The 115343-nt window shown below is 59.1% G+C and carries 94 protein-coding genes and 1 tRNA gene (2 of these 95 running past the window's edge); 51 read left to right on the top strand and 44 right to left on the bottom strand.

Annotated features, from left to right (window positions below; genetic code table 11):
• Both PSH76_RS12805 and PSH76_RS12800 read left to right on the top strand, forming a co-directional pair.
• Nucleotides 1-134: the final stretch of an aldehyde dehydrogenase (NADP(+)) gene (locus PSH76_RS12805; RefSeq protein WP_305494217.1), read on the top strand. It extends 1438 nt beyond the left edge of the window; only the last 134 of its 1572 coding nucleotides appear in the window; its start codon lies off the left edge, out of view; its stop codon occupies nt 132-134.
• A 2-nt stretch (nt 135-136) separates the two neighbouring features.
• Nucleotides 137-1384 carry an FAD-binding oxidoreductase gene (locus PSH76_RS12800; protein ID WP_305494216.1) on the top strand — a complete coding sequence of 416 codons (1248 nt, stop codon included), beginning with the start codon at nt 137-139 and terminating at the stop codon, nt 1382-1384.
• On the opposite strand, the gene PSH76_RS12795 is transcribed toward PSH76_RS12800, so the two are convergent.
• From PSH76_RS12795 to PSH76_RS12780, 4 genes are all read right to left on the bottom strand, one after another.
• Nucleotides 1355-2302, bottom strand: coding sequence for an ADP-ribosylglycohydrolase family protein (locus tag PSH76_RS12795; protein WP_305494215.1), 948 nt, complete (start codon nt 2300-2302; stop codon nt 1355-1357). The genes PSH76_RS12800 and PSH76_RS12795 overlap by 30 nt on opposite strands.
• A 37-nt stretch (nt 2303-2339) precedes the next feature.
• Nucleotides 2340-3323, bottom strand: coding sequence for a GlxA family transcriptional regulator (locus PSH76_RS12790; RefSeq protein WP_050499518.1), 984 nt, complete (start codon nt 3321-3323; stop codon nt 2340-2342).
• Nucleotides 3324-4240: 917 nt separating this feature from the next.
• A complete protein-coding gene (locus PSH76_RS12785) occupies nt 4241-4849 on the bottom strand; it encodes a LysE family translocator (protein WP_044274166.1) in 609 nt (202 codons plus the stop codon).
• 122 nt (nt 4850-4971) lie between these two features.
• A complete protein-coding gene (locus tag PSH76_RS12780) occupies nt 4972-5421 on the bottom strand; it encodes a helix-turn-helix domain-containing protein (protein ID WP_278916754.1) in 450 nt (149 codons plus the stop codon).
• Nucleotides 5422-5517: 96 nt separating this feature from the next.
• Here PSH76_RS12780 and PSH76_RS12775 point away from each other — a divergent pair, with 96 nt between their 5' ends.
• The gene (locus tag PSH76_RS12775) at nt 5518-6459 is read left to right on the top strand and encodes an aromatic alcohol reductase (RefSeq protein ID WP_305494214.1); all 942 of its coding nucleotides are present in this window, start codon (nt 5518-5520) and stop codon (nt 6457-6459) included.
• Nucleotides 6460-6894: 435 nt separating this feature from the next.
• Here PSH76_RS12775 and PSH76_RS12770 read toward each other — a convergent pair whose 3' ends face one another.
• Nucleotides 6895-7614: an META and DUF4377 domain-containing protein gene (locus PSH76_RS12770; RefSeq protein ID WP_256588538.1), complete on the bottom strand. Its 720-nt coding sequence runs from the start codon at nt 7612-7614 to the stop codon at nt 6895-6897.
• Nucleotides 7615-8079: 465 nt separating this feature from the next.
• Between PSH76_RS12770 and PSH76_RS12765 the strand changes: the two genes are divergently transcribed.
• Nucleotides 8080-8649: a DJ-1/PfpI family protein gene (locus PSH76_RS12765; protein ID WP_032897123.1), complete on the top strand. Its 570-nt coding sequence runs from the start codon at nt 8080-8082 to the stop codon at nt 8647-8649.
• Between the two features lie 93 nt (nt 8650-8742).
• Here the strand turns inward: PSH76_RS12765 and pgeF are convergent, their stop codons facing one another.
• From pgeF to PSH76_RS12750, 3 genes are all read right to left on the bottom strand, one after another.
• Nucleotides 8743-9474 (bottom strand): peptidoglycan editing factor PgeF, encoded by a 732-nt coding sequence (pgeF, locus tag PSH76_RS12760; protein WP_098951361.1) that lies wholly within the window; start codon nt 9472-9474, stop codon nt 8743-8745.
• A 233-nt stretch (nt 9475-9707) separates the two neighbouring features.
• Nucleotides 9708-9781, bottom strand: a tRNA-Cys gene (locus PSH76_RS12755).
• A gap of 214 nt (nt 9782-9995) precedes the next feature.
• Nucleotides 9996-12275 (bottom strand): acylase, encoded by a 2280-nt coding sequence (locus PSH76_RS12750; protein ID WP_305494213.1) that lies wholly within the window; start codon nt 12273-12275, stop codon nt 9996-9998.
• Between the two features lie 238 nt (nt 12276-12513).
• Here PSH76_RS12750 and PSH76_RS12745 point away from each other — a divergent pair, with 238 nt between their 5' ends.
• Nucleotides 12514-12894, top strand: coding sequence for a hypothetical protein (locus PSH76_RS12745; RefSeq protein ID WP_003191568.1), 381 nt, complete (start codon nt 12514-12516; stop codon nt 12892-12894).
• 10 nt (nt 12895-12904) lie between these two features.
• On the opposite strand, the gene PSH76_RS12740 is transcribed toward PSH76_RS12745, so the two are convergent.
• Nucleotides 12905-13099 (bottom strand): hypothetical protein, encoded by a 195-nt coding sequence (locus PSH76_RS12740; RefSeq protein WP_014718591.1) that lies wholly within the window; start codon nt 13097-13099, stop codon nt 12905-12907.
• Between the two features lie 172 nt (nt 13100-13271).
• Here PSH76_RS12740 and PSH76_RS12735 point away from each other — a divergent pair, with 172 nt between their 5' ends.
• Nucleotides 13272-13403 carry a hypothetical protein gene (locus PSH76_RS12735; protein WP_256557817.1) on the top strand — a complete coding sequence of 44 codons (132 nt, stop codon included), beginning with the start codon at nt 13272-13274 and terminating at the stop codon, nt 13401-13403.
• A 224-nt stretch (nt 13404-13627) separates the two neighbouring features.
• A complete protein-coding gene (locus PSH76_RS12730) occupies nt 13628-18457 on the top strand; it encodes a hypothetical protein (protein ID WP_305494212.1) in 4830 nt (1609 codons plus the stop codon).
• A gap of 73 nt (nt 18458-18530) precedes the next feature.
• Here PSH76_RS12730 and PSH76_RS12725 read toward each other — a convergent pair whose 3' ends face one another.
• From PSH76_RS12725 to PSH76_RS12705, 5 genes are read right to left on the bottom strand one after another with little or no spacing between them, the layout of a single operon-like run.
• The gene (locus PSH76_RS12725) at nt 18531-19292 is read right to left on the bottom strand and encodes an ABC transporter permease (RefSeq protein WP_098951356.1); all 762 of its coding nucleotides are present in this window, start codon (nt 19290-19292) and stop codon (nt 18531-18533) included.
• Nucleotides 19289-20488: an ABC transporter substrate-binding protein gene (locus PSH76_RS12720; RefSeq protein WP_305494211.1), complete on the bottom strand. Its 1200-nt coding sequence runs from the start codon at nt 20486-20488 to the stop codon at nt 19289-19291. Before PSH76_RS12720 ends, PSH76_RS12725 begins: the two co-directional genes overlap by 4 nt.
• Nucleotides 20475-21278 (bottom strand): ABC transporter ATP-binding protein, encoded by an 804-nt coding sequence (locus PSH76_RS12715; RefSeq protein ID WP_032897114.1) that lies wholly within the window; start codon nt 21276-21278, stop codon nt 20475-20477. The genes PSH76_RS12720 and PSH76_RS12715 overlap by 14 nt, the downstream gene beginning before the upstream one ends.
• Entirely contained in the window at nt 21275-22336 is a 1062-nt protein-coding gene (locus PSH76_RS12710; protein ID WP_003191576.1) for an acyl-CoA dehydrogenase family protein, read from the bottom strand. Before PSH76_RS12710 ends, PSH76_RS12715 begins: the two co-directional genes overlap by 4 nt.
• A 39-nt stretch (nt 22337-22375) precedes the next feature.
• Entirely contained in the window at nt 22376-22936 is a 561-nt protein-coding gene (locus PSH76_RS12705) for a carboxymuconolactone decarboxylase family protein (RefSeq protein WP_138762811.1), read from the bottom strand.
• A 103-nt stretch (nt 22937-23039) separates the two neighbouring features.
• Here PSH76_RS12705 and PSH76_RS12700 point away from each other — a divergent pair, with 103 nt between their 5' ends.
• Nucleotides 23040-23945, top strand: coding sequence for an AraC family transcriptional regulator (locus tag PSH76_RS12700; RefSeq protein ID WP_305494210.1), 906 nt, complete (start codon nt 23040-23042; stop codon nt 23943-23945).
• Here the strand turns inward: PSH76_RS12700 and PSH76_RS12695 are convergent.
• Nucleotides 23942-24853: a LysR family transcriptional regulator gene (locus tag PSH76_RS12695; protein ID WP_032897103.1), complete on the bottom strand. Its 912-nt coding sequence runs from the start codon at nt 24851-24853 to the stop codon at nt 23942-23944. The genes PSH76_RS12700 and PSH76_RS12695 overlap by 4 nt on opposite strands.
• A gap of 114 nt (nt 24854-24967) precedes the next feature.
• Between PSH76_RS12695 and PSH76_RS12690 the strand changes: the two genes are divergently transcribed.
• The 21 genes from PSH76_RS12690 (at nt 24968) to PSH76_RS12590 (ending at nt 53998) form a co-directional block, all read left to right on the top strand.
• Nucleotides 24968-25963 (top strand): aldo/keto reductase, encoded by a 996-nt coding sequence (locus PSH76_RS12690; protein WP_098951347.1) that lies wholly within the window; start codon nt 24968-24970, stop codon nt 25961-25963.
• A gap of 133 nt (nt 25964-26096) precedes the next feature.
• Nucleotides 26097-26555 (top strand): SRPBCC family protein, encoded by a 459-nt coding sequence (locus PSH76_RS12685; RefSeq protein ID WP_138762814.1) that lies wholly within the window; start codon nt 26097-26099, stop codon nt 26553-26555.
• A 93-nt stretch (nt 26556-26648) separates the two neighbouring features.
• A complete protein-coding gene (locus PSH76_RS12680; RefSeq protein WP_032897098.1) occupies nt 26649-27095 on the top strand; it encodes a DUF411 domain-containing protein in 447 nt (148 codons plus the stop codon).
• A 3-nt stretch (nt 27096-27098) separates the two neighbouring features.
• Nucleotides 27099-27521, top strand: a complete 423-nt coding sequence (locus tag PSH76_RS12675; RefSeq protein ID WP_305494209.1) for a YqaA family protein — start codon at nt 27099-27101, stop codon at nt 27519-27521.
• 110 nt (nt 27522-27631) lie between these two features.
• The gene (locus PSH76_RS12670; RefSeq protein WP_098951343.1) at nt 27632-31480 is read left to right on the top strand and encodes a hypothetical protein; all 3849 of its coding nucleotides are present in this window, start codon (nt 27632-27634) and stop codon (nt 31478-31480) included.
• Between the two features lie 196 nt (nt 31481-31676).
• Entirely contained in the window at nt 31677-32690 is a 1014-nt protein-coding gene (locus tag PSH76_RS12665) for an alpha/beta fold hydrolase (protein ID WP_032897094.1), read from the top strand.
• 25 nt (nt 32691-32715) lie between these two features.
• Nucleotides 32716-33669 (top strand): D-2-hydroxyacid dehydrogenase family protein, encoded by a 954-nt coding sequence (locus PSH76_RS12660; protein ID WP_032897092.1) that lies wholly within the window; start codon nt 32716-32718, stop codon nt 33667-33669.
• Nucleotides 33670-34124: 455 nt separating this feature from the next.
• Nucleotides 34125-35681: a glycogen synthase GlgA gene (gene glgA, locus PSH76_RS12655; RefSeq protein WP_078467083.1), complete on the top strand. Its 1557-nt coding sequence runs from the start codon at nt 34125-34127 to the stop codon at nt 35679-35681.
• A 31-nt stretch (nt 35682-35712) separates the two neighbouring features.
• Nucleotides 35713-37458 (top strand): malto-oligosyltrehalose trehalohydrolase, encoded by a 1746-nt coding sequence (treZ, locus tag PSH76_RS12650; RefSeq protein ID WP_305494208.1) that lies wholly within the window; start codon nt 35713-35715, stop codon nt 37456-37458.
• Nucleotides 37455-39539, top strand: coding sequence for a 4-alpha-glucanotransferase (gene malQ / locus PSH76_RS12645; RefSeq protein ID WP_305494207.1), 2085 nt, complete (start codon nt 37455-37457; stop codon nt 39537-39539). Before treZ ends, malQ begins: the two co-directional genes overlap by 4 nt.
• Entirely contained in the window at nt 39536-42286 is a 2751-nt protein-coding gene (locus PSH76_RS12640; protein WP_305494206.1) for a malto-oligosyltrehalose synthase, read from the top strand. The genes malQ and PSH76_RS12640 overlap by 4 nt, the downstream gene beginning before the upstream one ends.
• Before the next feature lie 23 nt (nt 42287-42309).
• Nucleotides 42310-42579 (top strand): DUF2934 domain-containing protein, encoded by a 270-nt coding sequence (locus PSH76_RS12635; RefSeq protein WP_003191595.1) that lies wholly within the window; start codon nt 42310-42312, stop codon nt 42577-42579.
• A 121-nt stretch (nt 42580-42700) separates the two neighbouring features.
• A complete protein-coding gene (glgX, locus tag PSH76_RS12630) occupies nt 42701-44860 on the top strand; it encodes a glycogen debranching protein GlgX (RefSeq protein ID WP_305494205.1) in 2160 nt (719 codons plus the stop codon).
• Between the two features lies 1 nt (nt 44861).
• Complete coding sequence (locus PSH76_RS12625) at nt 44862-45860, top strand: acyl-CoA dehydrogenase family protein (RefSeq protein WP_305494204.1); 999 nt, start codon at nt 44862-44864, stop codon at nt 45858-45860.
• Nucleotides 45857-46615, top strand: coding sequence for a PIG-L deacetylase family protein (locus PSH76_RS12620; RefSeq protein WP_305494203.1), 759 nt, complete (start codon nt 45857-45859; stop codon nt 46613-46615). Before PSH76_RS12625 ends, PSH76_RS12620 begins: the two co-directional genes overlap by 4 nt.
• Nucleotides 46612-47211 carry an SAM-dependent methyltransferase gene (locus tag PSH76_RS12615; protein WP_305494202.1) on the top strand — a complete coding sequence of 200 codons (600 nt, stop codon included), beginning with the start codon at nt 46612-46614 and terminating at the stop codon, nt 47209-47211. The genes PSH76_RS12620 and PSH76_RS12615 overlap by 4 nt, the downstream gene beginning before the upstream one ends.
• On the top strand, nt 47208-47867 hold the full coding sequence (locus tag PSH76_RS12610; RefSeq protein WP_032897073.1) for a glycosyltransferase family 2 protein: 660 nt from the start codon (nt 47208-47210) through the stop codon (nt 47865-47867). The genes PSH76_RS12615 and PSH76_RS12610 overlap by 4 nt, the downstream gene beginning before the upstream one ends.
• Nucleotides 47868-48773: 906 nt before the next feature.
• Nucleotides 48774-49535, top strand: coding sequence for a PIG-L deacetylase family protein (locus PSH76_RS12605; RefSeq protein ID WP_032897071.1), 762 nt, complete (start codon nt 48774-48776; stop codon nt 49533-49535).
• A gap of 212 nt (nt 49536-49747) precedes the next feature.
• A complete protein-coding gene (locus tag PSH76_RS12600) occupies nt 49748-51901 on the top strand; it encodes a TonB-dependent siderophore receptor (RefSeq protein WP_305494201.1) in 2154 nt (717 codons plus the stop codon).
• 183 nt (nt 51902-52084) lie between these two features.
• Nucleotides 52085-53572, top strand: coding sequence for a methyl-accepting chemotaxis protein (locus PSH76_RS12595; protein ID WP_305494200.1), 1488 nt, complete (start codon nt 52085-52087; stop codon nt 53570-53572).
• A gap of 69 nt (nt 53573-53641) precedes the next feature.
• Nucleotides 53642-53998, top strand: a complete 357-nt coding sequence (locus tag PSH76_RS12590; protein WP_305494199.1) for a VOC family protein — start codon at nt 53642-53644, stop codon at nt 53996-53998.
• Nucleotides 53999-54076: 78 nt separating this feature from the next.
• Here PSH76_RS12590 and PSH76_RS12585 read toward each other — a convergent pair whose 3' ends face one another.
• Nucleotides 54077-54562: a DUF2867 domain-containing protein gene (locus PSH76_RS12585; RefSeq protein ID WP_083610656.1), complete on the bottom strand. Its 486-nt coding sequence runs from the start codon at nt 54560-54562 to the stop codon at nt 54077-54079.
• A 101-nt stretch (nt 54563-54663) separates the two neighbouring features.
• Between PSH76_RS12585 and PSH76_RS12580 the strand changes: the two genes are divergently transcribed.
• Complete coding sequence (locus PSH76_RS12580; RefSeq protein WP_032897066.1) at nt 54664-54924, top strand: DUF6429 family protein; 261 nt, start codon at nt 54664-54666, stop codon at nt 54922-54924.
• Nucleotides 54925-55017: 93 nt separating this feature from the next.
• Nucleotides 55018-55638, top strand: a complete 621-nt coding sequence (locus PSH76_RS12575; RefSeq protein ID WP_034135720.1) for a LysE family translocator — start codon at nt 55018-55020, stop codon at nt 55636-55638.
• A 173-nt stretch (nt 55639-55811) separates the two neighbouring features.
• On the opposite strand, the gene PSH76_RS12570 is transcribed toward PSH76_RS12575, so the two are convergent.
• From PSH76_RS12570 to PSH76_RS12560, 3 genes are all read right to left on the bottom strand, one after another.
• On the bottom strand, nt 55812-57113 hold the full coding sequence (locus PSH76_RS12570; RefSeq protein ID WP_305494459.1) for an IS4 family transposase: 1302 nt from the start codon (nt 57111-57113) through the stop codon (nt 55812-55814).
• A gap of 438 nt (nt 57114-57551) precedes the next feature.
• Nucleotides 57552-58067: a GNAT family N-acetyltransferase gene (locus PSH76_RS12565; protein ID WP_305494198.1), complete on the bottom strand. Its 516-nt coding sequence runs from the start codon at nt 58065-58067 to the stop codon at nt 57552-57554.
• Nucleotides 58068-58326: 259 nt separating this feature from the next.
• Nucleotides 58327-59541: an aldose 1-epimerase family protein gene (locus PSH76_RS12560; RefSeq protein ID WP_078803158.1), complete on the bottom strand. Its 1215-nt coding sequence runs from the start codon at nt 59539-59541 to the stop codon at nt 58327-58329.
• Between the two features lie 297 nt (nt 59542-59838).
• Here PSH76_RS12560 and PSH76_RS12555 point away from each other — a divergent pair, with 297 nt between their 5' ends.
• Nucleotides 59839-60138 (top strand): hypothetical protein, encoded by a 300-nt coding sequence (locus PSH76_RS12555; RefSeq protein ID WP_305494197.1) that lies wholly within the window; start codon nt 59839-59841, stop codon nt 60136-60138.
• 166 nt (nt 60139-60304) lie between these two features.
• On the opposite strand, the gene PSH76_RS12550 is transcribed toward PSH76_RS12555, so the two are convergent.
• The gene (locus PSH76_RS12550; RefSeq protein WP_305494196.1) at nt 60305-65338 is read right to left on the bottom strand and encodes an NACHT domain-containing NTPase; all 5034 of its coding nucleotides are present in this window, start codon (nt 65336-65338) and stop codon (nt 60305-60307) included.
• Between the two features lie 580 nt (nt 65339-65918).
• Here PSH76_RS12550 and PSH76_RS12545 point away from each other — a divergent pair.
• Both PSH76_RS12545 and PSH76_RS12540 read left to right on the top strand, forming a co-directional pair.
• Nucleotides 65919-68177, top strand: a complete 2259-nt coding sequence (locus PSH76_RS12545) for an AAA family ATPase (protein WP_370874651.1) — start codon at nt 65919-65921, stop codon at nt 68175-68177.
• Complete coding sequence (locus PSH76_RS12540) at nt 68174-69451, top strand: McrC family protein (RefSeq protein WP_044270784.1); 1278 nt, start codon at nt 68174-68176, stop codon at nt 69449-69451. Before PSH76_RS12545 ends, PSH76_RS12540 begins: the two co-directional genes overlap by 4 nt.
• 243 nt (nt 69452-69694) lie before the next feature.
• Here the strand turns inward: PSH76_RS12540 and PSH76_RS12535 are convergent, their stop codons facing one another.
• Entirely contained in the window at nt 69695-70666 is a 972-nt protein-coding gene (locus PSH76_RS12535; protein ID WP_044270783.1) for a LysR family transcriptional regulator, read from the bottom strand.
• A 102-nt stretch (nt 70667-70768) separates the two neighbouring features.
• On the opposite strand from PSH76_RS12535, the gene PSH76_RS12530 reads away from it, so the two are divergent.
• Nucleotides 70769-71872 (top strand): alkene reductase, encoded by a 1104-nt coding sequence (locus PSH76_RS12530; protein WP_305494195.1) that lies wholly within the window; start codon nt 70769-70771, stop codon nt 71870-71872.
• A 148-nt stretch (nt 71873-72020) separates the two neighbouring features.
• Nucleotides 72021-72404 (top strand): nuclear transport factor 2 family protein, encoded by a 384-nt coding sequence (locus PSH76_RS12525; RefSeq protein ID WP_057711794.1) that lies wholly within the window; start codon nt 72021-72023, stop codon nt 72402-72404.
• A gap of 179 nt (nt 72405-72583) precedes the next feature.
• On the opposite strand, the gene PSH76_RS12520 is transcribed toward PSH76_RS12525, so the two are convergent.
• The gene (locus PSH76_RS12520; protein WP_305494457.1) at nt 72584-73477 is read right to left on the bottom strand and encodes a LysR family transcriptional regulator; all 894 of its coding nucleotides are present in this window, start codon (nt 73475-73477) and stop codon (nt 72584-72586) included.
• 94 nt (nt 73478-73571) lie between these two features.
• Here PSH76_RS12520 and PSH76_RS12515 point away from each other — a divergent pair, with 94 nt between their 5' ends.
• The 4 genes from PSH76_RS12515 to PSH76_RS12500 all read left to right on the top strand — a co-directional run bounded on the left by PSH76_RS12515 (nt 73572) and on the right by PSH76_RS12500 (nt 78755).
• A complete protein-coding gene (locus tag PSH76_RS12515) occupies nt 73572-74756 on the top strand; it encodes an MFS transporter (RefSeq protein ID WP_305494194.1) in 1185 nt (394 codons plus the stop codon).
• 58 nt (nt 74757-74814) lie between these two features.
• Entirely contained in the window at nt 74815-75297 is a 483-nt protein-coding gene (locus PSH76_RS12510; RefSeq protein WP_098951312.1) for a VOC family protein, read from the top strand.
• A gap of 918 nt (nt 75298-76215) precedes the next feature.
• Nucleotides 76216-77592 (top strand): cystathionine beta-synthase, encoded by a 1377-nt coding sequence (locus tag PSH76_RS12505; protein ID WP_278917632.1) that lies wholly within the window; start codon nt 76216-76218, stop codon nt 77590-77592.
• The gene (locus tag PSH76_RS12500) at nt 77589-78755 is read left to right on the top strand and encodes a cystathionine gamma-synthase (RefSeq protein ID WP_305494193.1); all 1167 of its coding nucleotides are present in this window, start codon (nt 77589-77591) and stop codon (nt 78753-78755) included. The genes PSH76_RS12505 and PSH76_RS12500 overlap by 4 nt, the downstream gene beginning before the upstream one ends.
• A gap of 46 nt (nt 78756-78801) precedes the next feature.
• On the opposite strand, the gene PSH76_RS12495 is transcribed toward PSH76_RS12500, so the two are convergent.
• On the bottom strand, nt 78802-81000 hold the full coding sequence (locus PSH76_RS12495) for an OsmC domain/YcaO domain-containing protein (protein WP_305494192.1): 2199 nt from the start codon (nt 80998-81000) through the stop codon (nt 78802-78804).
• A 300-nt stretch (nt 81001-81300) separates the two neighbouring features.
• Here PSH76_RS12495 and PSH76_RS12490 point away from each other — a divergent pair, with 300 nt between their 5' ends.
• The 4 genes from PSH76_RS12490 to PSH76_RS12475 all read left to right on the top strand — a co-directional run bounded on the left by PSH76_RS12490 (nt 81301) and on the right by PSH76_RS12475 (nt 85534).
• Nucleotides 81301-82809, top strand: a complete 1509-nt coding sequence (locus PSH76_RS12490; RefSeq protein WP_305494191.1) for an AAA family ATPase — start codon at nt 81301-81303, stop codon at nt 82807-82809.
• 1 nt (nt 82810) lies between these two features.
• Complete coding sequence (locus PSH76_RS12485; protein ID WP_305494190.1) at nt 82811-83704, top strand: hypothetical protein; 894 nt, start codon at nt 82811-82813, stop codon at nt 83702-83704.
• Between the two features lie 211 nt (nt 83705-83915).
• Nucleotides 83916-84476, top strand: a complete 561-nt coding sequence (locus tag PSH76_RS12480) for a cysteine hydrolase family protein (protein WP_305494189.1) — start codon at nt 83916-83918, stop codon at nt 84474-84476.
• A 14-nt stretch (nt 84477-84490) separates the two neighbouring features.
• A complete protein-coding gene (locus PSH76_RS12475) occupies nt 84491-85534 on the top strand; it encodes an FAD-binding oxidoreductase (RefSeq protein WP_305494188.1) in 1044 nt (347 codons plus the stop codon).
• Between the two features lie 6 nt (nt 85535-85540).
• Here PSH76_RS12475 and PSH76_RS12470 read toward each other — a convergent pair whose 3' ends face one another.
• Together PSH76_RS12470 and PSH76_RS12465 are read right to left on the bottom strand one after the other, a co-directional pair.
• Nucleotides 85541-85990 (bottom strand): NUDIX hydrolase, encoded by a 450-nt coding sequence (locus tag PSH76_RS12470; RefSeq protein WP_305494187.1) that lies wholly within the window; start codon nt 85988-85990, stop codon nt 85541-85543.
• Nucleotides 85983-86780: a nucleotidyltransferase domain-containing protein gene (locus tag PSH76_RS12465; protein WP_305494186.1), complete on the bottom strand. Its 798-nt coding sequence runs from the start codon at nt 86778-86780 to the stop codon at nt 85983-85985. The genes PSH76_RS12470 and PSH76_RS12465 overlap by 8 nt, the downstream gene beginning before the upstream one ends.
• A gap of 751 nt (nt 86781-87531) precedes the next feature.
• On the opposite strand from PSH76_RS12465, the gene PSH76_RS12460 reads away from it, so the two are divergent.
• Entirely contained in the window at nt 87532-87957 is a 426-nt protein-coding gene (locus PSH76_RS12460) for a DUF2231 domain-containing protein (RefSeq protein ID WP_138761462.1), read from the top strand.
• Nucleotides 87954-89246: a sorbosone dehydrogenase family protein gene (locus PSH76_RS12455; RefSeq protein ID WP_138761463.1), complete on the top strand. Its 1293-nt coding sequence runs from the start codon at nt 87954-87956 to the stop codon at nt 89244-89246. The genes PSH76_RS12460 and PSH76_RS12455 overlap by 4 nt, the downstream gene beginning before the upstream one ends.
• A 256-nt stretch (nt 89247-89502) precedes the next feature.
• Here PSH76_RS12455 and PSH76_RS12450 read toward each other — a convergent pair whose 3' ends face one another.
• The 4 genes from PSH76_RS12450 to PSH76_RS12435 all read right to left on the bottom strand — a co-directional run bounded on the left by PSH76_RS12450 (nt 89503) and on the right by PSH76_RS12435 (nt 96055).
• Entirely contained in the window at nt 89503-90957 is a 1455-nt protein-coding gene (locus PSH76_RS12450) for an efflux transporter outer membrane subunit (RefSeq protein ID WP_305494185.1), read from the bottom strand.
• Nucleotides 90954-94130 carry an efflux RND transporter permease subunit gene (locus tag PSH76_RS12445; RefSeq protein WP_305494184.1) on the bottom strand — a complete coding sequence of 1059 codons (3177 nt, stop codon included), beginning with the start codon at nt 94128-94130 and terminating at the stop codon, nt 90954-90956. The genes PSH76_RS12450 and PSH76_RS12445 overlap by 4 nt, the downstream gene beginning before the upstream one ends.
• On the bottom strand, nt 94127-95293 hold the full coding sequence (locus PSH76_RS12440; protein WP_032897019.1) for an efflux RND transporter periplasmic adaptor subunit: 1167 nt from the start codon (nt 95291-95293) through the stop codon (nt 94127-94129). Before PSH76_RS12440 ends, PSH76_RS12445 begins: the two co-directional genes overlap by 4 nt.
• Nucleotides 95294-95617: 324 nt before the next feature.
• Complete coding sequence (locus PSH76_RS12435) at nt 95618-96055, bottom strand: DUF3995 domain-containing protein (RefSeq protein ID WP_032897018.1); 438 nt, start codon at nt 96053-96055, stop codon at nt 95618-95620.
• A 93-nt stretch (nt 96056-96148) separates the two neighbouring features.
• Between PSH76_RS12435 and PSH76_RS12430 the strand changes: the two genes are divergently transcribed.
• A complete protein-coding gene (locus tag PSH76_RS12430; RefSeq protein ID WP_138761467.1) occupies nt 96149-96538 on the top strand; it encodes a DUF2946 domain-containing protein in 390 nt (129 codons plus the stop codon).
• Nucleotides 96539-96629: 91 nt separating this feature from the next.
• A complete protein-coding gene (locus PSH76_RS12425) occupies nt 96630-98756 on the top strand; it encodes a TonB-dependent siderophore receptor (RefSeq protein WP_305494183.1) in 2127 nt (708 codons plus the stop codon).
• 141 nt (nt 98757-98897) lie between these two features.
• Here the strand turns inward: PSH76_RS12425 and PSH76_RS12420 are convergent, their stop codons facing one another.
• Both PSH76_RS12420 and PSH76_RS12415 read right to left on the bottom strand, forming a co-directional pair.
• Nucleotides 98898-99905: an ABC transporter substrate-binding protein gene (locus PSH76_RS12420; protein WP_305494182.1), complete on the bottom strand. Its 1008-nt coding sequence runs from the start codon at nt 99903-99905 to the stop codon at nt 98898-98900.
• 131 nt (nt 99906-100036) lie between these two features.
• The gene (locus PSH76_RS12415; protein WP_044274081.1) at nt 100037-100486 is read right to left on the bottom strand and encodes a hypothetical protein; all 450 of its coding nucleotides are present in this window, start codon (nt 100484-100486) and stop codon (nt 100037-100039) included.
• Nucleotides 100487-100883: 397 nt separating this feature from the next.
• Here PSH76_RS12415 and PSH76_RS12410 point away from each other — a divergent pair, with 397 nt between their 5' ends.
• The 3 genes from PSH76_RS12410 to PSH76_RS12400 all read left to right on the top strand — a co-directional run bounded on the left by PSH76_RS12410 (nt 100884) and on the right by PSH76_RS12400 (nt 101811).
• On the top strand, nt 100884-101159 hold the full coding sequence (locus PSH76_RS12410) for a hypothetical protein (protein WP_080765570.1): 276 nt from the start codon (nt 100884-100886) through the stop codon (nt 101157-101159).
• Between the two features lie 110 nt (nt 101160-101269).
• Nucleotides 101270-101500, top strand: coding sequence for a hypothetical protein (locus PSH76_RS12405; protein ID WP_003191661.1), 231 nt, complete (start codon nt 101270-101272; stop codon nt 101498-101500).
• 68 nt (nt 101501-101568) lie between these two features.
• Entirely contained in the window at nt 101569-101811 is a 243-nt protein-coding gene (locus PSH76_RS12400) for a DUF2789 domain-containing protein (RefSeq protein ID WP_305494181.1), read from the top strand.
• Here the strand turns inward: PSH76_RS12400 and PSH76_RS12395 are convergent, their stop codons facing one another.
• The 13 genes from PSH76_RS12395 to iolC form a co-directional block, all read right to left on the bottom strand.
• Nucleotides 101812-102015 (bottom strand): hypothetical protein, encoded by a 204-nt coding sequence (locus tag PSH76_RS12395; RefSeq protein WP_032897012.1) that lies wholly within the window; start codon nt 102013-102015, stop codon nt 101812-101814. It abuts the gene before it with no gap.
• 159 nt (nt 102016-102174) lie between these two features.
• The gene (locus PSH76_RS12390; protein WP_003191666.1) at nt 102175-102579 is read right to left on the bottom strand and encodes a TraR/DksA C4-type zinc finger protein; all 405 of its coding nucleotides are present in this window, start codon (nt 102577-102579) and stop codon (nt 102175-102177) included.
• Between the two features lie 410 nt (nt 102580-102989).
• On the bottom strand, nt 102990-104012 hold the full coding sequence (locus tag PSH76_RS12385) for an ABC transporter permease (RefSeq protein WP_003191668.1): 1023 nt from the start codon (nt 104010-104012) through the stop codon (nt 102990-102992).
• Between the two features lie 26 nt (nt 104013-104038).
• The gene (locus tag PSH76_RS12380; protein WP_032897009.1) at nt 104039-105592 is read right to left on the bottom strand and encodes a sugar ABC transporter ATP-binding protein; all 1554 of its coding nucleotides are present in this window, start codon (nt 105590-105592) and stop codon (nt 104039-104041) included.
• Between the two features lie 64 nt (nt 105593-105656).
• The gene (locus tag PSH76_RS12375) at nt 105657-106592 is read right to left on the bottom strand and encodes a sugar ABC transporter substrate-binding protein (RefSeq protein ID WP_305494180.1); all 936 of its coding nucleotides are present in this window, start codon (nt 106590-106592) and stop codon (nt 105657-105659) included.
• Nucleotides 106593-106641: 49 nt separating this feature from the next.
• Nucleotides 106642-106818, bottom strand: a complete 177-nt coding sequence (locus PSH76_RS12370; protein ID WP_003191673.1) for a hypothetical protein — start codon at nt 106816-106818, stop codon at nt 106642-106644.
• A 126-nt stretch (nt 106819-106944) separates the two neighbouring features.
• Nucleotides 106945-107973 carry a Gfo/Idh/MocA family oxidoreductase gene (locus PSH76_RS12365; protein ID WP_305494179.1) on the bottom strand — a complete coding sequence of 343 codons (1029 nt, stop codon included), beginning with the start codon at nt 107971-107973 and terminating at the stop codon, nt 106945-106947.
• Between the two features lie 150 nt (nt 107974-108123).
• Complete coding sequence (locus PSH76_RS12360; RefSeq protein WP_069558264.1) at nt 108124-109134, bottom strand: Gfo/Idh/MocA family protein; 1011 nt, start codon at nt 109132-109134, stop codon at nt 108124-108126.
• Between the two features lie 19 nt (nt 109135-109153).
• Complete coding sequence (gene iolD, locus PSH76_RS12355) at nt 109154-111085, bottom strand: 3D-(3,5/4)-trihydroxycyclohexane-1,2-dione acylhydrolase (decyclizing) (protein ID WP_305494178.1); 1932 nt, start codon at nt 111083-111085, stop codon at nt 109154-109156.
• A gap of 149 nt (nt 111086-111234) precedes the next feature.
• Nucleotides 111235-112056, bottom strand: coding sequence for a TIM barrel protein (locus PSH76_RS12350; RefSeq protein ID WP_305494177.1), 822 nt, complete (start codon nt 112054-112056; stop codon nt 111235-111237).
• A gap of 26 nt (nt 112057-112082) precedes the next feature.
• Nucleotides 112083-112871, bottom strand: a complete 789-nt coding sequence (iolB, locus tag PSH76_RS12345) for a 5-deoxy-glucuronate isomerase (protein ID WP_032897000.1) — start codon at nt 112869-112871, stop codon at nt 112083-112085.
• A gap of 3 nt (nt 112872-112874) precedes the next feature.
• Nucleotides 112875-113762, bottom strand: a complete 888-nt coding sequence (gene iolE, locus PSH76_RS12340) for a myo-inosose-2 dehydratase (RefSeq protein WP_305494176.1) — start codon at nt 113760-113762, stop codon at nt 112875-112877.
• A 149-nt stretch (nt 113763-113911) separates the two neighbouring features.
• Nucleotides 113912-115343, bottom strand: partial view of a 5-dehydro-2-deoxygluconokinase gene (gene iolC / locus PSH76_RS12335; protein ID WP_305494175.1) — the 3' portion only. 506 nt of this gene lie beyond the right edge of the window; 1432 of the gene's 1938 nt are visible here — the last part of the coding sequence; its start codon lies off the right edge, out of view — the gene reads right to left on this strand; the stop codon is at nt 113912-113914.

The raw sequence follows: 115343 nt of genomic DNA, 5'->3' as shown, positions 1-115343 counted from the left end.
GCACGGCGGCGATCCTGCGGTTCCTGCGCCCGGTGTGTTACCAGGACTTCCCGGACGCCTTGCTGCCCACTGCCCTGCAGCACGACAACCCGCTGCGGCTGCGGCGCCTGCTCGACGGCCAGCGAGAAGCATAACCATGGCCGAACCCAATCAAGCAGACATCGTAGTAGTCGGCGCCGGCATCATCGGCGTCGCCTGCGCCTTGCAGTTGGCACGCCAAGGCCGGCGAGTCGTGGTGGTCGACGCGCAGGCACCCGGCATGGGCGCCTCCTACGGCAACGCCGGCCACCTGGCGACGGAGCAAGTCTTCCCCATCGCCGACCTGTCGATCCTCAAGCGCTTGCCCGCCATGCTCCTGGACCCAATGGGCCCGTTGCGCCTGGACTGGGCCTACCTGCCCCGCGCCCTGCCCTGGTTTATCCGCCTGCTGCTGAACCTGCGGCGAGCACCTTACCAACGCACCGTGGCGGGCCTTCGCGCCTTGAACGAAGGCAGCCTGGGCGCGTGGCAACGCTTGTTGCAATCGATTGGGCAAGCGCAACTGCTGCGCGAAGACGGTTCGCTATTGGTGTATGAGCGCGCCGAATCCCGCGCTGCACTGGATGCAGTGCAGCGCCGCATGACTCAGCAAGGCGTCGCCGTGGACTTCTGGAGCGGCGACGCAGTGCGCAAGGCTGCGCCGCAACTGAGCGACGCCCTACAAGGCGGTTTGTTCTTCCCGGCTACCGGGCACTTTCTGGACCCGTACACGGTGGTTGGCGAACTGGTGAACGCGGCCAAGGCCGAGGGGGTGAAATTTCTTCAGCAGCGGGTTCTGGATGCGCGCCTGGAGGGCAGCGGCGTTTCCCTGATGACCGACCAAGGCGTACTGACAGCGCAGCACGTGCTGATCGCCTGCGGCGCCCACTCGGCCAAACTCACCGCCGCACTCACCGGCAAACAAGTGCCACTGGACACCGAACGCGGTTACCACCTGATGCTGCCCCACGAGCAACATTGCCTGCCATTCGCGGTCACTTCGCTGGAGCGCAAATTCATCATGACGCCCATGACCGGCGGCCTGCGCCTGGCCGGCACGGTCGAATTCGCCGGCCTCGACCGCCCGGCCAATATGCAACGGGCCTGGCAGTTGCACCGGTTAAGCAAAGGGTTGTTCCGACACGAACTGAGTGACTGCGAAGCCACGCCCTGGATGGGCTTTCGCCCTTCCCTGCCCGACTCGCTGCCGATCATTGACCGGGTGTGCGAGGGCAAGGTACTGCTTGCGTTCGGTCACCAGCATCTGGGGCTGACACAAGCAGCGGTGACGGCCGAACGGGTTGGGCAGCTTGCGGCGGGTGAGCGGGTGCCAGAGCTACAGCCTTATCGGCTGGATCGTTTCTGAACCATGCTGTTGTAGGTGCGAAATGTTGAATAACGCATCAGCCGTTTCTTGAATTTCATCGCGCATCCATAGTTTGTGCAACCAATCGGCGGGGATAGCCTGGACGCCATAATACGCCCCCGCCAGTTGCCCAACGATTGCGGCAGTAGTGTCTGCATCATCCCCAAGGTTGGCGGCGGTGAGTATCGCGTCAGCAAAGTTGGAGGTCTGATCGAAACACCAGAATGCGGCCTCCAGCGAAGCCACCGCGTAACCTGAGCCAACGATTTGAGCAGAGGTTTTATCGCGATAATCGCCAGAGGCGATAGCCTTGACCTTAGGGGCCGACAGCACAGTGTGGGAAAAGCTCAGCACCTGCTTCTTTGGAACACCGCTCAGGGCATTGCTGATAGCCTCGGCCAGCAGCAGGCAGCACTCGACAGCCTCCTGCGCGGCATGAGTAGTTCGCGAGCTTTGCTCGGCAAACAGGTGGATGTGCGCCCTATCTGTAAAGTAAAACAACACCACAGGTGCGAGGCGCATCATTGAACCATTGCCGGCCGAATACGGATGCGTTGAGCCCGCAAAAGCGTTGCCACTTTGCTCAAATTGCTCCAGCGCTTCGCGAACCGTCATGCCGATATCGAAACACTCTCCGGTAGAACTCAAGTAACCCCACTTCCACCAATTCAGGTAACGCCCCATCTGGTCTATCGCGTCAAAACCGCCTTTGCGCAACAGGCTTTCGGCCAGACACAGTGCCATGGACGTATCGTCAGTCCATTGGCCAGGCTTGAGGCTAAACGGTCCGCCGCCAAGCATATCCGTCACGGGAGAAAAGCTGCCACGGGGCATGAATTCAACGGTCGTCCCTACCGCGTCGCCACACGCCAGCCCAAGTAGGCTGCCGCGATAACGATCCAAAAGCGTGATGTCCATTGCCACTCCTTGTGAAAATCTTTCTACACCCGCCAGGCTACTTGACCAGCCGCTTCTCCTTCGAGGGGCGATAGCCGAAATACGCGCTGTAGCATTTGCTGAAATGGCTCGGCGAGACAAACCCGCACGCCACCAGCACATCCACTTGGGATAACTCGGTGTGCTGCAACAGGCGTCGCGCTTCAGTGACGCGCAATTCCATGTAGTAGCGTTGCGGCGTGGTACCCAGTTGTTCTTTAAACAGGCGCTCCAACTGGCGGCGGGAACGACCGGCGTAGACGGCGAGTTGATCGAGCTCCAGGGGCTCTTCGAGGTTGGCGTCCATCAGCTTCACCACCTCGCGCAGCGGCGCGCTGACACAGATGTTTTCGGTGGGTTTGATTCGGCGGTAGCGCGACTCTTCGAACGCCAGGATATCTTCGATGCCTTCGACCAAGGCTTTGCCATGCAGGCTCTTGATCCAATCCAGGGCCATATGGAAAGCCCCCGAGGGGCTGGACGCAGTGAGGCGGTCACGGTCGATCACATAGGGTTCGCTGGTGACCTGCGCCGCCTTGGACACTTCGGCCAATGCCGGCCGATGCTCGGGATGGATGGCACAGCGGTAACCCTGCAACAGCCCCGCACGCCCGAGGAACCACGACCCGTTCCACAAGCCGGCGAGGCGCACGCCCGCTTCACCCGCGCTGCGCAGCCATTGGATAAACGGCTCGCTGGCCTTGAGCTCGGTGCGAAAACCACCGCAGATCACCAACAGGTCCAAGTCCTGCAAGCTTGCCAACATCAGGTTCGCATCCGGGCGAATGACCAGGCCCAGGTCGCTGATGACTTCGCCCTCACCCCAGCCGAAGGTGCGCGTAGCGAACAGATCGGGGCGCAACAGGTTGGCGGTCACCAGCGTATCGAGGGTCTGGGTAAACGCCGGCAAGGAGAAGTGTTCGAGCAGCAGGAAACCGACACGGGAGACCGAGGTTGATTGCTGGGGGTTATCACTGAGGTAGCGCAGGTTCTTGCCTTGCATGCCACCGCTGAACTGGCGTCTTTCCATCGAGGGTCGGCCCATGCTTATTGTTGTGCAGTGGGCGCTATCTTAGGGGCAAATGCCGTGTCTGTCTCAGGTGACGCTCAAGGCGGGTGGCGGCCATGGCGCTGATCTTGATAAATGCTGTTCGCTTGAAAAGCCACGGCCCAGGCGCTGCGCGGTGATCTGATACGGTTTTTTCTTTTCGATCTGCGCCTGTATTGAAAACCGCTTGAGGCGGACAATAGCCCTATCCCGACATTCCTGTCGTCCCCTTCCCCTCGGAGGCCTTATGACCAAGATGGCAATTTTCCTGTTTGGCTTTTTGGTGTTGACCATTGGCATCGGCATGTTGGCGACCATCTCGCCGGTCTAAGCCCGCATTAGCGTAGCGAGGGAGCTTGCTCCCGTGACGACCTGACAACCGACGCCTATCTCCATGACACCCTGCAATCCAACTGTGGGAGCTGGCTTGCCTGCGATGGCGGCCTATCAGCCGACACGTCTCTACCTGACACCCCGCGGTCCAAACTGTGGGAGCGGGCTTGCTCGCGAAGGCGGCCTGGCGGTCAATACAGTTGGATTGTGTACATATCCATTGCTGAGGTAACGGCCACTTAGGGTTCCGCCTGACGGCGGGTCACTTTCGAAAAGCGCGAAAGTAACCAAAGCGCTCTTGCCCCACCCCTCGGCACCTCGCTTAGGCTCGGTGTGCCCGTAATCCGCCAGTGATTTGGGGGGCCGCCGCCACGCGCCATCCATGGCGCGGGGCGGCTAAACCGGCATCCCTGCCGGTTTACCCCCCAAATCCCTGTCGAATTCCGGCCAGCGGGGTTTAACGGGGCGCTTCAGATCAAAAGCAGATCAAGAGCAAGATCAACAGCGACTCGCTTCGCATCGTGGTTACCTACGCCACCTCAGCCCAAAAACAGCATCGGATACAGCGATAATACCAACAGCCCGGCCATGGACCAGTTGAACATCCGTAACCAGCGCGGCTCACGCAGCAGGTTACGCAAGCCGCTGCCACATCCCACCCACACGCACACACTCGGCAGGTTGACCACTGCAAACACCAGGGCGATCACCAGCACATTGGTGACATAACCCTCGGCAGGCGTGTAGGTAGTGATCGCCCCTAGCGCCATGATCCATGCCTTGGGGTTGACCCACTGGAAGGCCGCCGCACCGAGGAAGGTCATCGGCTTGCCGTGTTCATCCGGGTTGTCAGACATGCCGCCCGCATTGGCAATCTTCCACGCCAGGTACAACAAATACGCGGCGCCGACATAACGCAACAATGTGTAAGCCCACGGGAACAGCTTGAACACCTCGCCCAAGCCCAGCCCCACACAGATCACCAACAGCATGAAGCCGATGCTGATACCCAGTGCATGGGGCATCGAACGGCGAAAGCCGAAATTCACGCCTGAGGCCAGCAACATGGTGTTGTTGGGCCCAGGGGTGATCGAAGAGACAAAAGCGAACAGCACGAAGGCTGATAACAGGCTGGTAGACATGAACATGGCGCGGCATCCAAGCGGTGGTGATGTGCCTGCGACAGTAGTGGGTTATGGCGCGCTGCGCCCCGTACAGCTAGGGGTGGATCGAGGCATACACTTGCACAGCCTTCATCGAGAAGTTGCGCTTACCGAGGCGCATCCGGAACCGGTGTGGGAACCTGCCATGCCGGTTTTTTGCCCTCCTGACTGTCGAAAATACGCCGAGCCTTACGAAAGTCCTCCACGTTTTCCACCACCCAGGTCCAGACAGGCGACATGCGAATCAAAAGCTCTCGGCCCAGGGGCGTCAGCTCGTACTCGACGCGGGGCGGAATCTCACCGAACTCGCGCCGAACCAACAAACCATCGCGCTCCATGGCGCGTAGGGTTTTGGTCAACATGCGCTGAGTCACACCTGTCATCTGCCGTTTTATCTCGGCATGACGCATCGCACCGTACACACCCAGCGCATGCAGAATGCCCAGTGACCAGCGGCTACCGGCGTGAGCCAGGACTTCACGCCTGACGCCATCGTCCTCTTCCCTGAGCGATTGGCAGATAACTTCTGCCTGGCTGAGCGTTTCATGATCGGTCATTTCTACCCCTGGTATCACCCGTGTGCCTTCTTATGAGCGCTGCCGAATCGTGCCAGCATGGGCTCATCTTATCGCCAACAGGTCTGCGGAGAAATCATGCCTGAAATGACCCCACTTCCCTCTCAATCGATCCTTGTTCTAGGCGCTGGCGAGCTCGGCCTGCCGGTTTTGCGCAACCTGGCGCGTGAGGCCAAACGCGCGCCCGGCTCCGCCCTCAGCGTGTTGCTAAGGGAGTCGACCATCAACACGCAAGTGCCCGAAAAAAAGGTAGAGATCGATGAGCTGCGCGGCCTGGGCATTCAGATGGTCGCCGCAGACCTGGTGAACGACTCAATCGATCAACTTGCCAAGGTCTTCGCACGCTTCGATACCGTGATCGGCTGCGCGGGCATGGTCGCGGGCCGCGAAACCCCGATGAAGCTGGCGACCGCCGCGCTCAAGTCCGGCGTGAAGCGCTACTTCCCGTGGCAGTTCGGCGTGGATTTCGAAGTGATTGGCCGGGGCAGCCCCCAGGATCTGTTCGATGCTCAGCTCGATGTGCGCGAGTTGCTGCGCGCCCAGGACAACACTGAATGGGTCATCATCTCGACAGGCATGTTCACCAGCTTCCTGTTCGAGCCGGTGTTCGAGGTCGTCGACTTCGACAATAACATAGTCAACGCCCTGGGCAGTCTGGAGAACAGGGTGACGCTCACCACACCGGACGACATCGGCACGCTGACAGCGCAAATCGTGTTCTTCGAACCGCGCCTGCGCAATCAGATTGTCTACCTCGCCGGCGACACCGTGACCTATGAGCAGGTTGCGAGCATGCTGGAGCGTGTTCTGGATCGCCCGTTCAAGCGCAACGTGTGGACGGTTGACTACCTCATGCAGGCACTGGAGCAAGACCCCACACACCACATCAAGAAGTACCGTGCCGTATTCGCACAAGGTAAAGGTGTGGCCTGGCCTAAGGCGGTTACCTTCAACGAGCAACAGTCGATTCCGGTCACCACTGCCGAGCAGTGGGCTCGGGAAAACCTTGCAGACCATTGAAAGTCGGATTGTGAGGCCAGCCGTAAAGGCTGGCACAGGTGAAGGGACGGTTAGCGGCTTTGAGCTTCACGCTGCTGCCCAGAGGTATGTTGTTTTTTTACATACTTTCGCGACCTGAGCTCGTATTGATGGTGAATAAACCAGGCGACCAACAACAACCCGGTGACGCCAAAAACCAAGACCAATAGCTCTAGCGCAGTACCTTCATGTGAAAACATCTTTCGTTCCTCGTCCTGAAGCCGTGTGACCGAAAAACAGCCACACCGAAATTATTTGTAATAATTCAAACATTTTCAGGGTAGTCGGCAAAAGTTCAGGTGACAACCCCCAATCGGGCTATAACCCTTGATCTAGACGTGTCACTCGTCGAAAAACAGGTAAACCACAGGCAAAAAAAAAACCCCGTAGACGCTAATCTACGGGGTTTGCGCGAGCTTATTTGCTGCCAGAAGCGTCCTGCTCGACCACCATATCCAACACGTAGACCGTCGAAGGGGCATCCGCTGGCGGATTCTTCCATTCGTACTGCTTGACCCGCAACACAGTGCGCACGCCGTCATGATGCACAAAGCCTTCGATAGGCTGGTACAGCGGATGCCAGGTGTCTTGGGTCGCCAGTTGCAGGCCCGCGTCGTCATAGCGACGCTCGCGCACTTGCAGGCATTGATAGTTCGGGATCAAAGGGTGGCTGCACTTGACCGTCTTGGCCGCCACTTCCAGAAACTTGACCTCACCCTCGCTACCGTAGCGGGTCTGCGGGGTGGCCTCACCTTGCAGCTTGAGCACCGAGCCGTCCGCTGTCGTCAGTTGCAGCATCGGCGCCATGTTGTCGCCGGTGATCACCGCGCGCAGATCGCCCTTGAACAGGCGCCCTACTTGGGCGTCAAGGTCCATCAGGCTCTTGTCACAGGCCATCAACGTAGAGGCCAGTGGCTGCACCTTCACAACCCCGTCCTGATAGCGATAGCCGCCGAACTGCCGATTGCAGCCGCCACTGATGCTCAGGTTTTTGTCACCGAAGGCAACGCGCAACTTGCGCTCGATGCCTTTGTTCATCGCCACAAGAGGCTTGCCCGACGCATCCGTTGCCGAGACCAGGCTCCAGTCGTAAGCAGATAAGGTTGGCTGGGCTACAGCGGCTGAGGTAGTTGGCATCGAAGGTGATTCTTCATGGCTTTTGGAAGGGGCGGCACAGCCTTGGATGAGTGCAGCACACACGGCTACAAGAAGAATTTTTTGTTTCATGGGTCACTCTGTCAGCTTTGATGAGTGCGGGCGTTATCTTGCGCTGGCAGGATAAGCGCGCGGCTAAAACGGCGTGAGGAGGTCGCTTGAGACCTTACTGAGCCTAGACCCAATGCGTGCTTGGCGGACCTCGTCCTTGGCCGATAGCAATCGGACATCATTTGCTTCGATCAGTTTCACGCAATGAGGGCGACGGCGGTAATGATTCGTTGCGTTCGATGGGCGCAATTCTGTACTCAGTTGCCTATACCTGTAGCTTATCTCAAGGATGTACCGATGCCTCGGCCAAAAGCAGTCAGTCATAACCGGCCGGCTGCCCTTGATGTAGCTGTGTTGTCGCCCTATCTTATTGGCATTCATGGAGGATTCTGACTGATGCCACGTGTGGGATTGATACTGACACCCGGTTTTGCGGACTGGGAATACGCTTTCATTGCTGGAACTGCGTCTGCGTTTTACGGGATCGACGTCAGGTTTTTCGCTTCTGCTACGGGGCAATTTCGCTCGCAGGGTGGATTGGCGGTAACGGTCGATAGCAGTTTGCAACAATGTCTGGACTGGAAGCCGGACGTTGTAGTCGTGATTGGAGGAATGGTCTGGGAGCGTGCAGAAGCACCCGATATTCGAGAGTTTCTTCATGCGAGCCGTTCAAATGGAGCGACAATTGCCGGTATCTGCGGGGGAACGCTGGCACTTGCCAGGGCCAGCCTTCTCGACACCGTTGCTCATACATCGAACAGCGCTGACTTCCTGCAACAGAATGCCGTAGGTTATGAGGGGCGCGCGCTTTATCGAAGCAGTCCAGTGGCTGTGGTTGCAGACCGCGTCATCACTGCTCCAGGCCCTGCACCCGTTAGCTTCACCTGCGCAGTGTTCGAAGCTGCCGGGCTATCTTGCGAGACCACTTCTCAATTCAGATCAATGTTGGCAGCGGAGCATCGGTGACTGCGCCGCCTTACAAAACAGCCGGCTAGGTGATGTGTTCGAGTGGCCGCCCATGGACAATTTTTGCCTGTTATGAACGGCTGAAATCGCCATTCAAGAAACCGGATCCCGAGAACGTCTTATCCAAGAATACTGGAAGGATTTAGCCTCGACTTGATGGCTTCGCCGCCGATAGCTGCCCAGATCAGCGCTGTGGCAATAAGTACAATGTTGGAGCACCTGAATCTGTTCAATACTCACACCGCTCGCCACCAAGTGGCGCAGCGCATATTTGCGTAGATCAAACCAGGCTTCATTATGTGTGATCTCAGGTTCGACCCAAGGCGCACTTGCCGGTGGCGCACGATGGTGGGTCCACGGCGCAGAATCGTTTTGCCAGAGATGGCTGTCGGCATGTTCAATATCTTCGACAAACTTCCTGCTCACCTCATAACAACAAGGGCCGATAGATGGGCCTATCGCTATTCTCAATCCCGTAAGAGAAGCACCTTCTTTCTCTAGCCGGCTGATCGAATGACCGAGAATGCCTGCTTTCAAACCCTGCCATCCGGCGTGGATTGCCGCTACAAGTGGTTGATCAACCGAAGCAACCAGAACCGGCAAGCAATCGGCAGTGATGATCGCTATCGCACCCTGGGCTCCTCTCGAGAATAGTGCATCGGCGACAGGACGTTCATCTCGCCCTTTCCCGTCAGCATCGACGATGTGCGTACCGTGAACCTGAGCACAGTAAAGTGTTCCTTCCGGCAGCGTTAAATTTCCCGAAGTCTCGAAACCGTGGTCCACGCCAGGGATCTCGAACAGCAACGAAGACAGGTAGGTCATGGAGCAGATCCTATCGATGGCAATCCGGGTACCGGCATATCATCCGTAAGAGGAATGGGTCAAGTTCGCATAGAACTCTGTGTTCCGGATGAGGTGAGCGCACGTTTAACGGCGTCTCAAATTTGCTGAAAAAAGGCAGGGTTGCGCAAACGATCCGAAAAATTGCGGAAGCGATGACTAAATCGAAGGCAATAAAAAACCCCGTAGACGCTAATCTACGGGGTTTCTAAGAGTGGAGGCCGAGGTCGGAATCGAACCGGCGTAGGCGGATTTGCAATCCGCTGCATAACCATTTTGCTACTCGGCCTCAAACGATCAATGCCCTTGTTGCTGACATTCACCGCATACAAACTTGAGTGGGCTATGTGAAGCTTGCCTCTACTCTAACTCATTGAATACATTGAAGTTTTTAATGCTTCGTTGCGTTCGATGGGCGCCATTATGTACTCATTTGCCTAGGCCTGCAACCCCTTGATTTCAAAAAATATTCTGCCTTGGCATCAAGGGGTTGCGCGTCTGCCCTACTCCTTCACCGTGTGGATTTGGTAGTGCGGGTCGGCCTTGATCTGGGCCTCGGTGAAGGGCAATGGGCGCAGTTTTTTCTGGGAGAAGGCTTGGGTCTGGTCCTTTGAGTAGGCGGACGCTGGGTTGCTGGACTCGGAGAATGCCAATACGCCGAGCGCGTTGGGGCCTTTGTCGTCGAAGGTGACGATTTGCAGGTAGCTGGTGCCGCTGACGACTTCGCGTTTGCCGTCGGCACGGGGCACGGTTTGCATGGCGTTGTAGATGCCCAGTTCTTGCGGGCCGCCGTGCATTGGGGTTTGGCCGGAAACTTGGATATCGCCCCAGCGGGTCTGGCCCAGTTTGCCGACCTCTGCGCTGGAGGCCAGCATGGCTTCGCGCAGGGCTTTGGCGACCGGGGCGCGGTCGATGGCGAGGCCGCTTGGGGTGGTCAGGGGGTGGGCCGGGTCGAAGGCCACGCGCCAGGCGTCGGGGAGTTGCTGCAAGTGCTGCATCAAGTTGATGAAGTGCACCAGGCCCACGCCGCTGTCGAGGTTGGCGCGCTGGTCCCAGTTTTTCAGGCTGGTGCACAGCGGTTGCAGCGCATTGGCGTCGGTGCCGAGTTGGTTGGCGCAGAATGTCAGCAAGTCCGGCATGACTTGGCCCGCCAGGTACACCTCGTTGTCCATGACCATATTTTGCAGATCGGTGACGCTGATCGGCTGCTTCTCAAGGGTTTGCAGGCGCTGGAGCGCGAAGCGCGCGCGCGGGCCGAGGCCGATGTGATCCTGGCTGATCACCGGCGAGAAGCCACTCAGCGGGGCCTTGGGGTTGGCCATCCAGGCAGAATCATTGGAGTGCTGCACGTAGTCGGTGCGTTGCAGTTGGGGCAACTGGTCGGCCGGGAAGATACCGGGCTGGGCCGCGCGCGGGTCGATGTCCCAGGCGCAGGCGCTGTGGGCGCCGTCGAGCACGATCATTTGCAGGCCGGCCCGTGGGTCGCTGCAGGTTGCCAGCTTGGCGGCGCTGACGTTGGGCACCACCGACAAGTTCATGTACAGGCTCTGGCCTTGGTCATCGGCGGCCAGGGTGTTGACCCAGGGGATACCTTGCAGGGTGTGCACCGAGTTTTGCAATTCCTTGAGGCTGCCAGCGCGGTTCATGGCGTACCACTGTTGCAGCACCCGGTCGTTGCCCAGGTTGGCGTCGCGCAGGCTGAAGGCGTAGTGGCTGTCCCAGTCGAGCTTGCCGGGCCATTGCACCACGGGGCCGAACTGCGAGCTGTAGACGCTGTGGGTCACGGCCTTGAGGCTGCCGTCGGCTTGCTTGACCTGTACCGTTACCGCCGTTTTATCCAGGGGGATGGACTTGCCGTCCAGCAGGTAACGGGTGGCGTCCTTGGGGTCGAGGGTCAGGCGGTACAGGGTGAAATGTTTGGACGTGTCCACGGTATGGGTCCACGCCACATGCCGGTTGAAGCCGATGTTCACCACGGGCAACCCTGGCAGTGCGGCGCCCATCACATCCAACTGGCCAGGGATGGTCAGGTGCATCTGGTAAAAACGCATGCCGCCCACCCAAGGGAAATGCGGGTTGGCCAGCAGCATCCCACGGCCATTGAATGAGCGGTCACGGCCCACGGCAACGGCATTGCTGCCTCGGTCCAGGGTGAAGCGCTGCTGGTTGGTTGCGGCCTGTGCAAAGGCTTTGGTACCCAGTTGCACACTGGCGGTAGCCTGGGGTGGTGCAGCCCCGACCAAGGCTTCGGCGAATTGACCGACGCCCCCTTCCACTAATAGCCTACGGGTCAACTTGACTAGGTCTTCCTTCACCAAGGGCCGTACCCAAGCGGCCTGGCACTGCGCGGGGGCGCCCTGCTCCTTTAGATAACGATTGTAGCCAGCCACGTACCCTTCGATGCGCTGCTGCATCGCTGGCGTCTGGGCTTTCCAGAATGCCGCCACGGCCTCGGGTGTATTCAGCCAGTTGAAGAACACATCACTGGCGAGGTTGTTGCGCTCCTCCAGGGTCGCCTGGTCCGGCCCGAAAAACCTGGCGCGCTGGCCATTGACCGTGGTCACCTCATTGGCCAACAGGCACAGGTTGTCCTGGGCATAGGCGTACCCCATACCCACCCCCAGGCCACGCTCATCAACGGCGCGAATATGCGGCACGCCATAACTGGTACGGCGAATATCCGCCGACGCCTGCGTCATTTGTTCCCGTGCCGATGCGGCCAGGCTCAGCCCCAGCAACAGCCCTGCCACGCCCACTCTGGACAACCCGTTGGAAATAATCACGCCGACTCCACAGTCAAATTGAACACCCTCACACGGGATGGTTACCCCACCGTAAGAACGCACATCGACCGGAATAATTTAGCCGCACACGGCTGTATATCGTCAGCGCTTGAAAAGTGACAAACCCGATACCGACAAATTTTCTACATCCGTCGTTTCATGATTTGCGTCACTCGTTCGTCTTATTACTCAAGAGCACCATCTTTTTCCTGATCAGGCTCTGAAAAGGAGTTTTTGCATGTATAACCCTCAAGTGCCCACGGATGGACATTCAAAGGCCACAGATACTCACTTTGGCAAAGGCACACAGGCGTTCGGCAACGCGCCCGAACAGCAGGGCAACCAGCGCATCCGCCATTTGCTCAAGTGTTTCGGTTTGCGCACCAGCCTGATCCGGCTGAAGGTCATCGACGCCCTCCTCACCGCCGCCGACAACCAGCGCACCCTCGGGGTCCGCGGCGTGCACAGCCACTTGCTGGAGCTGGGCATTCCGTTGTCGTTTCTCAGCGTGCGCGAGGTGCTCAAGCGTCTGTGCAGCGAGGGCGTGATCACCCTGAACGCTGACAAGAGCTACAGCCTCCATGAAGAGGCTGCCAAGGTCCTTGAAAGCCGTGCCTGACTGACGCCCGTCAGAAGTTAGGCTTGACCTTGCGGCGCATGATGCCGTTGATCACCACGACCACCACGGCAATCGCGATCGCCAGGTACTGGAAGGTTTTTTCGCTGATCACACCTGTGTTCTGCAGATAAGACAGGCCGAACATCGCGCCCAGTACCGCCAGGGCAATCAGAAGCGAGTATTTCAAGCGTTGCTTTTGGGTCATGACAAGTTCCTGAACCTGAGAATGTATCCACTGTGTATCGCCGCGCATGCCAAGCACATACCCAATTCTGGGGATGGCACGGGGTCGGCGGGGTCTTATGTTACAGGCGATCAATAGTTTTGGCTTGTCCGGCGCCTGACTGACTCTGTAAGGCTCCCTTGAGGATCATTAAATGCTTCGACGACTCGTGCTGCTAGTTCCCCTTCTGATCATGCTGAGCATCAGCGGCTGCTTCTTCTTCCCGCGCGGCGGTGGTTGGCATGATCACCACGATGACGGCGGCCGCGGTTACGAACGGCGCTGATCCCCTCCATCAAATTTACCTGACCCTGCGTAGACACTGCGTGCGGCAAGCTGGGCAGCCCAGCATTGCCGCCACGGGCGGTACATATTCGTAAATAACATTTCAGCGGGCCTGCTCGGAACCTTCCGACGCTTTCACCCCAATTATCCGAGGCCCAACTAAGGAAGAATCATCCCTCGGATTACCATCAGGACGCCTGGGCCAATGCCATCGGAATAACTCACTTGCTGACAGGTATCGCCCACCCTCGCCTGCGCCGAGACGCCTGCGTCGATGAAACCACCCAGGCTTCTCACACCCCACAAATCTCACCCTCGGCCCAAACGCCTTCTGCTCCTGAGGTAGAGGCTATCGTGCCGGCCAGCGCGACTCGCTCTGACCTGATCAAGGGCCTGCAAATAACTGATCAACGCCTGTTGCTCAATCAATACCAGCAACTCAATCAGGACATCCAGGCACTGCTGCTACGCCAGCCGACGCTCAGCAGCGTTATCGAGCAGCAACTCGCCCGCAGTTTAGGCATTACGCCTCCCGTGGACGTCTCGTCGCTGTATGTACACCGCTATCACACCGATGAGCAGGGCCAGCGCACTTTGGTCTCGGTGGAAGGCATCACCGAGGCGCTATTCAAGGCGTTGCGCCAGCTCAAGACATCTCCCGACGCTGAGCCCTCGACCAGTACCGTCGGCATGGAAGTCGGCTTTTACCGCAGCGATTCGCCAAGCGAAAGCACCCAGCAATTGCAGACTCGCGACACCCTGCTTTCAATTGCACAAACCATCGAAAAACAACTGCCCCTGAGCCTTGCCCGATTCTGGACCGAGCCACGCACGGGCGAACCCAACCCTGAGTCCCCCCAAAACGAGTTGCTGGCTATCCACCGAGAGATGCTCTCCACTCTGGCGGCCTTGGGAGTGGAAGACGGTGCGTTGACGCCCGCAGCCAAATCTTTGATCGACAAGGCATTCCAATACCCGACCCTGGAGGCTCGGGAACGCGCGATGAAAGAGGGAGACCGGCCTGGCGTCTACCCGCTCAAGCTAGAGGTGCCACGCCCGGCCGGCAGCCTGTTGGCGGGTGCCTTCCTGATCACCAGCAGCGATGGGTCGTCAGCGACACGCCCATTCAATAGCGCGCAAACCGATCGGACCCTGCTGCCTGGCCAACAGCAAGGGCTGACCGTGCTCTACACCCCCCGCGATGGCTACGAAACATTCGACAGCCCGGCCAAGGCACTTGCGGCACTGCGTCAACGCATCAACGACGACCCCGATGCCGCGCAGCAATTACTACAGAGCCTGCCTATAGAGGTTCAGCAGAGCTTGAAAGATGACTGGCAAACTCATCTGAGCCAGAACCTCTCCCCGGTGAAGGTTGACGTGATTGCAGCAGGTGTACCGCAATTGTTGGAGCGCCAGCGACAACAGGTGAGCAACGAACTACAAGCGCTATATGACTCGCAAAGCCAAGAACCGATTCTAGTAGACCCCTGGCGACACCTCTTGACTGAGAGAGGCCTGCATGAAGCCGCCGACCTCGGATGGCATTTCGACGGCGATAACGCCTTGTTGACGCGCGCGCAATGGCTGGACAGCCGATCACACAATCAGGACGCTCGCCAGGCGCTGGACCAAAGCCTTGGGAACCAGAAAAACTGGCAATACCTGGCTCAAACACTCAACGAGTCCATCCAGACATTGCCGGAAAAACCCACAGCGCGGGACGTGTCGGCCATTCTGAAAAAAACGCCGATGAATATCGCGCCAGACTCCGGCCATTACCAATCCTATATACGCGCACCTGGCATGTCCGTAAGCGTTGAAGCGTTCCTCACTGAAAACGGCTTGCCATTGCCCAAGACCCTCGACGACCTACTGGCCTTGGTGCAAACCGCGAACGTTCGAGCGCAGCAGCACCCCTTGGGCAATTTCGCAGGCGCCCTGTCATGGCCACTGCCCCTGAGTGTTGAAAACCAACGCGAACTGTTCAACGTGGTCGCATGCAACAGCGCCGGCCTGGAGGGCTTGCCGTTGCAAAATCCCAGCTGGGGCGCATTGGACTACCTGGCCAGCGCCGTATCGTTGTCGCCAACCGACATGCAAGACCCCGCGAAAGCGCTGGAAAAACTGCTCGGCTCGCCCCGTTACAAGGCCTTGGGCGAAGCGATCCAAAACAAGATCAATGGCATAGCCACCCACAGCAGTATCAACGATTACGTATTGGCGGCGATCCATTTGGGGCTTGATCACGAGTCCATCGACCACCCCAGTCGAAGCCGTGTCGCAGGCTTCGATCTCGCTGCCGATACATACTGGAACAAGCCGCCCTCAGACATTATCAGCGCCCTGGCGGAGCACCTGAGTACCAGCGGCAAGACCTCCACGCAGACAGCTGCATTGGGCGCACGCTTGCTGTTGGGACGTGTCGCCCCTCAGTTCTTGGTCAAAGACATTCCTGCCATCGTCACTGTCGGCAGCATGGCGTGGGCGAATCTGTGCCTGGCAGTCGCCCGCATCGAAGCACAAACGCCTGGCAAGGCTGCGTCGATGAGTTTCGGTGAAGTCATGCTGGCAGCCGAAGACACACCGCCGGCCAGCGAAGCGGTACAGAAAGCGGTGCTGATGGACTGGGCAGTCGCCAATCAAATTACCCATATCGACCTAAGTGGGGATTACACCCAAGAGAACATCGAATACGCCCGTACGGTGTTCAACCGGCAACTGGATGCTTTGAAAGTCATGTCCGAACGGCTTGAAACACCGATGCCCAATCGAAGGGCCATGGCATTGGCTCTGCTCAAAGAGAAATTCGGCGGTGATATCGATTTTGAAGAAAAATGCCTGCGCATCAACTACGGGCATGAATCCATCGGCCCTCGATTCGGCCCCGCCCATTCGATGCTGGACCTCACCATGGAGGGGATGAAACTCGATGAGTATTGGCAACGCACGGATGGCGCCACAATCAGCAAGCAAACATTTGACGACTTTGTCGCGCTCACTCGTGATAAAGCTCAATACAACGTTGTGAGCGAGTTCAACAAAAAATTCACCGAGGTCACCAACCTTTACAAAGACATCAACAAAGATCTGGTGATGAACGCTATCACGCACTTGCCTCTGGAGGACCGAACCCAACTTAACTACGGCAAAATCCGGTTCTTCAAAGAAAATTCCTACAGGGTCTCTTACATTCCATTTGTCGGTGAAAAACTGTTCCATTCGAGCGCCACGATTCGAGTGCAAACCGAGCTCAATGGGAAAAAGCAGTCGTACTTGTTTGACACCGAGAAAGGCACCATTCAAAAAACTGGATCACACCCAGCCGAACACAAACCCGTCACTTTCTCGGACGAAGTCATCAGGGTCGAGGAGTATTCTCCTAATCCAGCCAATACCTCTTTCGAGCATGAGAAACCGCTGTATCACGGCAGTAATCAGAACCACTTCCAAAACCATCGAATTCAGGAGGTGGCAGAAACGGTCGTGAAGGGTCTGGGGATCGACAGTGACGCCGTCAGGCGCCTGGCCGAAGGCAGAACGGCCAGGGAACAACAGCGTGACACCCTCACCACGATAGGCGAATTTTTGCTGGATCTTATCCCCCTCAGATCGGCCATTGCCCATTTTCGCAACGGCAACATAAAGGACGGTGCCATAGACTTGACGTTTGATTTGTTCGGCTTCCTCACTGCGGGCGTGGCCATGGTCGGAAAGTTGGCAAAAGCCGTCGGCAAAACCGGCAATGCGCTCGCCAAAGTCGCCCGCAGCGGCCGAATCATTGGGGCGACCGCCTTCAGCGCATTCAACCCGCTGGGTGGTCTAGGTGACTTGACGGTAGGCGCGGGCAAAGTGCTGATGGAAGGTGCAAGCGCCGCCCGCGCGGGTGTTCAACGAGTGCGCGGCATGGCCACAGGCGGTGAGCTGGTTAAAGCGAGCAAGCGTTATGAAGCTGCGGCGACGGGCTTGTTCAGAGTCGGTGAGCAACAGGTGCAAGGTTCGGCCATCAAGCACAACGGCAAATGGTATGCCTACGATGCGATGACACAAAAGCCCTACGGCGCGGCCAGGGAGTTTTCCCCGGCGGATCTACTGATGCCGCCCTCGCCTAACCTGCATGATACGACGACGAGCAGCCGCAATGGCGTACGTCATAACCCACTAAGCAGGGCGTCTCGCCCCTCCAAGGCCGTCAAGAGGGTGCCGCTACCCGAGGACGAATACGCGACGAGCCGCAGCACGAACGGTTATCTGGTCCTGGATCATTTCACACCCAATAGAATTAAACAGACACGGGAAAAGTTTGTATTGGAGAAAAGCGGTTATTTACAAGACGCGGCCAAGGGCGAGAGGCCGCGCGCTGCAACAGTGCCTGATATCGAGGATGCACTGACGCCCAACCAGACATTTGAAAAGGCGTTGGAAAATACCGATGTACTGGTGCTGGGAGAAGATCACACTGAAGTTGCAGGCCTGATTGCACTACGCGACGGAATGAAAACATTCCATGAAAAGGGCGTCAGCGCCATTTACCTGGAAGGTACGACACTCGACCCGTATGGCCTGCTAGACGATCGTTCGTTCCGACACGCTCTGAAGCGACGACCCGGGGGTGAAAAAATCTATGAGGAACTGATAACGGAAGCCGAAAAATATGGAATCGAATTACTGCCGCTTGAGCACAAGTTTTTGACAAGGCACTCCGATACTCCTGGCTATTTCGAAGGCCTGGGTAAACTTGATAAAAACGCCCCCGAGTATCTGGCATTGTCCAAGCAACGTCTTGAGGAAGTGAACTATTACGGTGCCAGGCAGATAATGAAAAATGAACTCGGCGGAAAATCCGTGGTGTTGGTAGGCCGCTCGCATATGAATACGGCCGAGGGTGTTTATGGTATCGCGGAGTTAACCGGTGGCATCGGTATTGGCGTCTATCAAAAATCGGATATCGCCCACAGTGGAGGCCGTAAAGCGGGCGCTACCCGTGACACCTCAGTGAGAATATCCAGCAGAGATGACACTGTCGGCGATTTGCAGATTGACATAAAAGCGTAAGCACCGGGTAAACCGTTGGGGCTCGCGCCCCAACGTGGCACGTCGGCTGCTTCACATGGCGACGTTCAAGCCATCAACCGCCATGCACCCACCGCTGGTGCAACCCACGCGCAAACGCATCCAGCGCAAACCCCAGCACCCCGATCACCAGCACCATCGCCATCAACTCCGAGTAAGCGAGCCGATCACGGGTGTCGAGAATGTAATACCCCAGCCCCGCACTGACCCCAAGCATTTCGCAAGGCACCAGCACGATCCAGAGGATACCGATGGCCAAGCGTACGCCGGTCAGCACATGCCCCACCACGCCTGGAATGACCACCCGGCGTAACGTCTCCCAACGCGTGGCACTCAAGCTCTTGCTTAACTGCAACCAACGCGGGTCGAGCTGACGTACGCCCGCTGCGGTGTTGAGCATGATCGGCCAGACGGCGGCAAAGGCCAGCAGGAAGTAGATTGGCTGGTCGCCCACGCCCATCAGCATCACCACGATCGGCATCCAGGACAGCGGCGAAATCATCCGCAGAAACTGGAACGCCGGCGTGGTCGCCGCCTCCAGGTTACGCGAACTGCCCACCAGCAAACCGAGCGGTACGCCCACCAACAACGCGAGAAACAACCCGACAAAAATACGCTTCAGGCTCACGGCGATATGCAGGTACAACTCACCGCGCCCGAGCAATTCCCACAGGCTGCTGGCGGTGGCCGCCAGGGAAAAGCGCGCCGACAGGCCATCGGCCTCGCCAAACACGTTCACGCCCAGCCACCACAGCAGCAGCAAACCCGCCAAGCCACTCAGCCCCAGCCACCAGCCGGGGATTCTGCTGTTGTTCAAACGCCGATCTCCTCGTGCCGCTCATAGCCTTCCGGCAAACCGAAGGTCTGCATGCCGCCCACGGCTTCGATCGCGTTGCGCACGAAGCGGTCGTCCACCAGGTCCTTGGCCACGAAGGCTGGGTCCAAGCCGGCGAGAAACTTTTTGTCGCCTTCGATCAAGGTGTCCTTCAAGCGCCGCACCAGTTCTTCGGTGTAGCTGGGGAACGGGTACGGTTGAAAGTCGATGCGATGCTCGTCCCAGTTGGCATGCTGGATCGCGCCGCTTTTCAAATAGGCGTCCCGGTCGCTGGCAGCCGGCGCCAGAACTTTGCTCAACACCGGCTCGGCATGGGGCGTGTAACGGTTATCGCCGCTCTTGGACAGTAGCAGCGCCGCCTCACCGCGGTGGTCACGGGTCCATACCTGGGCCTTGACGATGGCGTTCACCACCTTTTGCGACCACTCCGGGCGGTTGGCCAGGTCGTACTCATGCATGAACACCACGCAGCAGGCATGGTTGCGCCACACGTCGCCAGTAAAGCGCTGCACACGACCGACCTTGAGGTTTTCTGCCAGCGCGTTGAACGGTTCGGCGACGATGTAGCCGTCGATGCGTTTGCTGGCCAAAGCCGGAGGCATGTCCGAGGGCGGCAACACGATCAGGTTGACCTCATTGGCGGCAATCGAACTGCCGGTGGCGCGAGTGACCGGGGTGAGGCCGTTATCGCGGAACAGTTGCTGCACCACCACGTTATGGATCGAGTACCAGAACGGAATCGCCACCGACTTGCCGCCCAGTTGCTTCACGTCGGTAATGCCTGGCGATACGGTCAAGCCTGAACCGCCCACATGGTTCCACGCCACCACTTTGGCTGGCACCTTACTGCCATAGCGCGCCCATACGGTCATCGGCGACAACAGGTGTATGACGTTGACCTGGCCGGAGATAAACGCCTCGATTACCTGGGCCCAACTGCGCAACAACACCGGGCGCTCGGCCTTGATGCCTTCGGCTTCGAACAGGCCGTTGTTGTGGGCCACCAGCAGTGGCGTGGCGTCAGTGATAGGTAGGTAGCCAATGCGCACCGGCGCGTCGGGCTCGTTGGCGGCACGCGCCTGCAAGCTGCTCAGCAGAGGCAAGGCGCCGGCGGCACTGAGCACAGCGGAAAGCTTTAGAAAGTCACGGCGCGAGTGGGTCAGGTCATCCAGACACATGGGTAAACTCCTGTTGTTCAAGGGGGTTGGGTTGAGGGCGGCTCGCCTGCCGTAAGGTTTTCAAAATCTCGATACGCAGCGCGCCGATGGCCTCGACCTGTTCTTCCCGAGGGTGCGGCAAATCAATAGCCCACTCGCCCAACGTCCGCGCCGGGCGGTTGCCCAGTAGCAGGATGCGGTCCGATAGCAGCAACGCTTCGTCGATGTCGTGAGTGATCAATACGGCCGCCGAGCCCTGCTCACGATTGACCTTGAGCAACAGGTGCTGCATATCGGCGCGAGTCACTTCATCCAGCGCGCCGAAGGGTTCATCAAGCAGCAACACTTGCGGCTGACGCGCCAGGCAGCGAGCCAATGCCGTGCGCTGGGCCATGCCACCGGACAACTGCGCCGGGAACTGCTGGCGCGCAGGCTCCAGCCCTACCGCCGCAATGGCGTGGTCGACACGCCGGCGGCGCTCTTCAACACTCAAGTGCGGTTGGCGGGCGAAATCCAGGCCGAAGGCAACGTTCTTTTCCAGGGTCAGCCAAGGCAGCAGGCTCGGGTCTTGAAAGGCCACCACCACGCGCGGATGCGGGCCGCTCAATGGCTCGCCCAATACCTGCACACGGCCTGATTGAGGTGCCTGCAAGCCGGCCAGCACCCGCAGCAGGCTGGATTTGCCCACGCCGCTAGGGCCCAGGATCGACACCACTTCGCCCGGTTGCAAATGCAAGTCGAAGCCTTGCAGCACCGGCCCGCTGCCATACCCCAGGCAAATGCCCTGGGCCGTCAATACCGCCTGGCTCATAGATTGGCCTGGCGATGCAGCTCGGTACGCAGTTGCACCAGGCTGGGCGTTACGATCGGCACAAAGGCCGACTCGCGCCAGCGCCGGGCAAAGCCGCTGCCGTGGGCGGTCAAATAAGCCTTGCCACCGCTGGCTTGCAGTTCAAGCTGCACGGCGCTGGCGGCGGTTTCAGCCAAGGCGATGCGCAGCTTGAACAGCGGTATCGGCTCGGCGGTAAAACGCCCGGCCAACAGCCCGTTTTTAAGCTCGCTGACCAGATGATCCAGGGTCACGCGCAGGGCTTCCAACTCTTCGCGCAGTACGGTGCGACTGGCACCCAAATGGTGAGCCACTTCGGCCAGGGAACGCCGGGCCAAGCCAATCGACATGCCGCACTGCAAGCCCAGGAACGCCGGGCGTACCGCGGGCAAGAACTTGCGCGCATCCTCGTGCAGCAACCACTCGCGACTCAGCTCCACGCCTTCCAGGCCAAGCGCTGCGGTGTTGCTCGATTGCAGCCCGAGCAGCTCCAGGTCGCGGGAACGCTGTAACCCGGCCACCGAATCCGGAATCGCCAGGATAAACGGCGCGCCGCCGCCCGCATGCTCGATGGCCGCTGCAGCGACAAAGCCATTCTTGCGCAAGTTGGTCACCCAATGCAGGCGACCGTTGAGGGTCCAACCGTGGTCGTTGGGCTCGGCGCTGATCTGCAACGTCTCGATACCCGACAGAAACTTCATCGCATTCGACAGCCCGGTGGCCCCGGCCAACTTGCCGCTGAGCAGGTCTGGCATCAGTTGCTCGCGCAGGCGCTGATTGGGGCTCTGCAGCAAGTACTCGATAAACGAGCGCTGGCCCCAGCACACAAACGCTGCCGCCAGGGAATGGCTGGCCACATTGGCGATGGCCTCGACCGCCCCCGCCACATCACCGCCCAGGCCGCCCAATTGAGTGGGCACGCCGATTTTCAGAATATTGGCTTCTGCCAGCCGCGGCAGCACTTCCTGTGGATCGCAACTGCCCACGTCCAGGGCCTGCGCTTGAACATCGAGCCAACGGCTCAAGATTGGGTCAAGCATTCATGTCTCTCCTTTTACAGCAGATGGGCCAACGCCGAATCAGCTGGCCGGTTTTTCCCAACGGTATTGCGCCAGCTCCGGGTTCAGCGGGGTGCGGGCAAACACGTTAGCGAAGTTGCACAGGGTTGCCAGGCTGACACCCAGGATGACTTCCAGCGCGTGGCCGTCGGTGTAGCCGGCAGCGCGGAACGCTTCGAAGCCTGCGTCACTCACATCCCCACGGGTGGCGATCACTTCACGGGTAAAGGCGGCGAGTGTCTCATAGCGTGCGTCAGGCAATTCACCGCGGCGGCGCAGGGCCTCGATCACTTCCTCCGGCAGCTTGGCTTTGTTGCGGGCAACTGCGGTGTGCCCGGCGACGCAGAAATCACACCCGTGGCTGGTGGCGGCAATCAGCTGCACCACCTCACGGTCGGCCAGGCTCAGCTCGGCCTTCGCATTCAAGCCGGAGACGGTGATGTAGGTTTCCAGCGCAGCCGGTGCGTTGGCCAATACCCCCAGCAGGTTAGGAATAAAACCCGAGCCTTTGAGCGCGTTTTCCAGGAAGGGTTTGGCGGCCTCCGGGGCAGTTTCGGGGGTGAGCAGCGGTACGCGGGACATGAAGTGGACTCCTGTTGGGTTTGAATGCCCCAGTCTGTTGGTTCTAAAAAAAGCGCTCAATAGGCTAAAGTAGCGATTACTTGCTCTTGAGTCTTTCCATTAGATGAATTCGTCCAGCGTCCTTGTCGATTGGTTATTAGATAGCCTCGAACTCAACACCAGCTTGTTTCACGTCGGCCGCTATTGCGGTGACTGGCACGCGAGCACCCACGGCCTGGCACAGGCGAGCTTCCACTTGATCGTGCAGGGCGAATGCTGGCTGCATATCGACGGCGATCCAAGGCCACAACACCTGAATAATGGTGACGCGGTGTTTCTGCTGCGAGACTTTGCTTTTCGCCTGTCCGGCCAAGCCACGGCAGCCGGCGCCCAGGAGTGCCCACGCCGCGCAATGCTGCCCCTCGACAGTACGGCCACCGACGGAGTGGGATTAGTCTGCGGTTTCTTTCACTTCCAATCCGGCTTGTCGACACTCATTGTCGACACCCTCCCCAACTGGATCATCCTGCGCGCCGGCGACCCGTCGCTGATGGCTGCACGCAGCCTGTTCGAATTGATCCTGCAAGAATGCGCACGCACGCCGGCGCCCTCTTCCGCTTTGCTGGAGCGCCTGTGCCACCTGCTGTTCCTGTATGTGTTGCGTCAGCAAGTGCTCGACAACACCGAGCTTGGCGGCCTGGCGGCGCTAGGCCGGGCTCCTGCGTTTGCGCATTTGCTGGAGCAATTGATCGCCCGCCCCGCCGAGCCCTGGAGCCTGGAAAGCATGGCGGCCTGCACGGGGTTGTCGCGCTCGGCGTTTTTCAAGCGCTTCAGCGAATTGTGCGGGCAGTCACCCGGGCAAGTACTGCTGATGATCCGCATGCGCCACGCCTGTGGGTTGCTCAAGGCGGACCAGACCGTGGCCGAGGTGTCGCTGGCGGCCGGGTATCAGTCGGTGGCGGCGTTTACCCGAGCCTTTCATAAAGTCACCGGGCAACAGCCTGGCGCCTATCGCAGGGCGCAAGCTTAACCGTGTAAACCCGTGCCGGGCCGGGCGCACAACTGCACCAGCCAATCGACAAACACCCGCACCCGCTGGGACAACTGCCGATGGGGCGGGTACAACGCTGTCAGCGCCATTTTCGGTACTGCTACATCGGCCAGCACCTGCACCAACGTGCCCTCGGCCAGTTGGCGCAGCGCGTGATAACGCGGCGCCTGGATCAGCCCATAGCCGGCTTCGCACGCAGCGAAGTAACCGGTGGAGCTGTTTACGGCAACCACCTTCTTCAGGTTGATCGGGCGCAACTCGCTGCCCAGCAAAAATTCCAGGCCAAACCGTTTACCGCTGGCACTGGAAACGTACTCGACCATTTGGTGATCCGCCAACTGCTCAAGGCACAAAGGCGTGCCCATGCGCGCAAGGTACGCGGGGCTGGCCAGGGTCAGTTGTTCCATCATCGCCAAGGGGCGCGCCACCAGCGATTCGTCCAGGGCCGGACCACCGCGCAACACGCAATCGACGCCTTCGCGTATCAGATCTACCGGGCGGTCGTTGAGGCCGATCTCCAGTTCGATCTGCGGGTACAGGGCGGTGAATGTGGGTAAAGCCGGAATCACGATCAAACTGCCAATGCCTGAGGGCATATCGATACTCAAGGTGCCGCGGGGGTTCTGGCGCTGCGTGGAAAACACCGCCTCGGTTTCCTCAAGATCGGTCAGCAACTGCACACAACGTTGGTAGTACGCCGCGCCATCCAGGGTCGGGCTGACGTGGCGTGTGGTGCGCTGCAGCAGTTGCACGCCGAGATGGGCCTCCAATTGCTTGATCAAAATGGTCACTGAGGCGCGTGGCAATTGCAGGCTGTCGGCGGCCTTGGCAAACCCGCCCAATTCGACAATCCGAGTAAACACGCGCATGGCGTTAAAACGATCCAAAAGAGTGCTCCTGCAAGGATTGTTTAGATATTACAAACAGTGATAGCACTTTTAGCGGGTTTATCTGCATTTTTTCAAGGGCAACAATGGGCCCTCATCACAAGGAGCGCCCCTATGCACACTCGACAACTCGGTAAAAACGGCCCGCATGTGTCTGCCATTGGCCTTGGCTGCATGGGCATGACCGATTTCTACACGCCCGGCACCGACACCACCGAGGCCACTGCAACCTTGCACCGCGCCTTAGAGTTGGGCGTCAACTTTCTCGACACCGCTGACATGTACGGCCCGCACACCAATGAGCAATTGATCGGCAAGGCCATCGTTGGCAAGCGGGACCAGGTCTTCCTGGCCAGCAAATTCGGGATCGTGCGCGACCCCGCCAACCCCGTAGTACGCGGCGTGAATGGCCGGCCCGACTATATCCGCAACGCCATCGACGGCACCTTGCAACGCCTCGGGGTGGATACGCTGGACCTGTACTACCAGCACCGCATCGACCCGGACGTGGCCATCGAAGAAACCGTCGGCGCCATGGCCGACCTGGTGAAACAGGGCAAAGTTCGCTATCTGGGCCTGAGCGAGGCGTCTGCCGTTACCCTGGAACGAGCGCATAAGGTCCATCCTATCAGCGCCCTGCAAAGTGAATATTCGCTGTGGAGCCGTGACCAGCAAGACAACGGCTGCCTCGCCACCTGCCAACGCCTAGGCATCGCGTTTGTGCCGTACAGCCCGTTGGGCCGTGGCTTTCTAACCGGCGCGCTGAAAAGTCCGGATGATTTCGGTGCTGATGATTACCGGCGCTTCAGCCCGCGCTTTCAGGGCGAGAACTTTGCGAAAAACCTGCAGCTGGTCGAACAGGTCAAGGCCCTGGCGGCAGACAAAGGTGTGACGGCCGGACAACTGGCGCTGGCCTGGGTATTGGCCCAAGGCGATTACATCATCCCGATTCCCGGCACCAAGCGGCGCACCTATCTGCAAGAGAATGTGGAGGCGGTGTCGATTTCCCTCAGCGCGCAAGAACTGGCTGCCCTGGATGCGATTTTCCCTGCCGATGCAGCCGCAGGACTGCGTTACCCCAAGGAAGTGCTGGCCATGCTGGATATCTAGCGCCTGCTGAAAACCTTTGTGCGGGCCGTTCTGAGCGGGATTGATGAACGGCCTGCCGACTCCCGTGCAAAGCGCAGGAGTCAGACTATTCTCACAGCTCCTAGTGTAAAAACCGCCACACAGGAGGTGTGTCATGCACGCGACTGAGCATTCGGTCCGCTTGGAGCAGATCAGTCAGGAGCGCTTCATCCAGGCGCCGATCGACGCGGTTTATGACTATGTCACCCAGCCCGACCGCTGGCACGAGTGGCACCCCACCTCCCTCAGCGCCGACACCGGCACCACCGGTTCATTACCGGTCGGCACGCGCTTTACCGAAATCATCGACCTGCTGGGCATACGCGTCCCCATGAGTTACCGCGTACAAATCGCCCGCCGCCCCAGCGAATTCAAGACCGTGTTCACCTCCCTGGCGGTTGACGGTTCCATCCATTATTTCTTGCGCGCTCATCAGCGAGGCACGCTGTTCAAGCGGGTGCTGACTTACGAGACCGAACTGCAACTGGCGTCTTTGCATGAGCGCATGGTCACGTTATCGGCGATTGCATTGGACAGGCTCAAGCAAAGGCTGGAAAACCAGGGCTTCGTATAATTTAGAAACATTACAACGGCGTCACAATGCAAACACGCCCGCAAAAGCAGGGAGAATGCCCGGCTTATTGCCGCGCCTTGAGTGAGACCCACGATGAAAACCCCATTGCGACTGGCCCTGCTCAGTGCCCTGTTCACCACCACCCTGGCCCAGGCCGCCGAGCTGATCCCCATCGACGTCCACCGCGACGCCAACTGCGGCTGCTGCAAAAAATGGATCAGCCATTTGGAAAGCAACGGATTCAAGGTCAACGACCACGTTGAAGCCGACATGAGCGCGGTGAAACAACGCCTGGGTGTCGCGCCACGCCTTGGCTCGTGCCACACAGCGGTCATCGACGGCAAATTCGTCGAAGGCCACGTGCCCGCCGAACAGGTCCTGGCTCTGCGCAAGCGCGACGACCTGCTGGGCCTTGCCGCACCGGGCATGCCCTTGGGCTCGCCAGGCATGGAAGTGGATGGACGCAGCGAGGCCTATCAAGTCATAGGCCTTACCCGTGAGGGCAAAGACGTGGTGGTAGCGGACTACCCGGCTCACTGACCGGTGTTGATGGGTTACCTGGGGCTGTTCGCCGCGGCATTTGGCGCGGCGACGTTATTGCCCCTGCAATCGGAAGCCGTGTTGGTGGGCCTGCTGCTCAGCGGGCATTACAACCTGTGGCTGCTGCTGGGCATCGCAACTTTGGGCAACGTGCTGGGGTCGCTGGTCAATTGGCTGCTGGGGCGCTCGGTGGAACGCTTCAAAGAGCGACGCTGGTTCCCGGTCAGCACCAGGCAGCTGGACAAGGCTCGCGGCCATTACGCGCGCTGGGGGCACTGGACGTTGTTGCTCAGTTGGGTGCCGATTATTGGTGACCCGCTGACATTGGTGGCTGGGGTGATGCGTGAGCCGTGGTGGCGGTTTTTGCTGCTGGTGACTCTGGCCAAGGGCGTGCGTTATGGCGTGCTGGCGCTCATTACTCGGTAGTTGACCGCCCGTCGCCACTGTCATTTCTCACAGCTAGACGGTTATCACCTTCTCATATTTGCTGACCCTGTTTGGCACGTTTTCTCAAATCAGCCTGAAGGGTCACCCCCATGTCCGATAAACGCTCAGACAGTCCACCCATCCTGCACCCACCACGCATCATAGGCCTGGAGCCGCCGCCCTACAACGACAACACGGTACGCCCCCTTCCCGAACTCCTTGCTGATGTAGGGGTTGGTATACGCAGCCTCGAAAACCGTTTGTTGATTACCTTCGAGAGCTGGACCCAGAAGCGAGTCGGCGATACTTACGAATGGTATATGGGAGACCGGCGTTTTCCGGTCGCCTGGGGGGAAATTTTTGCTGGCCAGGAAACGCAGCCACGCTACCAACTGTCGGTACTACGCGAGCATGTACCGTTAGGTAGGGTGTTCCCCTGCTATGGCCTGGTCAGGCGTAGCGGGTCTGGCACTGAAATCACATCGCAGGAAGAAACCTGGTTCTTGAAAGATACCCGGCCAGGTGGCGTGGATCAGGACCCAGGCCTCCCCTACCATTCGGCGCTGATCCTTCACCTGCCAGAGGACCTGAGTGACCCAAATGCCGAGCTCGACAGCGTCCGCGCAAAAGAGGGTGTGCTCATTACCATTGATCACTACCCCGAAGCATATGTAGGTGACACCATCGAGTTGTATTGGAACGGCCATTTGGTGGAGCTGTCGTTGGACGCGGATCAGGCTGAGGGGCTCAAGCCTATCGAGGTGTTTGTCAAGCCGGATGTCATCACCTTGGGCGGTAGCGGCCTGCTGAGTATCCGATTCCGGATCTATGACTTGGTGCTGAACTTCTCAGGGGAAGTGCGGCAGTGGTCTCAGGTCGTAAACCTGAAAAGTAACCTGGATCCAAACGCATTCATGCGCCCCCACTTCTTGGTGGATGGCGCAGACATTGATCGTAATGACGTCGATTTCGATCAGTACGCACAGAGTCACTTCGAACTCGAAGTGATTGTGCCCACACGACTCTCCAATGGCGCCACAACGCCAGCAGGCGCTCAGATCGTAGCCACCATCGAGGGCACACGCGCAGATAAAACGAAAGTCACCGTCACACTGCCAGCGTTTGCCGCCCGGCCCGGGCGTTCGGCCTATACCACCGTCGAGAACAGCATCCTCGAAGACCTGATCAACGGTTCGATGAGAATTTCCTACAAACTGCAATTCCCGCTGGGCACTGAGATTGGCTATTCCGCAGGTCTGACTGTCACAGTTTTCGGTACTGTTTCCAACATGCCTGCGGTTGAAATCGAGGAAAACGAGGGCGGCTTGATTGATCCGACCGAGCCCTACCTCAAAGTCAACTTCCCGGTCTTCACACCTTACAATCCGAACTATCACGTCACCTTGCGCTTTGAGGCCCACCAACCCGGCGGCGGCCTGGTGTTTTATGAACAAACCCAGCAGGCGGGTGACCCTCCACCGCCCACAAAATTTCGGATTGTGTCCCCTAAAGATTTCTTACAGTTTGACGGGCTCGGGCCGATCGACGTCTTTTATCGTGTCAATGATGGTGTGACCACGGTACAGGACGCCGGTGTGCTGACGGTGCGTGAATCCGAGCACCTGATAGTAGAAATAGGCGAACGTAGCGCCGACCTGCCTGCGCCGCAGATTGAAGGCGTAGATGAAAATGGCAACCTCGATCCGACCGATGTAATTTTCCAGGTCAATGCCACTCTGCCCTATGCCTTTATACCAGGTGACACTGTGGTGTGGCGCTGGGTTGGCTCTGGTGTAGATGGCAGCACAGGCGGCACAATTAACGTCGTTGTAGCAGGAGAGATTTCGTTTGCGGTAGCTCGAAAGTATGTCGACTTGAATAACAACGGCACCATTCGCTTTAGCTATTCCCTCATACGCGGTAACCAACCACTGCGCTCTGAAACACTTGACGTGACAGTCGGTAAAGCAATAGGTGTACTGCCAAGGCCGGAAGTGCTTGAAGCCTCGCGATACCCAGACCAACTAAGACCGGAGGCCGCAACAACCGGAGCGACGATTGAAGTATCGTTCCTGACCATGTCGCCCAGCGACCGGGTCATGGCAGTGTTCAGTGGCACACCGGGCATCGGCACTTATGAAGACACTCAGAATGGCAACACCTCAAGAACGTTGCACTTTGACGTACCGAGCGAAGTGGTAGGCGCTAACATTCTTTCCGAAGGTCGCTTGATTACCGTGCAGTACTTTGTGCTGCGCGGCACACGGAGAATACCGTCGCCCATACTGGATCTGCTGTTACTGCCCCTGACCACGCTACCGACCCCCACCATCGAAGGGCATGATAGCCCGGTACTGGTGGTTTCCCAGCTCACTGGCCAGGAGCGCACCCTGATCAATATCTGGCTCTTCATTCACCGTTTTCAGCGGATATGGATGACATATAAAGGTATCTACAGCGATGACATGCCTTACCGTGAGGATACGTACAGCGAGAATTTAGTAACGCCTGAGGGCGAGAGTCTGGGCATCATGCCTCCCACGCCGCCGGATCTGCGCAGGCTCAAGGATGGATCGACGCTGACCATCGATTTCTGGGCCAGTTTTGATCGTAGTACCAACAAAACCAATGCAGTGCACTTCCGTCAACGCACGTACACCATTCAGGCACTATCAGGAGTTTTGCCGCACCCCTTTATCAATGGCACCACCGATACCGGGCCGAATGTGACAGTCGACCCGCTGCCAATTGAACACAATACGACGGTGACCGTACGGTATACCGGTATGAGTGGCCAAGATTTCATCACGCTTGTATGGACTTTTGCCGACGGCAGCAGTCATTCGGCTGGTCTGCCTGGGCTGGATGGCGGCACCGTGGTGTTCAATCTCACCGCTGATAAAGTCTTGCATCGCAGCGTATACAGTACGGTATGCCTGACATATTCCGTGGCGCGCACAGGCGTGCCTGATCCGATTGCGTCGCAGGTGCAGACGGTTTGGGTCAATGCAATTCCTGCGGCAGACTTACCGCAGCCACTCGTCAACAATGTCAACGACGGAGACACGCTGGACCTGGCGAGTTTTGCTGGCGACGCCAAGGGGTCAGTAAGTAAATGGCCTTTGAGCGATGAAGATCAACTGACGTGGATGGTGTTGAGCGCTGAGGGAATTGAAGATTTAACCGTGTTCGAGGGCAAGGCGATTAACGCCACGGAGGCTGCGAATGGATTGAAAGATCAAGCAGTGCTGCGTAGTTGGTTGGCCAGGGTGCCGAATAACAGCCAGATCACGGTCAAATTCTGGGCGGCTTATAACCGCATTAACGACAAAAGCCGTGCAGTGGCTTTCCCCAGCACCCAATACACCCTTGCTCTCGGTAATACACTTATCGTCTGGCCAGACAGAATCAGGCACAGTTCGTATATGTATAGGTTGGGAGATTACCCCAACATTGTCGCTACCAGCACGTCACGCAATACGACACAAGTGAACGTATCAGGCGGCACCGCGCCCTATCGTTTCTCGTCCAGTAAAAGTAATGTGGCCGCTGTCGATGCAAATGGAGCAGTCTCAACACGGGGTAATGGGGTAGCGATTATCAGCATTACCGACTCGTCAAGTCCGCCACAGGTCAGGACAGTTACTGCCTCGATTGAAAACGTGATCTGGGTTTACAACAATGGCTCGGGAACGTTCGATCAAATGTTTAACAGTGCCGTTGATAGAAACATGTCATTGCCTTATCTTGAGCAACAAAAGTTAATGCAAGAGCAGTATGCTGGTCGTTGGCCAATGGCAAATAATTACTATTGGTCGCGCTCACGTCAGCGTGAAGAATTTGGGATTGAGTTCTTTTGGACGACCAATCTGGCCTCGGGGGTAACGGCATGGTTCGCCAATGTTCCCAGCAATACTTTTAATGCGGTAGCTATAGACCAGTTTAAATACGAAGATTAGCCGGAGTGATGAAAAGGGACGAATCTATTCTATTTATGGGTTCGTCCCTAGCCCCGATAAATTCCGGGAGCGTTAAAGCAGTTACGCCTCAAAGCGGACGCCAACGACTTGCCCGTCCACAGCCCTGCTGCTAGATGTTAATTTTCACTTAATCCCCTCCCGACAGCATCCGATTACTCCATTCGGAACCCCGCCCATGACTTCAGTCCGCGCCCTATCCATCGCTACCCTACTGAGCCTCAGCGCCTCCTACGTGTTCGCCTCCAGCGAAGGTCGCGTCTACGGCCCTGAACTCCAAGGCTTCCAATACCCTCACCCTCTCCAACATTTCAGCTTCCAATCCCAAGGCAAATCCCTGCAAATGGGCTACATGGACGTCCCCGCAACCGGCACTCCCAACGGTCGCAGCGTGGTGCTGATGCACGGCAAGAACTTCTGCGGTGCCACCTGGGAAGGTTCGATCAAGGCGCTGAGTGACGCCGGTTACCGCGTCATCGCCCCGGACCAGATAGGTTTTTGCTCCTCCAGCAAGCCCGACCATTACCAGTACAGCTTTCAGCAACTGGCGACCAACACCCATCAACTGCTGGAAAAGCTCGGCATTCAAAAGGCCACGGTGATCGGCCATTCCACCGGCGGCATGCTCGCCACGCGCTATGCGCTGATGTACCCCCAGCAAACCGAACAGCTTGGGCTGGTGAACCCCATCGGCCTGGAAGACTGGAAAGCCTTGGGCGTGCCTTACCAGAGCGTCGACCAGTGGTATCAGCGCGAGCTGAAGCTGAGCGCCGACGGTGTACGCAACTATGAGCGCAGCACCTATTACGGCGGGCGCTGGAAACCTGAATACGAGCGCTGGGTGGACATGCTCGCAGGCCTGAACAAAGGCCCGGGGCATCTGCAGGTTGCCTGGAACTCGGCGTTGATTTACGACATGATCTTCACCCAGCCGGTGTACTACGAGTTCAAGGACTTGCAGGTGCCCACCCTGCTGCTGATCGGCACCAGCGACACCACCGCCATCGGCAAAGATGTGGCGCCGCCGGCGGTCAAGGCCAAAATCGGTCATTACGAGGTACTGGGCAAGCAGGTAGCCAAGCTGATTCCCCACGCCACGCTGGTGGAGTTCCCCGGCCTGGGCCATGCGCCGCAGATGGAAGAACCTGAACAGTTTCATAAAGCCCTGTTGCAGGGGTTGAAGGCCCTTTAATTCCACCTTTTCGAGGCCCGCGTGCATGTCGATACAGATAGCAGTGATGGATGATTGGCAGCACGTGGCCAGTAACGTGGTGGATTGGTCGACACTGGACAGCGTAGGCAAGGTGCATTTTCTCCACGACTACCCCGCCGATACCGCCACCATGATCGAGCGCTTGAAGGGATTCGAAGTGATTTGCCTGATGCGCGAACGCTCAACCTTTGACAAAGCCTTGCTGCAAGGGCTGCCCAAGCTCAAATTGCTGGTGACCGGCGGCATGCGCAATGCCGCCATCGACCTTTCCGCAGCCAAGGCCCTGGGCATTCAGGTGTGCGGCACCGACAGTTATAAGCACGCCGCCCCGGAACTGACCTGGGCGTTGATCATGGCCTCTACGCGAAACCTGCTCGCCGAAGCCAACTCGCTGCGCGCAGGTGGATGGCAGGTCGGCCTGGGCGGCGACCTGCATGGCAAGACCCTGGGCATCCTAGGGTTGGGCAGTATTGGCCAGAAAGTCGCAAAGTTCGCCCAGGTGTTTGGCATGCGGGTGATTGCCTGGAGTGAGAACCTCACGCCTGAGCGTGCGGCGGAATCTGGGGTGACCTGGGTCAGCAAGCGCGAGCTGTTTGAGCAGGCGGATATCCTGACCATCCACCTGGTGCTCAGCGAGCGCAGCCGTGGCCTGGTGGATGCGCAAGCCTTCGCCTGGATGAAACCCAGCGCGCGGCTGGTGAACACCGCGCGCGGGCCGATTGTGGATGAGCAGGCGCTGGTGCACGCGTTACGCAGCGGTCGCCTGGCCGGGGCAGCGCTGGATGTGTATGCCGAGGAACCGCTGCCGGCTGACCATCCATTTCGCCGCTTGCCCAATGTGCTGGCTACGCCACACGTGGGGTATGTGAGCGAGCAGAATTACCGGCAGTTCTATCAGCAGATGATCGACGATATCCAGGCTTGGGCCAGCGGTGTGCCCATTCGCGGGCTCAGCTGACGCACCATTAAAGTGCAATCTTGGTGGCTCGCGAAAAACGCCGACGATAACTTGGGCATTCTGGTTTTACGTGGCGCTCTCTGGTTTTTCGCGAGCGAGCTCGCTCCTACAGGGGCAGGGTGGCATATCGTTAAAAGTTTTTTGTCCTACAAAATCTGCATGAAAACCCAGCAGGCGCTGGGATCTGTCCTAGACTCATGACCGATGGGTCCGTTCCAAAACAAAAACCCCGCAAAAAATCTAAACTTTCGAAACCTGCCGCTGGTCAAGTTTTAGGTAAGGGCGAGCACGCGCGCTTCAGGCCGAATGCCCGCTCATCCAATCTTTTTTAGCCGACGTTGCAACTGGCATACGCCTTGCCAGCTTGTATAGCGCTTGTGTGCCTGGCCGCAGGATGCGGTCACTCGGAGCTGATGGCAGCGGGCCATTAGCCAACCAACAGATGGGAGTGCATTATGATCAGTGCCGCAGTAGATACTCAGGGAGAGCGTTTTAGTCAGCCGGCAGGAGGGCCTAAGTCTTTGGCCGACCTGCCCAACACTGTGCGGCCGGTCGTGAGTCAGAATCCGAATCGAAAGAAAGTCTTGTTTGTCACCTCCGAGTTTGCGGACCTGGTGAAAACCGGTGGCCTGGGCGACGTCTCCGCTGCCCTGCCCCGCGCCATGGCCCACCTACATGATGTGCGGGTGCTGATCCCGGGTTACCCGCAAGTGATGGAAAGCGACAACCCGATTCATATCGTCGGTGAACTGGGCGGCCATGCCGCGTTGCCACCGTGCAAGATCGGGCGCATGGACCTTGCGGACGGCCTGGTCATTTACGTGCTGATCTGCCCTGAACTGTATGAGCGCGAAGGCACGCCCTACGGCGCCAACAACGGCCGCGACTGGCCGGACAACCATATTCGCTTCGCCCGCCTGGGCCTGGCTGCCGCCGACATGGCCGCCAACCTCGCGCAAATCCACTGGTGCCCAGACCTGGTGCACGCCCATGACTGGCCTGCGGGCCTGGCTCCGGCGTACATGCACTGGCGTGGGTCACGTACGCCAACCCTGTTCACCATTCATAACCTGGCCTACCAGGGCGTGGTCAGCCTGGCCTCGACGCCAGAGCTGGGCATTCCGCCCCACGCCCTGCAACAAGAAGGCATGGAGTTCTACGGCAAGATGTCGTTCCTCAAGGCGGGCATGGCGTATTCCAGCCATATCACCACAGTGAGCGCCACCTACGCCCAGGAGATCACCACCCCGGAATTCGGATGTGGCCTGGATGGCTTCCTCGCCAGCAAGACTCAACAGGGGCTGCTCAGCGGCATTCCCAACGGTATCGACGAAAGCTGGGAAACCTCTACCGACACGCACCTGATCCACAACTTCAATATCGGCGACTGGGAAGGCAAGGCTATCAACGCCGCCCATGTGCGCGAGCTGTTTGAGCTGCAGCCATCCAGTGGCCCGCTGTTCGCGGTGGTCTCGCGCCTGGTCTACCAGAAAGGCCTGGACCTCACCGAAGCCGTCGCCAGTTTCATCGTCGAGAACGGCGGCCAGATTGCGATTATCGGCCGTGGCGAACCCGAAGAAGAGCAGGCCATGCGCGAATTGGCGCTACGCTTCCCAGGCCAGGTGGGCGTACGCATCGGCTTCAATGAGACCGATGCGCGCCGCATGTTTGCCGGCAGCGATTTTCTGCTGATGCCGTCGCGCTACGAGCCTTGCGGCCTGAGTCAGATGTATGCGCAACGCTTCGGCTCGTTGCCAGTGGCGCGTAACACCGGCGGGCTGGCGGACACCATTGAGGATGGCGTCACCGGCTTCCTGTTCAATGAATCCACCGTGCAAAGCTACGAAGAGGCGCTGCGCCGCGCCTTCAAGGTGTTTGCCTTCCCCGGTCTGCTCAATGCCATGCGCAGCCGTGCCATGACCCAGCCGTTCAACTGGTGCCAGGCCGTGGAACCCTACGCCGAACTCTACGAACAACTGGTGGCCAAGGCCCTGGGGAAATCGAACAAATAGCGATTGGAACAACTAAGGGAGGTCTTCATAGATGCCGTTACGGACTCTGGAAACCTGGCCCCACGGCGCAATCATGCTGGACGCGCACCGCACGCGCTTTGCGTTATGGGCGCCAGACGCATTTTATGTCAGCGTTGAATTGGAACAGGGCAAAACCATCGTCATGCTGCCCCAGGCCGGTGGTTGGTTCGAAGTCGAAGTCGCGTGCCCTGCCGGCACGCTCTACCGCTTTAATATCGATGGCGAAAACACGGTGCCCGACCCTGCTTCCAGGGCTCAGGCACTGGATGTGCATGGCTGGAGCCGAGTAGTCGACCCCCTCGCCTATGAATGGCGCCACAGCCAGTGGCAAGGCCGCCCCTGGCACACGGCGATCATCTACGAGCTTCACGTCGGTGCCATGGGCGGCTACGCTGGCGTCGAGAAACACCTGCCGCGCCTGGCCGAGCTGGGCGTCACCGCGATTGAATTGATGCCTCTGGCGCAATTTCCCGGCGAACGCAATTGGGGCTATGACGGCGTGCTGCCCTACGCGCCCCACGCCACCTACGGCACGCCCGAGCAACTCAAGCAACTGATCGACAGTGCCCATGGCCACGGCTTGGCCGTGATCCTCGATGTGGTCTACAACCACTTCGGCCCCGATGGCAATTACCTGGGCCAGTACGCCCAGGGTTTCTTCCAGGAAGACGTGCACACGCCCTGGGGCGCTGGCATTGATTTCGAGCGCCGTGAAGTGCGGGATTTCTTCCTCGATAACGCCCTGATGTGGCTGCTTGAATACCGTTTCGACGGCCTGCGCCTGGATGCCGTGCACGCCATCGACAACCCCGGGTTTCTGCAAGAACTGGCGCAACGGGTACGCCAGCAGGTGGACGGCGGGCGCCACGTGTGGCTGATGCTGGAAAACGAACTGAACCAGGCCAGCCTGTTGCAGCACGATTTTGACGCGCAATGGAATGATGACTTTCATAATGTGCTGCATGTGTTGCTCACCTGTGAAACCGACGCCTATTACAGCGACTTTGCCGAACAGCCCACCGCCAAGCTGGCGCGCTGCCTGGCCGAGGGGTTTATCTATCAGGGCGAGACCACCCGCCATGGCCATGCACGCGGTGAATCCAGTGCGGATTTACCTCCCAGTGCCTTCGTGGCGTTCCTGCAAAACCACGACCAGGTCGGCAACCGCGCCTTGGGCGAACGCCTGCACCAGCTGTGTTCGCCCGAGGCGCTGAAAGCGGCGACTGCCCTGCTGTTGCTGTGCCCCATGATCCCGATGCTGTTCATGGGCGACGAGGTAAATGCCGCCGAGCCCTTTCTGTTTTTCACCGACCATCATGGCGAATTGGCCGAGGCCGTGCGTGAAGGCAGGCGCAATGAGTTTGCCGACTTCGCGGCGTTTCACGACCCCGAGCAACGCCAGCGCATCCCCGACCCCAACGCGCTGCAAACCTTTTTGCAATCGATGCCCTCCTTCGTCGAAAACGACCACACCCAGCTCTACCGCCACCTGCTGAGCCTGCGTCACGCGCACGTGGTGCCGCACTTGCCCGGCACCGTGGCGCTCGGGGCGCACGTGCTGGCCGACCGCGCCGTCACCGCGCGCTGGCGCCTGGGCAATGGCCGTGTGCTGCAGATCGACCTGAACCTGAGTGAGCAGCCCCTGGACCATCCGGCACCCCAGCCGATTATTTTCCAAACGCCTGCCCAGCAAGGTGCGCACTTACCGCCCTTGAGCGCACGCGTTTGCTTATCCCCTGTTGGAGAAATGCTTTGAGCGAAGCGAACCTGGAAATTCTCGCCAGCCGCGCGGGCCTGGCCGTCGATTGGATCGATGCCAACGGTCGCCCGCAGCATGTAAAGCCTGACGCCCTGCGCGCCGTCCTCAAAGGCCTTGGGCACCCGGCCGACAGCGATGCCGAGATCGACGCTAGCCTGCAGCAACTTGAGCAGGCGCAGCAAGACACCCACCTGCCACCCTTGATGACCACCGACAGTGGCGCGGGCCTGGACCTGGCGCGTTACTTCGCCCCGGACACCCCGTGCCGCGTCAGCCTGGAAGGCGGCGAAACCCTGGAGCTGCGCCTGGACGGCGAGGCCGTGCTGCCCGGCGTCATTGCCCTCGGCTACCACCAGGTGCATATCGACGGGCAAACCTTCACCCTGGCCGTCGCGCCCAGCCATTGCTACAGCGTGGCCGACGCGGTCGACAGCCAACCCGCTCGCGCCTGGGGTCTGAGCGCCCAACTGTATGCCTTGCGCCGCCTCGGCGATGGCGGTTTTGGCGACACCCTGGCTCTGGAACACCTGGTGCGTTCAGCCGCCGAGCGCGGCGCCGACGCCGTGGCAATCAGCCCGATGCACGCGATGTTCAGCGCCGACACCGAGCGCTTCAGCCCTTATTCACCCTCCAGCCGCCTGTTCCTTAACAGCCTGTATGCCTCGCCGGCGTGCATTCTCGGTGAACGTGAAGTGCGTAACGCCATCGAGGCTGCCGGCTTGGCCGACGAGCTGCATGCCCTGGAACAGCTCACGCTGATCGACTGGCCTGCCGCCGCCAAAGCCAAGCAACGCCTGCTGCGAACGCTGTATGAAGACTTCCGCCACGGCGCGCATCCCCAGCATGCCGACTTCCAGAGCTTCCGCCAGGCCGGCGGCGAAGCCCTGGAAAACCACTGCCGCTTCGAAGCCATACAGGCCCAGCGTGCTGCCGCCGGTGAGGACCTGGACTGGCGCCAATGGCCCGAAGCCTGGCGCACGCCGCACAGCCCGGCCCTGGCGCAGTTCGCCGAGGAAAACCGCGACGAAATCGGCTATTTCGCCTTCACCCAATGGCTGATCGCCCGCAGCCTTGAGCGCGCGCAACAGGCCGCCCGTGGCAGCGGCATGGGCATCGGCCTGATCGCTGACCTGGCAGTGGGTGCCGACGGTGGCGGCAGCCAGGCCTGGAGCCGCCAGGATGAACTGCTGGCCGACCTCACAGTGGGCGCGCCACCGGACATTCTCAACCGCGCAGGCCAGGGCTGGGGCATCTCGGCCTTTTCCCCCGAAGGCCTCAAGCGCAATGGTTTTCGCGCCTTTATCGAAATGCTGCGGGCCAACTTTGCCCATGCAGGCGGCTTGCGCATCGACCACGTGATGGGCTTGCAACGCCTGTGGGTGATCCCCCTGGGCGCATCACCCCGCGAAGGTGCCTACTTGTATTACCCGGTAGACGACCTGCTGCGTTTGCTCGCCCTGGAATCGCACCGCCACCAGGCCATCGTCCTCGGTGAAGACCTGGGCACCGTGCCCGACGGCCTGCGCGAGAAGCTCAGCGCCCGCTCGATCCTGGGCATGCGTGTGCTGCTGTTCGAACAGAACCATGACGGCCAGTTCAAGCCCATCCTCGATTGGCCCGACAACGCCTTGGCCACCACCAGTACCCACGACTTACCCACCCTCAATGGCTGGTGGCACAGCCGCGATATCGAATGGAACATCCAGCTCGGCCTGATCGACGCGCCCACCGTGGACCAATGGAGCGAACACCGCCTGCGCGAACGCCAGGCACTGCGCCAAGCCTTGAGCCAGGACCCGCAGAACTTCATCGATGAGATCCGCAACGACACCGACCATATGATCGACGCCAGCGTGCGTTACCTGGGCCATACCCGCGCGCCCCTGGTGTTGTTGCCCCTGGAAGATGCTTTGGGCATGGAGGAGCAAGCCAACCTTCCAGGTACCCTCGACACCCACCCCAATTGGCGCCGCCGTTTGCCCGGCGAAGCCGCCAGCCTGCTCGACAATGACAGCGCCGCGCGCCGCCTCGAACTGCTGGCCGTGGCGCGCAACCAAGCCTATGAGCGTGACCGATGAACGCACTGCCCCTGCGCGCCACCCAGCGCCTGCAATTTCATAAAGGTTTCACCCTCGATGACGCGGTGCCGCTGGTGCCGTATTTCGCCCAACTGGGCATCAGCCACCTGTATGCCTCACCGCTGTTGAGCGCCCGCGCCGGCTCCATGCACGGCTACGATGTGGTCGACCCGACCCGCGTCAACCCGGAGCTGGGTGGCGAAGCGGCGTTGCGTCGCCTGGTCGCCGCGCTGCGTGAGCACGACATGGGCTTGATCCTCGATATCGTCTCCAACCATATGGCCGTGGGCGGCGCGGATAACCCTTGGTGGCTGGACCTGCTGGAGTGGGGCCGCCTAAGCCCCTACAGCGAGTTCTTCGACATCCAGTGGCATTCTCCCGACCCGCTGCTCAAGGGCCAGTTGCTGATGCCCTTTCTCGGCAGCGATTACGGCGAAGCCTTGCAGAGCGGCACGCTCACGCTCAAGTTCGATGCCGCCCAGGGGAGTTTCTATGTCGAGCATTACGAACACCGTTTTCCGATCTGCCCCAGGGACTACGGCCTGATCCTGGGCAACGATGAGTTACTCAAACCGCTGGCCGAACGTTTCGCCGCCCTCGCCTATCAGCACGACGCCTACGCCGAAGCCGCCACGCTCAAACAAGCCTTGGCCGAACGCGCCAGCGAGCTGCTACCCGCTATTGAACAACGCCTGGCCGCATTCGACAGTCGCCAGCCCGAGGGCTTCGAGCGCCTGCATCACCTGCTTGAACAACAGACCTATCGCCTGGCCAGTTGGCGCACCGCCGCGGACGACATCAACTGGCGGCGCTTCTTCGACGTCAATGAGCTGGGCGGCCTGCGGGTCGAGCGCGCAGCGGTGTTCGAAGCCACCCATGGCAAGATTTTCGAGCTGATCAGCGCGGGGCTGGTCGACGGCCTGCGCATCGACCACATCGACGGCCTCGCCGACCCGCGTGGCTATTGCCGCAAATTGCGTCGGCGGGTGGATGCGCTGTCACCCCAGCGTCACCTGCCGATCTTTGTCGAAAAGATCCTTGGCGAAGGCGAAACCCTGCGCGAAGACTGGCAGGTGGACGGCACCACCGGCTACGAGTTCATGAACCAGTTGTCATTGCTGCAGCACCATCCCGAAGGTTTTACGCCGCTGGCCGAGATGTGGACGCGTTACAGCGACCGGCCTTCAGCCTTCGGCGAAGAAGCGCGGCTGGCGCGCCAGCAGATCCTCAATGGTTCGTTGGGCGGCGACTTCGAAAGCGTGGCCCAGGCCCTGCTGCAAGTGGCCCGCGATGATGTGATGACCCGCGACCTGACCCTGGGCGCCATCCGCCGGGCCTTGCAGGAACTGATCGTGCACTTCCCGGTGTACCGCACCTATATCAGCGCCAAGGGCCGCAGTGCGGACGACGACAAGGTGTTCCAGCAGGCCATGGAGGGGGCGCGCAGCACCCTCAACGAAGGCGACTGGCCGGTACTCGACCACCTGGAGCAATGGCTCGGTGGCCAGCCCTGGCGCAATCGCCCGGTGGGCCGCGCGCGCAAGATGCTCAAGCATGCCTGCGTGCGCTTCCAGCAACTGACCTCGCCCGCCGCCGCCAAGGCCGTGGAAGACACCGCGTTCTATCGTTCGGCGGTGCTGTTGTCGCGTAACGATGTGGGTTTCAGCACCGAGCAATTCAGTGCGCCGTTGACCGATTTCCATGCGGCCAATCAACAGCGCCTGAAGACCTTCCCAGGCAACCTGCTGGCCACCGCCACCCACGACCACAAACGCGGCGAAGACACCCGCGCGCGCCTGGCGGTACTCAGCGAGTGCGCCCCCTGGTATGCCGAACAGGTCGAGCACTGGCGCCGCCTGGCCGAGCCTTTGCGCGAGAGCGCCGAGAGCCCCTCGGCGGGTGATGAGTTGATTCTCTATCAAGTGCTGCTGGGCAGTTGGCCGCTGGAGCCCAACCCCGATCTGGCGGCGTACCAGCAACGCCTCTGGCAGTGGCAGCAAAAAGCCCTGCGCGAGGCCAAGTTGCAGAGCAGTTGGAGCGCGCCCAACGACGCCTATGAACAGGCGGTGGACGGGTTCCTCAAGCGCCTGCTGCTCAGTGAGGCCGGTGCGCCATTGCGCAGTGCCTTGGACAGCGCCGTCCAGGCCATCGCCCCCGCCGGCGCTCTGAATGGGCTGGCGCAAACCTTGCTTCATCTGACCGTGCCGGGTGTGCCGGATATTTACCAGGGCGATGAGTTCTGGGACTTCAGCTTGGTCGACCCGGACAACCGTCGCCCGGTGGACTTCGCTGCGCGCCAACGTGCATTGCAGGCACCACCGGACATCGGCGAACTGTTGTTCAACTGGCGCGACGGGCGTATCAAACAGGCAGTGATCGCCCAGGTGCTGGGCCTGCGTAAAGCCTGCCCCGATCTGCTGCGCCATGGCAGCTATACGCCTTTGGAAGTGGTGGGTCAGCACGCTGAGCGCGTGGTTGCGTTTTACCGTGAACATCAAGGCAAGCAGTTACTGGTGGTGGTGCCGCGCTGGTCTTATCCGTTGCTTGAAAACGGGATGTTTCCCCAGATCAATGCGCAGGTTTGGGGCGATACGCGGGTGAAATTACCGTTCGCCGCCCCTGCACAAAACTGGAAGGGACTTTTTCAAACGGGCGTAGTCACACCCAACAAGGAGCTGTTGATCAGCGCTGCCCTGGGGGATCTCCCGGTCAATGTCTTTATCAATCCTGATAATCAAGAAAGCTGAAAATTTTCTGTGAGGAGTTTGTGATGAGTAAAGAAGACAAACGCATTCGCGAACTGGCGCATCAGATCTGGGAGTCTGAAGGCAAGCCCGATGGCGCCCATGATCGCCACTGGGAGATGGCGCGCAAGCTGGCCGAAGCCGAGGCGCTGACGCCAAGCAAGCCCAAACCGGCCGCCAAGCCAAAAACCGCGCCCAAGGCGGCGGCCAAGCCCAAGCCGGCTGCGCCTGCCGCCGCCAAGCCTGCGGCAAAGAAACCCGCCGCGCCGAAGAAGCCCAAACCGCCCGCCCCATGATTTCTCGGGCCTGCAGCACGCAATGCGCGCTGCAGGCCCTTTTCCGTCCATGCCATGCGCTGAAGCACCGTCAGTACGGCGGCGTTCGGCCCGAAAAAAGACCTCTTGCAGGAGCAACTCGATGAGCAAACCCGACAACACCACAGCGACGCCGGTTAATGAGCCGTCGCGGATCCGTGAAGGTTTGCCCTTCCCCCTCGGCGCCACCTGGGATGGCCTGGGTGTGAACTTTGCGCTGTTTTCCGCCAACGCCACCAAAGTGGAGCTGTGCCTGTTCGACGATACCGGCGAGGTTGAGCTGGAGCGCATCGAACTGCCCGAATACACCGACGAAATCTTTCATGGCTACCTGCCCGATGCGCACCCCGGGCTGATCTACGGCTACCGCGTATACGGCCCGTATGACCCAGCCAATGGTCACCGTTTCAACCACAACAAGCTGCTGATCGACCCCTACGCCAAGCAACTGGTGGGCGAACTCAAATGGTCCGAAGCGCTGTTTGGCTACACCATCGGCCACCCGGACGACGACCTCAGTTTCGATGAACGCGACAGTGCGCCCTTCGTGCCCAAGTGCAAGGTCATCGACCCGGCGCACACCTGGGGCAACGACCAACCGGTGCGGGTGCCGTGGGACCGCACGATCATCTACGAAACCCACCTGCGCGGCATCAGCATGCGCCATCCTTCGGTCGGCGAGTCAGTGCGTGGCACCTGCGCCGGCTTGATGGAAGATGACGTACTCAAGCACATCCGTCAGTTGGGCATTTCCTCGGTCGAGCTGTTGCCCGTGCACGCCTTCGTCAACGACCAGCATCTGCTGGAAAAAGGCATGACCAACTACTGGGGCTACAACAGCATTGCGTTCTTCGCCCCCGACCCGCGCTACCTGGCCAGCGGCAAGATCGCCGAGTTCAAGGAGATGGTCGCGCACCTGCATGAGCAGAAGCTGGAAGTGATTCTGGACGTGGTCTACAACCACACCGCCGAAGGCAACGAACGTGGCCCTACCCTGTCCATGCGCGGCATCGACAACGCCTCCTACTACCGGCTGATGCCCGACGACAAGCGCTTCTACATCAACGATTCGGGCACCGGCAACACCCTGGATCTGAGCCATCCGTGCGTGCTGCAAATGGTCACCGACTCCCTGCGTTACTGGGCCACCGAGATGCACGTCGACGGCTTCCGCTTCGACCTGGCGACCATCCTCGGGCGCTACCGCGACGGCTTCGATGAGCGCCACAGTTTCCTCGTGGCTTGCCGCCAGGACCCGATCCTGCGCCAGTTGAAACTCATCGCCGAGCCCTGGGACTGCGGCCCCGGCGGCTACCAGGTGGGCAACTTCCCACCAGGCTGGGTGGAATGGAACGACCGTTTCCGCGACACCGTGCGGGCGTTCTGGAAAGGCGACGACGGCCAACTCGCCGACTTCGCCGGGCGCATGACCGCTTCGGGCGAGATGTTCAACCACCGTGGGCGCAGGCCGTACAGCTCGGTGAACTTCATCACCGCCCACGACGGCTTCACCCTGCACGACCTGGTGTCGTACAACGACAAACACAACGAGGCCAACGACGAAAACAACCAGGACGGCAGCAATAACAACCTGTCCTGGAACCACGGTGTCGAAGGCCCTACCGACGACCCGGAGATCAACGCGCTGCGCCTGCGCCAGATGCGCAACTTCTTCGCCACCCTGCTGCTGGCCCAGGGCACGCCGATGATCGTCGCCGGGGACGAGTTCGCTCGCACTCAGCACGGCAACAACAACGCCTATTGCCAGGACAGCGAAATCGGCTGGGTCAACTGGGACCTGGACGATGACGGTAAGGCCTTGCTCAAGTTCGTCAAGCGTCTGATCAAGTTGCGCCTGGCTTACCCGATCCTGCGGCGCGGGCGTTTCCTGGTGGGCGACTACAACGAAGACATCGGCGTGAAGGACGTCACCTGGCTGGCGCCGGATGGCAACGAGATGACCACCGAGCAATGGGAAGACAGCCAGGGCCGTTGCCTGGGCATGCTGATGGATGGCCGCGCCCAGGAAACCGGGATTCGCCGCGCCGGGGCCGACGCCACCTTGCTGCTGGTGGTCAACGCCCATCACGACATGGTCAATTTCCGCCTGCCACCGGTACCGGAGGGTGAGTTCTGGACCTGCCTGCTCGACACCAACGACCCGGCTGTGCGTGGCCAGGAACGCTTTGATTTCGAGCACGAGTACGCAGTCACCGGTCGTTCGCTGCTGTTGTTTGAACTGCAGCACGAAGGCGAGGTGTGAAATGGCCTTGCACGGTTTCCTTCGGGGCTACCGGGGCTATGCCGACACGCAAGCCCTGGGCAATGCGCTGAGGGCCCTTCAAGAGGAAGGCCTTGATCAACTGCCGTTGCCGGGCAGCGGCGATACCCTGGCCCGCTTGAGCCAATTGGCTCAGGTGGCCGGGCATGACCTGCGCCTGTGCAAGTTGTTCGAAGGCCATACCGATGCGCTGGCGATCATTGCCGAACTCGACAGCCCCTTGCCGCCGCTGGGCAGCACCTGGGGCATGTGGGCGGCCGAGCCGCCGACCGCCAAGGTGCGCGTGCGCCGCGACGGCCAGCGATTGCTCGTCGAGGGGCGCAAAGCCTGGTGTTCCGGTGCGGCGGTGGTCAGCCACGGCTTGCTGACGGCCTGGGACGAAGAGGACCGCCAGCAACTGGTGGCCGTGGCGATGGATCAGCCCGGCATCACGGTGACGGATGAAGGTTGGAAGGCGGTGGGCATGGCGGCGACCGGTAGCGTCGACATCCTGTTCAGCGCCGCCAGGGGGATTGCCGTGGGTGGCCCGGGCGACTATCTGTCTCGCCCGGGCTTCTGGCACGGCGGCATCGGCATCGCCGCGTGCTGGTACGGCGCGGCGCAACGCCTGGGCGAAGTGCTGCGCGCCCAGTGTGCCAAGCGTGCGGAGCCCCATGCGCTGGCCCACCTTGGCGCGGTCGACAGTGCCCTGAACAGCGCCGCCTGCGTGTTACGCGCCAGCGCCGCGCAGATCGACCGCCAGCCACGCGCCGATGCGCGGCAACTGGCGCAACAGACGCGCGCGTGTATCGAAGATACGGTGGAGCAAGTGATCCACCATGTGGGCCGTGCGGTCGGCGCCGGGCCGTATTGCAAGGACCCGCACTTTGCCCAGTTGATGGCGGATTTGCCGGTGTATGTGCGGCAAAGCCATGCCGAACGCGACTTGGCCGCTTTGGGCGAACACGTCGCTGGCGAGCCTACAGGGAGATGGGCGCTATGAAGCCCAATCCGATTGTTGGCCAGGGCACACCGTTGAGCCACTGGCAAAACTCTGAACGATTGGCCGAGTTGCCACACATCAGCGTGGCGCAGTTGGTGCCGCCAGGGCATCGAGCGGTAATCGTCGCCCCGCACCCGGATGATGAAGTGCTGGGCAGCGGCGGCTTGCTGCAAGGGTTGGCTGCATTGGATCGCCCCATCCAGTTGATCTCCGTCACCGACGGCAGCGCCAGCCACCCTGGCTCCCGGCGCTGGCCGGTGGAGCGCTTGAGCGTGGTGCGCCCGCAGGAATCAGCCCAGGCCCTGCACCGCCTTGGCTTGCCGCTGCACAGTTTGAAATGGCTGCGCGGCGGGTTTGCCGACAGCCATGTGGCCGAGCGCGAAATCCAGCTGTGCGAGTTTATCCAGCGCCACCTCAAGCCCAACGACGTGGTGTTCGCCACGTGGTGCGAGGATGGGCATTGCGATCATGAAGCCGTGGGCCGCGCCAGCGCCAAGGCCGCCAAGGCCGTGGGCGCAGTGTTGTGTGAACTGCCGGTATGGACCTGGCACTGGGCCACCGCCGAAGACCACAAAGTGCCCTGGTATCGGGCGCGCAAAATCCCGCTGACCGCAGAGCAAGTGGCGCGCAAACGCCATGCGATCCACGCCTTCGCCAGTCAGTTGGAGGGCGACCCGCAAATCGGCCTGCCTCCTGTGCTGGCGCCCGATGTGGTGGAACGCTTGCTGCAACCTTTTGAAATGGTGTTCGTATGAGTGTGGCAACCCCCTACTTCGACCAATTGTTTGCTGGCAATGACGACCCCTGGGCTTTTCGCCAACGCTGGTACGAACAACGCAAGCGCGCCCTGACCTTGGCCATGCTGACACGGCCGCGCTATGCGTCGATATTCGAGCCGGGCTGTGCCAATGGCGAACTGAGTGCCGAGCTGGCGCCACGTTGCGACCGCCTGCTGTGTTGCGACACTGCAAGCGCTGCGGTGCGGCTGGCACAGGCGCGGCTGGAGCGTTTTGCTCATGCCCGCGTGGAGCAGCGCCGCCTGCCGGAGCAATGGCCCAGCGGGCAGTTCGAACTGATCGTATTGAGTGAGCTTTGTTACTACCTTGATGCAGATGATTTGAATCGTCTGATCGATTGCGCCCTCGCCTCCTTGACCGCTGATGGGCAACTCTTGTCCTGCCACTGGCGAGCGCCCATTGACGGTTGCCCGCAAACCGCCGAACAGGTGCACACCGTGCTGCAACAGCGTCTGGGTGGAGCACCGTTGGTCCAGTACCAGGACCCGGACTTCCTGCTCGACCTGTGGAGCCTCGACGGCACCTCGGTCGCTCGCCACGAGGGCTTACGATGATCGGTATTCTGATCCCGGCACATAACGAAGAAGCCTGGTTGGATGATTGCCTGAAGGCTGCGCGAATCGCCGCCGACCATCCTGGCTTGCTGGGTGAAGCGGTACAGATTCTGGTAGTACTCGACAGCTGCAGCGATGCCAGCGCGGCGATAGCTCAGGCCCACCAAGTGCACTGCCTGCACGTGCAGGCCCGCAATGTGGGGCATGCCCGCGGCGTGGGTGCACGGTACTTGCTGGAGCAAGGCGCGCGGTGGATTTCCTGTACTGACGCGGACAGTCGCGTCGCCCCTGACTGGCTGGTGGCCCAACTGGCTCAAGGTTGTGACGCGGTGTGCGGCACAGTCACCGTAGACGCCTGGAGCGAAGGCTTCGACCCGGCTGCGCAGATCCGCTATCACCAGGCCTACCAGGCCCGCGACGGGCATCGGCATATCCACGGTGCCAACCTGGGCGTGAGTGCCCGCGCCTATGTAGAGGCCGGAGGGTTTGAACCGCTGGAATGCCACGAGGATGTACAGCTGGTGCGTGACTTGGAGCGTTGCGGCGCCTCCATTGCCTGGAGCCATGCACCACAAGTGGTGACCAGTGCGCGCCTGGATTGTCGGGCTGAGGGTGGGTTTGGGGACTATTTGAAGAGCTTGATGCAGGCTGGGTGAAAACGGAAACGCATTCAACAACAGGCCCATCGCAGCATAGGTATCTACACAACTTCGGGTATTGCGCCGAACCTGTGGCGAGGGAGCTTGCTCCCGTGACGACCGGACAACCGATGCTTCTACCTGACGCCCCGCGATCAAACTGTGGGAGCGGGCTTGCTCGCGAAGGCGGCCTGACAGTCAACACAGTTGGACCGGGTACATATCCGTTATTTAGGTAACGGCCACTTAGGGTTCCGCCCTGACGGCGGCTCACTTTTGAACAGCGCAAAAGTAAGCAAAACGCTCTTGCCCCACCACTCGGCACCTCGCTTGGGCTCGGTGTGCCCGAACGCAGGCTTGAATCCGTGGGCCGCCGCCACGCGCCATCCATGGCGCGGGGCGGCTAACCCGGCGTCCTGCCGGGTTACCCACGAATTCAAGCCTGCGTTCAGCCAGCGTGGTTTAACGGGGCGCCTGAGATCAAAAGCAGATCAAGATCAAGAGCGACTCGCTTCGCATCGTGGTTACCGTTGGCTGCTGCAACCTACAAAATTGTGTAGATACCTATGCCCATCGCAGGCAAGCCAGCTCCCACACTGGTCATGTATTGCCCACAAAATCAGCGCCTGGCACAGATCCTTGTGGGAGCTGGCTTGCCTGCGAAGACGTCGGCCCAGCCAACATTGATGGTGAATGACCCACCGTTTTCGCGAGCAAGCCCGCTCCCACAGTTGGATCGTGAGACGCCAGGCTAATCGTCGACTGTTATGTGGCATCGCATCCAAAGTTGTGCAGACACCCATGCCTGTCTATGCTCCTAACGCCTCGCACAGCACTCACCCCAGCGGAGCCTGCGGTGAAGAGAAGAGCGTCGTCCCGTCAACGGGGTACGACCCGGTATCAACCGACAAGGATGTGACACCCATGAAGCCTGCCTCCTTAAGCGAAGGCCGCCGCGGCCCCGCGCAAATCTGGAACAGTGCGCCGCAGTTGGCGCAAACCCCCATCATCTCCCTGAACACCCTGGTACCGCGCGGCGCTCGCGTGGTGGTGATCGCCCCGCACCCGGGCGATGAAGTGCTGGCATGCGGCGGTTTGCTGCAACTGCTCAGCACCCAGGAGCATCCACTGCAATTGATCTCCATCACCGATGGCAGCGCCAGCCATCCGGGCTCTCAAGTATGGCCGGCCAGCCGCTTGAGCGTGGTGCGCCCCCAGGAAAGCGCCGAGGCCCTGCGCCGATTGGGCATGCCCTTGCACAGCCTGAAATGGATTCGTGGCGGGTTTTGTGATGACGCCCTGGCCGCCCGTGAACAGCCCATGAGCCAATTCATCGCGCGCTACCTGCAACCCGGCGACGTGGTGTTTACCACCTGGCGCAACGACGGCAATGACGACCACGATGCCGTTGGCCGCGCGAGTGCCAAGGCGTGCAGCCTGATGGGTGCGCAGTTGTATGAACTGCCGATCTGGGCCTGGCATTGGCCAGCCCGGGAAAGCGCGGTAATACCCTGGCAACGTGCGCGCAAGGTCCGCCTGGACACCTGGACCGTCGCGCGCAAGCTGCACGCCGCCCATGCCTACGCCAGCCAATTGGTGGGCGACCCGCAGATCGGCTTACCACCGATGCTCGCGCAAATATTGCTGGAACGCATGCGCGAGCCCTACGAAATCCTGTTCACCTGAACACCCCCCTGTAGGAGCGAGCTTGCTCGCGAAAAACCTCAACGATAACGCGGGCTTCCTGAATAAACGCGGCGCCAGTGAGTCTTTCGCGAGCAAGCTCGCTCCTACAGAGTTGGGGCTTTTACCTACAGACTCAATCTGCCAAACTGATGCGAATAATTATCAACAGATTTATTATTCGCCACGGACGGCGCTTGGGGAGCCCTACTTTCATGTCTGTGCAACAATGCGGCGGCAACGTTTTTACACCCAGTCTGATGGCAATCACTATCGCTCTAGCAACCTCCAATGCGGCCATGGCCGCCGACGCCGAAGCCCCGGCCACCATTGAGCTGGGCGCCACCCAGGTCTCCGGCCAACAGCTTGGCGCAACCACCGAAGGCAGCGAGTCGTACACCACCGGCTCGATGAAGACCGCAACCAAACTGCCACTGACCCTGCGCGAAACCCCGCAGGCCGTCACCGTGATCACGCGCCAGCGCATGGATGACCAGGCCATGACCAGCATCAACGACGTGGTCAACGCCACGCCGGGGCTGTTCCTCAATTACTCCAACGGCCCTGGCCGACAAGGCTTTACCGCACGCGGGTTCGATATCGACAACCTCATGTATGACGGTATCCCCAGCGGCTACAACGGTGCCTCGGTAGGCGCCCAGCCAAACCTGGCAATGTTCGACCGCGTCGAAGTGGTGCGCGGCGCTACCGGCCTGGTAACCGGCGCGGGCAACCCTTCGGCCGCCATCAACCTGATCCGCAAGCGGCCACTGGACGTGCAGAAAGTCACGCTCACCGGCGCCGTCGGCAGCTGGGACGACTACCGAGGCGAGCTCGACGCCTCCAGCCCACTCAATGACAGCGGCACCTGGCGCGGTCGCGTCGTCACCTCTTACCGGGATGCCAACAGCTTCATCGACAAGGCTGAACAGGATCACGGCCTGTTCTATGCCGTCACCGAAGCCGACCTGGGCGAAGACACCACCCTGACCCTCGGTTACTCGAACCAGAAGGACAAGACCAACTACTTCTGGGGCGCTTCGATGGTCGGCCTGGATGGCCGCCACCTGGACCTGTCGCGCTCTTACAACCCAGGCACCGACTGGGAGAACAAGGACCAGGAAATCAACACCGTTTTCGCCGAGCTGCGCCAGCGCCTGGCCAACGACTGGAGCCTGCAGGTCAACGCCAACTACGCCGAACAGAACGCCTTGTTCTCCGGCTCCTACCAATCGCGCTGGACCAACAACACCCTGGCCCGCACCGTGTACCAGGCCAGCTACGATGAAAACCAGGCCGGGCTCGACGCCTTTGCCAGCGGCCCGTTCGATGCGTTCGGCCGTACCCATGAACTGGTGGTGGGCGCCAGCAAGCGCATCTACGACATGACCACCCACAACTACAGCCCGTACGACCTCAACTGGCCGATCAATGCCGGCAAACCGAACTTCACCCACACCAACAATGTGCGCGAAGTCACCACCCAGGACGGTTTCTACCTCACCAGCCGCCTGAGCCTGGCCGACCCGCTGAAGCTGATCCTCGGCGCTCGCCTGGACTGGTATGACTACGACAACCGTGATGCCGCCGGCGACTACAAGATCACCCGCAACCTCACCCGCTACGCCGGCCTGATCTACGACCTGGACGACCAGCATTCGGTCTACGTGAGCTACAGCGACATCTTCACGCCGCAAAAAGAAAAGAGCACAGCCGGCACCCCACTCAAGCCCATCGTCGGTAAAAATTATGAGGTTGGCGTCAAAGGCGAATACTTCGGTGGCACGCTCAATGCCAGCGTGGCGCTGTTCCGCGTCGACCAGGAAAACCGCGCCGTGCCGGTGGTGGTGCCCAATTGCCCGCAGGCGTCCTGTGCCGAAGCCTCGGGCGAAATCCGCAGCCAGGGTATCGACTTCGAACTGCAAGGCGCCTTGACCGAAAACTGGCAGGTCGGCGGCGGCTATACCTATGCGCGCACCCACACCATCAAGGACGACGCCAACCCGCAGAAGGTCAACAAGCAGTTCGATACCGACATCCCGGAACATCTGTTCAAAGTGACCACCCGCTACAACTTCCAGGGCCCGCTGGAAAAACTCCGAGTCGGCGGCAATATCTCCTGGCAGAGCCGCATGTACAACGACATCAAGCTCGCGGACGGCAGCAACTATCGGCTCCAGCAAGGCGGCTACGCCGTCACCGACTTGATGGCGGGCTATCGGGTCAATCAGCACCTGGACCTGCAGCTCAACGCCAACAACATCTTTGATCGCCACTACTACCAGTCCATCTCCAACTCAGTGACTTATGGCGGCGACTCCTATGGCAGCCCCCGCAACATGATGCTGACTGCCAAGTACAGCTTCTGAGCCTCACGGCAACCTCGGCTGCCCGCTCGGGCAGCCGTTCTTAAAGTCCCGCACCCGCGTGCCGATAACGCGTGGGTAACCGGCGACAATCCTTAACATCTGCTTGACTCCACAGCGGCGCGCCTGTGTGGCACACCGCGTGCTTGCTTGACCTCGACGCCCCCTCTCATGGAGTAAGAGTGAATGCCCGTCCGTTTTCTAGAGCACTATCGCAAGGCCGACCGCATCATGCTGGCACTGATCTGGCTGATGTTGCTGTTCTCCCTCGGCCTGGCGTTCTGGCACGACACCCTCATGCAGGCCGTGATCGTCGGTGGCGGCACCGGCGTGGTGCTCACGGCGCTGTACCGCGTCATCGGCGGCACCCGCGTGATGCGCTGTGCATTGGGCGCCGGTTTGATGGTGATGGCGGCGTTGCACATCAACCAGGCGCACGGGGTGATCGAATCCCACTTCGGCATTTTTGCGCTGTTGGCAGTGCTGACTTTCTACCGCGACTGGCTGCCGATCCTGGTAGCGGCGCTGACCATCGCGGTGCATCACGTAGTGTTCCATGCCTTGCAGCACCAGGGTTTCCCGGTGTTTGTGATGGAGCATCACGGCGGCTGGACGATGGTCTTCGTCCACGCCTTCTACGTGGTGATGGAGACCGTCGCCCTGCTCTACCTCGCCGTCCATAGCCAGGCCGAAGCGGTGGAGAGCCAGGAAATGCTGGAGAAGATGCTCGCCGTCACCTCGCAGTTCACCGTGGAAACCGCCCAAGGTGAAGGCAAGGCCCACGTGTCCCTCGCCAAGCGGTTCGACCACTTCCTGCAGCAACTCACCCACTTGATCGACGGCGTCGCCCGCGACTCCCATGGCCTGGGCGAACTCGGCCAGGAACTGGCCAGCGCCAGCGGCACCCTGGAAAAAGGCGCACGGCATCAGTTGGCACAGATCGGCGAGATGACCGGCTCGATGCAGCGCATGGAAGACGCCATGGGCCACATTACGGTGCAGGTCGAACAGGCAGTGGAACACGCGGGCCAGGCCAGCCAGCAGATTGTGCGCGGCCAGGAAAGCGTCGGCCGCGCCCAGCATGAAATCAGCCAACTGGCTTCGCGCATCAACGGCACGGAGTCGACCGTAGAATCCCTGGCGGTGCAGGCCGAACAAATCGGCTCGGTGCTGGAAGTGATCAGCAGCATCGCCAACCAGACCAACCTGCTGGCCCTCAACGCCGCCATCGAAGCCGCCCGCGCCGGCGAGCAAGGCCGTGGCTTTGCCGTGGTGGCCGATGAAGTGCGTAGCCTGGCCCAGCGCACCGCCCTGTCCACCCAGGAAATCAAAAGCATCATCGAGGGCCTGCAACACGGCAGCCGCCAAGCCGTCGAAGCCATGCACGCCAGCCGCGAAGGCGTAGAGCGCTGCGTGGCAGACAGCCAAGAGGCCGTGGACATGCTACGGGCAGTAGGCGAGGACATCGCGCACATCGACCAACTCAACGGCCACATCGTCACCACCACCCGCGAGCAGACCTCGGCCAACCTGGAGATCGTCGAGCGCTTGCAATCGGTGCAAAGCATCGCCCAGAACACCGCCGACGACGTCGAGACACTCGCGCGTAGCAGCGAACGTCTGCCACCGATCGCGGTGCGGCTGGATGCGTTGGGGCGCAGGTTTCATCCTTGAACGCGTGGGAAATGGACAGGCACGGATACGCTACACTCGCGGCCTAAGATACGAGCCACGGAGGCCACCATGAGCACAGCCGGTAAAGACAGACAGATCGACAATATTGAGTTCAACGTAAGCGACATCGCCCGCAGTAAAGCCTTTTACGGCGCTGCATTCGGCTGGACGTTCGTCGACTACGGCCCCACCTACGGCGAATTCAGCGATGGCCGGCTCACGGGCGGTTTCACCACCGGCGAGCCTGTGCGACCGGGCGGGCCCTTGGTTATCTTGTATGCCGATGACTTGGACAGTGTGCAGCAGCGGCTTCAACAGCTGGGCGCGGTGATTACTCGCCAGACGTTTGCGTTTCCAGGAGGCCGCAGGTTCCACTTCACCGATCCAGATGGGTATGAACTGGCGGTGTGGAGCGTTGCGCTGTGATCCAGCGCTTTAGCTGTATCGTTGAAGCGCGAAAGCTCTGACGGAGAATAAATTGTGTTGAGGGAGTCTTTTCTAGATTCAAAGCTGTTGCAGCTTGCGCTGCAAGCGGGTCATTAGCCGATTGACGATCAGCTTGTGCGCCGGCCCCACCGGCAGCATGTAGAGGCGCCCAAAGGTGTTGTGGGTGATCACCGATGAAGTGATCGTAAGCACACGATCAGCAAGTGAAAGGCAAATCATCACATCCAGGTGCCGGTCACGCTCGGTCAGCACCAGCCTATCCGGCGCGCAGTCCTCCACCAGGAAAAAATCAAGCCGCTCACCCGCTTGCACCGTCACGCGCCGATTGCCGGAGAACCCGCCGATGCGCTTAACGCCAAACCTTGAAGAAATCCCATCTCTGATCCTAAAGGCCAATTTTAACAGCGGTCCCGTTTCGGCGGTCATGATGTTCCAGGCATCCAGCGCGCTGATCTCAGTCGACAATGGCACCGACCTGCAATCGTAATAATTGAGTTCAGACGGTGCACCCAACGTGTGACTGACAGAGTGAGTCGCCAAGATTTTTCGTCCATGATCAAAACCGGGATTGGCATCATAACTCTTCAAGCGAAATGCTGCGCTAAGCTAGATAGGGTCTGTGGAATTCAAGCGGAGTACCCATTATGGAATACGACGAAAAACGGATTGAGGAAACCGTACTTGCCCTGCTGACCACCTTCAGTTTTGATAAGGGCAACTCATGGAAAGGTTACGACTTTCAGATAATGAACCGACTCCATGAGCAAGGCTTTATCCGAAATCCGGTAAACAAAAGCAAATCCATTTGGCTGACGCCGGAAGGCTTGGAACGGGGCCGGCACATCGCGGATCAATTGTTTGGTGCAGCACCTGAAGCCGAGCGCTTATCCAACCCGGACACCTGAAGCGCTAGCGGAGCTTAAGCCCAGCCACGAATTGTTAAACCGCGCTTTATGCCGTTATCCTCCAGCCCCCCGACCTGCCAACCCGGAGCCGCCATGGACCTCGCCACCCTCGCCCTCTTCCTCCCCGCCTGCTTCGCCCTGAACATGGCCCCCGGCCCCAATAACCTGCTGTCGGTGAGCAACGCTACCCGCTACGGTTACCGCACTTCCTGCCTCGCCGGTCTCGGCCGCCTGCTGGCCTTCGCCGGCATGATCGCCCTCGCCTCCGCCGGCTTGGCGGTGGTGCTGCAAACCTCGGAGTTGTTGTTCTACGGGATCAAGATTCTTGGCGCTGCGTATCTGTTTTACCTGGCGTATCAGCTATGGCGCGCAGACCCGCAGCAGCAGGTAGAAACCGCGACGAGCAAGGTGGGCCTGTGGGCCTTGGCACGGCAGGAGTTTCTGGTGGCGGCGGGCAACCCCAAAGCCATCCTGATCTTCACCGCCTTCCTCCCGCAATTCGTGGTGCCCGGCCAACCCGTCACTGCGCAATTTGCCCTGCTGGGTGTGATGTTCCTGGCTTTGGAATGGGTCGCCATCAGCGCCTACGCCTATATGGGCCTGCATATGCGTCGCTGGTTTGCCGAGCCGAAGGGCAAGCGCCTGTTCAATCGCTGCTGCGCGGGTTTGTTGTCAGCGGCGGCGGCGGTGTTGTTGACTGCGCGCAGGGCATGAGTGAGGGGGGAGTGCCCCTGGCAGCCGACGCCGATCTAACTGACGCGGCGCGATCTAAATGTGGGAGCTGGCTTGCCTGCGATGGCGGCCTTACAGTCGACACCGTAATACCGAGTACATATCCATTCCTGCGGTAACGGCCACCTAGGGTTCCGCTCTGACAGCCAGCCCTTTCAAGGTCTTTTCGTTTTGGCAGCCTTGATTACCCTGTCCGTTGAAACATGCGCATTCACCGCCTTGCCTTGCACCCATGTCTTGGGTTTAGGCACCTTGGGGCCGCGGGGACTTTTCGCAACTTGTTTGGGTTGGATGTTTCTGGCCAGCTCCAACAAACGCTGGGCCAACTTTTCCACAGGGATGGCGGGAAGATATTCCGAGGGCAGTGCAATCTGCATTCCCTCATAACCACTCCTGACCTGGACCGCCAAGTGATAGATCGAGGCTTCCCAGCCATCAGGCTGGGTCTCCCGATGGGCTTGCTCCACGCTTCGCTTGAGTACGGCCAGGACGTTGTAGGCCAACACTGCCGTAGTGAACCCGAGCAAGGCGGCCTTTGGGCTGCCGAGAGTTTCGATTTCACTTTCCAGGATCGCTTCCAGTCGCTGGAACATACCTTCAATGCTCCAGCGGCGGCGATAGAGTTGCGCGATCTGCTCAGCGCTGACGCTTTCAGGCAGGTTGCTCCAGAACATCAAGCTGCTGTCACCCGAGTCTGTTGGCGAATGAAGCGTCAGTTCGACGCGCCGACATTGGTAACCGCCTCTGATCTGGATGATCTGCTCACGCACAGAGCCTGTTTCCACAGGCACGGGTTCTTGCCACTCACCCTCTTGAATCAGGCGTGGATGTTTGGCTTGCTGGCGAATGACAAAGGACGTCTGGACCTGCTCACAAGCTTCCATTACCGGAAGCGTGCAGTAGAGTCGGTCAGCCAGCCACACCTGGCCCGGTTCAGCATTAGCCAACAGAGGCAACACGCAAACACGCTCGCTGGCGTAGGCATCCTCACATGCCTGAAGGTCGATGACCTGATCGAGATCAGGATCGTAGACCACTACCGAAAAACCGGGACGAGCCGCACCTCGCTCCTGGCGTAAAGCCCCCAGACGCTTCTCAGTGGATGCCAGGTGATTGCCGTCTACCACGCGAACCTGCCAGTCCGGCAGCATCGTCGTGCAGCCCAGTTCTTTGATGGTTGGAGTCAGTCGTTGCGCACTACCGGTGACCAGAGCGCGCAATAGCGCGGGTTCTGTACGACTGATTTTGTCGTAAAGCGCCGCCAAGCTGACAGGGAGATCTTCCAGTTGCCGCGCAGCGGCGTGCAGGGATGGCTTCAAGCCCAATGAAACAAGGGACATCAGCTTGATTATGGTCGAGAACAGTAGTTCACGAGAATACTGCCGTTGCCGATGTTCTTCGAAGACCTGATCGACCCACTCAGGTGCAATAGCTTGTTCCAGCGCCAATTTGGCCATGACGCTGGCGGGTGCTTTTTTCTCGAAACGCGCTAGAACATCGGCCCACATCGTTTGGGATCCCTGAATGAAATTTCAGGGGATTTTACCGAAGACCTTGAAAGGGATGGCTCTGACAGCGGGTCACTTTTGGAAGGACCCAAAAGTAACCAAAAGGTCCTCGCCCCACCACTCGGCACCTCGCTTGGGCTCGGTGTGCCCGTAATCCGCCAGTGATTTGGGGGGCCGCCGCCACGCGCCATCCATGGCGCGGGGCGGCTAAACCGGCATCCCTGCCGGTTTACCCCCCAAATCCCTGTCGAATTCCGGCCAGCGTGGTTTAACGGGGCGCCTGAGATCAAGATCACAAGCAGATCAAGAGCAAGATCAAGAGCGACTCGCTTCGCATCGTGGTTACCGTCGGCTGCTACGGTCTGCAAAGTTGCGTAGATACCGACGCTATCTCAACGGCAAACCATACCTCACCTCCACCAGCGTAACACCGCCCCTCTCAAGATCGCGCTCAGTCCCGGCCTCCTCCACACACCCCGCCCGGCGATAAAATCCAATCGCCCGTTCATTACCGGCCAAGACCCACAGCGTTAAACGCTCATAGCCTTGCGCCAATAGGTCCTGCAAGCCGGCTTTCCACAAGGCCAGCCCAACGCCGGTTTGCCAATGCTCGGCGAGCACGTAGATGGCCATGACCTCACCAGCCTTTGCCTGGACGGCGTCTTCGTCACGGCTGGCGCCAACGGATATCCAGCCGACAATCTGCTGGCCCACCTCGGCAACCCATACCGTCGACTCACCCAAGGCAAGCAAGCGAACCCAATGGGCTTCGCGCCTAGCCAGGGTTGCTTGCAACCCGCTCAAGAACTGGGCGGGCATCAAGTCACGGTAGGCGTCTTGCCAACTGCTGATATGCACCTGGGCAATGGCTTTTGCGTCGGCGGGTAAGGCCCTGCGAATCATGGAAATGCTCCTGAAATACGGTTATTTCAGTATGCATGCCTGTCGATGACAGAAAGCCCTGCGCTGAACACCGCCCAATATCAATACCAACCTCAATGTAGGAGCGAGCTTGCTCGCGAAGAACTTCAACGATAACGCGGGCTTGCTGAGTGAACGCGGCGCCTGTGGGTTTTTCGCGACCAAGCTCGCTCCTACAGTTGCAGGGCGATTCCGGCGTCGATGAAGCACGCCGGGCCCCACGTGATAGATCCAGCCAATATCACCCCTTGGTCAAATCCACCAAAGGCGTCTGCCGTACCTCAGTCTCCCGCCCACCCTGAATCTCGCTGACCTGCTTCAAAGCCTTATCAACAGCCGCCTTATCCGCCAACAAGCTGTAGCTGATCCGGAACTGCTTGTGTTCCTTCGCCCCGATCGTAGGCACCAGGTTCAGTGGCCGTTGATAACGACGGTTGTACGAAAAACTCGTCCCCGGCTCCAGCCCCGTCACATAACCCTGCCCTTGGGTATCGGTGTTCTTCCACAGCGAAAACACAGGCAGTGTCTGCGTATTGAAACCCACCGAAACCCCCAGGCTGCCGGCCTTGTTATGCAACACCGTCAAGGTATCGCCCTTGGCATCGGCATACGGCACCACGTTGTAAACCGTTTCGTCATAGTCCTTGGTCGGTGCGCGATAGGTTTGCCAGTCGGCCAGTTCGCCCTTGGCCTTGTCGTTGAACGGCGACACCTGCTTCACTGGCGCAACGAACCGCGCGCCCTGCTCCAGGAACGGGGTGCTGAAGTTACTGTGATACAGCGCCTGATATTCCTTCGGATAATCGCCGTTGTTGGTCAGCGTGTCGTTGAGAGCGAACACCACACTGCCAGGCTCGGTGACCAGTTCAGTCGCAACAGAGAAATCGACCTTCTTGAACGCCTGCTCTTTCAGCTCGCCACGCAGGGTGATGGCGTACGGCGGCTTTTCATCGATATGCAGGGTGACTTTATTCGCAGGAATATTGGCCGCCCGCCCGTGCAGGGTCAGCAGCTCGCCGTTGTCGATGCCAGGATGCCCGACCCACTCGTAGCCGCAACGGGTGACCAACTCATTGAAACCTTCCAACCAACCCAGACCACCACGGCCACTGAGCTCGATGAAAGACGGATTGACCACTTCCTTGACCGGCGAATCCCAACCCATACGCACATCACCAACCGACGCCTGCAACACGTTCATACCGCGAGTCGGCACTACCGAGAGCTTCATCGTACCGTTATCGATATCGACAATGCTCACGCCCTCCTGCCGACCACCGTGCAGGGTGCGCAAGGTAACGCTGAAGGGCTTGTCGGTTTGGATGCCGAGCTGCTGGCTGGTGACCTGCCAGTTCTGGGCGGCTTTGTCGGTATCGAGCAGCACGTAATCCCAGGCCAGGGCGTGGGAGGCGGCAGAGAATGCGCTGAGGGCAACGAGGAGTTTTAGCGGGGTCATGGCGGTGGCCTTTATTGGAGTTGTTTGCGATTTATAAACTCGATGAAACGTTTCAGCAAGCTTAAAAAGCGAGACGACGCGTGGAAATTCCAGGAAGGAGACGAGACTAGCCTCGGGGAGACTGGAGCAAAAAAAATGGGATGAGCGGCGTATGAGCTTCAGCCCGTCCGTGCCGGTTACAACCTTGGCGTTGCTCGTCGGCTGCAATGGCGCTTATAGTCCCCCGGTCGCCCACGTGGCGACCAGGTTTGGCGACCTGATTATCGGTAAATCATTGCATTTATCGGAGTTTCAAAAATGGAAAGATATATCCCTCTTACTGGAATCGAACGGGTTCCAGCTTCCCTGCTCATTGATTCGCAAGCACCGCTCGATGTGCTGCAAGCGATGGCTGACTACCGTATTCGTACCGTGACTCAAGTATTGGAAAACATCGCTTTTCGGGGTGAGGTGGAGGCTGACTGCGTGGTGCTTTCAGACTTTGCACAACTGCTAGCTATACCATTGCGGGATGGGTGTGATCTGATGGATGTTATCGCGCGTCGATTGCGGGAGCAGGCTTCGGAGGTAGAAGCGCACTCTACAACGGTTAGCTAGTAAAGGGCTCCGCGCGCTGGAGCAAGCAGGCCAGCGCGTGGAGGAGGAACTAGGTATCTTTCATGGGCCGTAAACGGCCAGAAGCGGTCACTCGCGTCCAACTGCTCCTCGATCTAACGGTGGAAGCGTTCCAAAACGCTTAGTCATACGACATGGTTTCCACAAGCTAATAAATTGGACCTGCTAGAACATCAAGAAGAGAATGAACTACTGGTCGTACAACGTCGGCTGTCGAATCGTATCCATGAGCTGGAATGCACAAGGAAGAGGACCTTGCATTGAGCAAACGTAGACAATGCCCATGAGTTTCTTCGTTGAGCCTTCCTGCGGACGCTAAATAACGCGAGTAGCTTGAAATTTCGCTCTCGGACGAACTTGACGCCAACCGCGCACCAATCAAACCAGCAAACTCATCATCTGTGCCAATCCTGGATTTAATAGCATAATTGACCCTGTCCTGAAAATCCCATAACGAATGGCTCGGTCGATTGATCATTGCTCTAACCAGCTTCTCGAGCTTTACACTTTGAAGCCTTTGAACCCCGACAAGGATAGGTCCAACAAAGCTTTCATAGTCGTGGTCGTCATTACTTACCGCTGATACTACTTTGTCCAGACTGGGGTTGCCGGGATCATAAATGGCCAGTGCTGCAACGCCATGTTGGAAACCACTCTCACAAACAGTCGACTGTAATTGGGCTAACACGTCACCGTTCTCGGAAAATTGCTGCCGCAATATATAGGAAGCTTCGAAATAGCTCTGCATTCTATGCCAAGACTGATCCGCACTGTTTCTGTGAATCCTAGTCGCAGTCAAACAGTGCTTTAGCAGCAGATCGCTTCTGGAAACTTCCTTGGCTAGCGCCTGCAATACTGGGGCGCGAAGACACTCCGTCGTGTGTGAGCAATAGTCGAGAAAGCGCTGCCGCAATACGGTATTAACGGACACATATGGCGCTACAAGCTCCCATAAGCGCGATTCGTCAGTAAAGTGTCCTAGTCTTGAGAGTAATTGACCGTCGAAGCTTTTTTCCAAATCGTCCCAGTGCTCAGCCACCAATCTAATCAGCGCTGGGGGCTCATTAGAATAATGCCCTAGCGATATATCCAGGGGTTTTTTCCCCCACTCGAGGATAGAAAATTGCTCCGTTGCTCCGTATACGACCAAACCGGCGAACGCAGCCGCTCGCCGATCTTCATGATCGTGTCCAACCGCCATTGCATCTACAAGCAGGCGATCGATAACTGGCTTCCGGTCTGAGTCGATGGAAAGCAGTGCTTGATAGTTTTTTATGGCAGCGTGAGTTTTGAGAGGGCCGTCTACTTCATGATCATACCTTTCCAAGATTTCCTTTGCAGTATCGTTTCGATCGAACTCACTGGAGGCAGCATCAACGATTTGCAACCGCATAACAGCTGAGAGGGAACCAACACTCTCAGCAATAAGTTGCTGGACGAACGAGTCATCACGATAGGCTAAAGCTAGAAGCCCAATGGGTGGGTTACGCCCTTTAAGCCTTTCTAGTGCAAACGCTTTGACCCTCCCTTCTTGGGGGTAAAGGGCAATCAACTGCCCGGAACCTGAATAGACGTGGTCTGGCTCGCACAACGACCTGTCCACCAAAATTTCTACAATTTCTTTATGGTCGAAAACGTCCAACTGGCTGAAAGCAGCAAGCACTACGTCGAACCTTACTTTATGGCGGCCGTTGAGAATCTTTAATAATTCCTCAATGCACGTTTCTCGACTAAGCATTTTTGGGTACAAGCCAATCAGATGAAATTTTCGGTCATCTGGCCACAGAAGTACCTCTTGCACCAGCTCGCGAACTTCAGGAAGCTCAGCTGTCCAACCTTCAACCAAAGGAGCCAGAGCCCAAAAGACTGAAAAATCCTTAGCTTTTTTTACCCTTTCCATCAAGTACTGTTTAATTCTGGGGTCTTGAAGGGAATTGTACACCGGTCTCGCAACATACTCTTGATGTTCCACCTTCTTGGAAATAACCGCGAGCACGAGCTGTTCTCGAACCTCACTATCCTTTTCCGAGAATTTCAAAAGCTGGCTCCAATCCAGCCCCAACCTCAAGACGAACGGATGCTCTGATCGCAATTCATGCGCGATCCATGCACATATCTGCGCATTATCAGCACTACAGCTGAGAAGATAATGCTGTGCAATTTCCTTCTCAATTTCATCGTAGCCTGAGATTCTTCCGTTTAGGTTATTCAGGCAAATCTCAACTACTTTAGAGTTGTTCAGCCAACCCTGTACTAAACTTTCCCCAACCTGTGCACGATGCAAGTAACCGATTCCATCACGCCAAGCACATAGTGAAAGTAGCGCTGACAGATCAGTATCTTGGTGCAGCCCTAATTGAACCTTGCACCAGATAGCGCTCAGTTGAAGCGCCTTGTCCACAGCAACAGAAGCTGTGACTAGGAAATTAATCAACAAGCGGTTATCGGACCAACCGATGGTCAAGGCTTCCAAAGCCCGCGCCACCACCGCCAAATCGGAGTCACCGCGAAGCAATCCCATCAGCCAGCTTTCTACTTCTATATCGCCGTTGTAGACGACTGCCAATGACTGAGCGGCGGCTCGAGAATTGGCGGGACCCTCATCCTTAAGCCCATGTTTCAACAAACTAAGCTGATGGTCTGACCGCTCCCATCGTGCTAATGCAGAATAAAATTCTTGTAAATACTCTGCAGATCGTATTCCCCAGCGATTGATACTTTGCGACGTTTTTTCTCTGAGTGTCGGATTGTAAATTCCTCCTAGCGCAGCGGCAAGGTGGGCACTACGCTCACCACCCCACCCAGCCCCTCCAATGATGTTCAGACTGCGCTCAGCCAGCCTGATCGCAGTAGGTCGATTGATCTCTGCCCCTCCAAACACAACATTGGCAAGAAGCAAGCGCCGCTGCAATGCGCCGACCACATCAACCTCAGGTTCATCGATAACCTGCACGATTTGCTCGGCTTCAGACCGCCTAGTGTTACCCGCAATCAAATCGCCGAACACACTTCTCCAACGGAAACTACTTGCATTTGCCCGCACGAAACTCAAGATCGTCTCAATCGGCCAGCCGTGTATATGGACGGATGCCAGATATTCCTCCAGGCTTGCATGCACAAAACCCACCTCCTCGCGCCCTTTTTCAACTAGCAGGCCCATCGTCTCGGCGTTAACTGCAAGGATCTCGTTGGCGACTTCGGAAGCCTCGCGAGTCGTGTAGCAATATCCCTCAGGATCAGTGAGAAATGTTTTTATGCATTTACGGGCCAGTTGAAGGGGATACCCAGCGTCTCCCCCCTCCATTCGAATCTCGAATGCAAGCGCTGCGAGCGCTTCCCTGCGAACGTCGATTGATGCCGCAGACGAAAATCGAGGGCAGACGTCCCCTGCCGCTGTGGCTCGGCTAGACGGATGGACCTCCAACAGCAAGTCAGTCAACTGGTTCAGCGCCTGGACCTTGTTGATCGGCAACACCAACTGACGAACTGCCAACGCGATCAATCCCAGCAATAACAGCGGCGTCTCCGCGAGCGTGGCCAACCCACGCCCTTTTTCAAGCTCTTTGAAGAACCGCTGAGTTTGCCAGGTGATTGATTCTTCATTAGAAGATTGATCGTTGCTGGACCCCACGTTTCGCGAGAACCACGTCGTGGCGATTTCCCTCTGCTGCACCTTGGACAGTGGTGCTAGCAGTCCCACTGCCCAGCTGTCTGGAATCCCCCCGATTTTTGAAAGCCCTCCGGGTCGAGCACTGACGACCACCGGAATTTTGTGTGCAGAAACAATAGTTAGCATTGTGAGCAAGGTCGTGCGAGCTGCCTGCTCGTTGGCCCATTCGTCTAGCCCGTCGACAAGAAGTAGTACCCGGGACTCATCAATGGCTTGATCAATCAATGCCACGAGGTCACCAGTTAACTGAGGCTGCCAAGTCGCACGGATTAATTCTTTGATACCTATAGCTCCGGCATTGGCTTCACTGAGGCGCACCCACTTAGCGAAAGAAATGAACAACGGTAAATGGCGGCCCCAGCGTTTCGCAACGTCAGTAAATCGCCTCTGTTCACCGAGCAAATCAAGCGCTAGGCACCGCAGCACCGTACTTTTTCCGCTTCCAGCATGCCCCACGACAGCAATCTGATCGGACTCTCCAAGCCAATCCAAGATGGGGGTGCGACGGTAATTTTCCGCCTGACGGCTTTCCTCTTTTTTCACCGGTGAATGCGCGTTAGTTCGTTGCGGTTCGGACATAGGCGAAACTGGTGCCTCACCCTGGCCAGGTGCCACCTGGCTCATGACAGCTTCCTTCAGCAGAACGTCAGGTGCAGAGAAACGCTCAAGCAGGGAAATGGGGGCCTGAGACCGATCAGAAAAAGGCGTTGGGGCATTCACCAGAATTCGGTCAAGAAGCTCGAAACCTCCTTGATAGACGCTATGGAGTTGCGTCCTGATCTTATGCAACTCGCTACCATCTAGCCGCAACAGTTGCTCCTGGCTTACGGTGTCCCCAAAAAATGCCTTCGCACACTCACGCCCAAAAAACTCCAATACGATATCTGGGTAATTTCGCAATGCGCCGCACAAGTCATGACCACCAAGTACCTTAAGGGTTATTCCCTGGGCATGAAATAATTCGGCCTGAACTTCAATCGCATCCTGCAGACCGACGTCATCGACTGGACATTGCACGGCAATGTAGAACATATCAGTCCTGGCCACCCAGCCTCCCTCGAGGAACGTTTCACAGGCTTTCTTCAGGTCTCTCGGGGTGTACTTTGCGTAGCATTTCGCTTGCCAGGTGTCGTATCTACCGTTGCGCTTTCGAGCAAAAATGTCTATGCCTTGCTGCGCTTGTCCTGCCCTTCCATATAGGCTGTGAGATTCGATATCAGCTTGTTTCCCCGCCAGTCGATAACACAGCTTTTCAAAGTTTTCCCAGCGTAACTCACTAAATGGCAATGACTGTGCGGCCGTAAGAACTGAGGTAAAAGGTGGGACATGGCTTGCTGGGGCCGTGATTGCAATTTCCGTCATTTTTGATGATCCATGTGCAGGTGCGACTTCTGTCATCGGGCGCCGGGGGGTTGCATCATATTGTGTATCAAAACTGGGGGCACCGTGGCTTGAATCGTCACTGTTTTGATAGACACCATTGAGTGGCCGCTTCTGGCCGAATGCAGCCAATTACAACTGCCGTTTTCGGCCGATCGCGCACGCTCAATCTTGATCTCCGGGCTCTCCTGATGCCACTGCCAGGATTGCCGCATATGCGCCTTCCTCAGGAACATAGGAGACAAATCTTTCACTGGCATCCTTTTGCACCCCAAGGCGTCCGCAGTTCTGGCATTCGTAGGTAGACGACGTTCTGTGGATGTATGCTGGATATCCGGCCCTGCAGTTCGTCAGTAGCGCTGAGCGAGGGTGTGAACTGGCCAAATTTCTTAGCTATCGCAGCCTTGTCTCCAGACTCCGCAGCTTCTACCAGAGATTTGAGCTCACGGTGCACTTCTTCCCAAAATTCATTTTCTACCTCCTTCAGTGGTGTCGGTGCCAAGACGCACGATCCGAAAGCGAAGAACAGCATGTCCTATCAACGCTTTGCCAGCATCTGACCAACGTGTTGCCCCCCCAGAACATCCAGTTCGCCCAGTTGATGGATGGCTATAGCGACGTACCGAGGTTTACCCAAATCAGCTTGCCTAGCCGCTGCTAAAGGACTAATTTCGGCCAGCTTTGACCGCCAATAGAATAAGGGACGAATCTCATGGCAACATTTGATGAGCGGCAACGAGCTTGGGATTTATTTCTGCAGCGTTGGCCTCTCCAGGCGCTGAGTGGTTTGACACCAAGCACTTATAATAAGAGCGGTGATCAGGACACTTTTACCTATTGGCTGGAATTTGGCCTTGGACGGATGCTTGGCTCAATAAGAGGCGGTGACTCCTCCAAACTGGGTCTGTACGAGCGTAAAAATGAGCCCAAGGGGCCGCGAACTCATGTACAGGCGGGCGAGCTGTACTCATGGAAGAAGAAGTACGGAGCTTCGGAAGGTGAGGCTTTTAAAAATATTCATTCAAAAATCATCGAAGTTGCCAACGCATCTAGCAAGGGGAACTTGGCACTTGTTCAAGAGATTGATCTGGAGCATGTACTGAAGTGGAAGATCGCGTTTATCTATCAAGATACCCATCGCCCTTGTGTGTTGCCGATCTACAATTATAAAAAGCTGAGTGCAATTGCCGGTGCGACGGGTCAACGTGTCACTCAGGCTGATCTATATGCTCGTCTGATGGAACAACGCGGTGAGCAATCCGTTTTGGCTTATGGATTCGATCTGTGGGATTCGGCGGAAGACGCGCTTGATGATCAGGAGGTGGAGGAGATGTTGGAAGGTGAAGTCCAAGCCACAAAAAACATGTGTAAGCCGCCGTTAAACCAAATTCTTTTCGGCCCTCCAGGTACAGGTAAAACCTACAACACAATTAACCAAGCGCTGGCTATCCTCGCTCCGGAGTTCCTGACGCAGAACAATGGCGACGACCCCGAGTCCCGTAAACGTTTGAAGACCGAGTTCGATCGTTTTGCTTCGGCCGAACGTGTACGTTTTGTAACCTTCCATCAGAGTTTCAGCTATGAGGATTTCGTCGAAGGGTTGCGCGCTTTGCCTCCGAATAGTGAGGGCAATCCCGGCGACTCACTGGCTTACGATGTAGCCAAGGGTGTTTTCGTCCAGTTGTGTCTTGATGCTCGCAGCGACCCAGTATTGGAGCAAAAGCTTGGCTTGAAGAAAGATCCGACCATCTGGAAAATCTCCATCGAGGAAGCAAGCAGTGACGGGCGAACCCGGCGCTACTGTTTCCAGCACGGCGAGGCGCGCATCGGCTGGCATAAGGTGGGTGATATTCGCGAGGCCGATCTAACCGATCCTTCGTTCAAGCTGGGGAGCAATGACAGGAGTTCACTGTCCAGCTTCGGGCGAGAAATTGAAGAGGGTGATGTGTTGGTGTGCCTGGGCTCGCGCAAGAGTATTTGCGCGGTTGGTGTGGTGGCTGGAGAGTATGAATACACTCCGGATGTGCCAGAGGGCGTGCGCAAGGACTACGTGCAGCGTCTCCCAGTCAACTGGTTACTGAGTGATATCGATTTCGACATTACTGCGCTCAACGGCGGTCGAGGGTTGACGCTGAAAACGGTGTATCCCATTAATCGCATCAGTTGGCCTGAATTACAGCTAGGGCTACAGCAGGCTGGTTTCAGTCTGGCCAACGAGACGAAGCCGCCAGCACCCGCGGAAAAACTGCCTTATGTGTTGATTATCGATGAGATCAATCGGGGCAACATCTCGCGCATTTTCGGCGAGTTGATCACGCTGATTGAATCGTCCAAGCGTGCCGGTGCCGCAGAGGCGCTTGAGGTGGTGCTGCCTTACTCAAGGCGGCACTTCAGCGTACCGGATAACGTCTACCTGATCGGCACCATGAATACCGCCGACCGCTCGCTTGCGGGGCTGGATATCGCGCTGCGCCGTCGCTTTACTTTCCGCGAAATGCCGCCTCGACCAGAGTTGCTGGATCGCCTCGAAGTGGCTGGGTTGAATATCGGTCAACTGTTGCGCGTGATGAACCAGCGCATTGAAGTGTTACTCGATCGTGAGCACTGCCTGGGACACGCCTACTTTATGCCGCTAAAAGAAGAGGGCTTGGGAGATGCCGACTTGCTGGTGAAACTTGAGTTGATTTTCCGCAACCAGATTTTGCCGTTGTTGCAGGAGTACTTCTTCGAGGACTGGCAACGGATCCATTGGATCCTCAATGACCATCGCAAGTCTGCGATCGACCGCTTTACGATACAAGACGTGCAAGATGTAACGGCGTTGTTCGGCACGATCAACTTGCCGGCTCAAGTGGGAGGCTGGCGAGTCAATGAGGCGGCGTTCAAGCGGCCGTCGGCCTATGCCGGGGTCATCGCGGTCAATGCTGGAGCACAAGTGCTGCCAGTCGTCCTAGAGGAGGTGGGCGCGTGAGCGCACCCATAACCGTGCGTGAGTACGCTCGTCTGACCACGGCGGCCGTCGCCCCCGGTAACCTGGACCGTGCGCAAGTTTCTGCAAGTGCTTTCGACTGGCTCTGCGAGCTTAGCGCGGGCTTCAGCCGCAATGGTGCCAGGCTGTTACAGGTGGAAGGGCGCAGTGAGTTGAAGTGGGATTCCTATGTGGGTGTTCTTGAAACTCCTTGTGGCACGCGCCTCGAAATTCTGCCCAAGCACCATGAGCAGGGAGACTGTGAGTACAAGGGGCGCGCGTTGCTGCGCAAATTGATTCAGAACGCTCTGCAACTGAAGCCACGCGAGACCTCGGTGGCGAGCCTCGAACTGTTCGATAAATCGCTCAGCGAGTGGGTGATGGGGCAGTTTCTCAGCGAACTGGATTTGCTGGTAAAGCGTGGCATGCGCTTCGACTATCAACGTATCGAAGAGGAGCAGCGTTTTCTGCGCGGCCAGCTTGACGTGGTAGCGCAAATGCGCCAGCCGCCCGGGCGCCAACATCGATTTCAGATTCGCCACGATGTATTCCTGCCTGACCGTGCCGAGAATCGCTTGCTCAAGCTGGCGCTGGAGCAAGTAACCAAGAGCACACGTGATGCCGACAACTGGCGCCTGGCTCATGAACTGCGCGTCATGTTGACGGATGTTCCGGCCAGTCGACAGGTAGGCCACGATTTGCGAGCGTGGAGCCGTGATCGGCTGATGTCGCATTACCAGTCGATCAAGCCGTGGTGCGAGCTTATCCTCAACCAGCAGATGCCGGTTGCTGTGAGCGGCCAATGGCGCGGCATGAGTTTATTGTTTCCGATGGAAAAGCTGTTCGAACAGTACGTGGAAGGTTGGCTGCGCCGCCGCCTTGCTCCTGGGGTGAGTCTTACAGCGCAGGCTTCCCGACATAGCCTCTGCAAGCACAACGACACGGCGATGTTCCGCCTTGAGCCGGACCTGCTGCTTGAACTGGGCCAGCACGCCTGGGTGTTGGATACCAAGTGGAAGCGTTTGGACGGAGTTGATAGGCAGAACAAGTATGGTCTGAGCCAGGCCGACTTTTATCAGCTGTTTGCTTATGGTCAGAGGTATTTGGGGGGACGGGGTGAGTTGGCGTTGATCTATCCTCGCACGGCCCAATTCCTCAAGCCTTTACCCCCCTTTGATTTCAGTTCTGAACTTAGGCTATGGGTGCTGCCGTTTGATCTGGACGAAGACGTACTGTTGGCAGGCAATGAAGTGAGTTTCACCCACCGTCTGAATTAGCTTGACCAGGGGGGGTGCTCGGCGTGACGGGATGGAGGAGGTGTTTGAGTGGCCAGGGATCCATGTGAGTGGTGAACACTGGGATGGGTTACGCGCACATTCCACGCGGTTTCTAGCGGTGGCCCGCTTTTGGCAGAAAAAAGTCGTTCTGAGATGGCAGCTTTCGGCCAAAATCGGACGCTAAAAAAATAAATCCCCCCTCTTTTCCCTAGCCCCCTTTTCCCTGCCATTGGGACGGTCAAATCATGACTTTCCGATCTTATTGGCACTACGCATGAAATCAACAAACGCACGCAGCTTGCCTGGCATGTGTTTACGATGGGGGTAGTAAAAATGAAACGCATCGTCCATGCCGCTGTGCTGCTTCAATATCTGACGAAGCGTACCGTTTTCTAACGCTTGCTTCGCGAAGTCCTCGAAAACAAAACCAATGCCTTGGCCTTGTATTGCCGCATCAAGGACTGATCTCATTTCGTCAAAAATAAAACGCCCTTGAACATCGATTTGAACCATTTGCCCGCCCTCTTCGAACCTCCACTCAAAGAATCTTCCGCCAACTGAATACCGCTGGCGAATGCAGTTGTGCTTCAGCAGTTGCTCCAACGTCTGCGGCTCAACCCGCGTGCGGAAGTAATCCGGCGCAGCCACCACAATTCTTTTTTGTGCCGCTCCCAACTGTATCGCGACCATGTCGCTTTGCACTCTTTTCCCCATGCGTATGCCGACATCGAAACCGGCATTAACGATATCGCCAAGTTGATTATCCAGTGATACCTCGACATTAATCAGCGGGAACTCTTCCATGAAGGCGGTTAGATGCGGTTCGATCAAGATGCGGTATGCAACATACGAAGAGTTGAGGCGTACTGTGCCAGATGGTTGATCAGTCGCGAGCAAGACTTGTGACAAGGAGTCTCTAATCAAAGCCAGCGCAGGTGCTAATGCTGCGTTCAATGACGCGCCGGCCTCGGTCAGGCTGACACTGCGTGTTGTTCGATTGAATAGCCGCACGTTGAGTTGCGCTTCCACACTTTTGATCGTGCGTGATACCGCAGTTGGCGTGACACCGATTTCTGCAGCGGCGCGAGCGAAGTTCAAATGTCTGGCGGCCGCCTCGAAGGTTAAAAGACCGGGGAAATGCACCGGTGGCAAGGGAAGTGAACTCTCGATGCCCTCAGCGCGCGCAGGGCCCTGCATTATGACCTTTTTGCTCATACTGTATCCACGCCTATGACTATTTACGTCATTATCATTGCCCTCCATAGTTGATATAGCAAGGTGTTTCATCCGGCAGAACAGTTATCTTTAGGAATCACAATGACGCTCAACCGCCCATCAACGGATCTTTTCACTCCAATGACTTTAGGAGCCTTATCTCTGGCTAACCGCGTTGTCATGGCCCCGTTAACGCGCAGCCGCATGGGGCCAAAAGGCGTCCCCAACGAAATGCACGCTCTCTACTATGCACAACGTGCCAGCGCCGGTCTGATCATTAGTGAAGCGACCAATATTTCCGCGCAAGCGCGTGGGTATGCATTGACGCCAGGCATCTGGACTGAAGAGCACGTAGCAGGCTGGAAACAGGTGACAGATGCAGTGCATGCCGCTGGTGGACTTATTGTTTGCCAACTGTGGCATGTGGGGCGCTTCTCGCATGTGGACCTGCAGCCCAATGGCACGGCACCGGTAGCACCCTCGGCGATTAAAGCCGAAGGCCAGACCTTCACTGAAATGGGAATGATGGACGTCTCCATGCCGCGAGCGCTGGAAACATCCGAAATCCCAGGCATTATCGAGCAGTACCGACACGCCGCCGCATGCGCAAAACACGCCGGTTTTGATGGTGTAGAAGTGCACTCTGCCAATAGCTATTTGCTCGATCAGTTCCTGCGCGACTCTACCAATCAGCGAACCGACCAATATGGTGGTTCGATTGAGAATCGCACACGACTCACGCTGGAAGTAACCGCAGCAGTCGTCGAGATCTGGGGGCATGACCGCGTTGGCATTCGCCTCTCTCCCGTGACGCCAGATGCCGGCAACACGCCCTTGGACAGCCAGGTAATGCAAACCTATGGCCATCTGATTGAGCAACTGAATCGCTTCCAGCTCGCCTACATGCATTTTGTCGAGGGCGCCACCGCTACGTCACGCACTGTTCCCGAGAACGTAGATCTCGATGCGTTACGTAGAGGATTCAAAGGCCCATACATCGGCAATAACAATTACGACATCGAACTGGCCGTTACCCGCCGTGCTGAAGGCAAGGTCGATGCAGTCGCTTTTGGCCGCCCGTTTATTGCTAATCCGGATTTGGTTCGTCGATTAAAAGAAGGTGCAGAACTCACTGTTGCGCCACGCGAAACCTATTACGGTAACGGCGCAAAGGGTTACACCGATTGGCCTACGCTCGCTGGATAAGCCAACTGAGCAACATTCAAAAAGTGAGACCTTGGGCCCCAGCGGTGAATGCCGCTGCGGATGGTCTCAGGGATTGATCTCAATGCCAGCCAGCCAGCAGTGGCTGGTTTTTTTAACATGATTCGAATTAACAGCCAGGAGTACAAACATGAACAAACCTACTTATGTGCCGGAATATCAAGCCATCGTCGAGGTACTGAACAAATACAACGAAGGCTGCAAGCAGGCCAAAAGCAGCATCATGAAACCAGCTTTCAGTGAGCAAGCAACAATGTTTAGCGTCGATGGCGACGGTAAGCTGACCGGCGGCCCGATTCAAACATTATTCGATGGCATTGACAGCGCGTTCCGCCCGTCTCCTGAAGCTCAAGGCGTAATCGTCAAAATCGACATCGTAGGCACCGCTGCCAGCGCGCGCATCGACACCAATGACGTATCGGGCTTTTGCTTTACAGATTTCTTCAACTTGCTGAAAGTTGATGGCAAGTGGACGGTCGTCAGCAAAATTTTCCACACCCACGTCGCGCCTTGAATATCTACCGTCCTTGAGCACGCGACAGATGAGGCTTTCATCCCTATCTGTCGTGTTTTTCTTCGCAGCCGAGCGGAACTGCAACTGTACGTCCGGCACACCACCTGAAATCGGGCCATAAAGCGACTTTTCAACATAATCGGCCAGCCCCCTCCCAAAAAATTCAAACCAACACATCCTCAAACCCCATGCCACTCCACCAAAAAATCCACAAACGCCCTAACCCGCGCCGGCATCGCCCCTCCACCTACAAACACCGCATGAATCGGCTCCACATCCCCAGGATTAAATTCCTCCAGCAACACCACCAACTCCCCCCGCCTCACCTCCTCCACCACACTAAACGCCCCAATCCTCGCCACCCCCGCCCCCAGCTTCGCCAACTGCGCCAATGCTTCACCACTATTGCCCTCAATCGTCCCCGCTACTTTCAGCGAAAACTCCCGTCCCTCCACCCGAAACGGCCAATCCGGGGCCGCTCTACGGAAGTTAAAGCGCAGGCAGTTGTGCCCAAGCAGATCCTGCGGCGTCACCGGTGTGCCATGCCGTGCCAGGTACTCCGGCGAGGCGACGATCACCTGCCTGGTAGAGCCGATAAGGCGAGCAGTCAGTGGGCTGTCGGCGAGGGTGCCGAAGCGGATGGCGACGTCGGCCTGGCCGCCGAGGATGTCTACGACTTCGTCGCCGAGCATCAGGTCGACGACGATGGCGGGATAGCGGGCGCTGAAGGCGGCGACCAGGGGGACGATGGTCATGCGGCCGTGGGCCAGTGCGGCGCTGACTCGCAGGCGTCCGCGTGGGGCGCCCTGGTCGGTGATGGCGTCTTCGACTTCGGCCATGTCGGCCAGGATGCGTCGGGCGCCGCGCAGGTAGGCTTCGCCTTCGGCGGTGAAGGTGATGGCGCGGGTGGTGCGCAGCAGTAAGCGGGTGCCGATGCGCTGTTCGGTGCGGGTGATGATGCGGCTGATGGCCGATGGGGTCAGCCCCAAGGCCCTTGCTGCACCCGACAGGCTGCCGTGCTCGGCGACCATGGTGAACACTTCCATCTCTCCCGACCGCCCGCCGATGTCCATTTGTGCCTCCTGCGCAAAGCTGTAGTTCCTAACCAAGGGCTACTGCTGCAAAAGGCAGGATTGTAGCATTTGACTCACAGATGAGGAGTCACCCATGCGTATCAATCCACCCCTTGTAGCATTGTCCGTCGGTGCCTTTGGCATCGGGGTCACAGAGTTTGCCCCTATGGGCATGTTGCCCGGTATCGCCGCTGATCTTGATGTCTCCATTCCCGCTGCGGGGCTGTTGGTGAGCGCCTACGCCATGGGCGTGTTGATTGGCGCGCCGATCATGACCCTGGCGACGGCCAGGGTGCCCCGCCGCTATTTGCTGATCGGGCTGATGGCGATTTTTACCCTGGGTAATTTGCTGTCGGCGTTGGCCAGCAACTACCAGACGCTGATGATCGCCAGGCTGGTGACGTCGCTCAATCATGGGGCGTTCTTTGGGATTGGCTCGATCGTGGCCGCAAGCCTGGTGGCGCCCGAAAAACGCGCGGGGGCTGTGGCGGCGATGTTCATGGGGCTGACCCTGGCAACCATTGGCGGCGTGCCCCTGGCGACCTGGTTTGGCGAGAACTTTGGTTGGCGTACCGCGTTCTGGGGCATCAGTGGGCTTGGCGCGGTGGTGATGGCGGCGCTGTGGTGGGCCTTGCCCAATGCGCCGGCCCCTAAAGGCGGCGGGCTGATGGCGGAAATTCGTGTGCTGGGTCGCGGGCCGGTGCTGGCGGCGTTGGCGCTGACCGTGGTGGGCTCGAGTGCGATGTTCACGGTATTCACCTACATCGCGCCGATTCTGCGAGACGTCACCCACGCTTCGACCAACTTCGTCACCGGGATGCTGGTGCTGTTCGGCGTCGGGCTCACCTTGGGCAATGTGTGGGGTGGCAAGTCTGCGGACCGCTCGGTAGACCGCACCTTGATCATCTCGCTGGTGGTGTTGATTGCCGTGCTGTTGGCCTTCTCGGTGCTCATGCAATGGCCGCTGCCTGCGGCGTTGTCGATCCTGCTGTGGGGCGCTGCCAGCTTTGCCCTGGTGCCGCCGTTGCAGATGAGGGTGATGGAGGCAGCAAAGGATGCGCCTAACCTGGCTTCGGCGATGAACATCGGTGCGTTCAATTTTGGGAATGCGATTGGTGCGGCATTGGGTGGCGCGGTGATCAATGCCGGGCTGGGCTACCCGGCCATATCCCTGGCAGGCGCACTGATGGCGGGCCTGGGCTTGCTGATGGTATTGGGGCTGAGCTGGCGTTCGCGGCGGGCCGACTCACGCGCTGGCCGGGAGACGGTGCAAGCCTGAGTAGCGTGCAGGTTGTTAGTCTAGACTTCATGCACCTTCCAACCCGAGGAGCCTTGCGATGAACAACAAGAATACGATCTGCCTCTGGTACAACGGCGATGCCCTGGAGGCAGCGACCTTCTACGCCAACACCTTCCCCAACAGCGCAGTAAAGGCCGTACACCGTGCCCCTGGCGACTACCCATCCGGCAAGCAGGGTGATGAGTTGACCGTGGAATTCACCGTACTGGGTATCCCCTGCGTGGGCCTCAATGGCGGCCCCATGTTCAAGCACAGTGAGGCGTTTTCCTTTCAGGTGTCCACGGATGACCAGGAGGAAACCGACCGCTTGTGGCATGCCATCATCGACAACGGTGGGCAGGCAAGCGCTTGCGGTTGGTGCAAGGACAAGTGGGGGCTGTCGTGGCAGATCTCGCCGAGGGTGTTGGTCGATGCGGTTACCAGTAAAGATCCTGCCGTCGCCAAGCGTGCGTTTGAGGCGATGATGAAAATGACCAAAATCGACATCGCTACCATCGAAGCCGCGATTGCCGGGAACTGAACTGTGGGAGCGGGCTTGCTCGCGAAGGCGATGTATCCGCTAGCACATGTGAAAACTGACCCACCGCTTTCGCGAGCAAGCCCGCTCCCACATGAAGGCATAGGTATCTACATAACTCTGCAGCTCTCAACGGTAACCACGATGCGAAGCGAGTCGCTCTTGATCTGCTTTTGATCTTAGGCGCCCCGTCAAACCACGCTGGCCGTAATTCGACAGGGATTTGGGGGGTAAACCGGCAGGGATGCCGGTTTAGCCGCCCCGCGCCATGGATGGCGCGTGGCGGCGGCACCCCAAATCACTGGCGGATTAAGGGCACACCGAGCCTAGGCGAGGTGCCGAGTGGTGGGGCAAGAGCGTTTTGCTTACTTTTGCGCTGTTCAAAAGTGAGCCGCCGTCAGGGCGGAACCCTAAGTGGCCGTTACCGCAGGAATGGATATGTACTCGGTATAACTGTTTTGACTGTCAGGCCGCCTTCGCGAGCAAGCCCGCACAGTTGGGTCGTGGGGCGTCAGGTAAATAGGTGTCGGCTGGCAGGTCGCTATCGCAGGCAAGCCACACAGTTTGATCGCGGGGCGGCAGGTAGATAAGTGTCGGCTGTCAGGCCGTCGCGGGAGCAAGCTCCCTCGCCACAGGGTCAGCGTCGCACCAACGTTGTGTAGATACCTATGACCATCGCAGGCAAGCCAGCTCCCACATTGGATCGCGTGGCGTCAGGTAGATAGGTGTCGGCAATCCGGCAAGCCAGCTCCATCGTTGGTTTTCAGCGCAATCCTGGATTGCGCGCCCTCCCCCCATGCGGCAAAAAAAGTCATCCAACGGACGCCCGGTTGCGACACCGGCGATACCGGCCTATGTTCCAAGCCATGCTGTTTTTTTACTGTCCCTCGCCCTACGCCCATCCCGTAACCAGGAGACGACATGCCCACGCCTTCACGCCCTGCCGTACTTGAGCTAATCGGCAACACCCCGCTGGTCAAAGTCAGCCGCTTCGATACCGGCCCCTGCACGCTGTTTCTCAAACTGGAATCGCAAAACCCCGGCGGTTCCATCAAGGACCGCATCGGCCTGGCGATGATCGACGCTGCCGAACGCGACGGTCGTTTGCGCCCTGGCGGTACCATCATTGAAGCCACCGCCGGCAATACCGGCCTGGGCCTCGCGCTGGTGGGCCGGGCCAAGGGTTATCGGGTGGTGTTGGTGGTGCCCGACAAGATGTCCACGGAAAAGGTCCTGCACCTCAAGGCCATGGGCGCCGAGGTGCATATCACCCGTTCCGATGTGGGCAAGGGCCATCCCGAGTATTACCAGGACGTGGCAGCGCGCCTGGCCAAGGATATTCCAGGCTCGTTCTTCGCCGACCAGTTCAACAACCCGGCCAACCCCTTGGCCCACGAGACCAGCACCGCGCCGGAGATCTGGGCGCAGACCCAGCACGATGTGGACGCGATTGTGGTGGGCGTTGGCTCGGCCGGCACCCTCACCGGTTTGACGCGTTTCTTCAAGCGCGTGCAACCCGAGCTGGCCATGGTGCTGGCCGACCCGGTCGGTTCGGTGATGGCCGAATACAGCCGCAGCGGCACGCTGGAAACCCCCGGCTCCTGGGCGGTGGAAGGCATCGGCGAGGACTTCATTCCCTCGATCGCCGACCTGTCCAGCGTGCGCCACGCCTACTCCATCAGCGATGCCGACAGCTTCGACCACGCCCGCCAGTTGCTCAAGGCCGAAGGTATCCTCGGTGGCTCATCCACCGGCACCCTGCTAGCCGCTGCCCTGCGCTACTGCCGCGAGCAAACCGAGCCCAAGCGCGTGGTGACCTTTGTCTGCGACACCGGTACGCGCTACCTGTCCAAGGTCTACAACGACCAGTGGATGAACGACGCCGGCCTGTTGCAATACAAGCACTACGGCGACCTGCGCGACCTGATCGCCCGCCGCTTCGAAGACGGCCGGGTGATCAGCGTAAGCCCCGACGACACCCTGCTCACCGCCTTCCAGCGCATGCGCCTGGCGGACGTGTCGCAACTGCCGGTGCTGGTCGATGGCCAGACCCTGGTGGGCGTGATCGACGAGTCCGACATCCTGCTGGGCCTGCACCACGACGCCGCAGACTTTTCCATGACCGTTGCCAGCGCCATGACCAACACCCTGCACACCCTGGCCCCCAGCGCCAGCCTGGCCGAGCTTCAGGCAGAACTGGATCGCGGCCTGGTCGCCATCATTGCCGACGCCTCAGGCTTCCATGGCCTGATCACCCGCGTCGACCTGCTTAACCACCTACGGAGATCCCTTGCATGAGCCAGCCCGATAACAGCGCGTTTGCCACCCGTGTGATCCACGCCGGGCAGTCGCCCGACCCGACCACGGGCGCGCTGATGCCGCCGATCTACGCCAACTCCACCTACCTGCAAGACAGCCCCGGCGTGCACAAGGGCTTTGACTATGGCCGCTCCCATAACCCCACGCGTTTTGCCCTGGAACGCTGCGTGGCCGACCTTGAAGGCGGGAGCCAGGCGTTTGCATTTGCCTCGGGGCTGGCGGCGATCTCCACTGTGTTGGAGCTGCTGGATGCCGGCGCGCATATCGTCTCGGGCAATGACCTGTACGGCGGCACCTTCCGGCTATTCGACAAGGTGCGCCAGCGCAGTGCCGGGCACCGCTTCAGCTATGTCGACCTCAGCGACGTGTCGGCCTTTGAAGCGTCATTGCAGGACGACACGCGCATGGTCTGGGTCGAAACCCCAAGCAACCCGCTGCTGAGCCTGACCGACCTGCGCGCCGTGGCCCGCATCTGCCGTGCCCGCGGGATTATCTGCGTGGCCGACAACACCTTTGCCAGCCCTTGGATCCAGCGCCCGCTGGAGCTGGGCTTCGACATCGTGGTGCACTCCACCACCAAATACCTCAATGGGCATTCCGATGTGATCGGTGGTATCGCTGTGGTTGGCGACAACGCTGAATTGGCCGAACGCCTGGGCTTCCTGCAAAACTCCATCGGCGCCATCGCCGGGCCGTTCGATGCCTTCCTGACCCTGCGCGGGGTAAAAACCCTGGCGCTGCGCATGGAGCGCCATTGCAGCAATGCCCTCGACCTGGCCACCTGGCTGGAACAACAGCCGCAAGTGTCACGGGTTCATTACCCGGGCCTGGAATCCCACCCACAGCACGACCTGGCGAAACAGCAGATGCGCGGGTTTGGCGGGATGATTTCCGTGGATTTGAACAGCGACCTGGCCGGCGCGACACGCTTTCTGGAAAACGTGAAGATCTTCGCCCTGGCCGAGAGCCTGGGGGGCGTGGAAAGCCTGATCGAACACCCGGCGATCATGACCCATGCCAGCATTCCAGCGGCGACGCGGGCGCAATTGGGCATTGGCGATGGGCTGGTGCGGCTGTCGGTGGGGGTTGAAGATGTGGAGGATTTGCGCGCCGACCTGGCGCAGGCCTTGGCCCACATCTAACCGCCATGATCGTTCCCACGCTCTGCGTGGGAACGATCAGTGTGGGTCAGCCTTGGGTGATGTTGGCCCGCGCTGCATGCAGCTTCTTGTAGCTATCGATCAAGCGCAAATGCCGGTCCAGGCCTTCCAGCTTCATGCTGGTCGGCGTCAGCCCGTAAAAGCGCACGCTGCCGTTGACCGAACCGATCACCGCGTCCATGCGCTCATTACCGAACATGCGCCGGAAGTTGGCCTCGTAGTCAGCCAGTTCCAAGTCGTCATCCAACTCCATCTCCAGCACCGCGTTCATCGCCTGGTAAAACAGGCCGCGCTCAACGGTGTTGTCGTTGTACTGCAGGAACATCTCCACGCACTCCTTGGCCTCTTCATACTGCTGCAAGGCCAGGAAGATCAGCAGCTTGAGCTCCAGGATGGTCAGTTGGCCCCACGCCGTGTTGTCATCGAACTCGATGCCAATCAGCGTGGTGATATCGGTGTAGTCGTCCAGCTCGCTTTCTATCAGGCGCTCGACCAACGCCTGCAACTCTTCCTCGTTGAGGCGGTGCAGGTTAAGGATGTCTTCGCGGAAAAACAGCGCCTTGTTGGTGTTGTCCCAGATCAGGTCGTCCACCGGGTAGATTTCCGAGTAATCCGGCACCAGGATCCGGCAGGCGGTAGCGCCCAGGTGCTCATACACCGCCATGTACGACTCCTTGCCCATGCCTTCGAGGATGCCGAACAGCGTGGCGGCTTCCTGGGCGTTGGAGTCTTCGCCCTGGCCGGAGAAGTCCCACTCGACGAATTCATAATCAGACTGAGCACTGAAGAAGCGCCACGACACTACGCCGCTGGAATCGATAAAGTGCTCGACGAAGTTGTTCGGCTCGGTGACCGCCTGGCCTTCGAAGGTCGGCTGCGGCAGGTCGTTCAAACCTTCGAAGCTGCGGCCTTGCAGCAGCTCGGTGAGGCTGCGTTCCAGCGCCACTTCCAGGCTGGGGTGCGCGCCAAACGAAGCGAACACGCCACCGGTGCGCGGGTTCATCAAGGTCACGCACATCACAGGGAATTCACCGCCCAGGGACGCATCTTTGACCAGCACCGGAAAGCCCTGGGCTTCCAGGCCTTCGATGCCCGCAAGGATGCCGGGGTACTTGGCCAACACTTCGGCCGGTACGTCCGGCAGCGCAAATTCGCCTTCGATGATTTCGCGTTTCACCGCCCGCTCGAAAATCTCCGACAGGCACTGCACCTGGGCTTCGGCCAAGGTATTGCCGGCGCTCATGCCGTTGCTCAGGTAGAGGTTTTCGATCAGGTTGGACGGGAAATACACCACCTCACCATCGGACTGACGCACGAACGGCAGCGAGACAATGCCACGGGCCTCGTTGCCGGAGTTGGTGTCGAACAGGTGCGAACCGCGCAGCTCGCCCTCGCGGTTGTAGACTTTCAGGCAGTAGGCATCAAGGATTTCACTCGGCAGCTCATCGTTGGGGCCCGGCTGGAACCAACGCTCGTCCGGGTAATGCACGAACGGCGCGTTGGCCAGGTCCTCGCCCCAGAACTGGTCGTTGTAGAAAAAGTTGCAGTTCAGGCGCTCGATGAACTCACCCAGCGCCGACGCCAGCGCGCCTTCTTTCGTCGCGCCTTTGCCGTTGGTAAAGCACATCGGTGAATGGGCGTCGCGGATATGCAGCGACCACACGTTGGGCACGATATTGCGCCACGAGGCGATCTCGATCTTCATGCCCAGGCCCGCGAGAATCGCCGACATGTTGGCGATGGTCTGCTCCAGCGGCAGGTCCTTGCCGGCAATGTAGGTGCCCGCCTCGGACGTGGAATTGGGCATCAACAACGCCTGGGCATCGGCGTCGAGGTTGTCGACTTCCTCAATCACGAATTCCGGCCCGGCCTGCACCACCTTCTTCACGGTGCAGCGGTCGATGGAACGCAGGATGCCTTGGCGGTCCTTGTCGGAGATGTCTGCGGGCAATTCGACTTGGATCTTGAAAATCTGGTTGTAGCGGTTTTCCGGGTCGACGATGTTGTTCTGCGACAGGCGAATATTCTCGGTGGGAATATTGCGCGTCTGGCAGTACAACTTCACAAAATAAGCCGCACACAACGCCGACGAAGCCAGGAAGTAGTCGAATGGCCCCGGTGCCGAGCCATCGCCCTTGTAGCGGATGGGCTGGTCGGCAATGACCGTGAAGTCATCGAACTTGGCTTCAAGCCGAAGGTTGTCGAGAAAGTTGACCTTAATTTCCATGCGGGCACACCAGAATAACGAGCTAAACAAATTGGCCGCCATTATGAAGCGTTTCGCCGGGAAGTCTCAGGGTTTTGCGTATGGGCTGCCGATCGGTGCTAACGTCCAACCTCTCGCCTTCGCAGCTCCCCTCGTCAACGCCCGATGCACTGCCATAGTAGGAAGCGCGCGGCAGCAATTGCAGCTCAGCTCGGGCAATACGCCAATATGATCATGAGGCTGTTCGCAGCGCGACTACCGTCGTTTGACCACGGGGCAATACATGGCATAATGCCACAATCCAATTTTTCGAATAAAATTATGATTAGTAAAATTGAAGTTGATGACCGAATCATTAACCTGAACCTTGAAGAAAAGGGAATACCAAACATATTCGATATAGATTCAATCTCCTTAATTATCGGAAACAATGGCTCAGGCAAAACGACTATTTTTAAAAAAATAATCGATAAATTCTTACCCTCTTCTCGATTCGGACGATACGCTTGCGAGGTCATGCTTGATTCAAAAAAAGAATTGACATTCGGAGAGATGCGAAACAGATGGGGGGCAATCTACTATTCACCAGTACAACACGGGCGCCGCATACACGCGACCAGAAATTTTGTTGACGTGTCACCTAAGTGGGGCGAATCGATTTCAGCTTTTGATCTTCGTCCTTACACACAAATTCTTAGTGCATTTGATATATCCCCAAAAATCTATGCCAGCAGAGCCATTAACATACGAAACACATGCAAAAATCTTATTGACTTATTATTAGTCAAAGCCGCAATAGATGATGTGCCAATAAAACTCGCAGAGTTATTTCCGGCTCTCTTTAGTTATTTCGACCACCTACTGACACCCAGACAAGTCATGAGCACGGAATTCTCGTCATTTTCGATAAACGATGAACCCGCTGAAGGAGAAGTCAGCAAAAAGCGGATAATTGAAGATTCAGCAGCCATACTCTACCGTGAATTACGGCAGCATGCGAAAAGTGAAGAGTCGTTGTTTGCACTTTTCGCGGTACTTGAGCATCATCTGGCCACTCAAACGCCCGACCATGTATTTCAGCATATCGTTTTCAAAGCTATCGGCATACGGGAAATATCGTTTATCGGAGTTCGCCCAGAAAAAGCAGAACGCCTTTATAATGAAATAAAAGCGATTGATAAATTCCTAACCGCACGTGCCGCACATATAAAACTTGGCAGCAAAGCATATGCCGAGGTTGCTCTGATGCACTATGAAGACGCGTCTACATTAAAAAATTTGGGCATTGACCTTTTTTTCGATGTTGGCTTTCAAAACATGAGCTCCGGGCAATTTGCAGTCGTAGCGCAGCTAGCACTGCTTTCTGAGGCCATCACATCCTATGCAAAGAAAGGGATAGACAAGCTATTGATACTCATTGACGAAGGAGATGCTTTTTTGCATCTTGAATGGCAGCGTCGATATATAAGCCAGCTCAACTCATTATTATCGGATCTAAAAAAACAAAAACAAATCAGCTCCCTCCAGCTAATCATTGCTACCCACTCGCCATTATTGGCCACCGACATCCCTAAACAATTCATCTGTCGAATGGAGTCTTTCGGCGAAAGCGTAACACCGAGCGCATTCGCAGCGCCATTGCACACGTTGCTGAATCAATCATTCGGTGCGAGAACGATAGGGGAGTTTGCGTCCATAAAAATCAGGTGTGCGATTGATGCTATAAAGTCAGGCCAAGCATCCTCCCTGGACAAATTTACAGTTGAGAGCATCGACAACCCAATTATAAAAGCCGAGATATTTCGCATTTCCGAATGCATCAAGGACTAAAATGCTGTTATCAATTAATGCGAACTGGGCGGATGCCGAGGTCGAACATACAGGCCACTTAAAAAAAATAATTCACAACTTTCTTTACTCACAATATAGTATTTGCGGACCAAAAACACCTGCCTATTACTTCGTTCGCGAAGCGCGGAAACTAATTATTTCGCATACATTACTGGATATCTGTAACAGCATAACGATTCTTGATAATCACACCCGACGCCTCGATTCACAGAAAGAGCGACTACTCACAGAACTGCAGAAACTTTTCAACTATGAAAAATTTATCAGCAAGCGTGGAGCATGGAACGCTTATGCTCTATGTAAAAAATCAAGAACCAGAATCTGTCCTTACTGCAATCATGCCTACGCTTTTACTGTAGAATGCAAAGATGGAGCTTTTCGACCTACTCTCGACCATTTTTTCTTAAAAGATCAGTATCCTCATCTCGCACTAACGCTGTACAATCTTGTACCCAGCTGTTCGACTTGCAACTCCAGCCTGAAAGGCCAAGAAAATTTTTACCAAGTCCCTCATCTGAATCCTTTATTCGACAATGAAATTATCGCCTTTCAGCTTTTCAGCACTAAGGATCCATCAGGGCTTCTCGATGATATTTCGCTCAATCTTCAAATGGTAAAATTGGCAGCAACAGCGCCTGCCAGCTGTGTCAAATCCCAAAACTCGCTTAGAACCTTCATTATTAACGAGAGATATGAGGTTCTCTTGATGGAGGCTGTAGATTTTTTTCTAGCTAAAACTGATTACGAAGAGGCAAGGCTGAACACTCAGCTTGGGCTGCAATTTAGCGAGGCATCGCTACTTAGATTTGATCGCGCCAAACACAATAAATACTTGCTAGGCAAACTGTTTGCTGATATCTATGACACCTTTTAACAAGCGTATTATCTCTTGCTAGAAAATTCGAATATACTTATCAGGCTCAATATCTTATATAAAAAACGCGTGTAACTTTTTTCGCGAATGCGCACCGCCTGCTACAAACTTCAGTTGATGGCGTACACTTCACTACTCTTTGAGTAAAATACAATTTAAGCTAGGGCTCTGGCGGCACTTCTTTACAGCCCAACCGCAAAAAGGACTGGCCATGGAACCGATAGCGACGAACGCTGCATTGTTGATCATCGATATGCAAAAAGGTATGGCCGATACCACCCTCGGCCGCCGCAACAACCCAGACGCCGAACTGCGTATACAACAGTTGCTCAACGCTTGGCGCCTGGTCCAACGCCCGATCGTCCATGTGCGGCATATCTCCCGCTCTCCCGCTTCGGTGTTCCGGCCAGGCCAGCCCGGCTGTGAGTTCCAGGATGCGCTGCATCCCCTGGCTCACGAGCATGTGGTGGAGAAAAACGTACCGGATGCGTTCAGCGCCACAGGCCTGGAGCGCTGGCTGCACGTGCGTTCGATCCAGCAGTTGGTGATCGTCGGCGTCATCACCAACAATTCAGTGGAATCAACCGCACGCTCAGGCGGCAACCTGGGGTTCGACGTGATCGTGGCGGCGGATGCTTGTTTTACCTTCGACCAAACCGACTTGTCGGGGCGGCTGTGGGCCGCTGAAGATGTGCATGCGTTGTCGCTGAGTAACTTGGCGATGGACTATGCAAGGGTGCTGAACACCGGGGAAATCTTGGCACGCCAATAACAAGGACGGCAGATATGGTTCAGGGCAAACGCATTGTGGTCATTGGCGCCGGTATCGTGGGGGCTTCACTGGCCTACCACCTGGCCGGCAAGGGTGCGAATGTGACGGTGGTCGATGCCGGCGACGTTGCGTCCGGGGTCACGGCCACGTCATTCGCCTGGATCAACACCACCCACGACGCGCCTGACCCCATTGCCTCTCTGCGCACAGCAGCTATCCACGAATATCACCGCTTGGAACAGGAACTGCCCAGCGTGAACGTTCGTTGGACAGGCGCCCTGTGTTACGACACGAACACCCAACCGGCGATGACTTTACGGGTCACCCGCGAGCGTATTCGCGAGCTTGAACCGCAGTTGAAAAAACCGCCCGAGCACGCGCAGTTCAAAGCCCAAGAAGGCGCGTTGGACGCGGTACACACCACCCAGGCGTTAATAACGGGGGCCCAGGCCCACGGTGCCAAGCTGCTGACGCATACGCCGGTGCTGGGTTTCAAGACTCAGGGCTCAAAGGTCACCGGCATTGAAACCCGTCTAGGCACCATCAATGCTGACCTGGTGGTGCTCGCCGCCGGAACCGGCGCACCAGCGCTAACGAAGCAGCTGGGTTTTCCCTTGCCGATTGACGCCTCCCCCGCGATTTTTATCCGCTACAGCGCCCCGTCCGGCATTGTGCGCACGCTTATTTCCAACCCGGCGATGGAGGTGCGCGAAAGTGCCGAAGGTGCCTGGCTGGCAGCGGAAGACTATCTGGACGATGCCCCGCACAACCAACCGGCCGCTATTGCCATGCGCACCGCCCGCGCCATTGCAGATGAGCTCGAAGGCGTCACGTCTATCGAGCCGCAATTGGCCTGCGTCGGGCTCAGGCCCATGCCGGCAGATGGCATTCCCATCATTGGCGAGTTGCCGGGCCTGAGCGGTGTGTATGTCTGCGCGATGCATCCTGGGGTAACGCTGGCGGCCATCGTCGGGCGGCTGGCCAGTGAAGAGATCATGGATGACAGGCCTTGCCCCGCTCTGGCCGCTTGCAGGCCCCAGCGGTTCTTTCCCCGCTAGGAGCGACTAAAACACCCCGGCATCCTCCAGCATTTGCGGCAACGCCTGCGGCCATACCGTATCGCTCGTTGCGCGCAGCGCCTGTGCCGACCACCAATGATGATCCGCCATCACCTGGGTCTCCTCTACCGTCCACTCGGCCCTGGAAAGCGCGTCGCTGGATGCATGCACAACGAAGTACCGCTCAACCGCCAACACGGTTTCACCGCTAGGTAACATCAAGGGGAAACTACGCTCTGCCACGGATTCCCCGACGCTGCTGACCGTGATCCCGGTCTCTTCGCGCAACTCACGAATCGCGGCACTGTGAAAGGTCTCCCCGGCCTCAACGCCACCGCCCGGTGTGGCCCAGTAATCCTGGCCGGCCAAGGCGCCTTCTTTGTGCACGAAGCGAAACAGCAACACTTGCTGTGCAGGGTTTATGACCAGTAATCGTGCGGCTTTGCGTTCACGCATCTGATTGATTCCTTTCTATGACGGCCGAATTCATCCAGCTCAGAAACGCCCGCAGGCGTGTCGTAAATGCCTCGCCCTCGGCGCTCGGGTTGCGTGCCTCAAACAGGAAATAGGCGATTTGCACGCGCATGGTCGGGTAATGCTGAACAAACAGCCCGACGTACTCTTCCAGGGTTTGCGGCCAGGTTTGCGCATCTTCCGCTCGCAGAGTGTGGGTGGCGCGGATCAAGGCCCGCGACGCTTCCCGCTGCAAGCGATGGCGTACGTGCTCAGTGCTGGCCTGTTCGATACCTACCAGATACCCCGTGAGCGCCTGTTCAAAATCGCCGTTGACCGCCAGGGCGATGGCGCGAGACGGGCGAAACGGTTCGAAGTGCAGCGACAGGTCTTCGCCCCAGAGACAACGGCAATGATGTTTGAGCCAGAAGCCCCAACGGTTTCGGTTCTCGGGCGCCAACACCTGGGCGCGGTGACCGATATCAAAGTCGATCTTGGTGACTTGGGGATGCCGTTGCTCCAACGCGAGTCGGGCCGACTCCAATTGCTCAAGCACGGGCGCATCCGGTGGCTCGACCAGTATCAGGGAAAGGTCAAGATCAGAAATGCCGATCTCACCTTCGCCCCGTGCGATGCTGCCATACAGGTAAATCCCGTGCAGCCCCAGTTCAGGCCGGGACAAGGTAGCGCAGATGTCCGTCAGCAGGGGCTGGAACTCGGGTTGTATAGGCCCATCGGCAACGGTGAGGATATAGCCGTCGACATCAATGCCTGCAGATTTTTGGGTGTTCACGATGCGATCTTGCCGCAGAGCAGATGCAGAGTGGGCATAACGCGATTCCTCATATCGGGCCAGGAAGGATGAGTCATATAGCCGCTGTGGTAAACAGATGCAGGCATAGGTATCTACATAACTTTGTGGGCTGTAGCAGCAGACGCTAACCACGATGCGAAGCGAGCCGCTCTTGATCTGCTTTTGATCTTGATCTTAAGCGCCCCGTCAAACCACGCTGGCCGGAATTCGACAGGGATTTGGGGGGTAAACCGGCAGGGATGCCGGTTTAGCCGCCCCGCGCCATGGATGGCGCGTGGCGGCGGCCCCCCAAATCACTGGCGGATTACGGGCACACCGAGCCTAAGCGAGGTGCCGAGTGGTGGGGCAAGAGCGTTTTGCTTACTTTTGCGCTGTTCAAAAGTGAGCCGCCGTCAGGGCGGAACCCTAGGTGGCCGTTACCTAAATAACGGATATGTACACCGTCCAACTGTGTCGACTGCCAGGCCGCCTTCGCAGGCAAGCCAGCTCCCACATTTGGATTGCGGTGCGTCAGATAGATCAGCGCCAGCTGTGAGACCGTCACGGGTGCAAGCTCCCTCGCCACAGGACAAAATTGTTTAGATACCTGCATATGCAGCGGAACGCCGGATCGAAACACACCTCGAAACGCCCTCCCAGTGAACTTTCTTACAAGCGCCATGCTCCTTTTCTATGCGAAGTCAGCGCGCCCTGAGTCCAGGGTGCAGAACGATAAGGAGCCGCCACCACCATGACTACCCTCCCCACTTACCCCGTCGTCAGGCCCGGGCCGTTGCACGGGACTTTGCTCGCCGGCACCGTGCCGTTGTTTCTCGGAGCCTTGCTCAGTGATATCGCCTACGGCCAGACCTACCAGATCCAATGGGCCAATTTTGCCTCCTGGCTGATCGCAGGAGCCTTGGTGTTCTGTGGTTTTGCCCTGCTGTTTGCGCTGGTCAACCTGGTGCGTGCCGAACGCAAGGCCGGGCGCCCGGTGGCGTACTTCCTGCTGTTGCTGGGCACTTGGGTGCTTGGGTTGGTCAATGCCTTCCAGCATGCCAAGGACGCCTACGCCATGATGCCCACCGGCTTGATGCTGTCGGCGATCGTCACCGTGCTGGCGATTGTCGCCACCTGGATCGGCTTGACCAACCTGCGCTCAGGAGCTGCCCGATGAAACCACTCAACACACTGACCCTGCTCAGCGCCGCCCTGTTGCTGAGTGCCTGCGGCGGCGAAGGTGACAAGACCCAGGCGCGCGGCCCAGACCCCAAGCTGCCTGAGCAACAAAGCAGCCTGTTGCCGAGCATGAAGATTGCCGAGCCCACCCCGTGGGGCGATCAAAAGCCCAAGGTGCCCGAAGGCTACAGCGTGACCGCTATCGCCACTGACCTGGCGATCCCACGCCAGACCCTGGTGCTGCCCAACGGCGATATCCTGGTGGCCGAAGGCCGTGGCGGCAGCGCGGCCAAGCTCAAGCCCAAGGACGTGATCGCCAGTATGATCAAGGCCCAGGGCAACACCCAGGTCAAGGGCGGCAACCGCCTTACGCTGCTGCGTGACGCCGACGGTGACGGCACCTATGAACTCAAGACGGTATTCGCCGACAACCTCAACGCTCCCTACGGGCTGGCATTCGCCGACGGCAAACTGTATGTGGCCAACCAGGATGCACTGGTGCGTTTTGACTACGCCGACGGCCAGACCAAGGCCAGCGCCCCGCCGGTCAAAGTCACCGACCTGCCGGCGCAGATCAACCATCACTGGACCAAGTCATTGGCCGTGAGTGAGGACGGGCGCCAGCTGTATGTGGGCATCGGTTCCAACAGCAACATCACCGAGCGCGGCATGGAAGTGGAGATCGACCGCGCAATGGTCTGGCAGATCGACGCGGCCACCGGCGCGCACAAACCCTACGCCACGGGACTGCGCAACCCGACGGCGCTGACCCTCCAACCGCGTTCCGGGCAACTGTGGACGGTGGTCAACGAGCGCGATGAACTGGGCCCCGACCTGGTGCCGGACTACCTGACGTCGGTGCGTGAAGGTGCCTTCTACGGCTGGCCCTACAGCTACTGGGGCCAGAACGTCGACCCCCGCGCACAACCGCAAAACCCGGCCAAGGTGGCCGCGGCGATCAAGCCCGATTACAGCCTGGGTTCCCACGTGGCCGCGTTGGGCGTGGATTTCTCCATCCCCGCCCTGGGTGAAAAATTCGCTGACGGCGTGTTTGTCGGCGAGCACGGCAGTTGGAACCGTGACGACCCAGTGGGCTACAAAGTGATCTTCGTACCGTTCAGCAACGGCAAACCGGCGGGCGAGCCCATCGACTTTGCCACCGGCTTTCGCGGCGACGACGGCAAAACCCGTGGCCGCCCGGTTGGAGTGACCGTGGATCCCAAAGGCGCGCTGATCATTGCTGACGACTTGGCCAATACTGTTTGGCGAGTCACACGTAACCAATAATCGAGGAACGACGCAACGGGGTAGTGAGACTGATGTATAGGCTGTCTGATCCAACCTGCTGTTCGGCTGTCAGGCTGCCATCGGGCGCACACAAGGTCTGTGCCAGGCGCTGATTCTTTGGGCAATACATAACCAATGTGGGAGCTGGCTTGCCTGCGATTGCGGTGGTTCAGTTAAAGATTCAGTCACTGACCCACCGCCTTCGCGAGCAAGCCCGCTCCCACAAGCCCACCGTCGTATATTTGATACCTAACCGTTACCGCAACACAGCAGCAGCCCCGCTACACGCCTGCCCCGCCCGCTCGCAGATCTCCCACCCGCCACCCAGCGCCTTATAGATCCCAACCACCGCCAAACGCTGTTCCGTGCGCGCTGCGGTCAACGCGCGGCGGCTGGTGAAGTCGGCACGTTCGGCCTCAAGCACATCCAGGTACACGCCCTCGCCTTGCGCAAACCGCTCGCGCGCAAAGCTGGCGGCCTCACGATTGGCGGCCGCCTCCAGCAGCCGCAAGCCCAGGGTGTTGCCGGCCGTGCGGTTGGCCTGGAACGCATCATCGGTTTCCTGCAAGGCCCGCAACACAGTCTGGTCATAAGCGATCAAGGCCGCCTGGGTGCGCGCCTCGCTGGCGGCAATCCGCGCACGTACGCGCCCGGTGTCCAGCAGCGACCAGCGAATAACCGGCGCGATAAAGTTCGACTGCATGCCCGCATCGCCCAGGGCGCTGAGGCTTCCGGCCAGCAAACCGATGGAGCCCTGCACCTGAATGTCCGGATACAAGCCAGCGGTTTCCACGCCGATCTGCGCGGTCGCGGCCGCCAGCGTGCGTTCGGCCGCAGCAATGTCGGCGCGGCGCGCCAGCAAGCCGGCTGGGTCTCCCACCTGCAGCGTGCGCAGGTTCAAGGTTTCACGCCCAGGCCGGGCCTGCGGTGGCTTGAACCCTTGAGGCGCCTGCCCCAACAACACCGTCAACGCGTTGGTTGCCTTGGCGCGACGTCGTTCCAGGTCAGGCGCGACCGCCTCCACATTGCGCAACAAGGCTTCGGCGCGCAGCCGGTCGAATTCGGTGGCGGCGCCGACGCTGACCATCTGCCCCACCAGGCCCAGGCTGTCGCGCTGGCTCTGGCTGATATCCGCAACCACGGCCTGTTCGGCTTCGATGCCTTGCAGGTCAAACCAGGTGGCCGCAACAGTCGCCGCGACGCTCGCTTGCACGTTGCGCAATAACGCCTGACGCGACCCCGCCTCGGCCTGGGCCGCCTCCACCGAGCGACGCACGCGGCCAAACAAGTCGATTTCCCAGGCCGCATCCACCGCCGCGCGGGTGGTTTCAATGGAGCGCTGCTCGCCGAACGGGGTCTCGACCTCGCTGCGCTTGCGGTGCTCGTAGCCCAGGGCGGCGCCGCCGCTGGGCAGGAAGCCTTGGCGGCTTTCACGCAGCAGCGCCTTGGCTTCGTCCAGGCGCGCGGCGGCGATGCCAATGTCGTGGTTGGCCGCCAGTGCCTGCTGGATCAATTGGCTCAGTGCCGGCTCATCAAACACCTGCCACCACTGCACCTCCACCTCGCCCGGACCCAGCCCGGCGATGGGCGCGCCAAAGCTCGTCGCCCGCTGCGCAGCAGGCAGCACCGGCGCGGAATAGTCCGGCCCCACCGAACCGCAACCGGCCAGCAGGGTCAACGACAACACAAAAGCTGGATACGCCTGTTTCATGATGCGCTCTCCTTTAGCTGCACCTTCGGGCTCGCCCCCTGACGCTGCACGCGCAACGCCAGGCTGCGCATCACCACATAGAACACCGGCGTGAGGAACAGGCCGAACAGTGTCACGCCCAACATCCCGGCAAACACCGCCACCCCCATGGCATGGCGCATCTCGGCACCGGCGCCACTGGCAAACACCAGCGGCACCACGCCGGCGATGAACGCCAGAGACGTCATCAAAATAGGCCGCAGGCGCAATTGACACGCGTGGATCACCGCCTCCAAGGGGCTGGCGCCTTCGGCTTCGAGGCTGCGGGCAAACTCGACGATCAGGATGGCGTTCTTCGCCGCCAGGCCCACCAGCACCACCAACCCGATTTGCACGAACACGTTGTTGTCGCCGTCCACCAGCAACACGCCGAGGATTGCGCTGAGCAGGCACATGGGCACGATCAGCAACACCGCCAACGGCAGCAGCCAACTGTTGTACTGCGCGGCGAGGATCAAATACGCCAGTAACACACACAGCGGGAAAATAAACAGGGCCGATGACCCGGCGAGCTTTTGCTGGTAGGTCAGGTCCGTCCATTCATAGGTCACGCCCTCGGGCAGTACCTCCTGGGCCAGACGCTCCATGAGCGCAACCGCCTGCCCGGAACTGACCCCTGGCATCGCGCCGCCAGAGATATCCGCCGACGGATAGCCGTTGTAGTGAATCACCCGGTCAGGCCCCGAGCTCGGCGTGACCGTGACAAACGCCGACAACGGCAGCATGTCCCCAGCGGCGTTGCGCACCTGCAGACGGCCAATGGCTTCGGCCTGCATGCGGTGGTCCGCATCGGCCTGGGCCGTGACTTTGTAGGTGCGGCCAAACCGGTTGAAGTCGTTGACATACAGCGACCCCAGATAGACCTGCAGCGACTCGAACACATCCGCCAGGCGCACGCCCTGGCTCTTGACCTGGGTGCGGTCGATGTCGACATTCAGTTGCGGCGCGTTGACGTCCAGGCTGGTCATCAACCCGGCCACCTGGCCTGACTCGGTGGCTTTGGTCATCAGCATTTGGGTCTGCTGCACCAACGCCTCAAGCCCCACTCCGCCACGGTCTTCGACCTGAAGCTTGAAGCCCCCGGTCACCCCGAGCCCCGGTACCGGCGGCGGTGGGAACACGCCGAGGAAACCGTCGGGAATGCTCGCAAACTTGGCTTGCAGGCGCCCGGCAATAGCGACCGCTGTCATATCCGCCGAGGTGCGTTCTTTGAACGGATCAAGCATGACGAACATCACCGCCGCATTCGGGACGTTGACGAAGCCATTGACCGACAGCCCCGGGAACGCCACCACACTCTCGACCCCCGGCTCGTCCAGGGCGATTTTCGACATTTGCCGCACCACCGCATCGGTACGCTCCAACGAGGCCGCGTTGGGCAGTTGGGCGATGCCGACCAGGTAGTACTTGTCTTGCATCGGCACGAAGCCGGCCGGTACCGCGTTGAAGCCAAACCAGGTCAGCGCGAGCAAGCCGCCGTAGGCCAACAGCGCCACGCCGCGACGGCCGACGACCTTGCGCACGGTGTTGCCATAGGCTTGCGGCGCACGCTGGAACGGCCGGCCCAGCACCTCCAACAGCCGCGTGGCGCGACCGCGCAGGCTACGCGGGTCGGGCACCACGGCGGCATGCCGTGGCCGCAGCAACAGGCCGGCCAGCGCCGGGCTGAGGGTCAAGGAGTTGACCGCCGAGAGGATGGTGGAAATTGCGATGGTCAGCGCAAATTGCCGATAGAACTCGCCTTGCAGGCCACTGAGAAACGCAGTGGGAATGAACACGGCCGCCAGCACCGAGGTGATCGCAATGATAGGGCCAGTAACCTCGCCCATCGCTCGCCGCGCAGCCTGCATCGGCTCCTCGCCGTTCTCGATATGGCGCTCGACGTTCTCCACCACCACAATGGCATCGTCGACCACGATGCCAATCGACAGCACAAGGCCGAACAGCGACAAGGTGTTGAGGGAGAAGCCCATCAGGTGCATGACTGCGAAGGTGCCGATGATCGACACCGGCACGGCCATCAAGGGGATCAGCGACGCGCGCCAGTTGCGCAGGAACACCACCACCACGATCACCACCAGCAGGATCGCTTCCATCAGCGTGATGGCGACCGATTCCAGAGAAGCGCGCACAAACACGGTGGGGTCATAAGCAATCCGCGACACCAGTCCTTCGGGGAAGTTGGTTTGCAGGCGCTGCATGGTATCGCGCACCGACTGCGCCACATCCAGCGCGTTCGCCCCCGGGCTCTGGATGATCTGCAAGGCCACCGCCGGCTCGCCGTCCAACAGGCTGCGCAGCGCGTAGGCATCGGCGCCCATTTCGATACGGGCCACATCGCGCAAACGCGTGACTTGGCCGTTATCGCCGGTGCGGATGATGATGTCACCAAACTGTTCTTCGTCGGTCAGGCGCCCCAGGGTATTGACCGTGACTTGGAAGGCCGCAGTGGAATCCGGCGACTGGCCGACCGATCCGGCAGCCACTTGCACGTTCTGCTCGCGCACGGCAGCAATCACATCGCCGGCGGTCAAGCCACGGGCGGCGATCAGGTCCGGGTCGAGCCACAGGCGCATGCTGTATTCACCCCCGCCCCACACCAGCACATCGTTGATCCCCGGCAGGCGCGACAGCTCGTCGCGCACCTGCAGGTAGGCGTAGTTGGAGATGTACAGCGGGTCATAACGCTGGTCGGGAGACAGCAGGTGGACCACCATGAGGATGTCCGGCGAGGTCTTCTGCGTGACCACGCCCAGGCGCTGCACCTCTTCGGGCAAGCGCGGCAAAGCTCGCGACACACGGTTCTGCACCTGGATCTGGGCCATGTCCGCATTGGTGCCCTGGGCAAAGGTCGCGGTCAGGATCATGCGGCCATCGGTGGCCGACTGCGAGGTCATGTAAAGCATGCCCTCGACCCCGGTGATCACCTGTTCCAGCGGCGCTGCCACTGTCTCGGCAATTACCTGCGGGTTGGCCCCTGGATACGACGCAGTCACTTGCACCGTGGGCGGCGTGACGGCCGGGTATTCGCTCAACGGCAAATGGAAGAAGGCCACGATGCCGCCGATCATCATCAACACCGACAGGACGATGGCGAAGATCGGTCGGTCAATGAAAAAGCGTGGGAAGCTCATTGCACGCCCCCCACCGCCAGCGGCGCCTCAAGCGGCTTACCCTCGATGCTGGCAGCCAGTGGTGTTACCTGCATGCCGGGGCGCACCAGGCCTTTGACGACAATGCGCTCGCCCGGTTGCAGGCCCTGTTCGACGACCCGCAGGCCGTCAACCACCGGGCCCAGTTCGACTGGGCGGTATTCGGTCTTGTCACCCTCACCCACTACCAGCACATAACGGCGGCCCTGGTCGGTGCCGATGGAATGGTCGGCAATCAACACCCGGGGTTGCGCCGCGCCGGTGTCCAGCTTGACCTTGGCAAACAGCCCAGGCGTCAAGCGCCCATCCGGGTTCGCCACCACCGCACGTACGCGCACGGTGCCGGTCTTGCGATCGGCCGAGTTGGCCAGAAAGTCCACGCGCCCTGCCCGTGCATAGGTCGTATCGTTGAGCATCGCCACCATGACCTTGGCAGCGTTTTCGCCCTTGGACCCGGCATGCTGCCGCGTCGCTGCCAACGAATGCAGGTAGGTGCGTTCGTCCACGTCGAAGTACACATGCAAGGGGTCGATGGAGACAATTGTGGTCAGGGGTGTTTCCCCACGTGTGACATAGTTGCCTTCCGTCACCAATGCGCGGTCGATGCGCCCGCTGATAGGCGCGGTGACGCGGGTGTAACTCAGGTCCAGTTGCGCCGTATCCAGCGCAGCCCTGGCCGCCTCAACCTGGGCCCTGCCGGCATTCAACGAGGCAATGGCGGTATCCAGGCGATCACGTGCCACCACCTTCTTGGCGTACAACTGCTCGGCGCGGCCATGCTCGGCCTGGGCCAGTGATGCATTGGCCTCTGCCTCGCGCAAACGCGCCTTGGCGGCGTTCACTGCCGCCTGGAACATGCGCGGATCGATCACAAACAACGGGCTGCCCTTGGCCACGAACTGGCCTTCGGGCACGCTGACACTTTGCAGATAGCCACTGACTCGCGGGCGCAATTGAACCTGGTCGATGGCGGTCAACGAACCGGTGTACTCCACAAACGGCGTCACCGCCCGCGCCACCACCTGGGCCACCGGCACGCCGGGTGGTTGGGCGGCTGCAGCTGGCGGCGCCTTGTCCGAGCATCCGCCCAGCGTTAACGCTACGGCCAACGCCCCGGCAATCAGGCTTACTGGTTTGGTGTACATCGTTCACCCTCCTTGGAATTTTCAAGACAAATCGACACGTGGGGTTTTTATCCGGCTTGCCATACTGGGAAGGTCAAGCGCTATAAAACCGGGGGTGTGTTTTGTCTGAGAAATACTTGGAGGTGAATCAAATGGCGGCCAGCGAGGCTTGGTGGCGCTCGGGGTTACCTGTCGAACGCGGTTGAAGGTGGGAGCTGGCTTGTCGGGTCGCCGCATCGCTGCGAAGGGATCAACCTGGTTTGGCTGATAGACCGAGGTGTCTGCATCGCAGGCAAGCCAGCTCCCACATTTGGATTGAGCGGTGTCAGCCAGGTATCTGTGGGCTCAGGTCCAGGCGACTATCAACAAGCCTGCGCCCAACACCAGGCACAACGGCGAGTAAAAATACGTATCCAGGCGAGCAAACTTCGACCCGCCGACCTTCTTGAAAAACCCCACCAGCTCCGAATCCCCTATAGCTCGGGCAAACATCAGCACGGCAATCGCACTGATGCCCCACTGCAACGCCCCATGGGACACCGGCGAGAAATACAGCCCGGCGCGCAGGCACACCAGCAAGGCAATCGCCACCAGCCCCATCGCCACCAGGAAGGTGCCCAGCGCCGACGGTTTGAACGCCGGCCGGGGCCCGCTGGCAAACTCTCCGGGCAGTTGCGGGATAGCGGCCAGGCTACCGAGCTTGCCACCCGCAGCCCAATACAGATGCACCATGCTGATGAAGGTAAAGACCCCGACGATCCATCGCGCAATCACAAAGCTCATGGCCGGCGCTCCCTAAAAATGTGCGAATGAGGATAGTCGCCCTGAGATTTTTTGCAGGCATTTCGTCGGTCGCTGATGATAAAGTGCCGCCCCATGAAACTCGCCCGTGCCGACCGCTCGCTCATTGCCTGGATGCTCTACTGCTGCGTCCTGTTCAATGTGTTCGCCTGCAGCATTGGGCATGGGCAGATGGTGGGGATGCAGCTCAACGGCATCAGCGGCCAGTTCTGCACGGTCGACCCACGCACCCAGGCGCCGCTGCCCAGCAACTCGACGGACGAGAACCTGCCCACGCTGTCGAAGGCGTTTGGTTGCCCGCTGTGTTCTACCGGCGGCATGGGCCCGGCGCTCAACTCCCACCTGAATGTGGCGGTGCTGCCACAACCCCACGCGCCGCCTGCTGCGGTGGTGCTTGCCGCTGACATTCCTGCCCGCTTCAGCTGGCCTGCGGCTAATCCGCGCGCGCCACCTGCCTTCGCCTGATCCCTGCGCTTTCTGATCTGCATTGCCCCGTTGCCGTAAGGAGTACGGGTGGCTGTGCGTTGTTTTCGAGCCAAGTTTTCAGGATTCAACCATGAAACATTTACCCCTGTTGGCGGGCCTGTTCGGCTGCCTGCCTGTTTGCGCCTCGGCCCTTGAGCTGGCGCCGACCACCATTGATGGCGAGCAAAGTGCCGAGCCAGGCCTGGCCCTGGACCAATCCAGCGGCATGGCCTCGCGCCTGGGCCTGAGCGTGCGGGAAACCCCGGCGTCAGTGGCCATCGCCAACCGCAACGATATCGAGCGCCACGGCGCCAAGACCTTCCGCGATGCGGCCAATACCCTGCCCGGCGTCAACGCCAGCGCGCCGCCCGGGTTTGGCGGTTTTGTCTCGTACCGAGGGTTTACCAGCAGCCAGATCACCCAGATGTTCAACGGCATCAATGTCGCCACCGGCCTGGCGCGGCCGGTGGATGCGTGGATCTACGACCGCGTCGAACTGGTGGGTGGCCCCTCCTCCTTGATCAACGGCGCAGGCTCCGTGGGCGGCTCGCTGAACTACGTGACCAAGCTGGCGACCCGCGAGGAACAGGCCGTCGAAGGCCAACTGAACTATGGCAGCTACGACACCGCTGGCATGGCGTTCGGCCTCAACCATGCGCTGACCGAACCCGGCGCCGAGGTGCAGCATTACGCCCGCCTGGATGTGAGCCGCAACACCAACCACAGCTACATCGACCGCGACCAGCGCGATGCCTGGAGCGTGGCGTTTTCCCTGCTCAGCGACCTCACCCCCAATCTGTCCCACACCCTGGCCCTGGAATATCAGGACGAACATGAAGACAGCCCGTACTGGGGCACGCCTGTGCTCAACCCCAAGGCCGGTGAGCTGAAGATCGACAAGCACAACCGCTTCAATAACTACAACGTCGCCGACGGGCGTTATGAGCAACGCACGATCTGGGCACGTTCAATCATCGACTACCGGATCAACGACAGCACCACGCTGAAAAACACGCTTTACCACCTCGACAGCCAGCGCGACTACCGCAACCTGGAGACTTACCAGTACAACGCCGACAACAGCGCGGTGAACCGCTCGACGGCCTATCAGGTGCGGCATCAGGGCGAGCAGAACGGCAACCAGTTCGAACTGCGCCATGACACCAGCGTGTTCGGCCTTGCCACCACCTGGTCTGGCGGTTTTGAGTACAAGGTCAATAGCACCACCAACAGCCCCTTGAACGTGCCGGGCAAAAGTAGCGTGGATCCGAACCATTACGACCCAGGGCACTTCTATGATATTCCCGGTACCCAGCCGGGTTTCGTCAAGGACAAAACCAACCAGGTGACCACCAAGGCACTGTTTGTGGAGAACCGCCTGGGGCTGACGGACAAGCTCTCGCTGCTGACCGGGCTACGTTATGACGCTATCGACCTGGACGTGACTAACCATCGCACGATCACCGCCACCAACCCGCGGCACTTCAAGCGCAGTTGGGAACCGGTAACGGGCCGGGTGGGCCTGACCTATCAGTTCATCCCGTCTGCCAATGTCTATGTGCAATACAGCACCGCCGTCGAACAGCCCAATACCACTACCCAAGTGTTCGACGTGTCCACCGGCAAGCAATGGGAAATCGGCAGCAAGTTCGATTACCTGGAAGGTCGGGGTTCGGCCACGGTCGCGGCCTACAAGATCGAACGCAAGGACTTTGCCGTCACCGACCCGCTGGACCCGACCAACAGCATCCCGGTGGGCGCGCAGTCGTCCAAGGGCATCGAACTGGCCAGCTCGTTGCGCATCACCCCGAGGCTACTGGCCGAAGGCAACTTCGCCTGGGTGGATGCGCAGTATGATGAGTTCAACGAAAAAACCGCCAGCGGCGCCGTGGTGTCGCGCAAGGGCAATACGCCAACCAACGTGCCCAAGCGCGTGGGCAACCTGTGGCTGACCTACGACTTTGCCGAGGACTGGCAAGGTGGCGTGGAGGCGCGCTACGTCGCCCAGGTGTATGCAGACAATGCCAACACCCAGACCGTGCCGGCGTATACGCTGTTTGGCACGTTCCTGCGCTATAAGCTGGATGCGAACACCTCGGTCACCGGGCGGGTGCGTAACCTGACCAACGAGGTGTATGCCGAGTTTGCCCATGTGTCGCCGGCGTATTATCTGGGGTCACCGAGGACCTTTGAGCTGGCTGTACAAACTCGATTCTAAACCTGCAATACAATCAAACCTGTGGGAGCGGGCTTGCTCGCGAAAGCGGTGTGTCAGGCAATTGATCTGTCACTGACACGCTGCATTCGCGAGCAAGCCCGCTCCCACAGGTTGATATTCACTCGATACAAAGGCTGGCGCTTAGTTGAGGCTCGCCTCGACCTTCTGCGCCACATCGTCCGTCAACCAGGCCTTCCACACCTGTGGATGTTCCTTGAGAAACGCCTGGGCCACTTCCCTAGGGGGCGTGTGACGCTCGCTCATCGTCGCCAAGGCTTTGTTAAGCGGCTCGATGGGAAACTCGACCTTCTCGAAGAACTCGGCAATTTGTGGATGTTCCTGCTGGAACGGCGTCGATACGCCAATGCTCAACTTGGACGCCAACGAGCGTGTTGGCTTAGGGTTCGGGTTGTCGGCATCGGTCAGGGTCTTCCACGCGTCTGCATCAAACGGCGGCTCTTGCAGCTGGATCAATTTGTAGCGCCCCATCAACGGGGTCGGCGACCAGTAGTAGAACAGCACGGGCTTGCCCCGGCGAATCGACGAAGCAATCTCCGCATCCAGCGCCGCGCCCGACCCGCTGCGGAAGTTCACGTAGCTGTCGTCCAGGCCATAAGCCTTGAGCTTCTGTTTGTTGACCACTTCGGAGGTCCAGCCGATGGGGCTGTTGAGAAAGCGCCCGTTGCCTGGGGATTCAGGGTCTTTGAACACGTCCTTGTAACGCGCCAGGTCCTGTACGCTTTTGAGGTCCGGTGCCAGGGGTTTGAGCCCTTTTGACGGGTCACCCTTGACCACGTATTCCGGCACCCACCACCCTTCGGTGGCGCCTTTGACGATATCGCCCAGGCCCGCCACCTTGCCTTCGGCTTCAGCCTTGACCCACACCGGGCTGCGGCCTGCCCACTCCTCGCCGATCACCTGGATATCATTCTTGGCCAGGGCGGTTTCCAGGGTGATGGTGGTGCCCGGCAAGGTGTCGGTGGGCAGGTCATAACCCTTCTCGACGATAAAACGCAGGACTTCTGTGATCAGGCTGCCGCTTTCCCAGTTCAGGTCGGCAAAATGCACCGGTGCCTGGGCAGCCGATACCGGCAATGACAGACTCAGGGTTGTCAGGCCCGCCGCCAACAGTGACTTCAATCCTTTCATGCCTTTGCACCTCGCGTTTTCGCAGTCATGGCGAACGGCTTTGCTGCGAATGCGCGAAGCCTCTGAATAGTTAAGTCAACTCAACTGTAGTAGAGGTTCCAAAAGACAAAGAGGCACAACGTGTTCAGTACCTACTCGCTGGCCTTGAAGGTCACCAGCTCGCCCTTGCGCCATTTGGCGGCTTTGCCCGTCACGGCCTTCAGGGTTTTGGTCAACCCTTCTTGCAATTGCTCATGGGCGGCGAATACCAGCATTACGCTGTGGCCTTCCTTGAACACAATGCCCTGGCCTTCGTTCGATGACACAAAGGCATAGTCGCCGAGGCCGTACACGGTCAACTTGATATCGCGAAACCTCAACTCGAACTTGCCACCCTCGCGGCTGGGCAACACCGACGCGCGAAAATGGTCGCCCACTTTGAGTTCCAGACGCGGCTTGTCATCCACGACCAGCGCCGTTTCGGTATCGATCTCGGCGATATAAATACCTTCCGGCGTCTGTTCAGTGATGTAGACAAACCGAGATTGAAACTGCTTGACCAACTTAGCGCGCAAATCACCCAGCACGAATAACGCGTGCATATCCAGATTACTGACTGCCAAGGAAACGCCCCCACATCAAAAAAGCGCTGGCCGCCGAAGCGCGCAGCACAAAAAAATCGCCGTTACGACACGATCACAGAGTCATTAAAAAACTGAAGAGAACGCGTAAGCCTAGTACAGACATCTGCGGCGGACCTCATGCAAGGTCATCCGGTGGTACAGCAAATCACAGGTTCAACGACCCGAGAATACAGGTCGACCAACTTCAGAGAATAACCCGATTAAAAATGCAGTTTTCCGACACTCAACACAAAAAAATACGCAAGGCATGGAACCAGTCGCGAACTGCCGACGACAATACTAAAACAGCAACAGGGGTCAAAACCACCGCAAATGCTAACCACAGGCCAATAAGATCGATCGACAGGAGCTGAGCATGCAACGACGTCAACACGACGCTACGTCTTTCCACACTCGTTCATCATGTCCAGACGAACGCCAATACTACTGCTTGCTTAACCTTGACGGGTACTCCAATTCAGTGCTGTACCAAGTTGTACCGGCAGGAAAGAACTTTTTTCATATTCTTGAAGTGCCCAGCGGCAGGATCAAGGGTTTTCGCAGCGATCACAACAAGGCCTGCGAACTGGCCAAGACTCTGGAAGCAAAGCTGCACGCTCGTTGCGGTCGGGTCGTTTCGTCACCTGGCTGACTTTACTGCGCCACCGCCCCTCAACAACTGCCATACTGGCCCGTCCATTGAAGTTTGCCCCCTGCGGGTCAGGTTTCATCAACGCAGTTACCTTGAAGGGAAAGCTATACGTGACGGAATTTGATATTGGCGAATTTATTATCCACGGTGATGCGAGGGAAGTAGACGGCGAGTTTCAAGCGGTCATCATCATGCGGGCCAAACCGCCGCTGAACAAGGTCACCGCGCACCAGGTGGAAAAAGACCGCTGGTTCAAAACCGCCGACGCAGCTGCCGTGGCAGGCAAAGAAGCGGCCCAGGCGCTGAAAGCCGCCGTGGATTGCGGCGCACTCAATTCCTGACAATCCGATAGAACTCTGGCGTCCCCTACCCCTCACATGCATGACGATAAGCCCGCATGGAGAACGTTATGGACACCACCCCCCCAACCCTTGAAACCCTGTTCGAACAACTGGGCCTGGATTCCAGCCAGGAAGCTATCGAGCGTTTCACCGCTGAACATCGCCTGCCCGATGATGTAAAACTCATCGACGCGCCGTTCTGGAGCGAACAGCAGGCGAACTTCCTCAGGGAGCAATTGCACGTCGACGCAGAATGGGCGCCCGCAGTGGATGACCTCAATGCACTGCTGCATGAGCCTCCCCACGTGTGATCAATGCAGGCTGTCTGACGCTTCACTGCGCAACAGCGCTTGCCAGGCAGCCTGGCATTCCTGCGCCTCATCCCGGCTGGCGAATGCCGTACCGCGCTGCTCACCGTTGAGCAACACCACCCAGCAGGCTCGCTGGCCCATGGCACGCAGAGTTTCGGGTACGCCACTGCCGATCATCACGGCCACATCGACTTTGTTTTGCATGGAGCTTCTCCGCAGCATTAGTTAGCTGGCTAACAATGTTGGCCATGCTACGGTTTTATTCCAGTTGGAAAAAGCTATCTTCGGAATAGCTTCATTGCATAAACAGCAACAATGTAGAGACCGGGGCGGCCAGTTCGAGAGCCGCCCCCATTCACAGCATCAGGCTTGACGCTGATGCTTGTCGATCTGCTCGTGGCGCTCTTGCGCTTCGATGCAGTACTTGGTGGTGGGGCTGATCAGCAGGCGCTTGAGGCCGATAGGCTCGCCGCTGTCGTCACACCAGCCGAAGGAATCTTCCTTGATGCGCTCCAGGGCGCGCTCAAGTTGCGGCAGCATGCGCTGGTCGCGGTCAATGGCATTCACCAACCAGGTGCGCTCTTCTTCCACGGAAGCCGCGTCAGCCGGGTCGGCCGGGGTGTCCAGGCTTTCAATGGCGATACGGTTCTGCTCAATGCGCTCGTGGTGTTCCACTTTCATGTCTTGCAGCAACTTCTCGAAAAAAGCGTGCTGTTCGGCATTCATGTAGTCATCCGCCGGCATGGCCAGCAACTTTTCCTTTGTCATTGATTTCTCTATAAAAAATACGTGCATTAAGGCGAATAAGGGAGCGTTCCGCAAGGCCTGTGCAGGTCTCGGAAGGGCGCCGTCCATTTCAAGCGCCACCCGGCACTCAATTTACGAGGGGCGGCAGTCTAAGGCCGACTTGAGGGCGCAGCAACTGAAAAGACAGGCATTTTTTCCCGATCAACCCCCAAAAGCACCAGGACGGGCTTGGCGAATGGTCATGGGAGTGCGTTTATAGCAAGAAATTCAGTGTAGTGGAGCTATATAGAAGACAAACGGTTGAAAGGGCCTGCCCCCCCTGTAGGAGCGAGCTTGCTCGCGAAGCATTCAAGGACACCGCGTTCAATCAGATAGCCCGCGTTATCTTTGCAGCTTTCGCGAGCAAGCTCGCTCCTACAGGGGGCAGGTACTCAGCGCTTGAGCTTGCGCTTGTTGCGGTATTGGTCGATCACCACCGCCACCACAATGATCAGGCCCTTGATGATGTCCTGGATATACGCGTCCACCCCGACAAAGGTAAACCCGCTGGCCATCACCCCGAGGATCAGCGCGCCGATCACCGTGCCGGTGATGCGCCCTACTCCGCCGGCCAGGCTGGTACCGCCGATCACTGCGGCGGCAATCGCGTCCAGCTCATAGGACATGCCCATGCCGGCCTGCCCCGTCGCTGCACGTGCCGAGGCCACCACGCCGGCCAGGCCCGCCAGGAGACCAGCGATGCTGTAGACAATGATCAAGTGGCGCTTGACGTTGATCCCCGAGGTACGCGCCGCCTGCATGTTGCCGCCAATGGCATAGGTGTACTTGCCATACTTGGTGTAACGCAGGGCAATGTGGAAGATCACTGCCACCACCAGGAAGATAATCACCGGCATGGCGCCATGGCCGATTGCTGTGTAGGAGTCCGAGAGCATGCTCACCGGCTGGCCTTCGGTGTAGTAGCGCGCCAGGCCACGGGCCGAGACCATCATGCCCAGGGTCGCGATAAACGGCGGGATGCCGGTGACCGCGATAATGCTGCCGTTGATTGCCCCCGCTAAAAGCCCCACGCCCAAGCCCATCGCCACCGGGATCCACACCGGCAAGTCGGTGAGGGACGGAAACACCGCCCGGGAAAAGTCAGAGGTTTGCGCCAGGCTGGCGGCAATCATCGCTGACAACGCCAGTACCGAGCCGGACGACAAGTCGATGCCCGTGGTGATGATCACCTGGGTCACACCGATGGCCAGAAGGCCGATGATCGACACCTGCAGGATCATCAGTACCAGGCGCTGGGAGTTCATCAGAAAGCTCTGGTCGCGCACGATCCAGCCGAACAATTCAAACACCAGGCCGATACCGATCAGCACCAGGAAGATACTCAGCTCGGTGGGCATGCGTCGACGGTTCTTGACCGGTGCGGTTGCCGGCTTGTTGTCTGTTATTGCGTTCATAACCCATCACCTTCTTATTCTGTAGATCAGTGGACTGCGGTCATCCCGGAAGCCAACTGCATGACTTTTTCCTGAGTCGCCTCGGCGCGATCCAGGGTGCCCATCAGCTCACCTTCGTGCATCACCATCACCCGGTCGCTCATGCCGAGCACTTCGGGCAGTTCGGAAGAAATCATGATCACCGCCATGCCTTCGCTGGCGAGGAAGGCGATCAAGCGATAGATCTCGGCCTTGGCGCCCACGTCGATGCCACGCGTTGGTTCATCCAGGATCAGCAAGCGGGGGTTGGTCATCAACCAACGCGCCAGCAAGGCCTTTTGCTGGTTGCCGCCGGACAAGGTGTCGATGCATTGCTCCAGGGACGGAGTTTTCACCCGCAGCTTCTTGCACATGTCTTCACACAGGGCGCGCAAGGCTTTCTGCTGGATAAAGCCGTTGCCCGAATAGTGCGGCAACACCGCCATCTCCATGTTCTCCAGCACCGACAGGCAGGGGAACAGGCCGCTGAGCTTGCGGTCCTCGGTCAACAGCGCAAAGCCTTTCTCGATGGCCATATGCGGGTCGGTAATGCGCACCGCCTTGCCGTCCAGGGTGATTTGCCCGCTGGAGCTTGGGGTGATGCCAAAAATGGTTTCCGCCACGTTGGTGCGCCCGGAGCCCATCAGCCCGGCGATACCGAGGATCTCCCCGGCGTGCAGGTCGAACGATACGTCCTTGAATACGCCGTCCAGGCTCAGGTCGCGCACCGACAGCAGCAGGTCACCAATCGGCGTCTCGCGCACCGGGAACAACTGGCTCAGCTCACGCCCGACCATCATCGAGATCAGGCTGTCGCTGTTCATGCTGTCGGCCCGTTGCAAACCGATGTATTGGCCGTCGCGGAACACCGCCACTTCATCAGCGATGGCAAACACTTCGTTCATCTTGTGGGTGATATAGACGATGCCTTTGCCCTGGGACTTGAGGTCGGCAATGATCGAAAACAGGTGGGCCACTTCCTTGTCGGTAATGGCCGAGGTGGGTTCATCCATGATCAGGATGTCGGAGTCATAGGACACCGCCTTGGCAATCTCGACCATCTGCCGTTCGGCAATGCTCAGGTTGCCGACCTGTTCTTCCGGGTCGAGGTTGATGCGCAGGCGCGCCAGCAACTCGGCAGTGCAGCGGTGCATTTCGCGGTGGTTGACCATGTGCAGGCTGTTGAGCTGTTCGCGGCCGATCCAGATGTTCTCGGCGATGCTCATATGGGGCATCAGGTTGAGTTCCTGGTGGATCATCGCGATCCCGGCCTTTTGCGCGGCCAGCGGCGTTTCAAAGGTGATCGGCTTGCCACGCAGGCGAATCTCGCCGGCGTCGGGCTGGTAGATGCCGGCGATGATCTTCATCAGCGTCGACTTGCCCGCACCGTTCTCGCCCATCAACGCCAGCACGGTGCCGGGGCGCACCCGCAGTTGAACATCGTCCAGGGCCACGACACCGGGAAAGCCTTTGCTGATGTTGAGGATTTCCAGCAGGTAGGGTTCGTCCAGCGCCAGCGCCGGGTGGGCGGCGGGCTGAGACGTGGCGGCTTGAGCAAGCATAGGGAGGTACTCCATCTGCAGGGCGGCCGTGACCGCCCTGCCAGCTTTTGTTGTTATGTCGGGGCTACTTGAAGTCTTTGACGTTGTCCGGGGTGATCAACTGGAACGGGATCACCACGTTCTGCTCGACCGGCTCGTTCTTGGCCATCTTGCGCGCCGCTTCCACCGAACCTACCGCCTGGCCCTTGGCGTCCTGGAAGGCCGACACGGTCATGTCGCCCTTGGTGATCGCGTTCAAGCCATCGGGCGTGCCGTCGACACCGGCAATCAACACGCTGCCTTTTTCCTTGCCGGCCGATCTCAGGGCCATGGACGCACCGATCGCCATCTCATCGTTGTTGGCCAGCACCGCATTGAACTCCCGGCCCTGGGTCAGCCAGTCGTTGACCAGGGTCATGCCTCGGTCACGCAACCAAATGCCGGTTTGCTCCTGCTCGATCTTGATGTCCGGGTACTTGGCCAGCACTTCCTTCACGCCCTTGGTGCGGTTGGTGGTGGAGTTGTTCGCCAGGTCGCCCAACAGGATCACGACCTTGCCCTTGCCGCCGAGCTTTTCCGCGATGTACTGCATTTGCAGGCGCCCGGCCTCGACGTCATCGGAGGTCACGGCTACCACATCCTTGGGCAGGTCTTTCTGGTCTGGGCGACGGTTGACGAACACCAGCGGAATGCCCGCCTTGGTGGCGGCACTGATGATGTTCTTGGTCGACGCGGTATCGACCGGGTTAACGATAATCGCATCGACCTTCTGGCTGATGAAGTTCTCGACCTGGCTCAACTGCTTGACCACATCGGCGCGGGCATCTTCGAACTGCAGTTGCACGCCATCGCCTTTTGGATAGGACTTGGCTTGCTTGTCCATGTCCTCGCGCAGGTAGGTGAGGAAGGTGTCATCGAACGCGGACATCGTCACGCCCACCTTGAGGTCGACGGCGCCGGCAACGCCACTGGCCAGCAGCATGGACAGGGCCAGGGCGGTAAAACGGATCGGGGTCTTCATGAACGGTCTGTCTCCACTTTCTTGTTGGTTTTTTTCGACGTTGCGTTAATCAGGACTCGGCTGTCAGCCGCACCACCGGCGCGCCTGGAATGCAGCACACCAGCGCGCCCTGGTTTTCGACGCACAACACATTCAGGAAGGAGAAGTAGAATGGCCGGGCGCGGGGCAGTCCGCGTGGCGCTTGGAGGGGGCGTAAAACTCGCAGTACAGCGTTGAAGATTTTCATCTGACGGTACCTGGTTGTTTTTGATCTTGTTTTTGTTGAGTCGCCCGTTGGTTCCGGAACGTACTTTATGCAACCTGGAAAAGACTGTATTAGAAAATAATTTCCATATCAACCTGTTTTAGAATTTTATTCTATTTTTGTCGAAACCACCTGCTGGCGCTCGGCGCTCAGGCGTGCGGCGTCCAATATACGGGTGGTTTCCAGGGCGTCATAGGCGTCGACCGGCAGCGGCCCCTGCCCCATCACGGCGGCTTGCAACTGGCGGTAGAACTGGGTCCAGCAGCCCTTCTCGGATGGCACCCGTTCACGCTCCGGCCCTTGTTCAAACCAGCCCCAGCGTCGGTGTTCCTCAGCGCCCCAGTGTTCGCCTTCGGTTTTCGGCGACTTGCCGGCCAGCAGCGCTTCTTCCTGGCCGTCCAGGCCGTCGACGGTGTAGCAACCCAGGCTGCCACTGACGCGAAAGCGCGGCGCCTGGCTGTTCTGCAACGCGTTGCCCCATAGGTGCGAAATCACGCCGTTGGCGTGGGTGAGGGAGACAAAGAAGCCGTGGTCCACGGTGGGATGTTCAGGTGTGTAGTGCAATTGGGCGAATACCCGGTCCACCGGGCCGAACAGTTGCAACGCCTGGTCTACCAGATGGCTGCCCAGGTCGCGCAGCCACCCGCCACCGCTGGCATTGCCGACGGCCTGCGGGCTGTAGCGCTCCACACGGGATTCAAAGCGGGTAATGGTGCCCAGGGCGCCGGCGTCGATCAGTTTGCGCAGGGTCAGGTAATCCGAGTCCCAGCGCCGATTCTGATAAACACTGAGCAACGAGCCCTGGCGCTCGGCAGCGGTAATCAGGGCCTGGGCTTGTTCGGCGTTGGCGGCAAAGGGTTTATCGCTGACCACCGCCACCCCGTGCTCGATGGCTTCCAGCACCAGGGCCGGGCGTCCTTTCAAGGTAGTGGAAATCACCAGGGCATCGACGCCGGCTTCGACGATCTGGCCGATGGAGTCGAAAGCTTTGACACCGGGAAGATCAGTACTCAATTGCTGGCGACGTTCGGGTGAACGCGTCACCACACCGACAAAGGTGGCGCCAGGCAGGGTGGCGATCAGCGGCGCATGAAAAAAGCGCCCACCGTGGCCGTAGCCCACTAGTCCGATTCGCATGCTCAACTCCGGAATTGATTTGGAAACCCAATCAACTGTGGGAGCTGGCTTGCCTGCGATAGCAGTGTGTCAGGCAATGAATTTGTCACTGATAGACCGCTATCGCAGGCAAGCCAGCTCCCACAGTGTTAACCACATTTCTTCAGTGAGTTAGCCGTAGAAGCGCGGGCGATCCGGCAGGCTGACTTTCACAATCTGCCCACTGCCCTGGGCTTCAATGCACGCATCCGCCGCCACCGCCGCCGCAAACCCATCCCAGGCCGACGGCCCGCCGACTTGCCCGGCCAGCACGCTGTCGATAAACGCCTGCAACTCCACGTCATAAGCACCGATAAACCGATCCTTCCAATCCATCAGGATTGCGTTGGACAGCTTCGCCTCGCTGCGCAGTTGCACCTGGGACGGCTCCGGCAACTTGGCGATGCCGCTCTCCCCCACCACTTCACACTGGATGTCGTAGCCGTATTGGCAGTTCACAAACACTTCCACGTCGATACGCGTGCCTTTGGCGGTTTCCAGCAGCACGATCTGCGGGTCACGCAGGTGCGCCAATGCCTTGCTGGTCTTGCGCGGGAACACCACTTGCACGGACACGTAGTCGTCGTTGAGCAGCCAACGCAGCACGTCCAGCTCATGGATCAGGGTGTCGGTGATCGCCATGCCGGTGTTGTAGTTCTCGCCCACCGTGGGGTTGCGGTGCGCGCAGTGCAGCATCAACGGCTCGCCAATCTGGCCGCTGTCGATCACCGCCTTGAGGGCGCGGTAGCCTTGGTCGTACGGGCGCATGAAACCCACCTGGACCAGGCGTTTGCCGTGGGCCACTTCGGCCTCGACAATGTTGCGGCAGCCCTCGGCCGTCACCGCCAGGGGTTTCTCACAGAACACCGGTTTGCCGGCGGCAATCGCGGCCAGCACAAATTCTTCATGGCTCGGCCCCCAGGACGTCACCAGTACCGCCTCGACCTCTGGCGCGTTGATCAACGCATGGCCGTCCGGGTACACCTCGGCGTCGAGCTTCAAGTCGGCAACGACTTGGGCGGCTTGCTCAAGGTTGATATCGGTGACGGCCACCACCTGGCTGTTGAGCAAGGCCTGGCTGCAACGACGAATATGGTCCCGGCCGATGGCGCCCGTACCGATCACTCCAAGCTTCAAAGACATGCAAACACTCCTCTTGTTGTTAGTACTGCCGGGCCTTGGCCAGGTGTTCATTGAGTTTTTTTGCCGCTGCATTCGTGCGTTCACTGGTGGACACTTGCGCCACCCCCACCCGCCACCACGACAGGTAGCCGTGAACCATGGTCTTGGGCAGCACCTTGATATCGATCAGCGTGGAGACGGTTTGGGTGCGGGCATCGGCCAGCGCCGCTTCCAGCTGTTCCAATGTGCTGACCTTATAGGTCTTGCAGCCATAGGCCGCCGCACTCATGGCGAAATCCACCGGCACCAGGCCACCGTCGAGCTTGCCGCTCTCGGGGTTGCGGTAGCGGAACTCGGTGCCGAAGCTGTCCATGCCATTGCCGATCTGCAGGTTGTTGATGCAACCGAACGCCATGTTGTCCAACAGCACCACGTTGATCTTGCGCCGCTCCTGAATCGAGGTGGCCAGCTCCGAGTGCAGCATCATGTAGGAGCCATCGCCGACCAGGGCGTACACCTCCTTGCTTGGCTCCGCCAGCTTCACGCCCAGGGCGGCGTTGATCTCGTAGCCCATGCATGAGTAGCCATACTCGACGTGGTAGGTGTTGACGCCCTTGCTGCGCCAGGCGCGCTGCAAATCGCCGGGCAGGCTGCCAGCAGCGGCGACGATAATTGCGTCATCGGCCAGGCGCGCATTGAGCACGCCGAGCACAGCGCTCTGGGTCAGGCACGAACCGGTCAGCTCGATGAATTCGCGCAGGACGGCACGGTCCAGGTGGTCGTCGACTTCGGGGACGAACTCATCACCCAGGTATTGCACCTGATGCACGCGGTCGACTTCGGCATCGAGTTGCGCCTTGGCGTCGGCGATCTGCTCGCCCCAGCCCGAACGATAATCGCCCAGGGCAGTGGCCAGTGCTTCAAGGGCCACTTTTGCATCGGCCAGCACTTGCACGCCATCCAGTTTCAAGGCATCGGCTGGGCTGATATTGAGGTTGAGAAACTTCACCTCGGGGTGCTTGAACAGCGATTTTGACGAGGTGGTGAAGTCGGTATACCGGGTGCCGATGCCAATGATCAAGTCGGCCTCGGGCGCCAGCAGGTTGGCCGCCAGGCAACCGGTTTCGCCGATGCCGCCGACGTTTAGCGGATGGCTGGACACCACGGCGCTCTTGCCCGCCTGGGTTTCGGCGAAGGGAATATCGAAGCGCTCGGCAAAGGCTTGCAGTGCTTGGTTAGCGCCGGAGTACTTGACCCCGCCGCCGCAGATGATCAGCGGCTTGCGCTTGCCGCCAAACGCCGCCAGCGCGTCGCCGATCATGGAATTGGTGGCCGGGCGTCGGTCGATGCGGTGCACGCGTTTTTGCAGGAAATAGTCGGGGTAGTCCCAGGCTTCGGCTTGTACATCCTGGGGCAAAGCCAGTGTTACCGCGCCGGTTTCGGCCGGGTCGGTCAGCACGCGCATGGCGTGGATCGCCGCGGTCATCAGTTGCTCGGGACGGTTGATGCGGTCCCAGTACTTGCTCACGGAACGGAAGGCGTCGTTGGTGCTGATGCTCAGGTCGTGGAACTGCTCGATCTGCTGCAACACCGGGTCGGGCTGACGGCTGGCGTAGACATCGCCGGGCAGCAACAGCAAGGGGATGCGGTTGGCAGTGGCAGTCGCTGCGGCGGTGAGCATATTGGCCGCGCCCGGCCCGACCGAGGCTGTACACGCATAGATCTTGCGGCGAAGGTGTTGCTTGGCAAACCCGATGGCGGCATGGGCCATGCCTTGCTCATTGCGACCCTGATGCACCACCAGGTCACCGCTGTCCTGCTCCAGGGCCTGGCCGAGGCCCAATACATTGCCATGCCCGAAAATAGTGAATACGCCGGCGACAAACTTGCTCTGTACGCCGTCGACTTCGATGTATTGGTTGTCCAGGAACTTCACCAGGGCCTGGGCCATGGTCAATCTTGTTGTGGTCATGTTCGCACCTTGTATGAATGCAAATCTGTCGATCAGCGGCTATCCAGTGTGGGAGCGGGCTTGCTCGCGAAGGCGGTGTGTCAGTCACCTGATTCATTTGCTGGCCCGCCGCATTCGCGAGCAAGCCCGCTCCCACAGGTTGGCCGGTGTCAGGTCAGGGGCTTTTGCAAATACGCCATGCTGCTGCCCAACGCCTGCTGGATATCCGCCAACCCATGCACGCTTTCGGCAAACGGCTCGAACGACAAGTAGCCGCTGTAACCGGTGCTCAGCAAGGTCTCGATCTGCGCCGCATTGCCGAGGATATCGTCCTCGCCCACCAGCACGCGGTGGCCGTCGCGGATCGAGTCGAGCGGCGCCTCGCGGTCTTCCACGCCCGAGATATGCACCAGGCCGGTCAGTTCCGGGAAGAACTCATGCTCGCCGGCCAGGTGATGGTGGAAGGTGTCGTGTACCACCCGGAATACATCCAGGCCACCGATGGCCTTGATGGCGTCCACTGCCACGCGCTTGCGGCGCAGAGCGGATACCGTAAAGCCCAGGGGCTCGATGAAACCGAGAATCCCGTACTCGCGCAGGATCAACGCCAGCTCGCTCAACGCCGTGCGCAAACCGGCGGCGCGCTGCGCGTCGTTGCGCGTATCGCCAGGCTGATTGAACGGGCACATCACCAAGCCTTCGGCTCCGCACTCACGGGCGTAGGTGGCCAGTTCGATTGCCTGGGCACGGCGCTCGTCGTTCCACACATCAAAGGGGTACAGCGCGTTGATCGACAGCACCTTGATGCCCTGCGCTGCGCACAACTCGCGCACGCCGCTGGCGGGTGTGCCGTATTCGATTTCACGGTTCTTGAGGTCGTTGCGGATCTCAATGGCCTCGCAGTTGAGGGCCGCCGCCAACTGAATAAAATCCGGCAAGGACAGGTTGGGGGCGACCATGCGGTTAAGGGCAAAACGTAGCGGCGACTTCATTGTTTTTGTTCTCCGTCCAACACCGTTTAGAGGTCCAGCAGCCAGCTGTGCTGCGGGTCGTTATGGAAATGCCAGGCGCGCTTGGGGCCGGCCATCACGTTCAGGTAATAAGACTCGTAGCCGTACGGCACGCTGACCGGGTGATAGCCCTTGGGCACCACCACCAGGTCGCTGTTTTCCACGGCCATAGCCTGGTCGATGCTGCGATCGTCGGTGTACACGCGCTGGAATACAAAGCCCTGGGGCGGGTTGATCTGGTGGTAGTAGGTCTCTTCCAGAAAGCTCTGGTGCGGCAGGTCGTCGGTGTCGTGCTTGTGCGGCGGGTAGCTGGAGGAATGCCCCGACGGCGTGCGCACTTCCACCACCAGCAGCGAATGGGCCGGCTCGCTGTCGGGCAGGATGTCGCACACGTAGCGGGTGTTGGCGCCTTTGCCGCGCACACTGCGTTTGCACTGTTCCGGGCGGATCAGGCGCGGGGCAAAACCCGTAGCACCCGGCGCTGCGCAGACGGCAATCTGCACATCGCTCAGGGCCGTGACCCGGGCATCAGTGCCCGGCGGCAAATAGGCGGCGAACGGTGACTTGTCTTCGAACACCGACTGGCGATCACCCAGGTTCTGCCAATTGAAGCCTTCGCCTTCAATATTCACCCGACCGCTGAGCAGCACCAGGCACAGCTCCTGATCACCGGCACTGACCGGCAGGGTTTCGCCCAGGCTCAAACGGTAGGCGGCAAAGCCTACGTACTCCAGGCGCCCCGCTTCCAGCGCCACCATGGTTTGCCCGCGTTTGCTGCTTTTGACCAACAAGCTCATCACTCAAGTCCTCTGGTTGAGAAGCGCACGCAGGGTGTCGTAACCCTTCTTCGCGTAGATATAGCTGGGCGCCACGGCCGGGTCCTGCTCGGCTTCCACCACCAGCCAGCCCTTGTAGTTGGCCGCGAGCAACACATCCAGCAACGGTGCGAAGTCGATATCTCCATCGCCGGGCACGGTAAAGGTGCCGTTGACGATGCAGTCCGGGAAGCTCCACATCTGGTTGCGCGCCAGTTGCACCACGGGTTTGCGTACGTCCTTGAAATGCACATGGCAGACGCGGTCGATATGCTTGCGCAGCACCTCGATGGGTTCACCGCCGCCCATGTAGCAGTGGCCCGAATCGAACAGCAGGCCGACTTCCGGCCCCGTGCGTTTCATCAACTGGTCGATGTCGTCGGGGGATTCGACGTAGGCGCCCATATGGTGGTGGTACGCCAGACGCACGCCCTGGGACAAGGTGAAGCGCGCCAGTTCGGTGAGTTTGTCGGCGTAATCCTGCCAGGCCTGCTCACTGTGAAAACGCGGGCGCTCGATCAGGCGGATGCGCGAGCCCTGGATCGAGTCGGCCACTTCGCCGTATACGAGCACCGAGGCGCCGTTGTGTTTGAGCAGTTCGACATGGCCGGCAATGGCCTCGATTTCTTCAGCCACCGAACGGCGGGCCAGGCGGCTGGAGTACCAACCGGACACCAGCGCCAGGTCATAGGGGCGCAACACGTCAGCGACGCCCTGGGCATCCTTGGGGAATTTGCCGTTGAGCTCAAAACCTTCGTAGCCGATGTCCTTGCCTTCGCTCAGGGCCGTGCTCAGCGGGGTTTCACCGCCGAGGGCCGGGAGGTCGTCGTTGCTCCAGGAGATCGGGTTGATGCCAATTCGGATTGCGGGCATGGCTGCACCTTTATTATTCAAGTCGCTTCTCAACTGTAGGAGCGAGCTTGCTCGCGAAAAACGCAAGGGCAGCGCGTTTCGCCAGAATGCCCGTGTAATCGTTAACGATCTTCGCGAGCAAGCTCGCTCCTACAGGTATCGGTCATGCATCAGGTTCGGGCGTTGAGCCAGGCGTTGATGAGCTGTTCGAAGGTCTGCTGCACCTGCTGGATCAGCGTTTCGTCATCAATCTCCCCCGCCATCCACGCCCGGCTCGGCTCATGGAAGATCGTGCGGCCCACGGCAAACCCACGGCAGGTGCTGCTCTGGCTGGCTTGCTTGAAGCCATCGGCCAGAAACTCAGGCGAAGCATTCAGGCCCAGCAACACCACGCCACGGCAGTAGGGGTCGCGTTCCTGGATCAGTTCGTCGAGCTTTTTCCAGTCTGCGGCCGACTGGGTTTCGATCTTCCACCAGGCCGGGTAGATGCCCAGGTTGTAAAGGCGCTTGAGGCTGCGGTAGAGCACGTCCGGGTAAGTGGACGGGTGATCCTTGGGCGGGATGACTTCCAGCAGCAGTTCGTGGCCACTGACCAGCGACGCCTCGTACACCGCCTTGAGTTGCGCTTCCTGTTCCAGGCGCAGCATCGGCTCGTCATCGGGGTGAAATTGCACCAGGCACTTGATGATGTGCTCCTGGGGCCAGGCAATCAGGTTGCTGCCGATCGAACGCCCGTGCTCGAACGCCAGGGGCCGCGAGTTCTGCACTTCCACCGGGCGGGCGATCCACCAACCGCGACCCGTGGCCGCGTTGAGTGCGTCCTGGCCAAAGCGTTGGTCGGCGAGCAGGCCCACATCGGCCTCGACGCCCTGCTCACTGAGTTTGCGCTCCACGCGTTCGATGGCCTGGATAAACAGCTGCTTGATGTCGCTGATACGCTCAGGGGCCTGGCCGCCTTTTTGCGCCAGTTCCACCAATTGCCAGCGGTGGTCGAAGGCAAACACGAACAGTTGCTTCCAGGCCTTGCGCGGCACCGTGACACGGTGCAGGCGTTGCAGGGTCACGTCCTGATCCGGCCGGGTGATGGGCACCGGGCTGTTGAACAGGTAATCGAGTTCGGCGGGCGTCGGCATCGCCGGCGCACAGGCGTGGCGTGACACCACCAGGCCGCCACAGGCATTGGCCAACTGGCTGCAACGTTCATCGCTGGCGTCATTGATCCAGCCGCTGAGAAAGCCCGACATAAAGGCATCACCGGCGCCCAGCACGTTGAGCACTTCAACGCGCACACCGGGGTAGATCGCCCCGTCTTCCAGGCGCGCGGGAATCGCGCCGTGGATCACCGTGCAGCCCTGGGGGCCGAGCTTAACCACCAGGGTCGCCGGTGTCAGTTCACGCACGGTGCGCAGGGCCGTGAGCAGGTCTTCACTGCCTCCGGCGATGAGAAATTCTTCTTCGGTGCCGACGATCAGGTCAAAGCGCGGCAGGATCTTCTGCACATGCTGGCTGACATTCTGGTCGGCGACAAAACGGGTTTCGCCATCAGCCTTGCCCGCCAGGCCCCACAATACGGGGCGATAGTCGATATCCAGCACGCGCTTG

The organism is Pseudomonas sp. FP215 (assembly GCF_030687795.1).
GTDB classification, from domain to species: domain Bacteria; phylum Pseudomonadota; class Gammaproteobacteria; order Pseudomonadales; family Pseudomonadaceae; genus Aquipseudomonas; species Aquipseudomonas salmasensis.
Note: the sequence above shows the minus strand (reverse complement) of the source record. Positions and strands in the feature narration are given on the sequence as shown.

What these genes read in the sequence shown, in the direction of transcription:
- PSH76_RS12620 (WP_305494203.1), top strand. Translation starts at nt 45,857, where the DNA reads ATGAAGCCCAATCCGATTGTTGGCCAGGGCACACCGTTGAGCCACTGG.
- PSH76_RS12605 (WP_032897071.1), top strand. Translation starts at nt 48,774, where the DNA reads ATGAAGCCTGCCTCCTTAAGCGAAGGCCGCCGCGGCCCCGCGCAAATC.
- PSH76_RS12375 (WP_305494180.1), bottom strand. Translation starts at nt 106,592, where the DNA reads ATGAAGACCCCGATCCGTTTTACCGCCCTGGCCCTGTCCATGCTGCTG.
- PSH76_RS12425 (WP_305494183.1), top strand. Translation starts at nt 96,630, where the DNA reads ATGAAACATTTACCCCTGTTGGCGGGCCTGTTCGGCTGCCTGCCTGTT.
- PSH76_RS12400 (WP_305494181.1), top strand. Translation starts at nt 101,569, where the DNA reads ATGGACACCACCCCCCCAACCCTTGAAACCCTGTTCGAACAACTGGGC.
- PSH76_RS12415 (WP_044274081.1), bottom strand. Translation starts at nt 100,486, where the DNA reads ATGCACGCGTTATTCGTGCTGGGTGATTTGCGCGCTAAGTTGGTCAAG.
- PSH76_RS12395 (WP_032897012.1), bottom strand. Translation starts at nt 102,015, where the DNA reads ATGCAAAACAAAGTCGATGTGGCCGTGATGATCGGCAGTGGCGTACCC.
- PSH76_RS12625 (WP_305494204.1), top strand. Translation starts at nt 44,862, where the DNA reads ATGGCCTTGCACGGTTTCCTTCGGGGCTACCGGGGCTATGCCGACACG.
- PSH76_RS12785 (WP_044274166.1), bottom strand. Translation starts at nt 4,849, where the DNA reads ATGTTCATGTCTACCAGCCTGTTATCAGCCTTCGTGCTGTTCGCTTTT.
- PSH76_RS12505 (WP_278917632.1), top strand. Translation starts at nt 76,216, where the DNA reads ATGCCCACGCCTTCACGCCCTGCCGTACTTGAGCTAATCGGCAACACC.
- PSH76_RS12450 (WP_305494185.1), bottom strand. Translation starts at nt 90,957, where the DNA reads ATGAAACAGGCGTATCCAGCTTTTGTGTTGTCGTTGACCCTGCTGGCC.
- PSH76_RS12600 (WP_305494201.1), top strand. Translation starts at nt 49,748, where the DNA reads ATGTCTGTGCAACAATGCGGCGGCAACGTTTTTACACCCAGTCTGATG.
- PSH76_RS12610 (WP_032897073.1), top strand. Translation starts at nt 47,208, where the DNA reads ATGATCGGTATTCTGATCCCGGCACATAACGAAGAAGCCTGGTTGGAT.
- PSH76_RS12595 (WP_305494200.1), top strand. Translation starts at nt 52,085, where the DNA reads ATGCCCGTCCGTTTTCTAGAGCACTATCGCAAGGCCGACCGCATCATG.
- PSH76_RS12420 (WP_305494182.1), bottom strand. Translation starts at nt 99,905, where the DNA reads ATGAAAGGATTGAAGTCACTGTTGGCGGCGGGCCTGACAACCCTGAGT.
- PSH76_RS12545 (WP_370874651.1), top strand. Translation starts at nt 65,919, where the DNA reads ATGGCAACATTTGATGAGCGGCAACGAGCTTGGGATTTATTTCTGCAG.
- PSH76_RS12745 (WP_003191568.1), top strand. Translation starts at nt 12,514, where the DNA reads ATGTATAACCCTCAAGTGCCCACGGATGGACATTCAAAGGCCACAGAT.
- PSH76_RS12800 (WP_305494216.1), top strand. Translation starts at nt 137, where the DNA reads ATGGCCGAACCCAATCAAGCAGACATCGTAGTAGTCGGCGCCGGCATC.
- PSH76_RS12765 (WP_032897123.1), top strand. Translation starts at nt 8,080, where the DNA reads ATGCCACGTGTGGGATTGATACTGACACCCGGTTTTGCGGACTGGGAA.
- PSH76_RS12385 (WP_003191668.1), bottom strand. Translation starts at nt 104,012, where the DNA reads ATGAACGCAATAACAGACAACAAGCCGGCAACCGCACCGGTCAAGAAC.
- iolE (WP_305494176.1), bottom strand. Translation starts at nt 113,762, where the DNA reads ATGCCCGCAATCCGAATTGGCATCAACCCGATCTCCTGGAGCAACGAC.
- PSH76_RS12495 (WP_305494192.1), bottom strand. Translation starts at nt 81,000, where the DNA reads ATGGAAATTAAGGTCAACTTTCTCGACAACCTTCGGCTTGAAGCCAAG.
- PSH76_RS12480 (WP_305494189.1), top strand. Translation starts at nt 83,916, where the DNA reads ATGGAACCGATAGCGACGAACGCTGCATTGTTGATCATCGATATGCAA.
- PSH76_RS12525 (WP_057711794.1), top strand. Translation starts at nt 72,021, where the DNA reads ATGAACAAACCTACTTATGTGCCGGAATATCAAGCCATCGTCGAGGTA.
- PSH76_RS12475 (WP_305494188.1), top strand. Translation starts at nt 84,491, where the DNA reads ATGGTTCAGGGCAAACGCATTGTGGTCATTGGCGCCGGTATCGTGGGG.
- PSH76_RS12665 (WP_032897094.1), top strand. Translation starts at nt 31,677, where the DNA reads ATGACTTCAGTCCGCGCCCTATCCATCGCTACCCTACTGAGCCTCAGC.
- PSH76_RS12430 (WP_138761467.1), top strand. Translation starts at nt 96,149, where the DNA reads ATGAAACTCGCCCGTGCCGACCGCTCGCTCATTGCCTGGATGCTCTAC.
- PSH76_RS12615 (WP_305494202.1), top strand. Translation starts at nt 46,612, where the DNA reads ATGAGTGTGGCAACCCCCTACTTCGACCAATTGTTTGCTGGCAATGAC.
- PSH76_RS12790 (WP_050499518.1), bottom strand. Translation starts at nt 3,323, where the DNA reads ATGCAAGGCAAGAACCTGCGCTACCTCAGTGATAACCCCCAGCAATCA.
- PSH76_RS12460 (WP_138761462.1), top strand. Translation starts at nt 87,532, where the DNA reads ATGACTACCCTCCCCACTTACCCCGTCGTCAGGCCCGGGCCGTTGCAC.
- PSH76_RS12520 (WP_305494457.1), bottom strand. Translation starts at nt 73,477, where the DNA reads ATGGACATCGGCGGGCGGTCGGGAGAGATGGAAGTGTTCACCATGGTC.
- iolD (WP_305494178.1), bottom strand. Translation starts at nt 111,085, where the DNA reads ATGACCACAACAAGATTGACCATGGCCCAGGCCCTGGTGAAGTTCCTG.
- PSH76_RS12445 (WP_305494184.1), bottom strand. Translation starts at nt 94,130, where the DNA reads ATGAGCTTCCCACGCTTTTTCATTGACCGACCGATCTTCGCCATCGTC.
- PSH76_RS12470 (WP_305494187.1), bottom strand. Translation starts at nt 85,990, where the DNA reads ATGCGTGAACGCAAAGCCGCACGATTACTGGTCATAAACCCTGCACAG.
- PSH76_RS12500 (WP_305494193.1), top strand. Translation starts at nt 77,589, where the DNA reads ATGAGCCAGCCCGATAACAGCGCGTTTGCCACCCGTGTGATCCACGCC.
- PSH76_RS12680 (WP_032897098.1), top strand. Translation starts at nt 26,649, where the DNA reads ATGAAAACCCCATTGCGACTGGCCCTGCTCAGTGCCCTGTTCACCACC.
- PSH76_RS12735 (WP_256557817.1), top strand. Translation starts at nt 13,272, where the DNA reads ATGCTTCGACGACTCGTGCTGCTAGTTCCCCTTCTGATCATGCTGAGC.
- PSH76_RS12570 (WP_305494459.1), bottom strand. Translation starts at nt 57,113, where the DNA reads ATGGCCAAATTGGCGCTGGAACAAGCTATTGCACCTGAGTGGGTCGAT.
- PSH76_RS12690 (WP_098951347.1), top strand. Translation starts at nt 24,968, where the DNA reads ATGCACACTCGACAACTCGGTAAAAACGGCCCGCATGTGTCTGCCATT.
- PSH76_RS12370 (WP_003191673.1), bottom strand. Translation starts at nt 106,818, where the DNA reads ATGAAAATCTTCAACGCTGTACTGCGAGTTTTACGCCCCCTCCAAGCG.
- glgX (WP_305494205.1), top strand. Translation starts at nt 42,701, where the DNA reads ATGAGCAAACCCGACAACACCACAGCGACGCCGGTTAATGAGCCGTCG.
- PSH76_RS12640 (WP_305494206.1), top strand. Translation starts at nt 39,536, where the DNA reads ATGAACGCACTGCCCCTGCGCGCCACCCAGCGCCTGCAATTTCATAAA.
- PSH76_RS12795 (WP_305494215.1), bottom strand. Translation starts at nt 2,302, where the DNA reads ATGGACATCACGCTTTTGGATCGTTATCGCGGCAGCCTACTTGGGCTG.
- PSH76_RS12535 (WP_044270783.1), bottom strand. Translation starts at nt 70,666, where the DNA reads ATGAGCAAAAAGGTCATAATGCAGGGCCCTGCGCGCGCTGAGGGCATC.
- treZ (WP_305494208.1), top strand. Translation starts at nt 35,713, where the DNA reads ATGCCGTTACGGACTCTGGAAACCTGGCCCCACGGCGCAATCATGCTG.
- PSH76_RS12365 (WP_305494179.1), bottom strand. Translation starts at nt 107,973, where the DNA reads ATGCGAATCGGACTAGTGGGCTACGGCCACGGTGGGCGCTTTTTTCAT.
- PSH76_RS12780 (WP_278916754.1), bottom strand. Translation starts at nt 5,421, where the DNA reads ATGACCGATCATGAAACGCTCAGCCAGGCAGAAGTTATCTGCCAATCG.
- PSH76_RS12485 (WP_305494190.1), top strand. Translation starts at nt 82,811, where the DNA reads ATGCTGTTATCAATTAATGCGAACTGGGCGGATGCCGAGGTCGAACAT.
- PSH76_RS12635 (WP_003191595.1), top strand. Translation starts at nt 42,310, where the DNA reads ATGAGTAAAGAAGACAAACGCATTCGCGAACTGGCGCATCAGATCTGG.
- glgA (WP_078467083.1), top strand. Translation starts at nt 34,125, where the DNA reads ATGATCAGTGCCGCAGTAGATACTCAGGGAGAGCGTTTTAGTCAGCCG.
- PSH76_RS12510 (WP_098951312.1), top strand. Translation starts at nt 74,815, where the DNA reads ATGAACAACAAGAATACGATCTGCCTCTGGTACAACGGCGATGCCCTG.
- PSH76_RS12380 (WP_032897009.1), bottom strand. Translation starts at nt 105,592, where the DNA reads ATGCTTGCTCAAGCCGCCACGTCTCAGCCCGCCGCCCACCCGGCGCTG.
- PSH76_RS12770 (WP_256588538.1), bottom strand. Translation starts at nt 7,614, where the DNA reads ATGCCAACTACCTCAGCCGCTGTAGCCCAGCCAACCTTATCTGCTTAC.
- PSH76_RS12360 (WP_069558264.1), bottom strand. Translation starts at nt 109,134, where the DNA reads ATGTCTTTGAAGCTTGGAGTGATCGGTACGGGCGCCATCGGCCGGGAC.
- PSH76_RS12700 (WP_305494210.1), top strand. Translation starts at nt 23,040, where the DNA reads ATGAATTCGTCCAGCGTCCTTGTCGATTGGTTATTAGATAGCCTCGAA.
- PSH76_RS12590 (WP_305494199.1), top strand. Translation starts at nt 53,642, where the DNA reads ATGAGCACAGCCGGTAAAGACAGACAGATCGACAATATTGAGTTCAAC.
- PSH76_RS12670 (WP_098951343.1), top strand. Translation starts at nt 27,632, where the DNA reads ATGTCCGATAAACGCTCAGACAGTCCACCCATCCTGCACCCACCACGC.
- PSH76_RS12575 (WP_034135720.1), top strand. Translation starts at nt 55,018, where the DNA reads ATGGACCTCGCCACCCTCGCCCTCTTCCTCCCCGCCTGCTTCGCCCTG.
- PSH76_RS12720 (WP_305494211.1), bottom strand. Translation starts at nt 20,488, where the DNA reads ATGTGTCTGGATGACCTGACCCACTCGCGCCGTGACTTTCTAAAGCTT.
- PSH76_RS12435 (WP_032897018.1), bottom strand. Translation starts at nt 96,055, where the DNA reads ATGAGCTTTGTGATTGCGCGATGGATCGTCGGGGTCTTTACCTTCATC.
- PSH76_RS12740 (WP_014718591.1), bottom strand. Translation starts at nt 13,099, where the DNA reads ATGACCCAAAAGCAACGCTTGAAATACTCGCTTCTGATTGCCCTGGCG.
- iolB (WP_032897000.1), bottom strand. Translation starts at nt 112,871, where the DNA reads ATGAGCTTGTTGGTCAAAAGCAGCAAACGCGGGCAAACCATGGTGGCG.
- PSH76_RS12515 (WP_305494194.1), top strand. Translation starts at nt 73,572, where the DNA reads ATGCGTATCAATCCACCCCTTGTAGCATTGTCCGTCGGTGCCTTTGGC.
- PSH76_RS12685 (WP_138762814.1), top strand. Translation starts at nt 26,097, where the DNA reads ATGCACGCGACTGAGCATTCGGTCCGCTTGGAGCAGATCAGTCAGGAG.
- PSH76_RS12440 (WP_032897019.1), bottom strand. Translation starts at nt 95,293, where the DNA reads ATGTACACCAAACCAGTAAGCCTGATTGCCGGGGCGTTGGCCGTAGCG.
- PSH76_RS12390 (WP_003191666.1), bottom strand. Translation starts at nt 102,579, where the DNA reads ATGACAAAGGAAAAGTTGCTGGCCATGCCGGCGGATGACTACATGAAT.
- PSH76_RS12350 (WP_305494177.1), bottom strand. Translation starts at nt 112,056, where the DNA reads ATGAAGTCGCCGCTACGTTTTGCCCTTAACCGCATGGTCGCCCCCAAC.
- PSH76_RS12660 (WP_032897092.1), top strand. Translation starts at nt 32,716, where the DNA reads ATGTCGATACAGATAGCAGTGATGGATGATTGGCAGCACGTGGCCAGT.
- PSH76_RS12560 (WP_078803158.1), bottom strand. Translation starts at nt 59,541, where the DNA reads ATGACCCCGCTAAAACTCCTCGTTGCCCTCAGCGCATTCTCTGCCGCC.
- PSH76_RS12715 (WP_032897114.1), bottom strand. Translation starts at nt 21,278, where the DNA reads ATGAGCCAGGCGGTATTGACGGCCCAGGGCATTTGCCTGGGGTATGGC.
- PSH76_RS12710 (WP_003191576.1), bottom strand. Translation starts at nt 22,336, where the DNA reads ATGCTTGACCCAATCTTGAGCCGTTGGCTCGATGTTCAAGCGCAGGCC.
- PSH76_RS12580 (WP_032897066.1), top strand. Translation starts at nt 54,664, where the DNA reads ATGGAATACGACGAAAAACGGATTGAGGAAACCGTACTTGCCCTGCTG.
- PSH76_RS12455 (WP_138761463.1), top strand. Translation starts at nt 87,954, where the DNA reads ATGAAACCACTCAACACACTGACCCTGCTCAGCGCCGCCCTGTTGCTG.
- PSH76_RS12410 (WP_080765570.1), top strand. Translation starts at nt 100,884, where the DNA reads ATGCAACGACGTCAACACGACGCTACGTCTTTCCACACTCGTTCATCA.
- PSH76_RS12555 (WP_305494197.1), top strand. Translation starts at nt 59,839, where the DNA reads ATGGAAAGATATATCCCTCTTACTGGAATCGAACGGGTTCCAGCTTCC.
- pgeF (WP_098951361.1), bottom strand. Translation starts at nt 9,474, where the DNA reads ATGACCTACCTGTCTTCGTTGCTGTTCGAGATCCCTGGCGTGGACCAC.
- PSH76_RS12565 (WP_305494198.1), bottom strand. Translation starts at nt 58,067, where the DNA reads ATGATTCGCAGGGCCTTACCCGCCGACGCAAAAGCCATTGCCCAGGTG.
- PSH76_RS12530 (WP_305494195.1), top strand. Translation starts at nt 70,769, where the DNA reads ATGACGCTCAACCGCCCATCAACGGATCTTTTCACTCCAATGACTTTA.
- PSH76_RS12775 (WP_305494214.1), top strand. Translation starts at nt 5,518, where the DNA reads ATGCCTGAAATGACCCCACTTCCCTCTCAATCGATCCTTGTTCTAGGC.
- PSH76_RS12490 (WP_305494191.1), top strand. Translation starts at nt 81,301, where the DNA reads ATGATTAGTAAAATTGAAGTTGATGACCGAATCATTAACCTGAACCTT.
- PSH76_RS12705 (WP_138762811.1), bottom strand. Translation starts at nt 22,936, where the DNA reads ATGTCCCGCGTACCGCTGCTCACCCCCGAAACTGCCCCGGAGGCCGCC.